Here is a 115,343-nt window from a genome sequence, read left to right as displayed (position 1 = left end):
ACTGCTGCAGTGCCGAAATTTGCCCAGCGCCCATATAGAGTAGCACCGCTGCCATAATGGCCATGGCGACTCCCCAAAAGGCGCGCATGTACGGGCTGGGGTTATCGTGGCCAGCCCCAACGACTGCAATGGCGTAGCTCATGGAGTCGCCGGTAGTGGCGACGAAAATTGTGGTCAGTAGCAAAATGGCTAGCGCCATCACTGTGCCGCCTGGCAATGCCTGTGCAACCGTCAACGTGGCGACATCAAACTGGAAATTATTCAGCGCCTCGGTGAGATCAATCACCCCGTTCAACTGATAGTAAATGCCCGAGCCGCCGAGCAGGGTAAACCACACGGTGGTCGCGATAGGCGCCAAAATCGCCACCGCAATGATCATTTCACGGATGCTGCGGCCGCGCGAAATCCGTGCCACAAAAATCGCCATCAGCGGCGCATAGCCGATAAACCAAGCAAAGAAAAACACCGTCCACCACTGCATCCACCAGGCCGGCGCAGTCTCGGCAGTCATGGTCGCCATGGTAAAGAACTCGCTGACATAAGCGCCCATACCGGAAAGGTAGCTATTGACTAAAAACAGCGTCGGGCCAAAAACAATAATGACCGCCCCGATGACCATCGCCAGCAGTACGTTAAAGCGGCTGAGTAGCTGAATGCCTTTATGCACACCGCTCATAGCGGACAGCACGTAGATGCTGCCTAGCACTGCAAGAATGATCAGTTGACCGTTATAACCCTCAGGCAGGCCCACCAGCTCGTGTAGGCCGAAGCTGACCTGGGTGGCTAAAAACCCAATCGGACCAACGGTGCCAGCCACTAGGGCAATCACACAGCAAGCATCAACCACGCTGCCTAATGGGCCGCGCATTAGGCGTTCGCCGAAAATCGGATAAAGCAGCGTGCGAGGCTGTAGCGGCTGACCTTTTACGTAGTGGGCGTGCGCCAGCACCACGGCAGTCAAAGACCCCAGCACTGCCCAAGCCATAAAGCCCCAGTGCATAAAGGATTGCCCCAAGGCGCCGGAGACGGCGTCAGCGGTACCTGCCTCGCTATCAAAGGCGGGGGGTGTTACCACAAAGTGGTAAACAGGCTCCCCTGCGGCAAAAAAGACGCCGCCACCTGCGAGCAACGTGCACAGAATGATCGAGAGCCACTTAAACGTGCTCATTTCTGGTGCATCTAAGTTGCCGATTTTGGCTTTTGCCGCCGAAGTCATGGCTAAACCGATGGCAATAAAGAAGGTGAGCAGAAGCAATAGCTGAAAATAGCTGCCTAAGGCTAGGGCGGTCCAAGCGAAGCCTGCGCTAATGTTATCCGCTACCAAGGCGACGTCGTAAAGCGATAGCGCCAAAAAGGCGACAATAAAGCCGATGCTCAAGATCAGCACGATAGGATCGCCAAGCGAGAACCGCTTGACACCCTCGGCGCTAGGGCCGGGTTGGGTCATAGTCAATACCTTGTGGGGGTGGGGCGATAAACGAAAGTAACAGCCTATCAAAGCATGTCGTTAAGCGATTTAACGCCGCTTAGTTTTAAAAACGGTTTTTAAAAACGGTTGATAAAAACAGCAAATAAAAAAAGCGCCATTCAAAGAATGGCGCGAAAACAGGAAACTACGGGCAGTATACTGCCTTTTTAGACTAACGTCTAACGTGCTTTATCTTGGAGCGTTGTAAAAGTACAAATGCACTATTGTGGCGCACTGACCAGCCCTCGCTTGTAGAAGGTAGTAGCTAACAAGCTGATAATTAATAATAAAAATTAATTTGGCAATATTGCTGCAATTGCTAAAACATATTTTGTATACAAGGTATGTTTACGATGATGACAACCGCTTCTTTACGCATGTCTACTGCGCACCGCCTCGCTGGCTGCGCAGCGGCTTTGCTGTTACTACCCGCCATGGGGAATGCCGACGACACCCAAATACGTTTTCAGCTGGATTGGCGCTTTGAAGGCCCCTCCGCGCCGTTTTTGATGGCTGCCGAGAAAGGCTACTTCGCCGACGAGGGGCTGGATGTTCAAATCGACTCTGGCAGTGGCTCAGCAGGCGCGATTAACCGAGTTGCCTCAGGCGCTTACGAAATGGGCTTTGGCGATCTTAATGCGCTGGTCGAGTTTCTCGCTGAAAACCCCGATGGTCCCGGTATTCAAGGTGTATACATCGTCTATGACGGCACGCCCGCTGCGGTATTTGCCCGCAAAGACCGCGGTATTGAAAGCCCGGCCGATTTAGCTGGTAAAACCATCGCCGCACCGGCCTTTGATACCGGTTATCGCGCCTGGGGCGTTTTCGCGGCTGCCAATGACCTTAAAGCGGATGCGGTGGAGTGGCAAAACGTCGATCCGACGCTGCGCGAAACGCTGCTAACCCGCGGCGATGTAGATGCAATCACCGGCTTCTACTTCACCAGCCTGCTCAACCTTGAAGAGCGCGGGATGAGTGAAGAGGAACTGACCATCATGCCATTCCCCGAATACGGCGTGCCGCTTTATGGTAATGCCATCATCGCCAGTGAATCATTCGCAGAAGACAATCCGCAAGCCGTGGAAGGCTTTCTACGCGCCTTCAATCGTGCGCTGGGTGAGACCATTGCCGATCCAGAAGCGGCCATTGAGTACGTTAAAAACCGCGACGGCCTGATAGATGTCGTGATGGAAACCCGGCGGCTAAAGCTCGCCTTGGATAGCGTCGTCGATACCCTCGATGCCCGCGAAAATGGTGTCGGCGGTGTGGACGAAGAACGCTTGCAGGAGGCGATTCAGCTGGTCGCCGACGCCTACGACCTGCCCGCCGTGCCTGCGCCCGATCAGGTGTTTAACTCGCGCTACTTACCTAGCCAGGAAGAGCGCATGTTGTTACCTGCCGAGGGCGAATAAGCATGTCCGCAGCGTTCGTCACCTTCGATGACGTGAGCTTGGCCTACGACGAGTCGGGCAATGCCATCGAAGATATTAACCTGAGTATCCACGAAGGCGAGTTTGTTGCTTTCGTGGGCCCATCCGGCTGTGGCAAGTCGACCTTTATGAAGTTGTGTACCGGGTTGCATGCGCCTACCACCGGGGCGATTCAAGTGGATGGCGAGCCGGTCGCCGGGCCGCTAAAGATATCGGGCATGGCGTTTCAAAACGCTAACCTACTACCCTGGCGCACCACCCTGGATAACGTCTTGCTACCGCTGGAAATCGTCAAACCCTACCGCCATCAGTTTCGTAAACGGCGCGAAGAGTTTGTCGGCTGGGCGCGCAAGCTGCTTAAGACCGTGGGGCTTGAAGGCTACGAAGACCAATACCCTTGGCAGCTTTCCGGCGGCATGCAGCAGCGGGCGTCGATCTGCAGGGCGCTGATACATCAGCCTCGCCTGCTGATGCTCGATGAGCCTTTTGGTGCGCTGGATGCGTTTACCCGCGAAGAGCTGTGGTGCGTGTTGCGGGATTTGTGGGAAGCACAGCGCTTTACCGTTGTGCTGGTGACCCATGATCTCCGCGAGGCGGCGTTTCTAGCCGATACCGTCTACATTATGAGCCGCCGCCCTGGCCGGGTGATCGAACGTCGTCAAATCGAGCTGCCGCGCCCCCGTGCACTGGAAACCACTTATCAAAAACCCTTTATTGATTTGGTGCAGGAGCTGCGGGCGCAAATTGGCGAAGTACGTAGTACTTGATACCCGCACTTGATAAAAGGCGCACTTATGACGAAAAATAGTCAGTTAATTGAACGATTGGCGCCGTGGATCGCGGTGGTTGCGCTGGTTGTTATTTGGGAAGTCGCGGTGCGAGTGTTTGATGTGCCCAGCTTTATCTTCCCTAGCGCCTTAGAGACGGCTCAGGCGCTGGTGACGTATGCCGGGCCTATCGCCATGCACTCCTGGCAAACCTTCTGGACCACATTGATCGGCTTTGGCATAGGCGTTGCCGTGGGGCTGGTGTTGGGCTTTATCGTCGGTTCGTCGCGCTTTCTGTATAACGCCTGCTATCCGCTTTTAGTGGGCTTTAACGCTATTCCTAAAGTGGCTTTCGTGCCGATCCTGGTCGTCTGGTTTGGCATTGGCTCGGTGCCGGCCATTCTCACTGCGTTCTTGATTTGCTTCTTCCCCATTGTGGTCAACGTGGCGACCGGTTTAGCCACCCTGGAACCCGAAATGGAAGACGTACTGCGCGTATTGGGCGCACGCAGAATGGATGTGTTGCTGAAAGTGGGTCTACCGCGCTCGCTGCCCTACTTTTTTGCCTCGCTAAAAGTCGCCATTACGCTGGCGTTTGTGGGAACGGTGGTGTCAGAAACCGTCGCCTCCAATCAGGGCATTGGCTACTTGATGATGAGTGCCGGTTCGCAAATGCGCATGGGGCTGGTCTTTGCCGGGCTGCTGGTGATCAGCGCCATGGCGATGGTGATGTATGAACTGTTCGCGGTATTAGAAAAGCGCATGACCGGCTGGGCGCACCGCGGCCAGAATCGCTAATCACTGCGGCGACATCGTATCGCTGCGGCACTTAAACGCTGGCGTTGAGCCAGCTATTTTCCTCGGGGGAACGTATGAACTATTTATCCACAGCCGGTGTGGCGGCTGCCATGTTGATATCGCCATTGGCGTCGGCTGAAAAACTGTTTTCAGACTCGAGTATTTCGCTGCTTTATAGTGATCAATATGAAGCGTTTGGGCCTGATGAGCGTACTGACACCTACGTAACGTTTGAGAACGTTACCGCGCATGACTGGGGCGGCACCTTCTTATTTGTTGATAGTAACCATGGGCGGGGGTCGGCCGACGGCGACGATGACCTCTACGGTGAGTTTTCACCGGCACTTAGTCTTGGCTGGCTTAGCGGTGTCAATTTGCAGCGTGGGCCGATGAAAGATGTCGCCCTGGCGGGTACGTACGAATTTGGTGGCGGTAATGATGCTACCAATATCCTTACGGGCATTAGTTTTGCCTGGGACGTTCCGGGTACCCAATATTTCAACAGCACGTTTTATTATGTCAATAATAGCGAAATAGCCGATGATTTACAGCTTACCCTCACCTGGGGCGCGCCATTTGAATTAGGCGCATCGCGCTTTTTATTCGATGGCTATATCGACTATTCATCGGCCGCCTCGGATCATGACGCGGAGTTCCATTTCAATCCGCAGTTTAAGCTTGATCTTGGCCATTACCGGGGCCATCCAGGTGTGCTTTATGCGGGAATCGAGTACTCCTACTGGGAGAATAAATATGGTTTGGCTGACAACGTGATGGATACCGAAAGCGCCGTTAGCGCGTTGGTGAAATTCCACTTTTAAGGCATTAACTGGTAGTGCTGCTCAGGCGCTACCAGCACTCACCAACGATAGAGCAAGGACGCACTGGTGGTCGTGTCAGTGCGCTTGCGGGTGTCGTCAGGTGGTTGAGAGTTGTGTTTTATCTCGTGGGATAAGCGTAACGACAGCTTCGAATTAAGCCGCGCGGTGAGCGCCGTTAGTGATCGAGAAGTCGTGTTCTGGTCGGTATACTCCACCGACATCTCCTGCTGAATATCGGCGTAATCAGAAAAAACCCAGTGGTAATCCAGCGCCGTATAGGCCACCGCCAAGCGGTAATCATCGTGATCGCGCAGGCGATCGTCACGGTAGCCAGGGCCTGCTTCTAGCGACAACGTGTGAATATCGCCGTCTAAAATTTGCCGCCCATAGCCACCAATGGCTGAAAGCTGCTGGTCGTAGCCCGCAAAACGATCTTTCTCCCAGCGGGCAAATCCAAACAAGTAGTGCGGGCCATCTAGCTCATAGCGCTCGCGCACGGAGAGCAAGTACTGCTCGGCGCTGGTTTCGCCGTCTTTGCTCACGTTGCGCACTTCACCGCGCAGTGAATAGGTGAAGTTGCCGGTCAGCCACGTTAATAGCACCTTGCCAATCAACGTTTGGCTATCGGTGTTGCCGGTTAAGTGGGTAAAGCCAAGCTCGGCACTGCCGCTGAACACGGGGGCATCTTCAGGCGGTGGGGGAGGGCCGTAAAACGGGTAAGCATAAGCGGTCGCCATCCATAGCGGCCAGCAAGCTAGCACGAGCGTCCATCGAACGATTGCCACAACGATTGCCACAACATCCCTCCTTGAGTAAGGCATCCGGCCATTATATCAGCGAACGATGACACAAAGTGACGGCGATTAACGTCGTTTGCTGGCGCGTGTCATAATGCTGCTGTCACGCATTAGAGTGTATTTATGACCGTTTCACGCCCCCGAACGTTAACCTTGGCCGACCTGCAGCGTAAGCGCCGCAACCGGGCAAGGCGCAGCTGGTATAAACGCAGCTTTCGCCTTCAGGTGATGCTGTTAGTCGGGCTGTTGCTGACAGGCATGCTACTGGCCCAGGGCACCTATCTCAATCATCGCAAGGCGGAAATTATTAGCCACCAGATGGGCGAGCGCGCGTTAGCGGTGGCTAAAACGGTAGCGTCGATGCCGCAAGTGATCAATGCCTTTGGGATGGACGATCCTTCCGCGATTATTCAACCGCTGGCAGAGCGAATCCGCCATGAAACGGGGGCTCGCTATGTGGTCGTGGGCAACGCCCAAAGTATCCGCTACTCACACCCCGTGCCGGAGCGGATAGGACAGCGAATGGTGGGGGGCGATAACGCTCAAGCACTGATTTACGGCCAATTCTATGTGTCTGAGGCGACCGGCTCATTGGGCACCGCTATGCGCGGAAAAGCGCCGATATGGGATGAAGAGGGCAATATCATCGGCATTGTATCCGTCGGCTTCATGATGGATCGCGTAGCGATGGACGTGGCGCGCCATACCAGCTTCGGTTGGCTGCTAGTGACGCTGATGATCTGCCTGGGCTTTGCCGGTGCGTACTGGCTGTCGCAGCATCTTAAAAAGGTTATTTTAGGTCTGGAACCCTACGAAATCGCCCGCCTAGCCATGGAAAAAGAGGCTATTTTGCAGTCCATCCATGAGGGTATTCTGGCGGTGAACCGCGAGGGACATATCACCCTGGTCAACCAGCAGGCGCGGCGTTTTCTCAATTTAGCCGACGAGCATGTGCTGCTTGGCCAACCCATTCGTGAGGTCGTACCCAACTCGCGGCTACTGGAGGTGCTCAGGCGCGGCGAGCAGGAATTTGACCAGGAAATGTGGCTGGGTGATCACCCCGTAGTCGTCAATCGTGTGCCCATTTTGCATGAAGGCGAAATTGAGGGCGCGGTGGCCACCTTCCGCAGCCGCCGTGAAATTGTCGATCTCTCCCAAGCGCTGACCCAGGCTAGCCGCGATGTCGATATGCTGCGTGCCCAGGCCCATGAGTTTTCCAATAAGCTATATACCATCTCCGGGTTACTGCAGTTACAACGTATTGATGAAGCCTTGGCGCTGATCCATCAGGAAACCAAGCGTGCTCAAGCACAGATGAGTTTTCTAATGCGCAACGTGGCGGATGCCGTGCTTAGCGGCACGCTACTGGGTAAACTAACCCGTGCCCGGGAGTTGGGGGTGACGTTGGACATTGACCCGCAAAGCTCGCTCGCCTATCCGCTCACGCCCACCGGGCAAGAGGTGATGATGAGCGTGGTCGGTAACTTGCTCGATAATGCCTGCCATGCGGCGTTGAATGGGCCCCGCACGGAACCTAAAGTACGGTTGTTTTTTACTGACTTAGGCGAGCAGCTGCTGATTGAAGTCGAGGACAATGGGCCGGGCGTGCCAGCCGAACACGCCGAGTCGATATTCCAGGAAGGCTTTTCAACCAAAGCGGGTAAGCATCAGGGCATTGGCTTAGCGTTGGTTGCCAGGCTGTGCCGCCAGCATGGCGGTGCCGTAACGTTGGAAGAAAGCGAGTTAGGCGGCGCGTGTTTTATCGCCGCGCTTGATCGCTCGCTGTGTCAGCAACACTCACAGCATACTTAGAACAATGCACACAATGGCTAGGGGGAGCGCAATGTCTGCGATGCAATACGGCATTTTGGTCGTGGAAGACGATTTTCGCATCGCTGATATCCACAGGGCCTTTATCGAGCAGAGCGAAGGTTTTTATGTGGTGGGCATGGCGCGCAATGCAAGCGAGGCGAAGTCGATAATGGCGGACCACGCCGCCAGCATCCAGCTGATTTTGCTTGATGCCTACCTGCCCGACGTGGAAGGCTTGGAGCTGTTGTGGGCGATTCGCCGTGACTATGTGCATGTGGATATCGTTATGGTGACTGCCGCGCGTGAAGTAGAAACCATCAGCGAAGCGCTGCGCGGCGGTGTGTTTGACTACCTCATTAAACCGATTGAAGCTGCGCGGATGACCCAAATGCTGACGCGTTTTCGTCGCGAGCGTGAAGCGCTAGCGTGCCAGGGGGAAATGAGCCAGGATGAGTTGGATCACGTACTGGCGCGCCTACAGCCTGTCGAAACGTCGCGGACAAAATCTCAAGCCCTGCCCAAGGGCATTGACCGACTGACGCTGCGCCGGGTGATTGATGCCCTGGCTGCCGCCCCCGACTCGCTCACCGCTATGCAGATGGCACGAACCATGGGCGCCAGCCGCTCAACCGCACGCCGCTATCTGGAGTTTTTAGTCGCCGAGCAGGCGGTGAGTGCTGAGCTAGGCTATGGTGATGTAGGACGGCCCGAGCGTCGCTATCGGCTGTTGGAGGCGGCACACGAGTGGCTTAATGGGCTATAAATGCCTGTTGTAAGTCAATCGGCGTGAACAAAATGAACAAAATGCCCATAAAGAACTTTTTGCCTTTTATGCGCACAAGCTTGTCGGTTAAGGGCATGGTCTTCTAACGTTTGCGGCGTGCAGTCTCATAATAAGACAGCCTCACACAACAACTTCAATACAACCGCACCTATACAACAACACTGATACGTGGAGAACGCCATGATCCTCAAGTCTTCCTTTAAGTACCTAACCCTGTTGGCTTTACCGCTAGCGGCTGTTACCACTTTTGCTAGCTCTGCCGCCGCTTTCGAGCCTAAAGGCAAGGTCGAGTGTATTGCGCCGTCCGACCCTGGCGGCGGCTGGGACTTTACGTGCCGTAGCGTAGGTAACGTCATGCAGGAGCTCGATTTGGTTCCGGCGAATGTGCAGACTATTAATATGGCCGGTGCCGGTGGCGGTGTCGCTTTTGCCCATACCGTCAGCAAGCGCGCTGGCGACGACCACCTGTTGGTTGCGGCGTCCACGGCCACCACTACACGCCTGGCTCAAGGACAGTTCCCAGGGCTGAATGCCGATCAGGTCAACTGGGTCGGTGCGCTGGGCGCGGATTACGGCATTATCGCCGTGGCCGCTGATTCCGAGATCGATGACCTCAATGAACTGATGGACGCGCTCAAGGAAGACCCGCGCAGCGTTAAGTTCGCTGGCGGCAGCGCCAAAGGCGGCTGGGACCACCTTAAGGTGCTGATTGCCGCTCAGGCAGCTGACGTCGAGAACCTTCCGCGCATTGCGTATCTTTCCTACAACAATGGCGGTGAGGCGTTGACCCAGGTGATCGGTGGGCATGTTGATGCCTTCACCGGTGATATCACCGAGGCGCAAGGCTTTATGGAATCCGGTGACCTGCGTGTGCTTGCGGTACTCTCCGAAGAGCGCCTGCCAGGTGATCTGGCTGATATTCCCACCGCCCGTGAGCAGGGTATTGACGCACTGGGCCCCAACTGGCGTGGCTTTTACATGCCGGCGGACATCTCTGAGGAGGCTGAAGCCTATTGGACTGACGCCATGGACACCATTTACCAGAGCGAAGAATGGCAGAATGTCATGAAACAGAACGGTTTGATGCCCTTCCACATGACCGCAGGTGAGTTTGAAGACTTCGTTCACAACCAGATCGATGACATCGAGCAGCTGTCTAAAGATATTGGATTGATTCAGTAATGACCTTCAATGACCGCATCTTTGGGGTCTTGATGATCGTCCTGGCCATCGCATATGGCTGGGGCGCCACTCAGTTCCCAGAGCCGTTTGGCGGGGCCGAAGCCGTTGGTCCTGACACTTTTCCGAAGTTGCTGGCCATAGTGTTGGCAATTTCTAGCCTGTATCTGATTGTACGCCCTGATCCCGATAACGCCTGGCCTTGGAGCCGTACCGGTATCGAGCTGATCATCGCTGTGGTGGTGCTGATCTTTTACGCCATGCTGCTTCAGCCGCTGGGCTTTATTATTAGCACTACGCTTGCCGTGGGAACGCTTTGCTGGCGTATGGGCGCCCGCCCGGTCAACGCCTACATCACTGGGGCAGTCTCCGGGGTGGTGGTGTACTTTCTATTTAGCTTTGCACTGGATCTCGCCTTGCCATTGGGGCTGCTGTCGTTCCTGGAGGTGAACTGATGGAAACGCTAGGTTATCTGATGGATGGTTTTGGCGTTGCTCTGCAGCCTCATAACCTAATGTTCGCCTTACTGGGTGCTTTTCTAGGTACCTTGATCGGCGCCTTGCCGGGATTAGGCCCAGCCAATGGTGTGGCTATCCTGATTCCACTGGCATTCAGCTTGGGGCTTGCGCCCGAAACCGCTCTGATCATGTTGACCTCAGTGTATGCAGGTGCCATGTACGGTGGGCGTATCTCATCGATTCTGTTGAATATTCCCGGCGATGAACCGGCCATGATGACCTGCCTGGACGGCTATCCTATGGCCCAAAAGGGCAAGGCGTCCGAAGCGCTGGCAATCTCTGCCGTGGCCTCCTTTATCGGTAGTCTTATCGCTACTGTTGGTTTGATCCTGCTGGCGCCACTGCTGGCTAATTTCGCGCTAACATTTGGCCCGGCAGAATATTTCGCGCTCTTCCTTCTGGCGTTTGCCACCTTGGGCGGTATCACCGGCAAGAACCCTGTCAAAACGGTGGTCGCCGCCTGTATCGGCCTGATGATCGCTACCGTCGGGATTGATAATACTGGGGTACAGCGCTACACCTTCGGCGTGCTAGAACTCTTTGAAGGTGTGGACTTTATCATTGCTATCGTCGGTTTATTTGCTATCTCCGAGCTGTTGTTCTTCATTGAAGAGCGCGCCGGTGGCGGTAAGGAAAAGATGAAAGTCAATAAACTTTCACTCTCTTGGAAGGATATCCGCGACATTCTTCCGACCAGTTTCCGCAGTGGGGTGCTGGGGTTTGTCGCCGGTGTGCTACCGGGTGCCGGTGCTTCGTTGGGTAGTTTCATCAGCTATACCCTTGAAAAACGGGTGCTAGGCAAGAAAGGCGCTTTCGGCACTGGTGATCCACGCGGTGTGGCGGCTCCTGAAGCTGGCAATAACGCCGCTTCGAGCGGTGCTTTAGTCCCTATGTTGACACTAGGTGTGCCGGGTAGTGGCACTACCGCAGTACTCTTAGCGTTGTTGATTTCACTCAATATCACACCTGGGCCGCTGATGTTCACCCAGAATGCCGACATCGTCTGGGGCGTGATAGCAGCGCTATTGATCGGTAACTTTTTGCTGCTGGTTCTTAACATTCCGTTGGTGGGCATCTTCGTCAAGTTGCTGTCCGTACCGCCGATGTACCTGTTGCCGATCGTCACGATGATTGCCTTCGTGGGTATCTACTCGATCAGTAACACCATCTTTGACCTCTACTTCATGGTGGCCTTTGGGGTGGGCGGTTACGTCCTGCGCAAGCTGGAAATTCCGCTGGTGCCGGTGATTCTTGGTTTGTTGTTAGGGCCTGAGATGGAGAAGAACCTGCGCCATGCCATGGAACTCTCCGATGGTGACTGGATGATTCTATGGGATAGCGGTCTGGCTATCGGCCTTTGGGTCTTTGCTGGACTGGGTTTGATCTTGCCTTATATTGTGGGTCCTCTCCTGCGTCGTGGTATGAAGGCAACCCCCAATTCAGGTTCGCCTGAAAGCGATTAAATACTTAAAGAAGCAATGTTGAGCAACGGAGCGCCGACGAAAGTCGGCGCTTCTTTTTGTTTCCGTTTTGACTGGCAACAAAGGGTATATTTGTAACTGATAAGTAATCAATGGGTTGCTGTTATGTATTTTAAAAGCCTGGGTATCTAATTGGTGCACCGAATCTTATTGGTGCATTGGGAGGGTGCTTTAGCTGATTTTCTGCGCCTTATTTTGGTGCATATGGAGGAGGTCGAGATTTGCGGACGATTATTAAGTGGCTGATTAAATAGCTATAAAGCAACTTTGTGCCAATCTGGCGCACCCCTTGCAGGTGTTAATGGCTAGTGGACGTGTTGGGGAGCTAATACAACCACCCCAAGTGCGAAGCCAATCATCAAGCCCCGGTCATAACAAACCCCAGCCATAAGGGGTGCAAGGAGATTAATAATGAACACTCTCAAACGCTCGACACACCCTCGCCCCTTCCTTTCAAGTGGCCGTTTCGCGACCGCTTTGCTCACCGCTGCCATCATGGGCGCCAGCACCCAGGCCATCGCCCAAGACGATGACCCCATCAAAGTCGGTATCCTGCACTCCCTCTCCGGCACCATGGCGATCAGTGAAACCGTGCTCAAAGACACCGTCGAGATGCTGATCGAACAGCAGAACGAAGCCGGTGGCTTGTTGGGCCGTCAGCTGGAAGCCGTCGTGGTAGACCCTGCGTCTAACTGGCCGCTGTTTGCTGAACGCGCCCGTGAACTTCTAGCGCAAGAAGAAGTGGACGTGATTTTTGGCAACTGGACCTCGGTGTCGCGTAAATCCGTGTTGCCAGTCGTTGAAGAACTCAATGGCTTACTGTTCTACCCGGTACAGTATGAGGGCGAAGAGTCTTCGGAAAATGTCTTCTACACCGGCGCCGCGCCTAACCAGCAGGCCATCCCAGCGGTGGAGTACTTGATCAATGAAGTGGGTATCGAGCGTTTTGCGCTGGTGGGTACCGACTATGTCTACCCGCGTACCACCAACCGTATCCTCGAAGCCTTCCTCAAAGATGAGCACGGCATCGCCGACGAGGACATCATGGTTAACTACACTCCGTTCGGTCATTCCGATTGGCAGAACATCGTGGCGGAAATACGTCGTTTTGGCGAAGAGGGTAAGCCAACTGCGGTTATCTCTACGGTGAATGGCGACGCTAACGTACCGTTCTATACCGAGCTCTCCAACCAGGGTATCGATGCGGCTGATATCCCGGTTATCGCCTTCTCAGTAGGTGAGCAGGAGCTTACCGGTATTGATACAGGCCCACTAGTCGGTCACCTGGCCGCCTGGAACTACTTTATGAGCGTCGATACCGATGAAAACTACGACTTTATCGACGCTTGGATTGAGTACACCGGCGACGATATGGCGGTCACCAACGACCCCATGGAAGCGCATTACATTGGCTTCAATATGTGGGCCGAAGCGGTTCGCAAAGCGGGTACTACCGATGTTGATAGCGTTAAAGACGCCATTATCGGCGTAACCGTGCCCAACCTTTCTGGCGGCTATGCGGCGATGATGCCCAACCATCACATCACTAAGCCGGTACTGATTGGTGAAATTCAGGACAACGGCCAGTTCGATATCGTTTGGCAGACGCCGTCTACCGTGGCGGGTGACGCTTGGTCTGACTACCTGCCGGGTTCGCGCGACCTAATTGCCGATTGGCGCAAGCCCATGGAATGCGGCAACTTTAACGTTGTTAACGGCTCGTGCGGTGGCAGCACCGCAGCAGAAGAAGCCGAAGCAGCACTCGCTGAGTAAAACATAACCCCCTTGCCGCGCCGTGCTTTTAATAGTTGGCGCGGCAAGGAGCACGCTATCTTTCCCTCTTAGATAACCAAAGGAAGAACCCCATGAGGCGTTTCCTTTCCTTAGGGCTATTGGGCTTACTGTTGTTGGGCATAACGCTTAACGCGCAGGCACAAGACGCCGAGACGAACAATTCGCCCGATGATGCCGCCGCGCTTGAACTGTTAGAAGCGCTGGACGTTGAGTCTTACGCTGCCAAAGGCGAGGCGATCACCGCTATTTTGCAAAGCGATGACGAGCGCGCCCGTGATTGGCTGCAGGCCTTGCTGGACGGCCGCCTACAGCGTACCGACGACGGCCGCTTTGTACTGGTATTGGAGAATCGTGGCCGCGACTGGCCAGTGGCCGATGTGCTAACTGGCGAAGAACTTGGCGAGATGTCGCGTCGCGAGCTGGACCGTATCGGGATCAATAACGCCCTGCGTAATCAGCTACGCAGCGCCATCGCCGTGGTTGACCTCTACTCGCCTAGCGTTGAGCGTCGCCGCACCTCGGCCGAGCGCCTGTTAGGGGAAGTCGACGGTGAGTTAGTCCCGGTCCTTAACGACTTGATTGAGCAAGAAGAAGACGACCAGGTGCGCTATCGTCTCACTCAAGCGGTAGCGATTTATCGCGCTGAAGAGGGCGAAATGGCTGGCGTTGAAGCGTTGGATGGCAGCTTGCACCCACGCTCTCGCGTGGCGTTAAGCCGGGCGGCCAACAGCGATGACCCGGTGGTCGCCAATGCGGCTGCGGCCTCTCTGGCGGGCATTGAGCAGCAGCTTAAAATTAACCGCGGCCTGGAAACCCTGTATTTCGGTTTAAGTCTGGGCTCGGTGCTGGTGCTCGCCGCCATTGGCCTGGCGATCACCTTTGGCGTCATGGGCGTGATCAATATGGCCCACGGCGAGCTGATGATGCTAGGGGCTTACACCACCTGGGCGATGCAGCAATTGTTGCCAGGCCAGCCGGGGTTGGCGCTGGTTTTGTCGATTCCCGCGGGCTTCCTGGTCGCCGCCCTGGCGGGGGTTGCCATTGAGCGTGGCGTTATCCAGTTCCTCAAAGGCCGCCCGCTGGAAACCTTGCTGGCGACGTTTGGCGTTAGCCTGATTCTGCAGCAGTTAGTGCGCACGGTGATTTCACCGCAAAACCGCACCGTGATTACGCCGGAGTGGATGAGTGGCTCATTGGTGGTGAACGATGCGCTGTCGCTAACGCTCAACCGTATGTACGTTCTTGGCTTCGCGCTGGTGGTATTTGCAGGCCTGATGCTGATCATGCGCCGCACTCGGCTGGGGCTTGAGGTGCGTGCTGTCACTCAGAATCGTGCCATGGCACGCTCCATGGGCATTCGCGCGACGCGTGTGGATATCATGACCTTCGCGCTGGGCTCCGGCGTGGCGGGGCTTGCCGGGGTGGCGCTTTCTCAGCTTACCAACGTCGGCCCTAACCTGGGCCAGAATTACATCATCGACTCCTTCATGGTGGTGGTGTTCGGCGGCGTGGGCAATCTGTGGGGTACGCTGGTCGCTGGCTTATCGCTTGGGGTCATCAACCAGGTGCTGGAACCCTGGGCAGGTGCGGTGCTGGCCAAAATTATCGTGCTGGTCTTTATTATCCTATTCATTCAAAAACGCCCGCGTGGACTCTTCCCGCAGAAGGGCCGGGCTGCGGAGGGCTAAGCGATGTCATTGACGACGGAATCATCGACTAATTTTTGGCTAACACGCCCGTTCAGCGAACGCTCCACCCAGATATTTCTCGGTGTGCTGGTGGCCGCACTGGCGCTGGTAACGATCCTTCACGTGGCGGTGCCAGCGGATAACCCGCTGCATGTCGGCGCATACACGGTCAATCTGTTCGGCAAGTACCTAAGCTACGCGCTGCTGGCGGTCGCGGTGGATCTGGTGTGGGGCTACCTGGGCATTTTAAGCCTTGGGCATGGGGCTTTTTTCGCCATTGGCGGCTATGCCATGGGTATGTATTTAATGCGCCAAATTGGTGACCGGGGCACCTATGGCGACCCGGTATTACCGGATTTTATGGTGTTTTTGAACTGGGACAGCCTGCCGTGGTTCTGGCACGGCTTCGATATGGCCTGGTTTGCCTTTGCCATGGTGCTGATAGCGCCGGGGCTGCTGGCGCTGGTGTTTGGTTTTCTGGCGTTTCGGTCGCGGGTTACCGGGGTGTATCTGTCGATCATTACCCAAGCGCTGACGTTTGCCTTGATGTTGGCTTTCTTCCGCAATGAGATGGGCTTTGGCGGTAATAACGGTCTCACCGACTTCCGCGAGATACTGGGCTTTGATTTACGCACCGACGCCACGCGCTTGGGGCTTTTCCTGGTTACCGGCGTGGCGCTAGCGCTGGGGTTTATCCTCTGCCGGGCGATTGTCTCCAGCAAGCTGGGCCGGGTCAGCGTTGCTACCCGCGATGCCGAAGCGCGCACGCGCTTTCTCGGCTACCGGGTCGAACGTTTCCAGCTGTTTGTGTTCGTGGTCTCGGCGATGCTGTCAGGCCTGGCGGGAGCGCTCTACGTCCCGCAAGTGGGGATTATCAACCCCAGCGAGTTCTCGCCCATTTTCTCCATTGAGATTGTGCTGTGGGTCGCTCTAGGCGGTCGCGCCACCCTGTATGGTGCGGTCATTGGGGCGATTTTAGTTAACTACGCCAAAACCATCTTTACCGGCGTAATGCCCGATGCCTGGCTGTTTGCGTTGGGGGGGCTGTTCGTTTTCGTGACAGTGTTCTTGCCCAAAGGGGTCGCTGGCCTGTTGCTGCACCTTAAGCGCAAAAAACGCGATGACGACACCCCAGCACCCACCGATAAGATTCAAGAGGCCTCTTTATGAGTTTTTTGCAATCGCTCACCGAGCGCGACCGGGTGTTTGACTTTATGACGCCCCAGGCTTCAACGGTCGACGTTCGCCACGGGCCGATCCTGTACATGGAAGATGTCACCGTCAGCTTTGACGGTTTTAAGGCGATCAATAACCTCAACCTGACCATCGACGACGGTGAGCTGCGCTGTATTATCGGCCCCAACGGGGCAGGGAAAACGACCTTAATGGATATCATCACCGGTAAAACGCGGCCCAATGAAGGCAGCGTCTGGTTTGGCAGTCGCCACAATTTGCTGCATATGAATGAGCCGGATATCGCTAGCCTGGGCATTGGGCGCAAGTTTCAAAAACCCACGGTATTTGAAGCGCTTTCAGTGTTTGAAAACCTGGAGCTGGCCATGGCCGCGGACAAGCGGATTTTTCCCACCCTGACCGCGCGAATGACCGGCGAGATCAAAGACCGCATCGACGAAGTGTTGGAAACCATCGGCCTGAAAGAACTGCGCCATCAGCCTGCGGGGATTCTTTCTCACGGTCAGAAACAGTGGCTGGAGATCGGCATGCTGCTAATGCAGCGCCCGCGGCTACTGTTGGTGGATGAGCCGGTGGCGGGCATGACCGAGCAGGAGATGGAGCGCACCGCCGAATTGCTCACTGGGCTTGCCGGTAAGCAGTCTGTGGTGGTGGTGGAGCATGATATGGGCTTTGTGCGCTCGATTGCCCGCCAAGTAACGGTGCTGCACCAGGGCAGCGTGCTGGCGGAAGGCAGCATGGATCAAGTTTCCAGCGACCCGAAAGTGATCGAGGTCTATTTGGGTGCCGACGACGAGGAGGCCGCCTGATGCTGGCGATTGAAAAGCTCAACCAGTTTTACGGCGAAAGCCACACCCTCTGGGACCTGGATCTTGAGGTGCCCGCAGGCCAGTGCACCTGCGTAATGGGGCGCAACGGCGTGGGTAAAACCACGCTATTAAAAGCAGTAATGGGCGCAGTAGCGGTGAGGAGCGGTGCTCTACGCTATACAAGCGCTGATTCAAACGGCGAAGTCGAGCTGACCCAAAAAGCCGTTGAAGAACGCTCACGATTAGGGATTGGCTATGTTCCCCAAGGGCGGCAGATATTTCCGTTGCTGACGGTAGAAGACAACCTGCGCACCGGCCTTGCTGCCCGTAGTGACGGGTTGAAGAAAATCCCCGAGCGAGTCTATGAACTGTTCCCAGTGCTCAAAGAGATGAAGCACCGCCGGGGCGGCGACCTCTCCGGCGGGCAGCAACAGCAGCTGGCGATTGGCCGCGCCCTGGTGATCGAACCCAAACTGCTGATTCTTGATGAGCCAGGAGAAGGCATACAGCCCAATATCGTGGCGCAAATTGGCCAGGTAATTCGTCAATTGATCAAAGAGGACGGCCTAACGGTACTACTGGTGGAGCAGAAATTACCTTTCGCCCGTAAATACGCCGACCGCTTCGTGATTATGGACCGCGGCCGCCCGGTGGCCAAAGGCGAGATCAACGAACTCTCCAACGAGCTGATTAAACAGCATCTGACGGTTTAAGTTATCCACATCCGGACCGCCTGCCCTTCAAATGCTGGGCGGCGGCTCCATCGGTGCTTTGCGTGCCCAGCGGCGTTTGAGCAACTGGGTAATCACGCCGTAGCGTGGCCCTGCTAGAAAGGCGAGGATTAGGAACACGCCGGTCATGACGGCCATCATGCCGCCAATCGAGACGTTGAAATACACGGCCAGGTAGTAGCCGGAAATACTTGAGACGATGGAAATTAGCGCACCGATGATAAACATCATCCACAGCCGGTCGGTCAGCAAATAAGCGGCGGAGGCGGGAACAATGGCAAAAGCGATAAACAGCACTGCCCCCACCGCATCAAAGGCCGCTACGGCGGTGGAGCTTGTTAGCATTAGCAGCACATAGAAAAGGATCGAGGGCATAAAACCAAACGTTTTGGCCAGCGCCGGATCGAAGGTGGCTAACTTCAACTCCTTATAAAAGAGTCCGATAAACGCGTAGTTGAGCAGCGTCATCACGCTCATCGATACCAGCGCCTGGGGGATGGGTAGGCCAAACAGGTCGATAGTATCCAGCCAGACAAAACCGATCTCACCGAGCAGCACAGTATGCGTGTCGATATGCACATCATTGGCGTAAATATTCAACAGCAGCACGCCGATAGAGAACAGCGCCGGGAAGACCAGGCCGATAGCGGTATCCTGCTTGACCCGTTTGGTGCTGGCTAACGCTTCGGTGAGCAGGACGGTTAACAACCCGGTGAGGGCGGCCCCGATCAGTTGTACCGGCCCGCTCTGCTGCTTGGTCAGCAGCCAGACGATGACGATGCCAAACACAATCGAGTGGCTAATCGCGTCGGATAACATGCTGTTGCCGCGCAGCACTAAAAAGGTGCCCACCGCCGAGGAGGCGATGCCCACCATCGCGCCCACTAGCATAATGGGCAGTGCCGTGGTGGTCAGTAGCTCGGCCATCATGCTGCCAACTCCTCAAAGGCCGCGACCACTTTTCTAGCCTCCGCCTGGCCCTTTGCTGTTAGCCCCCAGCCGTTGTCGCTTTGGGTGGCGTTGTGGGGAGAGCGGGTTAGGTAGCCTTGCTGCTTAAGCTTGTTGAGCAACCTACGTGAACCGAGTCTTGAAGGGGCGCGTGAGGGATCAGCCGAGTGTTTATACAGCGCATAAAGTAGCTGCTGTTTCTGCAGCGCTGACTTCTGGCGATAGTGCTTTATCACGCCCCACAGCAGGCCACGGCCGGGCGCCAATGCCAACGATATAAGCACGATGGCGGTAGCGGTAAGGACAATCAGCGGGCCGGTTGCCAGGCCTCGCGATAGGGTGCTGATGGTCGCCCCTGATACACCACTGACAATGCCGACGCCTGCGGCGATGGCGAGCATGCCGCCCAAGTGGCGGCTCCATTGCCGGGCGGCGGCCGCGGGTGCCACGATCATGGCCGCCATCAAGATCACGCCGACCATCTGCAGGCCAACCACGACCGCTAGCGCGACCATAGCGGTGAGCGATGCCTCAATGGCGGTGGTGCGCATGCCGAGCGTGCGGGCATACTCCGGGTCAAACGTGACCAGTTTGGCCTGTTTCCAGAAGACGGCGAGCAGCAGCAGCGTGACCAGCGTAATGCTGCCCATCACCCATAAATCAGAGCGCAGCGTCGCAGCGGCTTGGCCGAACAAAAAAGCCTCGAGGCCGCCCTGGGAGGCGTTATTGGTGCCCTGAATATAGGTGAGCAGCACAATGCCCACGGCAAAAAAGATGCTCAGGCAGGCACCCAGGCCCGCATCGGTTTTAAGGCGACTTAAGCGCGTCAACATTAGCATCATCAGCGCAGCGGCTGAGCCCGTGATCAGCGAGCCAATAATAATCCCGCCAATATCACGGCTGCCGGTGATGATAAAGCTCAAGCAGATGCCGGGAAGGGCGGCGTGGGAAATAGCATCTCCCAATAGGCTTTGGCGACGCAGCACCGCAAAACAGCCCAGCGGGCCGCTGATCAACCCCAGCAGCGAGGCGCCAATCACCACATTCTGAAAGGTGTAGTCAGTTAAAAGCTCAAGCCATCCCATGGGTTACTTTACCTTTGAGGCGGCAAACATTAACGATTCATTATCATTAAGTAGCGCGATCTGGCCGCCGTAAGCCTGGCGTAGGTTATCAATCTTAAATACTTCCTCGGTCTTGCCGCTCGCGATGACACGCACGTTCAACAGCAGCAGCCAATCAAAGTAGGTGCGAACCGTTTGCAGGTCGTGATGTACCACAATCAGCGTTTTGCCCGCATCGCGCAGGCGGCGCAGGATATCGATAATGGCCCGCTCGGTGGTGGCATCGACGCCCGCCATAGGTTCGTCGAGAAAATACACATCGGCCTGCTGCACCAGCGCGCGGGCCAGAAATACGCGCTGCTGCTGGCCACCTGAGAGCTGGCTAATCTGGCGGTCGGCGAAGGCGCTCATACCGACCATCTCGAGCGCTTCCTGCGCTTCGTTCCGCTCTTTTCGACCCGGTCTTTTGAGCCAGCCTAGACGCCCATAAAGCCCCATGGTGACCACATCCAGCGCGGTGGTGGGAAAATCCCAGTCAACGCTTGAGCGCTGGGGCACGTAGCCCACCCGTTTACGTTGCGTAGCGTAGGGCCGCCCATGCACCATCACCTCACCCGACAGCGATGGCACCAGCCCTAGCAGGCTTTTGATCAATGTGCTCTTGCCCGCGCCGTTAGGGCCGACAATGCCCGCCATGACACCGGCAGGAATATCCAGGTCGATATCCCAAAGCACGGGCTGGTTATGGTAGCTCACCGTCAGGTTTTTAATGCTCAGCGCGGTGTCTGTAGAGCCGGATATCGTCATGAATACACTGCCTTATCGAATGCTTATTGAGTGAGCTGCCACTCGCTGGCCCAATCGTCTAGTCTGTTTGGCAGCGGTGCCAGTGAACCGCCTAGCGCCTCGACAATATGCTGGGTATTACGGTAGATCATGCCCATATAGGTACCATCTACCGTGCCTTCATTGCCCATGGCGTCGGAATAAAGCTGGCCGCCGATGGCCACATCATGGCCGCGCTGCCTTGCAGCATCAATCACTGCCTGAATGGTGCGCGGGTTGATGGTGCTCTCGACAAATACCGCGGGGACGTTACGTGTGACGACGCTATCTGCCATGCTGCGAATATCGGCGATCCCGGTTTCGGTTTCGGTACTGATCCCCTGAATCCCTTCCACCTCAATGTCATAGGCGCGGCCAAAATAGCTGAATGCGTCGTGGGCGGTGACTAGAACGCGCTGCTCTTCGGGGATGCTGGCGATACTCTCTTTAACCCACTCATGCAGGGCTTGCAACTGAGCCTGATAGCGCTCGGTATTGGCTTCAATTGTTGTGGCGCACTCAGGGCGTGCTTCGCTGAAGGTATCGCTCAAGGTGGGCAACGTTTGGGCCCATAAAGAGACGTCCATCCACAGGTGGGGGTCTATCCCGTAGACATCCTGAGCGGTGATCAACGATTCGGGGCCAATGGAGGCGGGCGCCACGGCAAGCGTGGGCGTTCGCGTCGAGAAATTCTCCAGCACGCTCCCCAGCTGTCCTTCCAGTGAGTAGCCTGAATAGAGAATGTGTTCGGCGTTCCGTAGCAAGGCTACGTCGCTAGCGCTTGCCTGATAAAGATGCGGGTCTACGCCTGGGCCCATCATGGCTTCCACATTAACGCATTCGCCGCCTACTTCTTGCGCCACATCGGCAATCATCCCAATCGTTGCCACCACGTTTAAGGGTTTTTCATCAGCAGCTGCTAATGTGCTTAAAAAAAGCATTCCCAATAGAATCACGGCATATTTCGTCGTCATTATATAGCTCCAGACTCGTCATGAGGTAGATGGGTTGAAATTGCTTTGTGTAAACTGATTGTCTTAAGGAAAGAAGTATAGCCTTGGCTAAGTTTGTGGCGCAACTGACTCAGTGTCAAGCGGAGAAAAGGCGCAGAAGTGGGCTGAAATGGGTGTCTGAGAATTGCGGGAATAAACGTAAGGCGCGCTATTAACGCGCCTTTGAAACCGGGTAAGTCATCCGTAAACAACAATGCGTTGGATGATCACTCGCTGATTCCTTCTCTTTTCACTAAAACCCTGTTCTGTGTTCGGTTAACTGGCTTGCTTTGCCGGTAAAATTAAAGGTTCGTTAATAAGAACTGGGTGAGGTATGCGCTATAAAGATAAACATCAGCTTGCTGCTGAGTGGCAAACGCTTTTGGAGCGAACGCCCAAGCTGCTGCGGCAAGCAGTGGAGGCGCTGGTGGAGAGTCACAGTCAGCGCTTTGCTAGTCACTTTTACGCTGTGATGCTAGACGACCCCCATGCCTCACTGTTTCTCTCCAACGATCAAGTGGAGCAGCGTTTAACCCCCTCCATGCAGCGCTGGTTGAAGGCCATGTTTGCTGTTGAGCATGCAGATTTCGACGCCCTGGTTGAACAGCAAGAAAAAGTGGGGCAGGTGCATGCCCGCATTGATATTCCCGTCAATCTGGTACTTAACGGTGCACGGCAGCTTAAGCAGGCGTTTTATCAGCAGATCAACGCCACGTTCAACAGCCCGCTGTCGCCGGGGGATGCCTCGGTGTATGTTTCCGAGCATATCGATATGGCCATGGAAATCATGAGCCATGCCTACTCGGTGGCCAGTGACCGTAATGCGCGCACTGAAGAGGCTTATAAACTCTTCTCCCTTACCCAAAGCATTGGCGACCAGCGTGAGCGCCAGCGCTCAGCGCTGCTGAACTGGGAAAACGCGCTGATGTTTGCCATAGCCGCCCAGCAGAACGTCGCCACACTGCCGCGTTTATCCAACTCCGAGTTTGGTCTGTGGTACTTCCATAAAGCGTGTCATGCGTTTCAAGGTGCGCCGGAAATCGCCACTATCTCTCGTCATATTCAGCAAGTGGATCGTGAATGGTTGGAAGTCCTAGTGCACGAGGATGCAAGCCAACGGCTTAAGGCGCTGAGTGACATTCGTGATGCCGCCCGTACGGTACTCATGTTGCTCGATGATGTATTGCAGCGCGCCTCTGGTTTAGATGCCGGTCGCGATAGCTTAACCCAGTTGCTCAACCGCAAGTTTTTGTCGGTGGTGCTTAGCCGTGAAATTGAGATTGCTCGCCACTCTGAAAACTGCTTTGCGCTGTTGATGGTCGATATCGACCACTTTAAGTCGATTAACGATACCCATGGGCACGATGCGGGTGACAACGTGCTACAACAGATGGCCAGTATTCTTGACCGTTCTACCCGTGGCGGTGATTACGTGTTTCGTATGGGCGGCGAAGAGTTTTTAATCGTACTGGTCGACACTGACGAGGAAGGCAGTCGGTTATTCGCTGAGCGTTTACGCCTAGCGGTGGCCAAAGAGCCGATGCTCGCCGCTGCGGATACCTTGCTTAACGTTACCGTCAGCATTGGCTTAACGCTGCACGATGGTCACCCTGATTACCAACGTTCCATGCAGCGGGCCGATCAAGCGCTTTATCAAGCCAAGCGCAGTGGGCGTAATCGAGTGGTCGTGACGTAATAGCGTAATGGGCGGGTGCAAAAGGCGGTGATTACGTTGCCAGGCGTGTATCCATGGTGTTGTTGATCTTTTTTGGTGCACTTGATGCTGTTTGTGACCTTTTGTAGTGCGCAAAAACGCTTGGCACGGCAGGCTGCTGCGCTTGTATCTTGTCAGCAGCCGTCAAATAGAGCTTTTCACCATTTTGGCGCATTAATTGCACTGCTTAGCTAAAAGCTTACTGAAAAGGAAGCATCGGCTACCCATGATCCTGTGCGAACTCGCCAAACCGCAAGTTGCCTCCGGCCACCGCTTTGATGCAGGCCGCCGCTGGGCGGCCTCGTTGGACCTCACGTTTGCCCAGCGCGAAGGCGCTACCCGCATGATGAAGGCGCGCCACCATGGGCCACTCAGGGTGCAACGGCCTTTCTACCCAGAAGGTAAACGCGAAGCGTGCCATGTTTATATGCTGCATCCGCCTGGCGGGCTGGTCAGCGGTGATGCACTCACTATTAGCGCTCATGTCGAGCGCGGCGCCCATGCACTCCTCACAACGCCTGCCGCCAATAAACTCTACAAAGCCGACAGTCAAGGCGTGGCCTGGACGCAGCACGCCCAGCTTAGCGTTGACGGTGGCGGCATCCTTGAGTGGCTGCCCCAGGAGACCATCGCCTTCGATGGCTCCAAAGGTGAGCAGCGTACCCACATTGCGCTTCACGGCAGCGCCCGCTGCTTAGGCTGGGAGGTAATGGCGCTTGGCCGCCCGGCCAGCGACTTGCCCTATGTGTCCGGTCGTATTGAGCAGCACTTCCGCTTAACGCTGGATGGCAAGCCGCTGTGGCTGGAGCGCCAATCGCTCGACCCTTTGCACCCGCGCTTTGCCGGGCGCTGGGGCCAGGGCGGCGCCACGGTACAGGCAACGCTCTGGGCGGTGGGGATTAGCGACGCGCCTGCAGCCATTGAGGTTCTGCGTGAAGCACTGCCGGATAACCCGCGCTGGGCGGTCACCGTGCGCCACGGCGTAGTGCTACTGCGTTACTTAGGCAACTCGCGCAATGAAGCCTGGGCGCTATGTGAACAGGCTTGGCAGCTGCTGCGCCCCCGTTGGATTGAACGCGATGCCCATACCCCACGAATTTGGCTAACCTAATTGGCATCACTGCGATGCCCTGCTGGAGACACGTTCCATGGAATTAACCCCGAGAGACAAAGACAAACTGCTGCTGTTCTCCGCTGCCCAACTGGCGGAGCGCCGCAAGGCGCGTGGTTTAAAGCTCAATTACCCCGAAGCGGTGGCGCTGATCAGCTTTGAGATTATGGAAGGCGCCCGGGATGGCCGCAGCGTGGCGGACTTAATGAGCTATGGCCGCGAAATCCTTAGCCGTGAGGATGTGATGGACGGCGTCGCCGAGATGGTCGACGAAGTGCAGGTGGAAGCCACCTTCCCCGACGGCACCAAGCTGGTCACTGTCCATACGCCTATTGTTTGAGGGGCGACTGAAAGGAGCAAGCAGATGATTCCCGGTGAGTACAAGTTAAAAGAAGGTGAAATCGAGCTGTGCGTGGGGCGTGAGCGGATTAGCGTCGAGGTGGCCAATACCGGCGATCGGCCGATCCAGATTGGCTCCCACTACCACTTTGCCGAAGCCAATCCTGCGCTGGTGTTTGATCGCGCCAAAACCCGAGGCTTTTGCCTGGATGTGGCCGCAGGCACGGCGATTCGCTTTGAGCCCGGCCAGACCCGCGAAGTCACGTTGATTCCCTTTGTGGGCAAGCGCGAAATTTACGGCTTTCGCGGCGATGTCATGGGTGCGCTCGATGGAGATAAACAATGAAACCGGTTAACAAGATCAGTCGGCAAGCCTACGCCGATATGTACGGCCCCACGGTGGGCGACCGTGTGCGCCTGGGCGATACCGAGCTGTGGATCGAAGTCGAACAAGACGCCACCCACTACGGTGATGAAGTGAAATTCGGCGGCGGCAAAGTTATCCGCGATGGTATGGGTCAAAGCCAGCGCGCTGACGACACCGTCATGGATACCGTGATTACCAACGCGCTGATTTTAGACTGGTGGGGCATCGTCAAAGCCGATGTGGGTATACAGAACGGCCGCATCGCTGCGATTGGCAAGGCGGGCAACCCGGATGTGCAGCCCGATGTAGAGATCGTGATCGGCCCCGGCACTGAAATTATCTCCGGCGAAGGTAAGATACTGACAGCGGGCGGTATCGACTCCCATATTCACTTTATCTGCCCCCAGCAGGTCGAAGAAGCGCTAATGAGCGGTGTGACCACCATGCTCGGCGGCGGCACCGGCCCGGCGACCGGCACCAATGCCACTACCTGCACTCCCGGTCCCTGGCATATCGGCAAAATGCTCCAGGCAGTGGACGATATGCCGATGAATATCGGCTTTTTGGGCAAAGGTAACGCCAGCCTGCCGGAGTCCCTGGAGCTTCAGTTACAAGCAGGCGCCATGGGCCTCAAACTGCACGAAGACTGGGGGACCACGCCAGCATCAATCAACAACTGCTTGAACGTGGCGGATGCCTACGACGTGCAGGTGGCGATCCACACCGACACCCTAAACGAATCGGGCTTTGTGGAAGATACCCTGGCGGCGTTTAAAGAGCGCTGCATTCACACCTACCACACCGAAGGCGCGGGCGGCGGCCACGCGCCGGACATCCTCACTGCCTGCTCGAAAGCCTACGTGCTGCCGTCTTCCACTAACCCAACCCGGCCTTACACCATCAACACCATCGACGAGCACCTGGATATGCTGATGGTGTGCCACCACCTCGACCCCAATATTCCCGAAGACGTGGCCTTTGCCGACTCGCGGATTCGCCGCGAAACCATCGCCGCCGAGGATATCCTCCACGACCTGGGCGTGATCTCGATGATCGCCTCTGACTCCCAAGCCATGGGGCGGGTCGGCGAGGTGGTCTGCCGCACCTGGCAAACGGCGCATAAAATGAAAGTGCAGCGCGGCCTACTGCCGGAAGACGAAGCCCTGGGCGCTGATAACCTGCGCGCCAAGCGCTATATCGCCAAGTACACCATTAACCCCGCAATCACCCACGGTATTGCTCACGAAGTCGGCTCGATAGAGGTGGGCAAACTGGCGGATCTGGTGCTCTGGAAACCGGCATTTTTCGGCACCAAGCCGGCGATGATGATCAAGGGTGGCATGATTGCCGCGGCCCCCATGGGCGACCCCAATGCGTCTATCCCCACCCCGCAGCCGGTTCATTATCGTTATATGTTTGGCGCTTTCGGCCGTGCGGCCAGCCAAACCCGGCTCAGCTTTGTCAGCCAGGCCGCGCTGGATGCGGGCATCAAAGAGAGACTTGGGCTAAATAGCGAACTCGCGGCGTGCAAAAACGTGCGCCAGGTGCGCAAGCAGGATATGAAGCTCAACGATGCCTGCCCAGAACTAACCGTCGACCCGCAAACCTACGAAGTGCGCTGCGATGGCGAAATTTTAACCTGCGAGCCCGCCACCGAACTGCCGCTGGCCCAGCGGTATCACTTGTTTTGATTGAGCGATTATCCGGGGCGCCGGGGGTAGGCCTACGAGAGGGCGCTGTGAATACGTCCGTGTACGCTACTTTTGCCATCCATGGCAAAAGACCCTCTCTACGGCCTACCCCCGGCACAGCCGCACCGAGCGAGAAAGGACGCTAGTCATGCTGAAACTGATAGAACGTTTAGGGCCGGTGGAGGAGAGCGCGGCGAGCGACACGCTCACGCTGCCCTTTGAGCTACGTATTCGCGGGCGCTTAAAAGCTCAAAGTGATAGCGGTCGTGAGCTGGGGCTGTTTCTTGATCGCGGCCCGGTGCTGCGCAGTGGCGAAGGCCTTAAAGCCGAAAGTGGTGAGATAGTACGCGTATGCGCTGCCGTAGAACCGGTGGTTACCGCGCGAGTAAGTGCTGGCTTACCGCTGGCGCGGCTCGCCTACCACCTCGGCAACCGCCACGTGCAGCTGGCGCTGGGTGAAGATGAAAAGGGCGGCTGGGTGCGCTTCCCGCCGGATCACGTGTTGGAAGAGCTCGCCGTGCTGTTGGGCGCCAAACTAGAGCACCACGATGCCACCTTCGACCCAGAGCCGGGCGCCTATAACCAAGTTGGCGGGGGACACACTCACAGCCATTCTCACGACCACGATCATTCGCACGAGCATCACCATGCCCATTGATTTAGCCGCATCAGAAAGCCAAAGCGATGAGCTGGCGCTGCTAGGGCTGATGCAGTTGGTGAGCCCAGCGTTACCCATCGGCGCCTTTGCCTTCTCCCAAGGCTTGGAAAGTGCCTTTGAGCTGGACTGGGTGCGCGATGAAGCTAGCCTAACCGAATGGCTAAGCGGTGTGCTGGAAGATGGCCTAACCCGCTGCGAGCTGCCAGTGCTGGCACGGCTATACCAGGCCATTGGCCTAGGCAACAACGATACGATTGCCCAGTGGGATGAGTGGCTGGCCGCCACCCGGGAAACGGCCGAGCTGGCCGCTGAAGACAGCCGCCTGGGCGCCTCGCTTAAGCGCTTGTTGAAAAGCCTAGACCTGATGCCAAGTGAGGACTTGCAACCGCCCTTGTTACCGACCCAGGCAGGTTATGTCACGCTGTTTGCTTATGCCGCGCATACTCGCTGTGTCTCTGTTCGCCAAACCCTGCTGGGCTTTGCCTGGGCGTGGCTGGAAAACCAGCTGGCCGTCGCCTGTAAAGCGCTACCCCTTGGCCATACCGCCGCCCAACGCGTGATCGAGCAGCTGCGCGTCGAGCTGGTCTCGGCCATTGATCAGGCGCTGGCGCTGGGGGATGACGAATTAGGGCCCGTGCTACCCGGCTTAGCGCTGGCCAGTGCATTACACGAAACCCAGTATTCACGCTTGTTTAGAAGTTAATCAGTTTATCGATTGAGGAGAGAACAATGACTCACTGTTTACGCATTGGCGTGGGTGGTCCGGTTGGTTCCGGTAAAACCGCGCTACTTAAGCAGCTCTGTTCAGCACTGCGCGATTATTACGATATCGCCGTGGTTACCAACGATATCTATACCCGTGAAGATGCCGACTTTTTGCTCAAACATGACGCCCTTCCGGCAGACCGTATTCTGGGCGTCGAGACCGGCGGTTGCCCGCATACCGCGATTCGCGAAGACGCCTCGATGAATCTGGCTGCCATTGATGAGCTGCAGGCGCGGCACCCGAAGCTTGAGCTGGTGATGGTAGAGTCAGGCGGCGACAACCTTTCGGCCACCTTCAGCCCTGAGCTTTCTGATCTGACGCTCTACGTCATCGATGTCTCGGCAGGCGACAAAATCCCCCGCAAAGGCGGGCCGGGCATCACCAAATCGGACCTACTGATTATCAATAAAATGGATATCGCCGAGCAGGTACACGCATCATTAGAGGTGATGGCGCGCGACTCGAAGAAAATGCGCGGCGAGCGGCCCTTTGTATTTACCAATCTTTATGACGGCGTAGGGCTTGAAGAGATCATTCGCTTTATTCTCGATAAAGGGATGCTGGACGAGCGGCGCCCTCAGGCCGAAGCGACCGCTAGCTAATGTCAATCGACCCGGGTAATCGGCTGTTGGCTGGGGTCGGCATGCCATGGCAGACCAAGGCGCGTGTTGCGTTCGAGTTCGGCAATCACCTGGGCGCCCAGCAATAAAATGATAGCGCCCACTTCCAAGCTAATCAGCAAGACGATCAACGCCGCTAATGAGCCATAGACGGCGTTGACGAACGAGAGATTGGCAAAATAGTAGACCAGCAATAGCCGGACGCCCTCCCATAGTAGCGCTGCTACAAAGCCTCCCACCACCGCCCGGCGTAAAGCGATGCGCACGACGGGAAGTACTTTGTAGATAGCGCTGAATAACAGGAAAACCCCAACGAAGCTTGTCATATTAAGCACCGGCTCTGAAAGACCCGCCAACGGAAGCTCCCGCTCGAAAATCGCTAACACCAGCGCATTGAGCGAGCTGGCTAAGGTGACCACCAGCGTCAGTGCCATTAGACCCGCCCCCAGCACCAGCATGAAGGCGTAAGGTAGCAGCACGGAAACCCAAGCGCTGCGCTTAATGTGGGGACTCTCTGGCGCATGGAAAATGATCGCCATGGCGTCTTCCAGCATGCGAAAGGCAAATGAGCTAAACAGGAGCAGAACAGGAAAGCTCAAAATGCCGATCACATCGCGCGAATTCAGCAGGCTGCGGACGGCATCCAGCAATATTTCTGCGTGGGCAGGCGCCATGTGGCGCGCCTGAATGCTCAGGACATTGAGAAGATGCTGCTCATCCACCACCTGAGTCAACAGCACGACCAGAACAGCAAAAAGCGGCACAATGGAAAGCAGAATATTGTAGCCAACCCCGCCGGCCAGCAGGATACCGCGATTTTTCAGAAAATTGCGTAATACACGCCAGGCAAAGTAAGCCAGCTGAGGGAGCAGAAGCAAGACAGCGCTGCGTAACGATTGGTTTCGAACCATGGCTTGTCATTCTCCTTGTTCACTTAGGCCATGATACGCCGATGGCGACAGCAAATAACAAGGGCAAATAACAAGATCGGCAATCAATGTCTGGAGGAGGGAAAATCGTGCAGGGCCGGAAAATAAAAAGGTTGCCCTGACAAGGCGGTAGATAGCCAGGGCAACCGAAGATTGTGGTTTAGCCTCGTGCTAAAACGGGCCATCCCTGGCCACCACACTTGTACATTGAACGTCTAGCCGACAGGCTTCCTTAACCTAAGTTATAAAATGTAATTTTGTCGGTTAAATAACGGGTTATAGACCATAAAACCACCCAAAGTGACTAGCGTTAGTCACGCTAAGGAATTGAATTAATAATCAAAAAAGATGAAAGCACTGCTACGGAGCTTCTAGCGTGGGTCAGTAGAGGTGGGCCGACCATTGTCGATTGTCGCCAGCTAGGCAGGAAAAAGCCGCTCAGTGAGTAAAGTTATTATCGTTTGCGCCGATAATGCGTATGAATACCAGCTTTGTACCTGAAGCTTTCTTTCCCTCTTATAATTTATAACACTGGAGTTCGCACTCAATGGCTACTGCCGAACCGCCCCGTCGCGGAGGTTTTGGTTTGCAAACCAAAATCCTACTGCTGATACTGCTGCCCCTACTTCTGGTGACCGTTGCGTTAGTAGGGTTCGATGCTTATAGCAGCATTCGAGATACCCGTGAATCGCTAGCCGAACAGCGTGAGGCATTGATTGACGAACGCCGTAACGCGGTGCGCAACATTGTGCAGATGGCGAAAACCGCTATAGCCCCGATCTATGAAGAGGCAGGCGCCAACGACGAGGCCGCTAAGCAGCAGGTGGCTGAGCTAGTGCGCTCCATGCGCTTTGAAGATAGCAACTATATTTTTATTTACGATTATGACGGTAATAACATCGTCACGGCACCCGCGCCGGAGCGTGAAGGCACCAACATGATTGATGCCCAAACGCCCGATGGGACTTATCTTATCCGCGAACTCATTAAGGTTGCGCAGAGCGGCGGGGGTAGCTACAGCTATTTGTGGGAGTATCCGGGCACTAACGCTATTGAACCCAAACACTCTTATGTGGATCGCCTGGAAAAATGGGACTGGTTGATTGGTGCCGGTGTCTACGTGACCGATGTCGATGATGCCTTTGCCGAACTTGAGGCGACTGCTGCTGAAGATTTGCGCCAGAGCCTACTATTTTCATCATTCCTGGGGCTGGTGCTGTTTCTTGTGATTGCCCTGGTGGCGTATGGCTTCGTGCGTCGCACGGTCGGGCCGATCAAGCGCACTACTGCTGCTATGCACGATATTGCCCAGGGGCGCGGTGATCTAACCCGTCGTCTGGCCGTCGAAAGTGGCGACGAAGTGGGTAACCTTGCCGTTCAGTTCAACGCCTTTGTAGAGCGGATGCAGGTAACCCTGCGCGACGTGCGCCGCAGCACGCTCAGCGTGCATCAGGCCGCAGGGGAAATATCACAAAGTTCTGAAGAACTCGCTACCCGCACCGAACAAGCAGCCGCTAACCTGCAACAAACCTCTGCGTCTATGGAAGAGATTACCTCGACCGTCAATCACAGTGCCGATAATGCCCAGCAAGCGAATACGCTGGTTCTTTCTACGGCTGACGTTGCCCGCGAAGGTGAAACCGCGATGGGGCAGGTCGAGACCACGATGCAAGATATCAACGACTCTGCATCGCGTATCAGCGACATTATCACCATGATTGATGCGATTGCCTTCCAAACCAATATTTTGGCGCTTAATGCCTCGGTGGAAGCCGCAAGGGCGGGCGAACATGGCCGCGGCTTTGCCGTGGTGGCACAAGAAGTTAGGGTCCTGGCTAGCCGCTCTAGCGACGCCTCTAAAGAGATTCGTGCGCTTATTGATGCCTCGGTTCAGCACACTAATTCCGGCGCGAAGCTGGTGCGCAGTGCGGGCGATACCATGCGTGAGATCGTCTCCAGCGTGGCGAAAGTCACCGATGTCATCGGTGAAATCACCGCCGGGGCCAAAGAGCAAAGCAGCGGTATCGGCCAGATCAATACCGCCGTGGCCGAAATGGACACCATGACCCAGCAGAACGCCGCCATGGTCGAAGAATCAACCACCGCAGCCGCCAATATGCGCCGCCATGCGGAGCAATTAAACGAGCTAATCAGCTCCTTCGTGCTCGGTGAAGATGAGCCTTCGCCGCGGCATCAGGCGCTAGCGTCTCCGTCCTCTCAGCAACGCGGTGGGGATAGCGGCCTGAAGCGTCCGGCGTCATCACCCAAATCGACGGCAACCTCAGGTGGCAACGATTGGGAAGAATTCTAAGAGCCTGACGCTGCTTTTGATACAGTTAATGGGGCTTGCCAGTTGGCAAGCCCCTTTCATTAGCAGGCTTCAAGCCTGCGCGCCTGTGTCCGCATTGCGCGTTCGTAAATGATTGATGACCCCTCCTTGCGCAATTAACGTTTGCTGGCGGTCCGTCAGCCCGTGGTGCAAGGTCATTGTTCCCTTGCCGGGGATCTCGGCGATCAAGTCACCGCCTTTGGCGAGTTGGTTGTAAAGGTCCTTGATCACAATGGTGTCTCCCTGACTCAAACGCTCGCCATCTTCGGGCTGGCAAAAAGTGAGCGGTAAGGCACCAAAACAAATCAGGTTCTGCCAATGAATGCGGGCAAAACTCTTGGCAACGACCACCTGCAAGCCCAGGTAGCGGGGTACCAGGGCGGCATTCTCGCGACTTGACCCTTGGCCGTAGTTAATACCGCCGACAATGGCATGACCCCCTTGCGTTCGGGTTTTATCAGCGCGGGTGGCATAGGTGTCATCAACGGCTTCAAACGTGAAAGGAGCCGATGCATAGATGCTGCTCCAGTAAGGCAGCACCCGCTGACCGGCGGGCATGATGTCATCGGTTGAAATGTTGTCGCCGACGACCAGTAATACGGGTACTTCCAGCGTATCGGGGAGTGGGCTCAACGCCGGTAATGCCGGTGTGTTGTCCGTTTTTTGCAGAGGTTTGAGGCGAGCTTCTTCAACAGGCAGCGGCGCGTTAAACAGTGCACGGTTAATGACTATCTTGTCTGGCTCGGTAATGCGCGGATACGCCATGGAAAGCGTTCGTGGGTCGGTAATAACTCCGGCAAGCGCTGAGGCAGCCGCCGTTTCCGGGCTGCATAGAAAAACGCTGTCTTCACGGGTGCCCGAGCGACCCGGAAAATTACGCGGTACCGTACGCAGGCTGTTGAGCCCCACAGCAGGGGCTTGGCCCATGCCGATACAGCCGTTACAACCTGCCTGATGGAGTCGCGCGCCACTGGCAACAAGATCACCCAGATAACCCTGCTGAATCAGCGTGGTGAGCACCTGGCGAGAAGACGGGTTGATGTCCAGCGAGACACCGTCGGCCACCTGTCGGTCGCGGACGATTTCCGCCACGACTGCAAAATCACGATATCCCGGATTACCTGAAGAACCGATATAGGCCTGATGGAGTGGCTGGCCTGCCGCTTCGCGAACGGTGACGACATTATCCGGACTGGAAGGCAACGCGATCATGGGTTCCAGGGTTGCGAGGTCCAGATGATCGTTGAGTTCATAGCGACAGCCGGGTTCAGCGGCCAGTGGATGCCAGTCACTCTCACGTCCCCGAGCAGCCAGAAACCGACGGGTTTCTTCGTCACTGGGGAAAACTGTGGCCGTCGCGCCCATTTCAGTGCCCATGTTCGCCAATACATGGCGGTCCATTGCTGAAAGGTGGGCAAGCCCGGGACCGTAATATTCGATCATTGTGTTTTTGCCACCGGCAACGCCGTGTCGGCGTAACAGTTCGAGAACGATGTCTTTGGCTGACACCCAGTCGGGGAGTCGGCCTTCCAGCTTAATGCCCCAGATCTTGGGCATGGTGATATACAGTGGCTCGCCCGCCATGGCCATGGCGACTTCAATACCGCCTGCGCCAATGGCCAGCATACCCAGCGCCCCTGCTGCCGTGGTGTGGCTGTCGCAGCCGACGATCGACTGACCGGGCACGCCGAAGTTTTCCATATGCACCGGGTGGCTGATGCCATTGCCGGGGCCTGAATACCACACGCCGAAACGCTCGCAGGCACTTTTTAAAAACAGATAGGTTTCTGCGTTCAGGTTGTCCGCTTGTACCAGGCCGTGGTCGATATACTGCACGCTGGGCTGGGTGTGGACGCGGTCCAGGCCCATGGCTTCGAGTTCCAGCATGACCAGTGTGCCCAGCACGTCCTGAAGCAACGCCTGGTTGATAGCTAAAGCGATTTCACTGCCTGGGATCATCTCGCCGCTGACGAGATGGCGCTGGATTAACTGCTGGGAAAGGTTCAAGGGTTGGGCGGATGGTGCGGGATGAGTCATTGTTATTCACCGTCGGTGGGGGTTGCATTACGCCTGGGCCGGCAGAGGATGGCGACGATCGGCGCTGCCCGCTTTGCATACCTGCCCTGGGGTGTCGTGGCCGATCAAGTCGGGGAGAGTGACAGAGGCCTCAAGCAGCGCGGGCAGATTGACACCCGTGTTCACCCCCATCTGTTCAAACATGTGTACTAGGTCTTCAGTGCACACATTGCCCGTTGCGCCGGGGGCAAAGGGGCAGCCGCCCAGCCCTCCCAGCGAGGCATCGAAGCGGGTAATGCCGACCTGCCAGGCGGCCAGCGCGTTGGCAAGGCCCATGCCCCGGGTATTATGAAAATGCAGCGTAAACGGTACGCCAGGGAAGCGTTTCAGTACCTGATCACACAGCGCGCTCACCTGAACCGGATTGGCAACACCGGTGGTATCGCAGAGCGTGACACCCTCTACGCCCAGTGCCAGCTGTTGTTCGATGAGGTCGAGTACTCGGGCTTCAGGCACATTGCCCTCAAACGGGCAGCCAAAGGCCGTCGACAGCGAGGCGTTGATAAACACGCCGCTGCCCCTGACCCTGACGGTATTAATGATGTTGGCAAACTGCCGGAGTGATTCATCGGGCGTCATGCGCAAATTGGCCCGGCCGTGGGCATCGCTTGCTGACATCACCAAGTTGATCTCGTCGACACCGCAGGCAAGCGCACGCTCAGCACCTTTCAGGTTAGGTACCAGCACGGTTACATCGACGCCTTGACGACGTTGAATGGCGCTGACGACCTCGGCGGCATCACGCAGGTTAGGAATCGCCTTGGGCGACACGAAGGAGGTGGCCTCGATGCGCGCAATGCCGGTGGCGGTCAAGGCATCAATCAACGCCACCTTCTGAGCGGTGGGAATAAAACGGGATTCGCTCTGAAAGCCATCCCGAGGAGCGACTTCGTTGATTTGTAACGTCTCCATCGTGCCCTCTCAAGGTTAGATAATGCCTGCATGGCGAAGTTTTTCACGGGTTTCGGTGTCGATGCCCAACTCATCAAGCACTTCATCGGTATGGGCACCAAGCGGCGGGCCACCTTGCCCCAGCCTGCCGGGCGTAGCGCTCAGTTTGGGCAGCACACCCGGCACCTTGAGCGAACGACCGTCGGCACGCGTCACGGTCTGAATCATTTCGCGAGCCAGGTAGTGTGGGTCGGTGGCAATATCCGCAGCGGTGTAGGGGTAGCCTGCAGGGACTCGTGCATCCTCTAGAATACGCAGTATCTCGTCACGGTCTTGAGTCTGGGTCCAGGCCTCAATAGCGGCATCGATTTCCTGGGCATGCTGGGAACGGCCATCGTTATGTGCCATGGCTGGGTGCTGCGCGAGGTCGTCGCGGCCAATGACCTGCATCAGACGCTTGAAAATGCTGTCGCCGTTGCCTGCGATGAGCACATAGTCACCCTGCTGCGTACGGTATGCATTCGAGGGCGTGATGCCAGGCAGTGCGCTACCGCTGGGTTCGCGCACATGACCGGTCGCATCGTATTCGGGCAGCAGGCTTTCCATCATGGCAAACACGGACTCGTAGAGTGCGACGTCAATTTCCTGCCCCAGCCCGCTGCGCTGTCGCTCCTGAAGGGCAAGTAACGTACCTATCACGGCGTATAGCGCGGATAGCGAATCGCCGATGCTGACGCCAACCCGTACTGAAGGTTCATCCGGCTGGCCGGTCAGGTAACGCAACCCGCCCATCGCTTCGCCAATGACCCCGAATCCTGGCTTGTTACGGTAAGGACCGGTTTGGCCGAAGCCGGAAACGCGCACCATGATCAACCTGGGGTTATGCGCAGCCAGCGCTTCATAGCCAAGCCCCCAGCCCTCTAGTGTGCCGGGGCGAAAGTTTTCAACGATGACATCCGCCTCTGCCGTTAGGCGTCGCACCATTTCCTGGCCTTCTGCAGTACGCAGGTCGAGCGTTACCGAGCGCTTGGTACGGCTTTGCACATGCCACCAAAGCGAGGTGCCTTCTTCGAGAATCCGCCATTTACGAAGGGGGTCGCCAGTGCCGGGGGGCTCGATCTTGATCACGTCAGCGCCAAATTCGCCAAGAAGTTTGGTGGCAAACGGGCCTGCAATCAGTTGGCCAAGCTCTACGACTTTAAGCCCATCGAGGGGAAGCTGGCGCGTGGTCATAATATAAGCTCCTGATAACCCGGTTCATGCAGCTTTTTGTCAGTTTGTTTCTACACCAGCATCGGCGAGCTGGCGTGTCATAACAATTAGGCAATCAGGAACTACGTGTTCGTCATGGACGAAGCCTAGGATGTCGAGGTAGTTTCTTTTACCCCAATAGCAAGGCGGTCTGTGCGATGCTCCGATTTGATTTTGTTACCTTGAAACTGTTTGTTGCCATTGCCGATGAGGGGCGGCTTACCGCCGCCGCTGAGCGTGAGCACCTTGCCGTGGCAGCGGTCAGCAAACGCGTCAGCGACCTGGAAGCGTTGGTGGGCACCGAACTCTTATATCGCCGCCCCCGGGGGGTTGAGCTCACCCCAGCCGGCCGGGCGTTTTTACACCATGCCCGACGCATTCTCGAAGACGTGGCGCGAATGCAGGCCGAACTGAGCGAATATGGCGAAGGGGTGCGTGGTCATGTGCGCATACATTCCAACACCTCGGCGATCATCGCCTTTCTTCCCCAGGATTTAAGTGCCTTTGCCCTGACCTACCCTCAGATCAAGATCGACCTGCAGGAACGTACCAGCAGTGAAGCGATTACCGCCGTGCGCGATGGTGTGGCCGATATCGGCATTTTTGCTAGCCATGTGGCGGCGGATGAGCTGGAGGTAAAGCCCTACCGGCGCGATCAGTTGGTTCTGGTTACCCCGCAGGATCATCCGCTGGCTGTTCATCAGCAGCTGCATTTGCATCAGGCCGCCGAATATGACTTTGTGGGCTTGCAACAGGACACGTCGCTACAGTCGCTACTGCATGAGCAGGCCAGCCAGGCGGGAAGAACCCTGCGCATGCGAATTCAGGTACGTAGCTTCGATGCGATTTGCCGCATGATTCATTACGGTATGGGCGTTGGTGTACTGCCCCAGCAGACGCTGTATCGCGATTTGAAAGATTTAAAGTTATGCATGATCCCCTTGGCAGACGAGTGGGCAAAACGTGAACTGGTGGTGGGAATGCGCCATTACGCCACTCTGCCGCTGGTGGCCCGCCACTTGGTCGATCACCTGCTGACGCCCCATACGCCCAAGCAACCTCTATGAGTGTTAAACGCATTTGCAAAGCGATAACGTGCATGAACATCACAACGCAGGAGAAGGGTATGCGCACCGCCTTTATAAAGCGCGACTTGCCGCTACAGCTGCTATGAAACTCGACCCGACCTCACTCAAACTGTTTGTGCGTGTGGCTGAAATGGGCACCATCAGCGGCGCTGCTGATGCTTCGTTCATGGCGACCTCGGCCGTCAGCAAGCGGCTTAGCGAGCTGGAAGCCTACTTCAACACGCCACTGCTCAAGCGCAACAACCGAGGCATCGTACTGACGCCCGCCGGGAGTGCACTGCTGAATCTATCCCGGGGCGTACTGCATAACCTTGAAGACCTCGATCTGCAGATGCGTGACTATGCCAGTGGTCAGCGCGGCATGGTTCGGGTGTTCGCCAATATGTCAGCGATTACCCAGTACCTGCCCAACGAAATGCGCGCTTTTTTCGAGCAGCACCCGGATATTGGCGTACAGTTGGAAGAAAAAGTGAGTCCCATCATTACCCGCGAGGTCATGAACAACAATGCGGATATCGGGGTGTGCGCCCAATTGCTGCATGGCTACGACCTGATTGAGTTTCCCTACCACGTTGATGACCTCGTGCTGGTGGTCCCTAAGCAGCATCCGCTTGCCGAGCGGGAGCAGATCGATTTTCGTGAGTGCCTGGACTATCCCCATGTGGGATTGCATACCGCGAGTGCCATCAATCTGGAGATTATGCGCGCCGCCAGCATGGTCAATAAGACACTGCGTATCCGCATACAGGTGACCAGCTACGACGCGCTATGCCTGATGGTCCAGGAAGGCCTGGGGATCGGCGTATTGCCCCGCGGCGCCATTCGTCAGTATGTCGATGGCCTCAACGTCAAGGTGTTGGCGATTCGGGACAGCTGGGCACGGCGTCGGCTGAGTATCTACGTGAAAGATTTAGACAAGCTCTCCATGGCCGCCCGGGTGTTGGTCGACCATTTAGTAAATGCCGCTGCGGCGCGTTGATTGACGGGCTCTCCAAGTCAGATGATGTACGCTTTCCTTGTCCAGCTTTCGCGTTTGGAGAAGGCAGGTTCATCAATCACCAATATACAGCCACCCATCTTTAGCGCTATCACTCTAGCAACCATCAAGCGACGTTCTACTGCTTGGTGAGTTCTCGGGAGGGGCGCGACCTTGGCCTCCCACAGAAAATAACAGCACAACATGCTTCCCGACGCTGAGAGGAAATAACAATGACAGCAATAAAACTACGCCACCTACTGCCCGCTTCTCTGTTGGTCGCTGGTGCGCTTACGACCGGCGCTGTTCAAGCACAGACCGCGCTTAATCTGGGCGCCGTGCCCACCGGTACTGGCTGGTTTTTCGGTATCTCGGAAGGCGCGCGCGTGATAAGCGCCAATTCAGATTACGAAATAACCGTACGTGAAACGGGCGGCACCCGTGAAAACGCCATTCGACTGAACAACGGTGAGCTTGACCTAGCGTTCACCGAAGCCCTGGTGGGGTATGAACTCTATAACGGCGTCGGCCGTTTTGAGGATACCCCTAATCCGGATGTGCGGCTCGTTTACTGGATTGCGCCGTCCACCATGCACTGGGCGGTTCGCCAGGATAGCGATATCGAAACCTTTGAAGATCTGAACGGCGAGCGCTTTAACCCCAGCAGCATTGGTGGGGGCGGTGAGTACATTACCGAGCAGGTGTTTGGCATCCTGAATATCGAGCCGGACTTCCAGCGCATGCGGGTGAACGATGCGGCGGAAGGCGTTACCGATGGTCGCCTAGTGGGCTTTAGCTACAACGGTGTGCCGCCGATCCCACTGTTTACTGAAGTGCATTCCTCACGCCCGCTACAGCTGCTGTCGCTGACGGATGAACAGGTGGAGACGGTGATTGAAGAGCTTCCGTTTCTGTCGCCTGCCATTGTACCGGCGGATACCTATACCGGGATGAGCGAAGCCCAGTCGCTAGGTATCTACATGGGCGTGGCAGCAAGCACTGAGCTTGACGCCGATACGGTGTATGAACTGACCAAAGCGTACTGGGAAAACCACGATCAGGTAGCGGCCTCCTTTAAGCCCGCCGCAAATGTTGATCCGCAAACCGTGATGGATACTGCAACCTTCCCGCTACATGCAGGCGCGCTACGCTATTACCAGGAGTTGGGTCTGGACATTCCGGAAGACATCATTCCGCCTGAAGCTCAGTAAGCACACTCTTGAGCCTCCGCCGGTATTCCGGTGGGGGCATTAGCTATCAGCCTGACGCGTTGCTTGACGTCCCCTTGTCAGGCGGCGTGGGAGTTGCTCCATGGATACCGCTAAAAATTCTAACGTCGTGGAAAAGTACCAGGAGGATTCGGGCAAGCGACAGCTCTCGGGCTTCTGGTTTGTCGTGGTGCGCACAGCCGCCGTTGCGATGGCGATTTTCCACCTCTACACGGCAGTTACCGGGCCGGTGAATACGCAAAACGCCGTTCACCTGCTGTTTGCGATGCCGCTGATCTTTCTGGCTTACCATTGCAGGGTACGGGATGCCCAGAAGATTCCCTGGTTTGATATTGTCCCGATTGTCATGAGCGTCGTGATAAGCGGTTACTACGTTTATCACTTCGACCGAATCATCTATCAGCTGGGCTATCTAACGCCTACCGCGCTGGATCTGGTACTGGGCGTGAGTGCGATCTTGCTGCTTCTGGAAGCCTGTCGCCGCGCCATCGGCCTGGCCTTCCCGATACTGGTGCTGATCGCCCTGGCGTATGCGGCCTTTGGGCAACACCTGCCCGGCGTGTGGGGCCACGGCGGTTTTCGCTGGGACGACCTGGTGGCGACTTTCTACCTCGGCCCCACTGGTATCTTTGGCAGCCTGATGCGCACCTCTTCCACGGTGATTGTCATCTTCATCATGTTTGGTGCGCTATTGGTGACCACTGGAGGCGGCGATACCTTCATGCGTCTCTCCACTGCCGCGACCGGTGGCATGGCCGGCGGGCCCGCCAAGGCCGCTACGCTGTGCAGTGCCATGTTCGGCAGCATCAGCGGCAGCACCGCTGCCAACGTGGCCACCACCGGGGTGTTCACCATTCCGCTGATGAAGAAGAATGGCTACAGCCCGCGCTTTGCGGCGGCGACCGAGGCATCAGCGTCGACCGGGGGGCAGATTTTGCCACCTATCATGGGCGCTGCCGCCTTTGTCATGGCCGATGTGATTTCGACCAGCTATCTCGACATTATCAGCGCTGCGCTGATACCGGCCCTGCTGTTTTACTTGGCCATCTGGATGAGCGTGCATTTTGAAGCGAAGCGCTTAGGACTAAACCCGCTTCCAAAATCCCAGCGGCCAAGCCTACGGGAAGGGTTCTTCAATGTTGAAACCCTGCTGCTGCCGCTGATCGTGCTGATCACCATGCTGGTGCTCCGCTATACGCCCACCACCGCGGCGGTGGCTGCCTACTTTACCGCATTGCTGCTCTATCTGGTGTCGCCACGCAGCCCGGGCACGCTATGGGAGCGGATCAAGTCTCTCCCTGCTGCCCTGGAAGCCGGTGCCATGACGGCGGCGATGATTGCTGTGATAATCGGCAGTGTCGCGCTTATTGCCGCGGTGATCAGTTTGACGGGGCTGGGGCTCAAGGTGTCCTCGCTGATCGTCATGGTGAGCGGCGGTGATGTGCTGATCACGCTCCTGCTGGCGATGGTGGTGGCCATTATTCTGGGGATGGGCCTGCCCACGGTAGCCGCTTATATGCTGGCGGCATCGGTAGTCGCGGCGGCCTTTATCGAAGCGGGGTTGCCAAGCCTCTCGGCACACCTGTTTATCCTTTATTTCGCGATTCTTTCAGGCGTGACGCCGCCTGTCGCGCTGGCGGCTTATATCGGTGGCGCGATTGCCGGTTCGCACTGGTTCCGTACGGCACTGACGGCCACCAAGATTTCGCTGGGCGGCTTCCTGATTCCCTTCATGTTCATTTATCATCCACCGCTTCTTGGTCAAGGCACGAAGCTGGAAATTGGCATGGCAGTGGCATCCGGGGTGCTGGGCATTATTGCACTGGCGGCATCTACCATCGGCTATTTTGCGCGCCCATGTTCCTGGTTAGAACGAGGATTACTGCTGTTCGCCGCACTGATGCTTATCAATGGGCAAGCCATCACCGATGTTGTCGGGATTGCCGTTATAGTCGGTATCTTCGCGTGGCAGCGCTTTGCGACCCATACGCCTAAAAGCGCTATCCCGCTTGCTCCTGAAACTTCCAAGGAAACACGCTCATGAAGGTAGTGATCCCCGATGATTATCAGGATTGCGTCCGCACGCTGGATGCCTTTGCCAAGCTGACAGGTCACCAAGTCACGGTCTATCACGACACGGTGATAGATGAAGACCAGTTGGTGGCGCGCTTTCAAGATGCCGAGGCCCTGGTGCTGATTCGTGAACGCACGCCGATAACGGCGTCATTGCTGGCGCGGCTACCCAAGCTCAAATTGATCAGCCAGACCGGCGGTGGGGCGGCTCATGTAGATATGGCGGCCTGCCGCCAGCACGGTGTGACCGTGCTGGCGGGCACCGGTTCGCCATATGCGGCCGCCGAGCTTACCTGGGGGCTGGTGCTGGCGGCGATGCGGCATATCCCCGATGAGGTGAATAATCTCAGGGCCGGGCGCTGGCAGCGGACGCTGGGTACCGGCTTGAAAGGCCGTACGCTGAGTATTTTTGGCTACGGCAAGATTGGCCAGCTGGTGGCGCGTTACGGTCAGGCGTTTGAAATGGACGTGCTGGTGTGGGGGCGGGAGACGACCCGTGAACGAGCCGCTGCCGCGGGGCTTGAGGTTGCGGGTTCCCAGGCGGACTTCTTCGCGCGCAGCGATGTGCTCAGCCTGCATCTTCGGCTAAACCCCGAAACTCGGGGTACCGTCACCGCCGAAAACCTCGCCAGCATGAAGCCCACGGCGCTGCTGGTGAACACCAGTCGCGCCCCGCTAGTGGAAGAAGGCGCGCTTGAAGCTGCCCTCAACGCCGGGCGGCCGGGTATGGCCGCCGTGGATGTGTTTGATGACGAGCCGGTGCGGGCGCACCCGTTGCTGGAACTGGCTAACGTCGTGGCGACGCCGCACCTGGGCTATGTCGAAAAAGACAGCTATGAGCTCTATTTTGGCGATGCGTTCGACAACGTCGTGGCTTTTGACAAAGGCCAGCCGGTGCGCAACTTGGCGGCAGGAGAAGCATGATGACCCAAACTTCCCGACAAGAGAAAGCAGCGCTGAACACCGAGGGGCTCGCCACTCGGCGTGAGGTCTTAGGCGATGATTATGTGAACGCGGCACTGGCGGAGGTAGACGACTTCAGTTGGCCAATGCAGGAACTGGTCACCAAGCAGTGCTGGAACGACGTATGGAACCGCCCTGGCCTTGAGCGCCAGACTCGTAGCTTGCTCAACGTAGCCCTGCTGGTGGCGTTAAACAGACCTCATGAGCTGAAGGCGCACGTTCGTGGGGCGCTCAATAACGGATGCAGTGAGGAACAAATTAGAGAAGTGCTGCTTCATTGCGTTCCCTATTGCGGCTTCCCTGCCGCAATAGATGGCTTACGCATTGCCCGAGAGGTGATCACTGCAGGTCGTCATCCCGACCAACCCAGCATAATCGGCACGTAAACCACTAACAGCAGCACGCCAATCAGCCCCAGCAGGTAGGGGATGATCGCGCGCGTAATCCGCTCCAGTGGCAGCTGGGTAATGGAGGACGCCACATAGAGATTAATCGCCACCGGTGGGGTAATCATGCCGATGGAGAGCCCCACCACGATAATCAAACCAAAGTGGATCGGATCAATCCCCAACTGCAATACCAGCGGTAGCAGCACCGGTGTGAGGATAATCAGCGCACTGGCGGTTTCGATAAACACCCCGGTGAGCAGAATAATCCCCACAATCAGCAGCATAATCACGTACGGGTTGGTAGAGAGTGACAGCACGGCCTGGGCAATCGCCCCTGGCACTTGCCAGCTGGAGAGCGTCCAACTCAGCACCGCCGACATGGCAATCACCAGCATAATCACCGCCGTAGTCATCGCCGAACGAATCAGCAGCTTGTAAATCTGGGGCATGTTGAGGTCACGGTACACAAACAGCGATACCAGCATGGCGTAGTTCACTGCCACTACTGCCGCTTCTGATGGCGTGAATATGCCTGAGAAGATACCGCCGAGGATAATCACCGGGGTCATCAACCCCCAGCTGGCGTCTTTAAAGGTATGCCAGATGGTGGCTAGCGACAGCGGTGTGCCCTTGGGGTATTGGCGCTTATACGCTTGAGCAATGGCAATCGCCATTAACCCCAGTCCCATCGCTAATCCCGGCAAGAAACCGTTTAAAAACAGCTTGGAAACCGACTGCTGGGCGATCACCGCGTAGATGATCATCGGCACCGAGGGCGGGATCACTACCCCGATGGTGCCGCTGGCGGCGATTAAGCTGGCCGCCGAGGCCGGGTCGTAGCCTTTACGCTTGAGTTCCGGCACCAGGCTTGAGCCCACCGCTGCGGTAGTGGCCGCACCGGAGCCGGAAATGGCCGCAAAGAACATGCCCGCCATCACCGAGACCACCGAGAGCCCGCCGCGCATAAAGCCGACCAGCGAATCGGCAAAGCTGACCAGCTTCTCGCTTACCTTACCCTGAGCCATTAAATCCCCGGCGAGGATAAACATGGGGATCGCGACCAGGGCAAAGGAGTTGATGCCCTGGAACATCTGCTGGGTGACCACCATCAGCGGTACGCCGGATTGGTAAAGTGCATAGAGCGTGCTGGCGCCAATGGCAAAGGCAATTGGCACGCCCAGCAGCATAAACAGAAAGAACAGCCCAAACAGCAGCAGCGTCATAGCGACTCCTCCTGAGGCTGAGAGGTTTCGCCGTTAATCAGCAGCTCGATGATATCGACCAGCGCGTACCACGCCATAATCGCCGCGCAGATCGGCATCACCGCATAGACGTAAGTCATCGACAGCCGCAGCGAGGCGGATTTCTGAAAGCTCTGCACCTGCATATAGCGGTAGCCGATGACGATCAGCGTGAGCATAAACGCCAGCACGACTAGCAGGGCGGTAATGCGCGCGATTTGGCTCAGGCGGCCGGGCAGGGCATCGACCACAAAGGTCACAGCAATGTGCCGCCCGCGCTGAAACGCCAAGGTGCCGGCTAAGAAGGTGATCCACACCAGCAGAAAGCGCGCGACCTCTTCCGTCCAGCCCACCGCGGTGAACAGCACGCGGGAGACGATCTGCAGGGTAATCACCCCAATCAGTGCCGCCATGCCCGCAAAGACCACGGGCTGGATGATGGCATCCAGCCCGCGCTCAATTCGCCGTAGCAGCGTTAACAGCGGTTGAGTTTTGGTGGTCACTTACTTGAGCGCCTCCTGGATGCGCGGCAGGTAATCACCGAACTGCTCGCCGTACTTCTCATACACTGGTGCGACGGCGGCTTGGAAGGCTTCCATATCTGGATCGTCGTTGATCTCCATGCCTGCATCGCGCAGCGCTTGCAGCTGCTCGCTCTCCATCTCTGCATTCACCCGGCGCTCATGCTCTGCCGCTTCCTGTGCGGCTGTTAACAGTACCTCTTGGGCCTGTTCCGGTAACTGGTTCCAGACGGGCATGCCCATCACAAAAATCGCCGGCGCATAAGTGTGGCGGGAAAGAGTCATGTAGTTCTGGGTTTCATCCAGGTTGAACGAGTGAATCACGTTCACCGGGTTTTCCTGACCATCAATAGTGCCCTGTTGCATGGCGGTAAGCGCTTCGGTCCACGCCATGGGGATGGCATTGGCGCCCAGCTCGCGGAAGGTGTCGGTGTAAACCGGATTTTCCATCACGCGGATGCGCAGGCCATCCAGGTCTTCAGGGGTATTAACCGCCCGCTCGCTGTTGGTCAGGTTGCGGAAACCGCGCTCGGCGTAGGCCATGCCTTTCAGGTTCACCTCAGCAAGCTTATCGAGCAGTTCCTGGCCAATCGGACCATCGAGCACTTCGTAAGCGGCTTCCGGGGAAGGGAACAGGAACGGCAGTTCAAACACCGCCATCTCTTCGACAAAGTTGGCTACCGGCCCGTTGGTAATTACGCCCATATCCACGGTGCCGATCTGCATGCCTTCCAGCAACGTGCGTTCGTCACCCAAGGTGGCGTTGGGGTAGATCTCGATATCCACCTTGCCTTCAGTGCGCTCTTCCACCAGCTCTTCAAATTTGGTGGCGGCGATATGAAAGCCATCCTGCTCATTGACCACGTGGGCCAGGCGCAGGGTGACAGGATCCATATCCGCAAAATCAGCGGCGTTCGCGGCGCTCACCAGCGCCAGTGAGATGCCCAGTGCCAGCGTGCTACGTGCAAATGTTTTCATATTATTGTGTTCCCAATGGACTAAGGTGCAGAAGTGCTTAGGAAGCATGCACCAGAGATGGGAAAACGGTCAATTGACTAAAGGTACCCAAGCGCCATACGGCTGGACACAGCGCCCTCGCACAGTTACGATACGCACCCACAAGCGCCCGTAGCTCAGTTGGATAGAGTATCGGCCTCCGAAGCCGAGGGTCGCAGGTTCAAATCCTGCCGGGCGCGCCAAAATTTCAAGGGCTTACGTTAACGCGTAGGCCCTTTTTTTGTCTGTGACCATCCTGTGATGACTGCCGCTATATTGCATAGTAAAAGTTTGGTTTAGTGTCTAGTACTTAATTATTAAATGGTTAACGACAGATGCCAACGGAAAAGACCTTAACATATTTAAGGTTTAGCTTATCTATGCATTGCAATAAAATTATCGTTTAGAAGTTGATTAATGTTAATGTAAAGTAGCTCAAAGATTGAGACATTAACACTATGGAACGGTAAAGTGGACACCGGAAAAGCTAAGGACGGCTGCCATGGAAGGCAGACGAGAACGGCACGGCATGGTGGACAAGACAGTCCCAGGGTGGCAGAGCATGGAAATGCGACAAAGTAGTGGCCCAGCCTTTGTTAAGGTTGAGTATTCTTTAATTTGTTATTCTTTGATTTGTTATTCTTTGATTTGTTATTCTTTGATTTGTTATTCTTTGATTTGTTATTCTTTGATTTGTAAGGAGTATTTTGCTGTCTGTTGCTCTAGTTTATACTAGGAAAAATTTTATAAAGTGAGAGATTTATCAAAAATATAAAGTATCTCGTTAATAAACTTCAAAATTTTCAGGAGCATTCTCCTCAAGAAATTAAAATTCTTGAAAATGCAATTGTTAGTGAAAAGTTTTTTGCTAGAGACGAAGACATTATCAGGCAGGGTGAATCCCCCCAGTACGTTTATCTTGTGATAGAAGGCTGGGTGAGTCGTTTCAGAGATAACCACGAAGGAAAAAAACAGGTATTAAATTACCAGCTTCCAGGGGATTTTTGTAACCTGCATACAACCTTGGCCAAGAAGATCGATCATACTATCTCCGCTCTCACTCCTTCAAAGATCGGTTTTATACCCTACCAAGAAATTTACAACATTTACGAAAAACACCCTCATCTAGCTCGGTCCCTGAGCTGGTCATCGTTAATCGATATATCGATTCTTCAGGAATGGCTTGTCAACCTGGGGCTACGCTCCTCCGAGCAACGCCTGGCGCATCTGCTCTGTGAGCTTCTTATTCGCGCGCGCGCCGCCGGATTGACGGAAGACCATCTTTTTGAATTGCCTTTGACACAGGCTCAACTTGGCGAAGCGATAGGTATCACTCAGGTACATACCAATAGGGTGATGCAGAAACTACGTAAACAAGAACTAATTACTTTTCAAAATAAAAAGTTTCACATATCGGACTGGGAAGGCATGAAGGAGTACGCGGACTTCGATGCGCTTTATCTTCATCTGGAACGTGCTGACCCCAGCCTGAAAAAGGATATGTGAAAAAGAGCAATGGCCGCCAGTTTGAAGCGACCATTGTTTCATTAATCTCTTCAAAACAAGTTTATTCCTCTGACCGTGGTGGGTTGCGTCCTTTCTAGAGCATTTATCAATTGGCTGTGTTCTTTGGCAGGGTTAGGGTCAAAATATTCGTCAATCAATCGCTGAACTTCTTTCTGGATAAGATGATGAATATAGTCTTCGTAAGTCATTATTAATGTTTCACAATGCTGGCAAAAAAGTTTGTCTTCGGGGCCAGGGGAACCCTTCCAAGAACTATCTTCACCACAGTGGGGGCAGCTGACTTTTCTGGAATTATTGAGCATATGAACTCCTGTCTTACAAGTAAGTATTCAAGGTAGCAAGGCCGGAGAGCGCTAAAAATTAACCCATATTTATTTTAAAAGAATTTTTTTAATATTCTCACCAGCCTGACGTTCCCGGGCTGCCGGCATCGTCTCTGACCGGGAAGGAACGAAGGGTTGGACGGACTGGCGGGTCTGGCAATCCTGTTCTAGTGTCGATGGAGTCATATGCTTTTCAGGGAGAGAAACGATGCCGAATCGTCGAGAATTTCTGGGCGGTGCCGTCATGGCTGCCGCCGCCACCGCTGCATCGCCACTGCTGGCGTCCGATAATAGAACCGGCGGGAGCAACGCTGCCAACGCCACCGGCGAGTCGCTGCTGCCTGAGAATCCGCCACTCGCCTTGGATCTGTTTCCCCCGGAGGCGCGATTCGGTGTGGGCGGCACCCAGCTCGGCAACATGTTCAGGGTGACGCCCGATGATGAGGCCCAGCTAATGCTCGAAGCATGCTGGGACAGCGGGGTGCGCCATTTTGATACTTCGCCCTGGTACGGGCTGGGTTTGTCTGAACGCCGCATGGGGCATTTTCTGGACGACAAGGCACCCGAAGACTATGTGCTATCCACCAAGGTAGGACGGCTGCTGGTGCCGGATGCCTCGGCGAGCGATATCAGCATCTGGGCGGGAAGGCTGAATTTCAATTACCGCTACGATTACAGTGCCGCGGGGGTACGTCGCTCGGTGGAGGACAGCCTTCAGCGCCTGGGGCTGCCCAAGATCGATATCGTCTACATTCATGACCTGGCGCCTAGCAACGAGGATATGGGCGAGGAGTGGAGGCAGTACCTTCAGACCGCGATTGATGGCGCCATGCCCGAGCTGACCCGCATGCGCGAGGAAGGCATCATCGGTGCCTGGGGAATGGGGGTTAATGACATCGAACCTAGCCTTGCCGCCATCGATAACGCCGACCCGGACGTGATTTTACAGGCCACCAAGTACACCCTGATCAACCATGAAGACGCTCTGAACCGTCTGTTCCCCAAGTGCCGCGACAACGATGTGTCGTTGGTGATCGGCGCACCGCTGGGTTCGGGCTTTCTTGCCGGCACCGACTACTGGATGTACAGCAAGGATATTCCCGAGGGCTATTGGAAGCAGCGTGATCGGTTGAGCGCCATCGCGCAGGAGCATGGCATCGATCTGCGCACCGCAGCTCTGCAATTCACCGCCGCGCCCGATATGGTCGCCGCCACCATTCCCGGTGCGCGCAATGCGGTTCAGGCACGGGAAAATCGTGCCTCGATGGATGCCGATATTCCGGCTGAATACTGGCAGGCGCTGAAGGAAGAAGGGCTGATCGCCGAAAATGCCCCCACGCCAAGCTGATCATGCAGCCACTAGTGATGGTGGCGTTGGCCAATTCGCCCTTCGCCGATGGCCAGGACAGTCGGCTGACCTCTTATCGCAACTACGCCTGGCTGCACACCGATTAGGCGCGTTGCGGTATCCTCCCGCTGGCATTTTCGCCGGAGCTGATTTTTGCCACTGATGAATTACGGTCAACTAACAGAGCCAGGCTAAGCACGGTCTTTTTCTGGGGTTTCCTGCATCTGTAAGTCCACGTGGAAGGCGGTACCCATGTGGATTTGTGAGTCAACATGCACTTGGCCCTGCATGCCTTCTACATAGGCTTTCACTAGAGCGAGCCCGAGCCCGGTGCCGTGCCTTTTCTTGTCGCTATTCTGTGCTTGGCTGAACTTCTCAAAAAGGTAGGGCTTAAATTCTTCGGGAATACCGGGCCCGCGGTCGATGATACTGATTCGCAACCGGTTTTCACCGTCATCGCTTGCCTCAAGACGATGGGCCTCGACCCTGACATTCTCACCGGCGGGGGAGAACTTTATCGCGTTGGATAAAAGGTTGGTCAGCACCTGCTGCAAGCGGTCGGGGTCTGCCAAGACCGACCCCGGGGGTACTTCACCCAGTTTAAGGCCGACACCGTGCTTGTGAGCGAAGCCCTGGTTGGTGGAGACGGACTCGTTGAGAAACTCAGCGAGGTTAAGCGGCTTTAATTTGAAGTCGACTTTGCCTAGCTCCGCTTTTTCAAGATCGAGAAACTCCGTAACCAGCCTCACTAGCCGCTGGCTATTGCGCTGAGCAAGGTTTGCCATCTCGGCTACCGGCTCTGGAACCGACCCAGCCATGCCCGAGGTGATCACCGACAGGGCGCCGTCGATAGAGCCCAGGGGCGTGCGCAGCTCATGGCTTACCGTGGAAATAAGCTCCCGCTGGGCGCGTTCGATTGCCTTGCGCTCGCTAATGTCGCGCACAACGCTTGCGAACACCGGCACGGCGGTCTTGATTATTTGAAGGCGGATCTCCACCGGATACAACATGCCTCCCTTGCGCCGGCGCATTTGCTCGCTGATGACGATCTCTTTTTCACCTCGCCGTAGTGGCTGAAGCAGGGCCTCAAGGCCTTCCCGATCAAGCGCCGGCATCATGTCCAAAGGCGTCGTTTTCTTGAGGGCATCAAGGTCGATATCGAGCTCCTCAAGGGCGCTGGCGTTGGCATAGACATAGTGCAGGCTCTCCATGTCGAATAGCGCCACTTCTTCCGACATAGCGTCGAGCACTGAGCCCAACCAGGCGAATTTGGCTTCTTGCCGACGGGTCTGGAGCAGCGTTTCGACTAGCTGGGCCAGGGCCTCGATGGACTCTTTCTGTTCTGGTTCCAGCTCACGGGGTTTGCGGTCCATCACGCAGAGGGTGCCAAGGGCCTCTCCGGTGGCACTGCGGATGGGCTTGCCAGCATAAAAACGGGCATGAAAGTCGCTTTCAACGTAGGGGTTGTCGTGAAAGCGAGGGTCTTGGGTTGCGTCGGGCACTTGCATGATGCCTTCGCTAAGAATGGTATGGCTGCAAAAGCTCTCCTCGCGAGCGGATTCTTGTAGACTCATGCCGTAGGTGGACTTGAACCACTGGCGGCGGGAATCGAGCAGCGCGATGAAGGCATAAGGTGTGTCGCAGATCTTCGCCGCCAGGGTCGTGATGGCATCGAACACTGGCTCGCTGGGCGTATCAAGAATGTAGTGATCAGCGAGACTGGAAAGTCGTGCAGCTTCATTGGCAGGCAAAGGAGGCTTTTGCATCTCAGGGTTCCCTTATTGATAGCGCGTCTGCTCAGACCGAGTGTCGGCGGCCTTGGCACGATTAAAATTCTAACGCAGGCGGGAGAATTTACCCAACAAACAAGAACACTGGCGTGGATGCACTGGGTGCAAGAGTGCTGGCGACGATGCTAAGCTCAAAAGATCCACAGCCTATTTTCCACGCTGTTAAGCCCTTTTGATGACAATGGAGAGTGGTACGCTCCGCAACCCGGTTTATGTTTATGCTTCTGGTTCCGTTGAACCGCTGGCGTTTTGCCGGCCCTTGGATTGCCTTGATTACCCTTGCGGCCATCTGGCTGGCAAGCGCACTGGGTGTTTTTCAGTTGCCCAATGCCTGGATGCACTGGCAGTTCCACCGCCTCAACCTGGGGGATAGACCCGTCCCTCAGGTTCTTTTGGTAGAGGCTGACTTTGAGCAGCGCCAGCAAGCAGAGTGGCTAGCGCTTGTCGAGCGCCTTGAGCAGTTCAATCCCGCCGGCATAGGCCTTCTTCACCAGCCTGCCGAACTCACTGACGCGCAGCTTGAGCAACTGGATGAGGCGGGTGTGGTGGTTGGCCAGACGGCGACCCAGGCCAATGGCGACAAACGGATTTTAACCCTTCCCCCGTCACAATCGCTCGATAGCTTGGGCATTCACCAGCCGCAGGTTATCGACGAGGGTGAGCGCTACCTCAGCACCGAGGCGGTAGTGGCAAGCCGCGCAGATAACAGCGCGGTTCCCGAAGATACTTTTTTGATCGATTTTCGCCCAGGGATGAACTATCTGCCGGTGGTTCAGGCTGAGCGGGTGCTGCGTGGCGACCTCACGCAGGACTTGGTCAGCGGCCGCGTGGTCCTGGTGGGGCGTAGCATCGACCCGACCAATCCGCCGCTGCTCACGCCTTTGCCGCAGGAAGCTAATGTGTCGCGACTGGTATACGCCGGCTATGTGGTGGATACCCTATTGCGGGACCAGCCGCTTAGCGGCACGACCTGGTGGCAGAACCTGCTGTTCTCCCTTGGTTTGCTGGGTGTCTCGGTGGTGCTCTATTTTCGTCTGGGCGTAAAGCGCTCGCTCGGGGTTTCGTTAGGGGGCGGCTTGCTCATGCTAATCGCGGGCTGGCTTTCGCTGCATCTTCTGGGGATTGTTCTTCCGGTTGTCGAGTTGATCGCTTTTCATCTGCTGCTCTGGTATTCGCTCTCCCGACGCGAGCAGCGGCGCGAGTCGGCGACGGTGCATAAGCTGCTACGGGCCAGCGGCAGTCGTCTGCATGATCGTTTGCTGCCCGCAGACTTCAATGCCAGCCAGGACCCCTGGGGGCAGATCATCCTGCTCACCACCCAAATCCTGAACCTCGACCGCGCCATCCTACTTGAGCGCCAGGGCAGCGCCAAACACCTTCGCGAGGTGAAGGCCTACGGCTGCTCCATCGAGGACATCGACGAGCGTCGGCGCGACTTCGAGCGCACGCCATACTCTACCGCGCTGGAAGAGGGCGGTCCCATCGTGCTTTCCAAGATCTTTTTGAAGCACCCGGCACCGGGCAGTCGGCAGTTTCTGGCGCCCTTGGAGTTCAATGGCCAGCTATTGGGCTTTTTGAGCGGCGAGATGGCCGAAGAAACCCTTGAAAATAATCCCCTCTTTCTCTCGCTGCTGCGGGATTTCAGCAGCCAGATCGGCGAGCTTCTCTATCAGCGCCAGCTATGGCAGGCTCGCCAACGCAGCGAGGCCAGCCCATGGAAGCGGTTGTTGCACCTCGACTCGGTGGAGTCCGAGTACGAATCCTTAAGCGAGGTATCGCAGCTTTTCGAGCGTCGGCTTGCGCTTCTGGAAAACGTCTTCAACTCGCTCCATACCAGTACTATCCTCTACGACCTCTTTGGTCAGGTGATGCAGGTCAATCGCAAAATGGAGGAGCTGGTGAGGCGCTCGGGGCTCTCCGTGTTTAGCATGACTGCCGCAGACGCCATCGCGACCCTTGGGAGTATGCCGCTTTCCACCGCACGAGAGCATCTCCAGCACATGGTGTTGACTGACGAGAGCTTGACGTTTGCGGCCAACTTGCCCGGCGTGAAGGGGGCCTTCTCGCTGAATGTGCGGCCCTTGAAGGGCGCAGAAGGGGAGGCAGCGAGCAGCGCCGCCACCCCTTTCCGGATACACGGCTTTCTGCTTGAGCTGGTGGATGTCACCCATCTGGTGCGCCTTGAGCGCTTAAAAGACGAGCTCGGCAACAAAATCAGCGCTGAGCTGCGCAATCAGCTGGAGGCGGCGCTTTTGGCCACCGAACTCGGCCGTCAGGAGGATGTGGCGGCGGCAGACAAGGCGGCTTTTGGCGAACTTGTCGAGCGCAAACTGCAGCAGATGTCGCGTACCTTGACCCGCTCCCAGGATATTCTCAACGCCGTCCAGGACATCAGCCGGCTGTCGGACTTTCCGGTCAACGTCACCGCGTTGGCGGAAGATCTGACCCGGCGCTGGGAGCCACGTCTTGCCACTCGCGAGCTCGCCTTCGAACTCGAAAGGCCCCCTTTCAACGCCTTTGTGCGGGTGGATGTGACCCAAATCGAGAACACCCTGGACGCCGTTGTTACCGTGCTCGCCGATGACGCAAGCCCCGGCGGCGTGATTCGCCTAAAGCTCGAGGAGCGGCACGAAGATAACGCCTTCTGGACCACCTTCATCTTCGATAACACCGGCTACGGCATGCCCGAAGAACGGCTGCAGTCCGCCATAAAGGGGGCGGCACGGGACACCACCCCTGCCATGCACCGGCTGAAACAGGCCGTTGACCAAGTAACCCTCTGGGGCGGTGAGTTGAGCGCAACGACCGCCATCGGCGAGGGCATACGATTTGAACTCCGACTACCGGGATTTTCCCTAGATGACCAACTCTCAGACAATCAGTAAACGCATTCTTCTGGTTGACGATGATGCCGACGTGGCCCAGCTGCTCGGCTTTGTGCTGCGCCGGGCCGGCTTTGAAGTCAGCCATGCACCCAACGTCAAGCAGGCCATGGAGGAAGTGACGACCAAGCGGCAGCCCGACCTCTTTATTCTGGATCTGTGGATGCCGGAACTCGACGGTGAGTACCTGCTGCGCTGGCTCAGAGGCGAACAGAAGATTGCAAGGCCCATTATGATGCTGACGGGCACAGTGCGTCCGGGGCTTGAAGAAGAACTCAAGGCCGCCGGCGCCGATGCCGTGGCGCACAAGCCCCTTGATATCCAGGCGCTCGAAGCTTTGGTGCGGGGACTTCTGGGCGAATGAATTGGGATCTGCTGCCTTTCCACATCTTTCCTGAGGGCAGTCTTGCCAGCTCTGTCATTACCACCGTTTGGGTGGGCGTGGCGGTGGTGGCTTTCTTCAATCTGCGTTTTGGTTGGAGCCTGGCCGGTCTGGTGGTGCCCGGCTATCTGGTGCCGTTATTACTGATCAAACCCTGGAGCGTGGCGGTTATCATCGGCGAGGGCATGGTCACCTATCTAGTGGTTCATGTTTTTTCGCTGCTTGGCGCACGCTATCTGGGCCTGGCCGATTTCTTCGGCCGCGACCGCTTTTTTGCTCTGGTGCTCACCAGCGTCATCGTCCGGGTGGTTTTTGATGCCTACTGGCTGCCGGGGCTCGGGGCCTTTCTTGATGCCAACGCCGGCCTGGAGTTTGACTACGCCAACAACCTGCACAGCTTCGGCCTGATTATCGTCGCGCTGATCGCCAACAACTTTTGGAAGCCAGGCATTGTGCGCGGCACCTTCTGGCTGCTGGTGACCTTGGCGGCGACTTTCGCGCTTGTGCGTTTTGGCCTGATGGAGCTGACTAACTTCTCGGTTTCCAACCTGAACTACCTCTACGAAGACGTGGCAAGCTCGATTCTGGCCAGCCCCAAGGCCTATATTATTCTGCTGACAACGGCCTTTATCGCCTCGCGCATGAATTTGCACTATGCCTGGGAATTTAACGGCATCCTGATTCCCTCGCTGTTGGCGCTGCAGTGGTACCAGCCGACCAAGCTTTTGCTCACCTTCGCCGAGGTGGCGGTTATCTTGACCGCGGCGCACCTGCTGCTCAAGCTGCCCTTTTTTGGCAACATCAACCTCTCTGGCGCTCGAAAGCTGTTCTTTTTCTTCAGCGTCGGCTTTGCCTACAAGCTTCTGCTCGGTTACGGCTTTCAGTTTTTCGCGCCCTGGATCAAGGTGACCGACTTCTTCGCCTTTGGTTATCTTATCTCGACGCTGCTTGCGCTCAAAATGCACGACAAAGACATCGGCATCCGCGTCACCCGCGCCACCCTGCAGACCTCGCTCACGGCCGTGGTGGTGGCCAGTTTTGTAGGCTTTTCCCTGAGCTTTATTCCCGCTCAGTTGATCGAGGAGGGCGCCGACACCCAGGCGCTGGTGACGCCACCGGAAACTCAGGCAACACTGGGTGATGTCCTGCTGCGCCAGCGGGTGGTGGATTACGGCGTAGTGGGGCGGGAGAATCTGCCGCAACCCAGCGGCGTCGAACTCGCCCGCTTTCAAGCGGCTCTTCTAGCGCTCAAGCGCTATCAAAGGGAAGGCGACGCTGCCGAGCTTGATCAGGCCCGGCGAGGGCTAAGTGAGCTCAATTACGCCCTTTCCCGAGTCGAGGAGCGCTACCTGGTTCTGAGCGAGGTCGGGGCGCCCCGGGGCTGGGGCACCTTTGTTATCGATACCCGCCCGGAAAGCCGGTTGGTGGTCGAGATACCCGCGGCCATCGACGAGCGAGGAATCACCGAGGCGGGCCTGGCGCTCTTTCGTGACCAGCAGGCCGCGGCCCTTGCCGTGAGCAGCGTGCGCCTGCGTGAAAGTACCGCGGGCACTATCGACGTGACGCGCAACCCCGGCAGCTTCTTTCATCAGTTTCATCAGGCCTTCGGCCCGGGCAACGCGCTTCAGGTGCGTCTGATCACCCGAATCGCGGCCCGTGCGCTGCTGGGTGGGCGTGCGCCTGAGACATCGAATCTACTCTCCCTGCCAAGCCAGCTACGGGTGAAACAGGCGCTGCCCGATGATCTAAAGTTACAGTCGCTGGAGCGGCTTTTGGGCGAGCTGACGCTGCGTTGGGAGGCGCCAGACATTCCCAACGTGCAGCGCGAGCGCACCCGCTCGGGATTTGCCGAGCTCTATCTCAATCCCGACTCCTTACGCCCGCTGCTTGCCCGCAGCCACCGCCAGGGAGCGTCGGCAACACCTATGGCGCGCCATGAGGGAGCGTTGAGCGACTACTTGCTGGAAAGGACCGCGATGATCCGCGAGGTGGGAAGGGAAGACTTTCGCCCGCCCAGTCTCGAGGAACTGCTGTTTCTTGACCTCGAAGTGCTGAGCCCGCTTCTTGAACTCGCTGTGAATGGTCCGCAAGGCCGATGGTCCGAAGACACGCTCAATGAGCTTCGCTACCTCAATGACCTCGCCCGGGGGCTTGGTTATCGCATTACTCGCTTTCATGACCGCACGCACGATCAGCACTATCTGATTCTGGAAAATACCCAAGACGCCACGCCTACCCAGCCCTGGGGTACCTTGGTGGTCGCCAGCGGTGGGGCTTCGTCCCAGCTTGTCCAGGTGCCGCGCCCGCGTTTTGAACGCAATACTCTGGAGGCCGGCACGCAGCTTTTTCAAACCCTCAAAGCGGGCGCGCTACTGATCGCGGGGAGTCATCCCTTTCTCGATCCGGCGGGGAACTCGGATGTATTGAGCCCACGCAATCAGCGTAGTGTGTTCAATCTGGTGCACCAGGTTTACGTGCGTGAAGCCGAAGGCGCGCCGCTGCTTGTCACCCAGGTGAGAGGCATGGGTGAACGGGAGAATGTCCAGGCGCCGAGCCTTCTGGCTTTCGCGGATGGCTTGCGCCCGGAAGCCGCGCCACTGCCGCTGCGCGAGCGGCTGCGCCGGTCATTGGAGAGCATGGGCCTTGCCCCCAAGGAGTTGCTTGGTGACGAATTGACCGCCGGTTATGAAGTGGGCAGCAATGCCCAGACGCGCTATCTGGCTGCCGCCCGCAACACGGATTTTGCCACCGTATGGATCGCGCCTTCGGTTCGGAGCGCCTTCGCGTTGCCCTCCGATGATCGTCAGCAGCAGGTGCAGTTCCAGGCGCTGGAAGTCGAGACGCTTGATGCCCCGCTTAAAGAGCAGGTCGCGCGCTATGGCTTGCCAAAGGCGCCTCTGCCGGAAGGCGCGGTATCGCTTCTCGAGCATTACGTAAAAACCGACGATATCGTGGCGCTGCGCATACTCCAGCACCGGGGGTATCGCCTTGCCCGTGCGCTGGATCCCGATTCCCGCCAGGCCTTTTTGCTAGTAGCGGAAGCCAATAAAGCCCGCTCGATCCTGGCCATCGCCAATCTGAACCCTCTGAGCCAGGCGGTCACTGAACTGGCGCCAAATAGCCCCTGGACAGGCGAGGTCGAGGACTTCATTGACCGCCGGAGCTTTCTACTGCGCGCGGGAGTCGAGCAATGAGACTACTAGGCCGCCTGCTGCTGCTTTTGCTGTTCGGTGTTGTGGCAGCATTTCTCTACCAGCCTCTGCGTTCGCTGTTTCAGGTGCCGCCGCCGGCGCCCGCCGTGGTCCAGCAGCTTGATCTGGACGCGCGCGCCTCGACGGTTTACTTCCTGCCCGAGCAAGAATGGCTAACCTTTCCCGTCATCAGTCAGGCCCCTCGGCTACGCGTGCTCACTCACGCGGGGGCCGGTTCGGAGGCTGAGCAAGACGTTCCGCTTCGCTATGTCCTTGAATACGAGCTCTTGGACGGTAATCGCGCCCCCCTGCATGAAGGGCGCTATACCCAGGAAACCCGCCTACCCCAGCCGCTTATCAAGGACGGCTTGCCGGTGCCGCGCAACCTCTATACTGACAGAGCGCTTACCGTGGCTGCCGGTCAATCCTTCAACGTGCAGCTGGAGGCGCTGCCCCAGACGGCTTATGTCCGCCTGCGCCTGAAGCCACTTGTACCGCCGCTCAAGAACGTCGCCGTGCGTGTCTACTACGAGGAGCGCATGAGCGAGCGGCAGGCCTCGGTTGCCTGGGAGCGGCTGAGCCAAGCCCAGAAAGAGCGGCTTTCCCAGGGAACTATCTACCCGCCGGAGCTGTTGACGCGCCAGGAGCGCCTGAATTTGTTGGAGCGCCAGTGGCAGCCGGTGGGGCCACTGGGTACCGATCCGGCTCAGGGGACGCTTTTCAGCATTCAGGGCGCCGATGCCTACATCGACCCGGACCTGATGCCCCGCTCGCCAGGGCTCTATGCCGGGCCAGATCGCCTCGGCGTGCTGCCCATTGAGGAAAGGGGGCGCTACCGCCTCCAATTCACGCCCCTTTTCGATGAAGGCCTGGAACCCGAACTCTCGCTGCGCCATGTCACCGAGCAGTTCGAGGCACCGCGTGAAGAGCGGGTAACCCTTTCCGGCGAACCGCTATCAAGCGAGCAAGTTCTTTCGCCGGGGCTCCTGGTGGTCACGCCGAATCAGCCCGGCATGCTCGATATCTGGCCGGTCGAGGAGCCCGAGCAGAGCGCGCTGCCTGAGCCACGCTTTCTGCGCGCTTGGGCTGTGCAGCCGGGGCTTGCCGCGGTATTTCAATTGCTGCCCGGCGAGGAGGTGGGCACCTCCTTGCGTCTGGACCTTCGCGCCCACGGCGGCGGCGAACCCCTGGCAGCAGCGAAGACGGTTGAGGCCGAGTACCGACTGCTGGACGCGCAAGGCGGAGTTGTCGATCGAGGAAAGCTCGAGGCCGATGTCGTGCCCTCAATGATCGACCGGGTGGCAGACACCCAGCCCGTGGCGAATCTTTCCGACCCGGCAAGTTTCTATGTGCGTTTGCCGACCGACGCGGTTCGCCTCGAGGTTACAAGCCGCCAGCACCTGCTCGCTAACGCCTATACCCGGCCCGACGATCTGCCGCACCGCACACGCGTACCGGTGGACTACTACGCTTGGCGGGGCGACGAGGCGGGCCAGCCGAGTTGGTTTATTCTGCAGCCACCCACGGCCCCGACAGCCAGCGTAACGTCATCGACAGAGCCGGCACCGGAGCCAAGCCGGGTGCTACACGTTCAGTCGCGCCCACCCGAGCGTAATCCTGAGCTTCTCGCCGGGCGCTACCAGTGGGAGGCCCTCGACCCTCAGCTCTCAGCGCGCGGCGCCCGTATCCTGGTGCCCGTGCGCGGTGAGGAGCGCCTGCGCCCGAGAGGGCTCCCGGCTTACTTCCAGCCGCTGGAGCAGGGCAGTCAGCGCGTGGAAATCGCCGCGCCTGGGGTGACGCGAAGCCTCGCGCCACAGCTCATTTATCTGCGCGAAGCGTCCACTCCTTTTAGTTTAACGCTGCGTATTGATGGCAGGACAGTGCGCCAAGAGCTAATCGGCAGGCGTGGTGAGATAGGCTTGCCGCCCATCTCCCCGGGTCAGCACGAGTTAGTACTCGATGCCAGTACCTCGGGTACCTGGCTGATGAACTACCGCTACCCGGATGAGTCGGGTTACCTTCGCCGCATGGCCTTCCGGCTCCAAGAGAAGGCGCTGCGCTATCCTGTCAATAAGCGCGAGGATGACCAGCTGGTCGGTGCGCGCTTTTACTCGCTGGGTGACGCTGGTGAGGCGAGCACGGTGCGGGTGCGCGTCACCCCCGAGGTGCTGAATCCAGGGCCGACGCAGGAGTGGACGCATCTTGAGCGACACTATCAGGTGACGCCTACCGCCGAGGAGGCCGGGGTTGGCTATGTGCTCGACCAGCAGCGTGAACGGCTTGCCCACGGCCAGCCAATTCTGATCGATTTGGGCAGCGACCTTCCCGACGGCCCCGTAGAAGTGGAGTTTTCGCTGCAGAGCGGGGCGCCGGGCTATATCGTTTTCCATGAAGTGCTGCCGGGCGAGTACGAGCGAACGCGCAGTTTTCGCGAGGAGGGTGAATGAAAAGAGTCAATGTAATGAAAAAAACCTTACTCATGGCGGCAGCAACGCTGATGGTTCCCGGCACGCTAACGCTGGCCTCAACCAAGGCGAGCCTTGAGACACTGCTTGAGGAGGCGCGCAGCGCAGAGTACGTTGTGCCCCCCGCGAACAGCATTCTCCAAGCGCAGGAGGGCTTCCGGCAGTGGCTTGCTGCAGATAACCGCCGCGAAGGGGCCCGTGACTTTAAGGCGTTGGGCTACGAGGCGGTGTCCCTTTCGGAGTCGGACATCGTTGCTTTGACCGAAGAGGAAGAAGCGCGTCTTGGGCGGGGTCTTTTCGTCGCGCGTTTGGAAGGGGGCGCGCCACTGCTGATTCAGGCCCCGCATCAGTACTTTGATCTGCGTACCGGCACGCTCGCGCGCCAGCTTTTCACCGAAAGCGATGCCATGGCCGCGGCCTGGAACACCACGCATCGCTATCAAAGCGATGACACAGACCTGGTGCACATTGCCGACAGCTACCTGCACGCCTTGAGCCGCGCCTTTGCCGATGTGCATCCAGAAGGGCGAATACTCCAGCTGCACGGCTACAGCCGCGCTAAGCGCGAAAGCCGCGCCGGGCGTGAGGCCCAAGCCATCTTAAGCGACGGCAGCAGTTACCCACCTAAGGCGTTGGCGCAATTAACGGCGTGCTTATCCGAGCGTCTCGACATCCGCGCGCTACTCTACCCAAGCGATGTTCGCGAGCTTGGCGCCACCACCAATACGTTGGCGACCGACTTGCGCCGCCGCGACTTTGATGGCTTTGTACATCTGGAGCTTGACGCCGATCTGCGTAAGCGTCTGGTCAACGACGCGGATGCCCGAAACACCCTCATCCAGTGCGTGACGGAGACTGCCCCATGAGATGGTTTGTCGTGATCCTGGCTGCAGCGCTGCCTCTGAGTGCGGCCGGTGAAAACCAGCCCAATGGTTACCCTTACGCATCAGACCCCCTGGCCGAGCGCGAACGTGCCCATCAGGCGCCCCGGTTGATTTGGGAGCAAGCCGAGCGGCTGGATCGCACAAACGACAGTCGAGTAAGACTCAATGCCGGTGACACAGCCACCTTCGCGCTGGCCGCGCAGGGGCATCTGCGCCTGCAGCTGGACGACGACCAAGCGCCGCCCCTGTTATGGCTCTCCCGCGACGGTGAGCTCTGGTGGCAGGCGCCTTGGACGCCCAGCAGCGAGGGGGATGAGTGGCTGCATGTGAAGGACAAGCCATTGCCTCTATTGGCACGCCTGGAGGCTGAGTCGGCGCTTCGTGGCCGGCTTTTTGTCGCCGAACTCGACCCCGTGGATGCGCCGGGTACCTATCAGGAAGCCCACGCGGCGCAAGCGTTTGAGCATGTCCAGCTGATTGATGATGATGGCGAGCGGCGTGACGTTCAGCGCCTGGAACAGGATGACGTGATCGCGCTGGAGTTGGAAGGCCCCCGGGTACTCGCCGTGGCCAGCCGGCCGGCCGACGTTGCAGAACAGCAGCAGTACTCGCTGAGCTGGCGCCTGAATGGAGGGTCCTGGCGGCGGCTCAGCGTTGAGCGTACTCAATTTAGCACCCTCTACCAAGAGGCAGGCGCCTCCCGGTTTCACGGCGGCATGGACCGCCGCTATATGGCGATTCCCGAGGGGAAGCACCGGCTAGAACTTAGGGCCTCGTTGCCACTTTTTGTCCGCGTCGAGCAGGCTGAGGCGGACTACTTTCTCGATTTCAACGAGCCCGAGCCGACGACGGCCGAGCTGACCCAAGGGCTTATCGACCAGCCTCTGCACACCGATGGCAGAACACTGGAAGAACTGGAAGCGCTTAGCCAGTCAAATCACCTCGATGGCGCCGCCGACATTGCCCTGGGCTTTCTTGAACAAAGCCCTCTTGCACAAGAGGCACCCCTATTCCCTGGCGCCCGGCCCCATACTGTGAGCCAAGCCCTTGCCGGGGGGATCGAGCGCGGCCAACGCTTCTTTCGTAACCTCTTCCCCGATGCTGGCGTTCATGCGGCGAGTGCGCCCCTTGCCATGAATATGGCCTGGTTTGCCACCACCAGCCCGCTGAACCTTGAGATTGATGAGCATTACTACCTGGGGGAGGGCGTGCTTGAACGGCTGGGTCGTGGCCTTTTTGTCGAGTTGAACCAGGAACCGTTGCGTTACCCCTTGCCTGAGCGGGCCGGGCCTTCCCGGCTGCGCCTTTCCGTGGCACGGTTGGCGCCCCAAGATGCCGAGCTTTGGGTGCAGTACGACGATGCACCGGCTCAGCGTCTTAGGGTCTCGGCGCCTGCCCAGGGCGCTTCAATCCCCAAGCCTGAGGATTCTGTTCTTTCACAGCGAAAAGCGCCGGGGCAGGCATTGGTGCACCCCACTCTGGGCGGTGACTTTACTGCAAACCGGGAGCCTGGCCACTACTGGCCGGTGGCCAGCGTCGAGCTCCCCCTGCCAGCTGATATTGATGCGGTGCGTGTCTGGAGTGACGCGCCGCTTTCCGTCGCGCTTCAGTACCGAGCAAGTCAGCCGTTTGATGCTGGCGAGAGTGCTTACCGTGCGCTGCTGGAGCAGGCGCCCAGCGGCGGGGTTGCCCGCCTGCACCGAGCGCTTGAAACGGCACCGAAACCGGCATCAAGGCCACTTCCCCTAGACCCGACGTCTGAGCAGGCCCTGGAGAATCAGTGGTACCCGATGCTGCGCTACCTTCATGCCGCTCAGGCGGCTTATTTGGATGACCTGAAGTCGGAAGGCCCGACCCCGACCGTTAGCCATCTCAATGAGCGCCTGAAAAAAGCCCGAGCGGAGGCAGAGCGCAAGGACTGGATCGGCGTGCTGGAAGCGCTTGGCCGAGCCGGCTACGGGCAGCACCCGGAGGCTTATCGGCTATCGCAGCAGGCCCTTGAAAAACTTGGCGAGCACTATCTGGCCCATCGCCAGCGTTTGGCCTCGGCGGTATTTGCGCGTGATGCCGTCACAAGGCGCCTGGCGACCGAAGATATGTTGACGGAGTACGCCAAGACCCAGAGCTGGGGCAGTCAGGTGCGTCTGCTGGCCGCGCGTTTTCTGCGCGAAGGCGATAAAGCGCTTCTCGATCCCTTGGGTGAGGCGCTGCATCGCGCTGGGGACCCCCTTTGGGCAACTCAGCTAGGTTGGTTGCTCGCCCTTGAAGGGGCCACCCCTAACTGGCTGCCGGAGGCGGCCGAGGCGGCGGGCTGGCAAGCGAGCGCGGACAGCGTCGAGCAAGCTGCTTTAAAGCAGGCGCTGCGTCGGGGCGATCTCGCCGCCCGCGAGGGCGATACCGCTCGGGCCATGGCGCATTGGCAAAAAGCGGGGGAGACAGGCCGCGCCCGGAGAGAGCGAATGCGCGCGGGTGAATCCATCGCTCGTGCCCTTGAAAGCCCGAATCTAGCGCAGCGCCTGGCCGGTGTTGAGCGCTGGCTTGACTGGTCGATGTCGCCAGCGCAGGCCTTCGATTGGGTTTCGCTGGGCAGTCGCCTAGAGCGCGCTCGCGGCTTCTCGACGCTGTTCAGCGAGGTCACGCAAAAGCCCCTTGCGCTGCCACACGCAAGCCACGATGCACCGGTAGAAGTCGAGGTGGTAGGGCCAGCCGTGTTGCGCGTGCAGCTACGTCGGGTCGCGCCGGATACCCGCGAGGCGGGGGAACTCGACTGGCTTTCCGCCGAGCTTATTGATATCGCGGGCAAGACCACCACGCTCAGGGCGCCGATTCTCAGCCGCGCGGAAAACCCTTACCTACAGGCAATCCATCAAGGCACCTCGATTGCCACTGGCGACGACACCTTGGTGGCGGTGCCCCCCGGCCTTCACAGCGTTCGTATCAGACCCCAACAACACGACTACCTGACCCAGCTGTGGCAGTGGCAGCCGGTTCACCCCTGGGCGGTATTGCCGCCGGTGACGCCCCTGGCCTTGAGGGACCTGCTGCACGCGTCTCACGGCAGAGGCGACTTTCTTTCCAGGCCGGTACCTGACTACTTTCAGGTGCGCAACGGCGAGCTTGAGCCGCTGGCGGTCATGCCCTCGGCGCAGCTTTATAGTCGCGAGCTTGCCGACTTGGATGCTGTCAGCCTCAAAAGTACGCTTGATGCCCTCGACTTTCCTGATCAGGCTGACATCCAAGAAGGGACGGGCGGGCCGGAAAACTGGCCGCAAGGTAGCCATGCCGTTCAGGTCGATAACATCGCGACGAGTGCCGGCGTGCCCGCGTCACCTGCACACGCCCACGCCCTCGCCGTAGCACTGCTCTGGCAGCTTGAGCAGAACCCTGGCTCAAGAGATTCGGTGAGTACTCGCCTGGCGCAGCTGGCCGAGGTGCATTCCGAGGTGCCGACCATTCGCGCGCTTGCCGATAGGCTGCTTCAAGGGTATCGCTGGGAGCGCATCAGCAGCAGCTTCGAGAGTGCTGGGGTGCGCCAGCTGCCTTTGCAAGAATCGATGCATTCGCCTTTCAGGCGCGTGCGCCAGGCCTTGATGACTGAGCTGTCTGCCGAGGTGATGCTCTTGAGTGGCAGAGGCACCGAAGGCGTGGAGCTCTTCACGTCCGACCCCTTAACGATCGAATTGCGCCTAGCTCAGCGCGCTCTGCCCCACGAGACGCGTATTCCCGCCGAGGTGATGATTCAGCTTGATGAGCAGGCTCCGCAGCGGTTACGTCTCTCGGAAAGAGAGACCATCGAGCGCATTCGCCTGGCGCCGGGCGAGCACGCCTTGCGGCTGTGGCTTGAAGACCCCCGGCAGCAGCAGTTCGTTACCGTCCGGCTTACCCGTGCTGGGAGCGGGGCGCCGCTGCTGGAAGACGAAACGCGCACCTACCACATCGCCGCACCCGGCCAACCGGCAAGTTTTTACGTCAAAGGACCTGCCTGGGTGCGTGTGGATGAGTGGCCGCCGCGCAATGGTTCGGCTTCCTATCGCTTCGTGGCACCGGGCTGGCAGACCCTGACCTTCGAGGCGGGAGGTGACGAGGATCGCTATTTTCGGCTGCATGCGTTGCGTCCATCGCCCGATGCTGAGTCGCCGCTTGAGCCGGGCGTGATCAAGGCAAGTCTAGCCATTCCCGCTCGGGGGCCCTCGCCGCCGCCGGAACCGGCGGAGCCGGTCGCCTGGAAGCTGGAGGATCACCACTTGCCCGGTGCCGGGCTGGAGAGCTGGGGCGGCTACCTGAGCTTTGTTGAGCGTATCGACGGTACCGAAGATGATGTAACGCCGATCCAAGGAACAAGCGCTATCGAGACAGGCGTCAGTTACCGCTTTCGTCAATCCGATAGGCGGCTTTTCAGCCGCAGCGACCTGCTCCTGCGCCAGCTTGAGAGCAGCCACGAGATAGTAGGCGCCAAGCAGTGGGTAGATTTCTACCCCGACGAGAGCGAATGGCAGCTCGGTTTTTTCGGCGAGGCCTACCTTCAGCCCGGCCGGGTGGATGGCATTGATGGCGACAATCACTGGTCGGCGCGGCTGCAGGGAAGCGTCGAGCGGACCTACCGCCTGACGCCGCGGCTGCGGCACGAGCCGAGTATGACCTTGAACCAGCGCTGGTTGAGTTTGGATTCGGTACCCCTAGCCGATTTGCGGGACATAGACCCCGATGTGTACTCGCCCTACAAGGACGATCACCAGCGAAGTCTGGTGCTTTCCGACCACCTTACCTGGTCGCCCCATCTGGATCAGCGAGTCTATCTCGAGGGGGCGCTGGTGAGTAATGAATCGCTCAACCCCTTTGATCCCGATTATGGGGAAGTCTCCACGGCGGCCAGACAGCTGTTCGGTTCCGTTGCCGGAGAAGTGGGCTTGCGTTGGCGGCGTTATTTCAATGACGATGACCGGGGTAGTAGCATCGATCATAAGCGGGTCTTTGTGGGCGCCAACCTGCTGCGCTTTGACAGCGGTGCTAATGCCCTGACCCTGCGTGCGGAGGGCGACTACGATATTGACCGTAGCGACGCCGGCTTCCGGCTGAGAATCGGCTTTGAAGCCAACGCGGGCCGCCTGAGCCCGGCCAGGCGCCCAGATGAACTTGATTTTCTGCCCCTGCGCCGCGCCCAGCAGCGAGCGCGTGTTGACACCAACCGTCTGGATCCGGTTTACCCATGAAGCTTAACGCCAATGTGCAACTTGACGATGTGTTGACCGAAGGCCTCTCCGCGCCTTGGCAACGGGTGAGCCGGCGCCAGATTGCCGCCATCTTGGCCTTTTTGCACAAAAGTGGGCGTCGCCTGCCCAAGGATGACCTCGACGCCCGCTATCGGGTGCTGCTGGATACGCTGCTGGACTGGATCGAGGTGCAGCGCCGTGACATCGCGCGCCTGCATGCCAACCACCACGAGTTCACGGCGCGCCTCGCCAGCGCCCGGTCGGAAGATGAGATTCGTGGGCATGTGCTCGACTATGCACGCACTCTGGGGGCAGGGCGGCGGCAACTGCTGGGGGATCGCCAGGCCTTCGGGCGCTGGTTCGGGCCCGATGCGGTCAGCGAGCGCTATCAAAAGCAGTTCGCCGATTGCGAACGCCACCTCAGCTTCAGCCTGGAGCGGCTGGGGGTGCTGGGCGCGCGCTATATGGGCGCGGAGAGCGTCACGCCGGAGGAGGGCATTCAGCGCTGGCGCCAGCTTAATCTTGAAGGGAGCATTGGCGAGCTGCTGGCCTACGAGGGGGATCTGCGCGTTCGCTTGGCTGCTTTTCATGGTCTGGCCCGCGTTGCTCGCGCCCTGCCACCGGAAGGTCGGGGGCGTTATCTGGGCGACAGTACCCTGACCTACAGCTACAGGCTTTCCATGGACCCCCGCCAGCCTGTGTGGCTCCAGACCGAGGCGCTGTCGCTTCTGAGCGTGCTGGGTTATCCCGCGGTGGTGGACATCATCGAGCGCCGCCTGACTCGCCTTGTCGAGGGCGACGATTTCTTCGTGCGCCAGCATGCGGTGCAGGTGCTGGGTGATCATGGCGATGACGCGAGATTGGAGAGTCTGCTCAATAACGCTTTGCATGACCCAAGCCCCACGGTACGCCAGGCGCTGATCGACCTTCTTATCAAGCGGCGCCCGACGTCGCTTGAGCAGCACCTGTCGACGCTTGCCCTGGAGGATGGCGCTAGAGAAGTGCGTGGCTATGCCGTTCATGGCCTGATTCGGCTGGTAGAAAACGACGCCTGTTTTGTTGATTTCAGTCGCGAGCTTGCCGAGCGCGGCGCTCAGCATGAAAGCCAGCCCATCATTCTACGGCTTTATTGCCACATCATGCCGGCCATCGCCGCCGTCTTGCTAGAGAAGGGCGAGGAAGCAGCGCTTGAAAGGTGGGCAGAAACCGGTTTTGCGCTTCTCACCAGGCTACATACCCAGGCAGACGATCTGCGCGTGAGACGTTGGGCGGCCCAGGCGCGCGAAACCCTCTGGTGCATGGCCGATCCCGAGGCGCGCGATTTGCACGAGAAACTTCGAACCCGGCTTCAGAAAGCGCCGATGCATAAGCGTCACAGTCTAAAAGTGCCCGCGGAAGCGGACGATGACCGGCTCGGCCGCGTTTTAAGTGCGCTCACCCAAGACGACTTCGGTCTCGATGCCAGTCGCGCATCAGGCAAACTCGTGTTTCGGCGCTGGGAGCGCTTTCGCTTTCGGCTCTGGCGGGCCTGGTATGAGCTGATGCACTCCTCGCCGGACAAGCGCCAGGCGGGCCATCACACTATCGGGCGGGTCTATTACGGTCTCTTTCAAGTGCCCTCGGCGCGGATGGCGGAGCTCAGCCCCACCAAGGTACCCGGCGAGCCCTTGCATATGAGCGACGAGGATGGCTGGCGGCCCTATCTGCCGCTGGTGGATCAGGTGATCTCCAGCCTCGATCAATCCTGGCCGACCCGGCCGATGAAGCTCTATACCAGCGAAGGCGTCACCGAAATCACCCCGCCCGCAGGGCTTATCGCCCGACTGCGCACGCGGTTGAAGCTTACTTTCCGCTTTGCCCACTACGCCCGGTTGCGCAACTGGTCGGCTGACAGCGGCGGGTCGGCGAACGGCTATATGACGGCGCTTCAGTCGCTGGGCTTTACGGTCAGTTTTCGCACGCACACTGATCCAGATGCCAAGCCTTTGCCCGAAGATCCAGCGGTGCGGCGCTTCTTTCCCGTGCTCGCCTTTCCGCCATTGCTGGTGGGTTGGTGGCAGGATTACACCGGCTACTTTGTATCGGTTTATCAGAACACCCTGCGCCAACTGAGCTTCTTTCTGGCTGGCATGCTGGCACTGTTTGTCGGGCGGCATGTCTATGTCAACCTGACCACCCGTCGCGCTCGCAATAAGCTGCCGCTGGTGATCGGCGGCTGGGGTACGCGGGGCAAGTCGGGCACCGAACGCCTCAAGGCCGCGCTTTTTAATGGGATGGGCTTTCACGTGATCTCCAAGACCACGGGCTGCGAGGCGATGTTTCTACATGGCTATAGCCATCGCGACCTTCAGGAGATGTTCCTGTTCCGACCCTACGACAAGGCCACCATCTGGGAGCAGGCGGACCTGGTGAAGTTGTCTAAAAAGCTTGATGCGGATGTGTTTCTTTGGGAGTGCATGGGGCTTACGCCGTCTTATGTGCGTATTCTTCAGAAGCAGTGGATGCGCGACGACATCTCCACCATCACCAATACCTACCCCGACCACGAGGATATTCAGGGCCCGGCGGGCATCAATATCCCCATTGTCATGACCGAGTTCATCCCCAAAAACTCGACGCTGATCACCAGCGAAGCGGAAATGCTGCCGATTCTGCAGCAGGCCTCCCAGAAGCTTGGTACCGAGTGCCATAGCGTCAGTTGGATCGAGTCCGAACTTTTGCCCGGCGATACCTTGTCGCGCTTCCCTTACGAAGAGCATCCCACCAATATCGCGCTGACACTTCGCATGGCCGACGAGTTCGATATTCCCCACCTCTTCGCGCTCAAGGCCATGGCCGATCACGTGATTCTTGATCTCGGCGTGCTCAAGGTCTATCCCTTGGCTCATGCCCGGGGGCGCTGGTTGCAGTTCACCAACGGCATGTCCGCCAACGAGCGCCTGGGGGCCCTTGGCAACTGGAATCGTCTGGGCTTCGATAAGCAGGATCCGGAAGCCGAGCCCGGTATCTGGATCTCGACGGTGATCAACAACCGCGCCGATCGGGTCGCGCGTTCAAGGGTGTTCGCCGACATCCTGGTCAACGACATCAGCGCCGATCGTCACTTTCTCATCGGCAACAATCTTGAAGGCCTGATGGGCTATATCGAGGAGTCCTGGCAGGTGCGCCGCGAGGAAACCACGCTCTGGCCGCGCTCTCAGGAAAATCCCGACCCCTCGGTGGAGTGGCACCGACTGGCCCGTCAGATGCGGGTTTGTGTCACCGAAGAGGCTGTGCTCGGCAGACTCTCGGCCATGCTTGAGGGGCTGGGGGTGGAACACGACCATCTGGCTCTGTTGAAACACCTCGCCGACCCTGGTGACTATCTGAAAACGCTCGCCCAGGAAGGCAATCAAGAGAAAACAGTCCTTTCCCGCCATCTCGAGACGATACGTGCCCAGCATCAGGCTTACTATCGGGAGTGGCAGGCATTTCGTGAGCTTGATGAGCGGATCGCCAAGCACCCGGCACCGTCTGATTCACTCGACGAGCACGCGCGCGAATTGCTCTGGACCTGGTTTCGGTCGCGCATTGAGGTTGTACGCTCGCCCTTCGTGACCGGTGAGCAGCTGGTCAACCTGATCTGCGATCAGACTCCGCCTGGCTACACCAACCGGATACTCGGCATGCAGAATATCAAGGGGCCGGGTCTTGACTGGGTCTACCGCTGGCAGGCCTGGGACAAGATCCATGCCGCTGGGGAGATGATCCTGAACGGCAATCGCGGTGAAGCCACCCGGGGCCTGCAGTTTCTGACGAGTTTCCAGGAGTACGGCCTGCTTTCAGCCGAGTACATGCAGGAGCTACTGGGCCGTGCATGGGAGCTGCCAGTGGCCCAGAGCGAGAGCTTTCAGGCGGAGTTGCGCTTGATTGCCGCCAATCTCGAGGCCAAAAACAAGCCCGAGGAAGCGGAGGAAGACCATTCGCCCAGCGATCCGACGGGTGGGCTCTGGATGATGCTCGTGAGTTGGGTAGAGAAGTTTCTCGACGTGGGGGACGCCGTGCGACGCCGGCGCAAGGCCGACCAGATCTATCGCGACATGGTGAGTCAGCGCATCAGCACGGCTCGCGCCGCCGACGAGCTTCAGTACCTGACCAAACGCCAGAAGGGCGGCTGGTTGGTTAGGCGCTGACGTTCAGGAGAAGGTATTCTTCGTCGTTATTGGGTTCAGAAGTGGTCGTTTTAATTCTTAAAAATCTATTTATATTTTGATTTTATAACGAACGGCCTCCGAAGCCGAGGGCCGCAGGTTCAAATCCTGCCGGGCGTACCAAACGGTTAAAAGGGGCCTTCGAGAAAACTCAGGCCCCTTTTTTGTGTCTGTGACCTCAGCCGATATCAATTCACTTAGGCGCCATCATTTTTGCGTATATTTATTTTTCTACATATAAAAATAATTTTTACTCGTAATTGACAATATCATGAACTAAATAAGCAATGTCAGCCGCGTGATTCCACATTGGTTCTACGCAGGCTCTTCTTCCGCTAACGACCACATTTTTTGACCTGATACATATGGCTGTCAGCACGGCTCAACAAGGTGTCGGCGTCCTCTCCGTCGACGGGGTAGCAGGCTACCCCGATGCTGCAGGATGGCATTCTGAGCTCGCCGAATTCAGCGCCTAGTGGCTCGTTCATGACCATAAGTATCTGCTCCACCTTTTCCGCAACGCCAGTCGCCGACTTGATGTCTGTTAGCAGAACCGTAAATTCATCACCGCCCATGCGAGCCACCGTATCCGTCTCGCGTACACAGCCTTCCAACCGTCTGGCTACCGTGCAAAGTACCCGGTCACCCACCGCATGACCATGAACATCATTGATGGCTTTGAAGTCATTAATATCCAGAAACAGCAACGCCAGGCTGTTCTGGTGGCGATGGGCCGCACCCAGGCCCGAAACCAGCCGATCATAGAATAGCGCTCGATTGGTCAGTTTGGTCAGAGGGTCATGGTGGGCGAGGTAGCGTAACTTCTCTTCGGTCTGTGTAAGAGCTGTAACGTTTCGCGCAACACCGATCCGTACGCCTTCTTCCTCGTACCAGCGGGCAGACCACAATATGTGCACGATACCGCCGTCTTTACGGATATAGCGGTTGCGGAAATCGATATGAGGCTTACCGGCCATAATACTGACAATGGAGTCCCGCGAGGCCGCTAAATCGTCAGGATGCATATAGTCAGTGATCAGAGTGCCGATCAATTCGTTGGGAAGGTAACCGAGCAGCGACTCGCAGGCATTACTCACAAAGACAATATGGTTGTCTTTATCGACCACGAAAACGGCGTCCAACATCAGATGAATCAGTTTGGGGTAAAGCGCTTGCAGGTCAACGGCCATAGGCTGGAGTAATCCGGTTAGCATCACTCGACTACTGTAGTGCAATCGTTCAGAGGGCGATAAATAATTCTGCAAACGTTGGGAGAAAGCTGCCTACAACCTGCTGGCCAGAGGCCTAGCAGATGGCTAGTCGATCACTTTGCTACTTTATCGAGCCTAACACAAACGGCTGAGATGGTTGAGACGGTCTAGCAATGAGAACGTTTTGCTCAGTGCAACCGTCAGGATTAGCGTATTCCTACGGGGTTATTGCCTAATCCTACAAAAAGCCCGCTCCTGGGACATGGCTTGTCTGATCCTGTATATACTGTGTACACGTTTTTGGAGGTCAGTCATGAATAACGTCACCCACCCTAATTTCAAGCTCGATTCTGCTCAATTACCTGCCGCACCCATGTGCCGACAACTTGCTGACCTGGTGTCGGCTAGAATGAGCAAAGAAGGCCTGTACGAAACAGAAATTCCAGGGTTGAACCTGTGTCGAGTGGATGCTCCTACCAGTTGTATGTCGACAGTCTACGAACCCTCAATTTGCGTCATCGCCCAAGGGAGCGAGACTGTCCAGTTAGGGGACCGGGAAATCGTCTATGGCGCTCTCAGCTATATGGTTTCCAGCGTCGACCTGCCGGTTAACAAGCTTGTGTTAGACCCCACGCCGGAGAATCCTTTCCTCGCAGTCAAACTCAATATTGACCCCACCGATGTCGCCGAAATGGTGCTGCAGTTAGGCGATGCTACTCACGCTAGCGAAACCATTGACTCGCCTTATTCAGCTTGCGGTCTATGTGTTGCCCAGGTCGATCTGGGGATTCTGGATGCGATGACCCGCTTAGTTCGGTTACTCGACTCACCCGACGATGCCCGCTTTCTGGCGCCGCTGATTCAGCGCGAAATCATTTACCGTGTACTGGTTGGTGAGATGGGTTCGCGGATGCGCGAGTTTGTCTCCGTTGACAGCCATTCAAACCGCATTTTCCAGGTGATTTCGGTCCTTAAGGACCGCTTTGCTGAACCACTGCGGGTGCGGGAGCTGGCGGAAGACGTGAACATGAGCGAATCGGCGCTGTATCACAGCTTCAAGCAGGTCACGTGTATGTCGCCGTTGCAATTCCAGAAGAAGCTGCGGCTGCACGAAGCGCGCTTATTGATGTTGCGAGAGGGACTTGAGGCCGCCACGGCCAGCTATCGGGTTGGTTATGAAAGCCCCTCACAGTTCAGCCGTGAATACAGCCGCATGTTTGGCGCATCGCCGCGGGCGGATGTGAGTAAGTTGCGTGCCGAAACACGCATGAGCGTTCCAGTTTCAGCCTAGGCGGTATGCTCAGGCAAATAGTTAGTGTCAGCGGTATCTCTGTAGGTTGTTCCTGTACGCGAACGGGCCACCCGATTGGGTGGCCCGTAATGGTTGCGCCGCTTTAGTGGCTATGCCGGCGCTATATACAGCTCAGGTTTTAACCGCGTGTACCTGTTGTCGGGTTGCCAGCACCGAGACCAACATGTGCGGACTGGTCAGTCTGTTGAGAAGTGATTTGGCGACCTTCTTTTACCTCAACGCGATCACGATGAATTCCTTCCCGTGTGCCGCCTAGTGCCGGGCTGCCAGCCTCGAAAGTAGTGCGGTAGGAATGGTCTTCTTGATAGCGTGCGGCTTGGCCATCTAGCGACTCAGTTTGGTAAGTATAATTGCCTTCGGTTGTGCCGCCAACGTCGACCAGGGCTTGGTCTGTGTCTGCAGCGGTGGCTTGGGCGGTCATGGCCAGTACTAGGGCGCTGGCGGTAATGGTTTGCGTAATAATAGTGGCGTACTTCATGGAATTAATTCCTCTCGTTAAATGACATAGCCGCGCAATCTGGGAAGTTCGGTCTATGTGCCCGTTCGCGTTGTTCCAATGGAATATGTCGCGATGGGCGCCCAGTTGGCGGCATGTTGTGGCCGTTAAGACCGTGAGAGAAATGATAGAGGGGTATGCGTACGACCAATAGACGTATTTCTCGCTGAAGATTGCCTATTCCTGTAAATTTAGTGCTCTCATGTGTTTATTCGAGATATCTTCCTATTTTAAATAGTTTGCATAGATCATTGTGATAGCGAAGGGTTATAAATGTCGAGCTTTCATCTCCGCTGTACGCCATAGCGAAGCCGGATTTTCCACAGCACTCAGTTAGCACTGCACAAAGAGCGCAATGCTGGGAAAGACCGGTCACTACGGACGACTTGTTAACCATGTTCCAGGCTTCGGCGGGTATTGCGGGTGATCGTTACCTCCGCCTGGATCCCTCGTGTAGGCGTTAAATGCTGAACGCTTACTTAAAATTCCTCCCATTCCAACGCGGCTGCTTTGGCGCTAGTCAGCTTTCGGTTGGTTGGCTGAGCCTGCTTGGAAGCGACCATTGGCGTAATGCTAGATGCAAGTTGACCGGTGGGCAGGCTGCTACGAAGTTCTCCATCCGCCAGTTTGAAGGTAGCTACCGCTGATTCAAGGTGGGCTGCTTGCTCTTCAAGGGAAGCGGCTGCTGTAGCCGCTTCCTGAACAAGCGCGGCGTTCTGCTGAGTGACTTCATCCATCTGGGCGACAGCTTGATTAACCTGCTCAATCCCATCACTTTGTTCTGCAGAAGCCGCAGAAATTTCATCCATGATATCGGCAACACGCTTCACTGAGGCCATGATCTCATTCATGGTCTGACCGGCTCCTTCTACTAAATTTGAGCCCTGTCGAACCTGGTCTGCTGATGTCACTATCAATGTCCGAATCTCCTTGGCGGCCTCCGCGCTGCGGCTTGCCAGATTGCGTACTTCAGACGCTACAACCGCGAAACCGCGCCCTTGCTCACCCGCCCGAGCAGCCTCAACAGAGGCATTAAGCGCCAGTATGTTGGTCTGAAAGGCAATCGAGTCGATCACGCCAATGATGTCGCTAATTTTCTTAGAGCTTTCCGCTATGCCATGCATTGTCACAACAACTTGGTCCACGGCGTCACCACCGCGTGCTGCCGTGGCAGAGGCATCCCCTGCGAGCGTGCTTCCTTGCCGCGCATTGTCTGAGTTTTGTTTCACCGTTGCAGTGAGCTGTTCCATGCTGGCAGCCGTTTCTTGCAGAGACGCTGCCTGCTGTTCAGTGCGCGAGGAAAGGTCTGCGTTACCACCGGAAATTTCTCGCGCACCGATATGAATTGAGCCGCTGCTATCGCGCACTGTTGAGACGGTTTGATAAAGCCCCGACTGCATATGCTGCATGGCAGCAAATAGTTGGCCAATTTCATTCCGCCCGCGCTCAGCGATTTTATGTGATAAGTCACCTTTGGCAATGCGCTCAAAATGTTGCACGGCTTCATAAAGGGGGTGAATGACAACCCGCATCATGCCTGTGCGAACCACGATGATACTGAGAACAACGAAGAGCAGCGCAGTTAGCCCCACATAACTAGACATTGCCATGGTTGCTCGGTAGTGGCTCATCAATGCCTGACCACGTGTGCTGGCATAGTCGATAAAGGCTTCATTTGCCTGCATATAGGCCAAGTTCAGTTGGTCACCCTCGCGTTTGGCTGCCCGAAAAGCGCTTTCATTATTGCGCGTCAGTGCGGCGTATTGGGGTTCCAATCCTATCGCCACTAATTGTGTGAAAGCGGCTTCAACCGCATCTGCATAAGGCTCTCCTTGCGCCGACTTCGGTATTGCCGCGAAGGCGTCAAAACGCTGTTGAGCTATCTGCAGCGTTTGGTTTGCTTTTGCTAGATGGGCTTTTGCCAGTGCTGCATCACCTTCGCTCAAGGCATCGAGATGATTGAGAAAAAACAGTTGAGTGTCCGCAACATTAACTTGCGCACGGTTAAGCATGCCCAACTGCTGAACATTAATGCGATTAAGCTCATCTATAGAACGAGCACCCAGTGAACTGGAGTGGTAACCCAGCGCAGCGACAAGGATGATCAGGACCGCGAATAAACCCAGAACAACCGTTAAGCCTGTCTTAACAGTTATATTTTTCAATACGTTAGTCATTGTTATATTCTCGAATAGAGGGCGGTCAATCTTAAGTTTAGTCAGCAATAAAGAAGGGTTGCGCTATTACAAGCATGCTTGATGCAAGTTTTAGGTAAGCGAGAAAAGTATCGGCATTGGCAGAGTAATGTTTAGGAGTTTAAGGTAATAATTTTAATCTTTTGATTATAATAAGTATTTTTCTTAACCATTCTAGATAGTGGCAGGGCGAGTTATTTTAAATAAACCGGTCGCTTAGTTTTATCGGCCCAATGATGAGTTAGGAAATTTTTTTAATGATAGGCGTTAAAGCTCAAAAAGTGGCTATTAAAGACTTTGTTATCAAAGCGTTAATGGTAAATAGCTAAGAGATTGAGTTCTAAGAAATTGAGTTTTCGTTGTGGCGGCTTGCATCATTGTTTTGTGTTGGAAATGCTAGATTGGCAGGCTACCACCCGTTTCCAAAGGATGGCCCATTCGCTAATAAACGATCATAAGAGCGTCGAGCATCTACCCGAGCGACTTTTGCTCCATCAGCAATTGGCGCCAGCGGGGTTCGGGTACCGGGCGGCTATAGTAATACCCCTGACCTTTGCTGCACCCCAACTGCTGGACTATCGCTATCTGGCTCGTTAACTCCAACCCTTCGGCGACGACATCCGCCCCAATCGCTTCAGCGATGACGATCACTGCCTTGACGATGGCCTGGGGGTCGGGGCTGTCATCTAACTGGCTGATAAAGCTTTTGTCGATTTTGATTTCGTCGAAAAAGTAGTCCTTTAAATGCCCCAGTGACGAATAGCCGGTGCCGAAGTCATCCAGCGACAGGCGAACGCCCATCGCTCTTAAGGCTTCCAGGTCATGCTGCAAAGCTTGGCTGTGTTGCTCGAAGACGCTCTCAGTAATTTCAAGCGTCAGCAATTCTGGGGCAATGCTGTAATCTGACAGCGCTTTGTGGACGCTGTTTGGCATGGAACCGAGCTGGAATTGGATCAAAGATAAATTAATGGATACCGGGGTGACGGGGATGCCCGCGTTATGCCAGGCTCTTAAATCGCGACAAGCTTGGCGTATCACCCAGTCACCTATTGGGCCAATCAGCTGACTTTGTTCCGCCAGTGGGATGAACTGATCCGGTGGAATAAAGCCAGCCTGGGGATGCTGCCAGCGAAGCAGGGCTTCTGTTGAGACAATGCGGCCGCTCGCCAGATCAACCTGGGGTTGGTAGAAAAGCGCCATCTGGTTGGCGGCAAGGGCGTGGCGGAGCTTCATGGTGATGTCCACGTTCTTGCGGATTTGGTGCTCAAGGGTTTTGGTGTATTGGGTCCAGGTCAATGTCGGATTATGCTGGCTTATATGCATGGCCAAGGTGGCGTCGTTCATCAGCTTTCGGGCATCGCTTGCCTTGGACCGAATACGTGTATAGCCGAAGGAGGCCTCGACATGGAAGGCAAATCCTCTGATTTTAAACGGCACATCAAAAACAGCTGCCATACACGCGTGCAACTGGCGCCGCGTGCGCTGGCTCTCGTGCGTCGCCAGCACGGTGAACTCGCCGCCCCCGGTACGCGCAATTAAACCGTTCTCACCGAACTCCGCCGTCAAACGCTGAGCGACCTCTTGCAAGACCTCATCCCCGATGTCGTGGCTCTGGGTATTATTGATTTCCCTCAACGCCTTGATGTCAACCACCACCACTGGGCTGGCTGGGTGTAGCGTTTTTTCTCTGAGCTGCTTGTCCAGGCGCCAAGCGAAGCCTTCCAAGGTTAGAAGGCCGGTCAGCCGGTCCTTGTAAGCGGCATGTTCAACGTCATTCTCAGCGCGTTTCAGCGCGGTGACCTCCTGAGAAGCGCCAATCCACTCGACGAGTTGGTGATCGTCATCGAGCACCGGCGTAATGCGATCGATAAACCATCGAGGAGAGGAGTTTTTTGAGGCCGGCAACTGATAGATCACTTCAAACGACGTTATGTTGCTGAGGGCTTCGGCCCAGCCGTCGCGAAATGCTTTCGCCGCCTGCGGCGTCAGCGCACTGTGAATCGTCGCCATATCTGGCGGGCCGTTCTCAGGTGACAGACCGGCTATCTCCAGCCATTGCTCGGGCACTTCTATGAGCTTACCTTGAGCATCCATCAGCCAGATATAGCTGGCCTGCGCTTGAACCAGGCTTCGGAAGCGCCGTTTTTCCTGGGCCAAAGCGTTGCACATTATTTGCAAACCGCCTCTAGCGCCTCTAAGAGCTCAATGAAGAGGTCATTGTAGTCTGGCGTGTGTAACATTTTTAAAATACCTTAGGGGAGTGGCATCGCTGGGGGCTGCAGCTCGATTATTGGTTATTGGGCAACGCTACGGTAACGCCCGTTTGAGCTAGGGGGAAGACGCCGACAGGCCTCGCTTTTTTGAAGAAGTCTACGTATCAAGAACCCTCTAGCATACAGCGAAGAAAAGGCATTTCAGTTGTTTTTAGCTTTTTTATCTATGTGGGTGGGCGGCTAAGGCAGGTGGCGCACCCAATGTTTGAGTTCAGGACGACACTGACTTTGTCTTTACTAACGTCTTTACCTGGGAGCCTATGTATGTCTCGCGCTATCACAATTCCCGCCGCTGATGGGGCACCATCGACGCGCATGTTTTCACGCCAGAAAATACCAACGGCCCCCTTCCTGCCGTGGTGCTGTTCACCGATATCGGCGGTCTGCGACCCTGCTATTACGAGAAAGCCCAGGCAATTGCGGACAACGGCTATGCCGTGTTGATGCCCAACGTCTATTACCGCAATGCAAGCGGCCCCGTGGTGCCGGAGGGCAAGTCATTCCGTGACCCAGACGTGCGACCAACGCTCGTTGAGTATGCTGACCAGCTCACGCCCGAGGCACAATCCCGTGACTTCGTTGCCCTACTGGCATGTATCAATAACGAGGCTGAGTTCGCGGAAGGCCGCCTGGGTGTGGTCGGCTATTGCATGACTGGAGCCTTCGCACTCCGCATGGCCGCCGAATACCCCAACCGCGTTGCGGCGGCGGCCGGCTTTCACTCGGCCCGGCTGGCGGTGGCAGGTGACCCAAACAGTCTTGTGCATGTGGTCGATACCATCGATGGGCGCGTTTATTTTGGCCATGCTGATAAAGACGAATTGCTGCCTCCCGAGCAAATCGCCCGCATGGACGAAGCGCTCGCCGCCGCCGGGGTGCACTTTACCACCGAACTCTATAAGGGCGCTGCCCATGGTTTCACGGCCAAGGACGCGCCGTCCTACGATGCGGCTGCCGATGAACTTCACCACAAGCGGCTGTCCCAGCTTTTGGAAGAAACGCTGTAAAACTGGGACTTCCCGCGCTCCATCAGCGTTTTTTGACAATAAAAAAGGGCGCGCCTACCAACATCAGGAAGTGATTATGCCTGATGCCGATAGACGCGCCCATCGTGAAGCGTATAACGTTGGTTTATCTAGGCGCTAGACGTAGAAATCCAGGTCTTCCTGGGTTTTGAGTAGATCGCGCATTTTAATGGGGTCGTCGCCAAAGAAGAAGACCAAGCCCCAATGCGTCCCGAAGGCAGACCGGTCAGGTACTGTTTCTTCGGTCGGCGCGACGAGTTCGTGTGATTCGAAGTAGGGGTGATCAACGCATTCCGAAGGCATTTCCAGTTTGCTGACCACGCGACGGCGCGGATATACGCCGAAGCAGCCTGCATAACCCTTCGCGTCGACCACTTCTTTGGGGAAGAATGCCGCCACTTCCTCTTTCGTGCTCTTGGGATCGAACACCAGCATTGAGGCCTGATAGGCACTGAAGCCGTAGGCTCTCTCGATCAATTCAAAGGCCTTGAAACCGGGCGGGCGGTAGGCCACTTCGCCAAAGTACATTTCGCCGTCAGCGGTCACGAAGTACTCGGGATGAATCAGGCCAAACTGGATATCAAACGTCTTGATCAACAGCTCGATCTGCTTGGTGATCGCGTTACGCCAGCTCTCAAGCTCTTGGGTAGCGGGCACGAAGACCGAATAGCCTAGCGTCACGTATTCCGAAATATTTAGGAACTGGATTTTGCCATCGTGGATCCAGGCTTCAACGGCAAATTCCCAGCCATCCAGATGGCTTTCCATCAGCAGCGGATATTCTTCGTCCGGAATGTGCTCAATTTCTTCCAACGTACGAATCATGCGGTGGCCGAGGCAACCGGCTTTATCGAATGCTTTGACGTGAATCGGGTCATCGGGGTCACCGTCTAGCTTGAGCAGCGTCTGGTTAACGCGTTTCATAAAGCGGACGATGTCCTCTTTTTCGTGGGCTTCTTCAAAGATCCCCACGCGAATACCGCCAAGTTGCGCACGGCGCTTCATCAGGGCCTTGTCGCGGAACAGAATCGACTGACCGTACATGCGGGGGCTGTCGAGGAGTACGGAGTTGATCGCGCCGGACCACTCAACGGTTTCCTCAAACAGCGGAATAGCGACATCGACACCTTCCGCTTTCAGCCTTTCGGCGATTTCCATGGACCGATCATTCAAGCGGATAAAGTCCCACGAAATAAAGGGTATGTTATTCGCGGTGCAGAAATCCTCAGCCCATTCTGGCGCAACCACGACGTAGCGGCGGTCAAACTTCTGCGCTGCCTTAATCGCGTTGACGCTCCAGCCAAGTAGGGCGATATAACCCTTGTTGGGGTCTTTAGGGGTCTCGGTGCCTTTCACCGAGTCCATTTCCGGGTCGCGCCAAGCTGCTACTTCTTGGGGTAATTGCTTTTCTGATGTTGTCGACATTCGATAGTCTCCTTGTCTGGTTAACCCAGATTGAGTGCGCCGATATTGAGACGCTCCATATATGAACTGAGAAGAAAGCAGCAATCGGTATTGTTAAGAGGCGATTGAGCAGACCAGCAAGTGGGGTATTTCGATAGTTGCCGCCACATTACCAAGCTAGACGAGATCATTACAGTTGGCAAATAATCTGTAAGCAACTGTAATTTTAAAAGAAGTCTCTCACTGCGGAGAGAGTTTGGCGCCGGTAGCTCATTAGCTGGTCAGTGTCTCTGCACTGCCTGTGCAAAGTCGTTTGCGCTTTCTTAGCGGTAGAGAAATGAAGGATGGAGCAATGTTGATCGTTGGCACTCACTATTTGGTATTAACCATGGTTTACCAACCTGTTTCTTGGATGATGGCTTGGATTGCTCAGCCGCTATACAACTATCAGGCTAGCACAAGAGGTTGAATTTGGCTCCGCCTTGAAAACATGGGATTTCAACGTTCGGGTTAACAAAACAGTCTCCCACATGCTTCGTCCGGCACCATCATCACTACGCTGATCGCACATTCGTGGACGCTATCCACTTGAGCAGCAGGGGCAGTAGTAATACCAGAAGCGTTATACGCAGAAGGTGGTGCGTGGTAACGAAGGCGGGATCGATGCCTAAGCTTAGCGCTACCAAGCTGAGCTCTGGGGCACCGCCCGGCATGTAGGCAAGCAGCGCCGCTGCGGCAGAGTAACCGGTAAGCAAATGCCCTATCCAGGCGGCGAAAATCGCCAGCAGCAATAGTGCCAGAGCCTGGATGACCGCCATCAGCATTGCCATTCCCACCTCGGCAATGGGGGCACCCGCAAAGCGCACACCAACGGAAATGCCGATAACGACTTGTGCGAGCGCAATGATCACAGGTGGCACGGCCGCATGTGTGAGGCCTGAGAAGTGCAGCGCCGCTGAAACAAGCGCCGGGCCAAACAGCAGCGGGCTAGGTAGGCGAAGGCACTTACCCAGCCACATGCCGACAATGCCCGCCGCCAACAGCCACGCGATATCAGTGGACGAGGGCATCCATAACCACTGCGATAGGGCTGGCGCGGTGCTGCTAATATCGACATGGCCGATAAACTGCAAAACAGGCGGGATGGCCACCAGCAGAACCAATATGCGCACAGCGTGGGTAATGCCAATGATCCGCAAATCAGCCCCCGAGGAGAGCGCCATGCCGGTGACTGTCGAAACCCCGCCAGGCACGCCGGCGTAGAGCGCCGTTTCCCAGGAGTGCCCCGCCACGCGGCGGGAAAACCACACCGAGAAAGTCATCATCACCGCCGTCGCTATCAGCATAATCGCCAAGCTGATTCCCCACCGGGTTGCTTCTCCTGTCATGTCGGCGGTAAACGCTGAACCGAGCATGACCCCAATGATGACCAACACGCCCTGGCGGCCTTTGCCCGGCGACCTTAACGGTATGCCAGCTAAGGATGCCACCGTGGTTGCGATCATAGCCCCTAATAGCCAGGGAAGCGGCAGCTGTAGCCAATAAGCCAACCCGCCCCCGACAAGCCCGAGTGCTAATGTGGGTAGGAAACGGCCCAAAGGGGCCAAGTGTATTGCTCGCATCGTTTTCAACATCACGGGTTTGCAAATAAAAGCCCTGGTGACCGTTATCACGGGCCAGGGCGAGCTGCCTATTCGCTGCCGGGCAAGAAACGCCGTTAACCAGCGCTTGGCTTGCGGGCAGCCAATAGCTTCGGTACAAGCCAGGGCAGCACCAATAGTAATACTGCCGCAACCCACAGCCCCAGTGAGATACCCGATTGCCATAGGATCCCGACGTCACCGCCGCTGATAGAGAGTGCTCGGCGAAGGTTCTGCTCCATTAACCCGCCCAGTACGTAGCCGAGAATCACTGGCGCCAGGGAGAAGCCCAGCTTACGCAGTAAATACCCAAACACGCCGATGACAAGCATCAAGTAAATAGCAAATAGATCGGAGTGCAACTGATAAACGCCGACGAACGCTAGGATAGCAATAGCGGGCACCAGCACCCAGCGTGGAATAGTCAGCACCTTGGCGAATACACCCGCTAGCGGCAGGTTAAGCATCAGCAATACGATGTTGCCAATATAAAGTGACGCAATAAGCCCACCGGCCACTTCAGGCCGCTCGGTAAACATCATTGGCCCAGGGGTGATGTTATAAAGCATCAACGCACCCAGCAGTACCGCTGTCGTACCAGAACCGGGAATGCCTAAGGTTAGCATGGGCACAAAAGAACCTACCGCGGCCGCGTTATTGGCCGACTCCGGCGCAGCCAGCCCGCGCATGTCACCGGTGCCAAAGGTGTTGTCCTTGTCGGAAAGGCGCTTTTCAGTGGTGTAGGAGACGGCGCCAGCAACTGAGGCGCCGGTACCCGGGAGGACGCCGATGATAAAGCCGATCAGTCCCGAGCGGATGATGGCGCCCTTACATGCCAACACTTCCTTGAGGCTAACAAAAACGCGCCCGAGCGGCGGCAGCTCGCCATCGTTGTCGGTGCTGTGAGAATTTTCGAGCATTAGCAAAATTTCGCTGATAGCAAAGAGACCGATAATCATCACTACAAAGTCGATGCCGTCGTAGAGCTCGGGCATGCCGAAGGTATAGCGCAGTACGCCGCTTCCTGAATCAATACCCACGGTGCCAATAAGGACGCCCAGCACGGCACCAATCGCGGTCTTGATTGGATCCTTGCCCATCATTACCGACATGGAAGAGAACGCGAATATCATGAGCGCAAAGAATTCCGCCGGGCCGAACATCACCGCCACTTTTGCCAGAAGCGGTGCAAACAATGTCAGGCCAATAATGGCAATGGTCGCACCGACGAATGAACTCACTGCTGAAAGCCCTAAGGCGGGCCCCGCGAGTCCTTTCTGCGCCAGCGGGTAGCCATCCAGAGTGGTCATGACCGCCCCTGCATCGCCAGGCACATTGAGCAGAATGCTCGACATGCGGCCACCATATTCGGCGCCGGTGTAAACCGCGGCCAGCAAAATCAATGATGACTCGGCAGGCAAACCAAGGGTATAGGCAAGCGGCATTAGAATGGCGATGCCATTGATTGGGCCGATACCTGGCAAGGCCCCAAATAGGGTGCCGAGCAAGGCGCCAAGGAAAGCCAGACCCAAGTTGAGAGGGGTCAGCGCAACACCGAACCCATCGATAAGGAAATCGAACATCTTAGCGATCCTTTAAATGAAGGTATCAAACCAGTAGCCAGAAGGCAGGCTGATCCCAAGGGCTGTGGTGAACAGAAAGTAGCCGATAACCGACATGATGATGCCGGTGATCAGCGCTTTACCCCAGGTCGCATCAAAGAGTCGCGCTAAGGCCGTCACCACTAGCAACGATGAGACAATGAATCCCAGTTGTGTGAACAAAACGGCATAGGCCAAAAGCAAAACCAGCACCAGTAACAACTTAAGTGCCAGTGCTTTGTGGGGCCATTGACCGTTGGGGCCCGGTCGGAAAATCATTACCAGTGAGAGTATTGTCAGTAGAATTGACAGCCCCACTGGGAAGGCCTTGGGACCTACGGGTTCGTAGCTGAAGGGAATTTCCAGTTGTACGGCCTGGACGGCGATAAACGCCGCCAGACCGATTAGCGCAATGCCCAGCACTCGGTCGGCGGCGATCTTCATTTGGTCAGACCTACTTCTTCTGCCAGCCCTTTAAACTCAGTAACCTGCTCTTGAACGTAGCGGTCAAAATCTTCGCCGAAACGAGACATTGGGAACAGGCCCCGCGCCTCACGTAGCTCGGCGAATACCGGATCCTCCGCCAGCTGCCGCATGCGTTCGACCCAGGCTTGATAGGCCTCATCGCTAACTTCTGGACCCATGTAATAACCCCGCCAGATCGGCCACTCCACGTCGTAGCCCTGCTCGGCCGCGGTCGGAATATCGGCGTAGGGGCCACCCATCCGCTCTTCGGAAAGGGCCGCCAGGACGCGAATTTTGCCACCATCAAGCTGAGACTTAAGTTCTGACAGGTCGCCGGTGAACACCTGAATGTGATCGCCTAACAGTGCTGCTAGTGCCTCACCGCCACCTTCGAAGGCAACATAACGAAGGTCCCTGGGCGACATATCCCCAGATTGGGCGATCAGCGCCGCCTTCATCCAATCCTGACTGCCTACTGTACCGCCGGCACCGAAGGCGATCTCGTTGGGGTTTTCTTTCAGTTCGGTCATCAGCTCGTCTAGGCTCTGCCAAGGTGCATCGGCACTGACGACAATCGCGCCATAGTCGACGCCCAGGGCGCCTAGCCAACGAACCTCATCAGCGTCGTACTCGCCAAACTTGCCTAGCGCCAGGTTCACGGCAGCACCGGTACTGGCCGCTACAATAAGGCTGGGATCATCAGCGCGCACACCGTTAACATGGTTATAAGCCACAGCACCAATGCCGCCGGGCATGTAGCTAACCATCATCGGCTTGCTTATCAGGCCCGTATCCTGAAGGCCATTGGCTGCCAGTCGACACGTCAAATCGTAGCCACCACCGGGTTTGGCGGGCGCAATGCACTCGGTAGACTCGGGAATGGTTTGAGCATGAACCTGGCCTGCAAGCAAGGCGCTCCCCATTAAAGCAAGGCCTGAAGCGTAGCGTAGGGTTGAGTTGATCTTCATGACGAACTCCTGTTCTCTTGTTGTATTCGGGAGCGGGAAGACCCGAACCCGGTCATACTAAGATGACCAGCGCCATGTTAGGCAGGCAACCTTTCATCAACCTGTCATTTCCCTTATTACCCCCTGAGACTTTAGTCATATGCGCCTAATCATCGTTGAAGACGATCCGATGATCGCTCGCTCGCTTTACAATGCATTATCACCGCTGGGCAATAGCGTCGACATTTTTGCCCATGTGAGGGACGCGCGAGCGGCGCTACGCAATGACCACTTCGATCTAATGCTGCTTGACCTGGGGCTGCCTGACGGAAATGGTCTTGAGCTACTGAGTGAATTGCGTGAACGAGGTGACCGGACGCCCGTGTTGATCCTGACCGCTAGAGACGGCATTGAAGACCGAGTCCGCGGCCTCGATCTAGGCGCGGATGACTACCTCGCCAAACCGTTTTCACTGGTGGAGCTTGAAGCCCGCGTACGCGCCTTGCTACGGCGCAGCCAGCAGCGTAGCGATAACCGCCTGACGTTGGGTCCTTTGTGCCTTGATCCCACTGCTGGCGCTGCCACACTTGATGGGGTTGCGCTCGGATTACCTCGCCGTGAGCTACGCTTGCTTGAAGGGCTCCTGCTACACGCTGGCAATATCGCCCCCCGCGAGATGCTGGAAGGGCGAGTGTTTAGCTTCGGGGAGGTAGGTTCTAATGCGCTCGAAGTTTACGTCAGCCGGTTACGCAAGCGCCTTCAGGGTAGCGGTTTGTGCATCCGCACGTTTCGTGGCCTTGGCTATCGACTTGAGGAAGCGCCGACTTGACCCAAGTAATCGGCACGTTAAAGGCGCGCTTGGCTGTCTGGCTGCTGGTCATGGTGTCTGGGCTGGGTACGTTGCTGCTGATGGAAGCTTATTATTCCACTCAGCGTGCGGCCGAGCGTGCTTTTGATAGCCAGCTAGAAGCGGCTGCGCTGACGACTGCCGATTCGGTGCAATGGGAAGGCAGCACCCCCGTCGTCAGGATTCCTCCCGCCGCCCTACAGATTCTGGCCACCGCCCACCAGGAGCGGGTCTTCTATGCCGTGCTCGACCATGACGGACGGCGCATTTCGGCCAATCTTGCTATCTCCATTCCCTCTGCCGGTCAGGCAGCAGCGGCTATCGAGCCAACCTGGCTTGACCTGACGCAGGCGGGCACCCGCTGGAGGTTGCATGGGCGTGAATACGACTCGGCGGGATGGGACATTCAAGACCCGGTGCAAATTTGGGTGGGCCATACGATGAGTGGACGGCAGGTATTGGCCAGCGAGCTATTTGAACGCGCGATCATTCGTTTTGTCGCCATGGTGCTGCTGGCGGGCATCCTGATGCTGCTGGCGATGCGGGTGGCACTGAAACCGATGCGCCAGCTGCGCCATCGATTAAGGAGACGCCAAGCCGATGATATGCGGCCACTCAATGCTAGGGTGCCGGAAGAATTGCGCGAAATGGTCGAAGCGCTGGATACCCTGTTTACCCGACAGCGCGAGAGCCGCGATAACCTTCTGCGCTTTACGGCCGATGCCAGCCATCAGCTCAAAACCCCGCTTGCCGGCCTGCAAAGCACCAGCGAGTTAGCGCTGCAAAGCCGCGACCCCGATGAGTGGTATCGTGCCCTTTCAGACGTGCATGATGGCGCTAAGCGCACCAGCCGACTGGCTGGTCAGCTACTCAGCCTTGCGCGCCTCCGCCATGTGGAAGAGGCCGACGAATGCCTGCCGCTTGACCTAAGAAAGACGCTGCACGACAGCGTACTGGAATGGGCCCAGCGCGAGGTGGCCATGGAGCATGACCTGGGGCTGGCCGAACTGCCCGTCGAGCCTATGATCATACAAGGGCAAGCGTGGGCGCTGCGCGAGCTATTGGGCAACCTGATCGACAACGCACTGCGCTATACCCCTCCGGGTAGCGAAATCACGCTGGGACTAAACACCATCGGCAATCACATCATGCTTTATATCGAGGATAACGGGCCTGGGGTCGACCCAGAGATACGCCCCCGGTTGTTTCAACCCTTCGAACGCGGAGGGCGTCAGGATACCCAAGGCTCAGGCCTGGGTCTGGCCATTGTGGATACCATTGCGCAACGCCACGCGGCTAAGCTTCAGGTCAAAGAGCGCCGACCTCGTGGGCTTCGCATCGAGGTGCATTTCCCGGCGGCGGGGGAGGAAAGCTGATGCAACGCTTATGGCTGACGACTGCGCTGGTGTTGTGCTGTTTTGCATCTTTTCAGGGTCTAGCGGCGACGCCCTTGGTGGTCGAAGCCGCCTTGGACCGGCAGGTGGTCGCGCCCCTGTTGGCAGCTTTCGAGCAGGCCCATCCGGGTATTGAACTGAGCTACCGGGACCGTAGCACACTGGAAGTGAATGCCTTGACCGCGGAGGCTGACCCACCCCCCGACGTGGTGATTAGCTCCGCCATGCCCTGGCAGATGAACCGCGTCAATCAGGGGTATGCCCAACGGCTGGATTCTGAACTGGCCAATGAATGGCCCGAATGGGCAAAATGGCGTAACGAGGTGTTTGGGTTTACCTTCGAGCCGATTGTCATGGCTTACCGGCTTGATTTAGCCCGCCATATGTTACCGCCGCAAACCCATGCGGATCTGCACAAGTTGCTGAGCGCCCAACGTGACACTTTACAGGGCAAGGTAACCACCTACTCGCCCTCAAAAAGCGGCATCGGCTACACGCTATTTCAACAAGATGCGCGCTATACAGACAGGTTCTGGGACCTGGTCACAGCGTTAGGTGATGCCGACGCCCACCTCGAATCCAATACGCGCTCGATGCTGGAAGGGCTCTCAGAGGGACGCTATTGGCTGGGTTATAATCTGCTGGGCTCCTATGCCATGGTGTGGGCCCAGGAGCATCCCGAGGTGATCGTGCAGGTGCCTCAGGACTATGCCTTAGTCGTGATGCGGACCGGCTTTATCCACCGTGATGCGCCACACCCCCGTGCTGCGCAAGCCTTTATGAACTTCCTGCTCAGCCGCGGTGGTCAGCGTGTGTTAGCCGCTCAAACCCCGCTTTTCAGCGTGCGGCCGGATATTGTTGGCCCCTACACTGCTCAACGCCTCCGCGATCAAGTCGGCGACCGCCTCTATCCCATCCCGCTTAACGCGTCGGTGCTTGCCTTCGTCGATCCTCAGCGCCGCGATGCTTTCATGGCTCGTTGGCAACGTGAATTTAATCGCTATCAACGTACGCCTGAAACTCAACAGCAAGGGGACAAAACCCATGTCATCACGGCTCCGTAACCAAGACGTCTGGTTTGGGCTCCTATTCGGCCCGCTCAAACAAGCATCGACGGCTTGAATAGCGACGTACGGTCAATGGATTGGCCCGACAGCATGAATTCACCCATGCCCCGGTAGTGCAGCGACTCTTCATCGTCGGCGGAGGGAGCTACGTGGGCTTTAACAACCTCAAAAATAAACAGGTTGTAGCGTTCAATCATGGCGTCATCGTGTAGCTGGCACTCGAAAGACGCATAGCATTCCTCTATCCGAGGCGCACTGACCTTTTCTGATTTGGCTGGGGTCAGCTCAAACGACTTGAATTTGTCGACCTCGCTCCCGGAGCAGTTGCCAATACCCACCACCGTATCGACTAGCGACGCCGCGGGGATATTGATCACGCATTCGCCACTGTGGCGGACCAGCTCGTGGGAATGATTGCCTGCTGCAATCACACAGCCGATAAGCGAGGGAGAGAACGCCATCACCGTTTGCCAACCCAGGGTCATGATGTTGGTTTTTTGTTGCCATTGCGATGACACCAGCACCACCGGGCCAGGTTCAAGAAAGTGCCTGACATTCGAGACAGGAAAATCATGCTTTGCCGGTGCTTGTGGCATAACAACCTCCGATTAGCTGGGTGAAATGGGCTTGCCTACTTAACGGTGATGTTGTTTTCCACCGATTTCACCTGTTCATGGTCTTGGGCTATCGCCTCGGCCCGATTGCGCTGCTGCGCTGTTTCGACGAAGCCGTTGAGAATAGCGGTATCGCCTTCCAGGTCCACATCGATGGCTGAGCCAGCCAGGTCGGATGCTTCGAGAAGCCGGGCTTTGATTTGAACTGCTTCGCTAGAGTCCTGCTGCTCAAGCCTAGCGGATTGGTTGACCGGGGTGTCGGCGCAGCCCACCAGCAGCGTGGTGAGGAGCAATCCCCCCGTTATCAGCAAGCCATACCCGTGGTGTTTGCGCATTATTCAATCTCCCCCCTCTTGTACGGCGTCGCGAGAACGGCTGATCAACCCTTGGCAATAGTCCACATCGGCGCCGATGCCCACATCGACCAGCGGCAAAAGAGCCGTAAGCGGGCCAGCGAGAGCGGCAAGGCCTGCGCTTGCACCAGCGCGTATTATCAGTTCTTCGCGGTGCACGCTCGTTTCGATGTTATCAAAGGTGCCTCCTAAGTGAAGCGGGGAACGCCCGATAAAGACGCTGGGGTCTTTGGGGTGGGCGATGATGCTGATATCCAGACGCTCTGTGTTCAGGTCTACTTGACCGCCCAGTGTGAACGTTGTGTCGTTGGTATCCATCACGAAAGTATCCAGCTGGGTGACGCCGTCGCGCACTTGCAGGTCGGCGTAGCTGCAATCAATCGGGATGGGGTCACGGTCACGTAGCCAGCTGAGGAAGGTCTGTCCCGCATCAAGCCCGGCGATCTCCACTAGCAAGGCGTCGAGTTGTCCGCCGGTCATCAGCATTACCACGCCACCATCGGCGGAAGCCAGAAGCTGGGCAACCGATGCGCCTTCAATCCAGAGTTTGCCGCGCCCGCCGAAAGTACCAACGCTCTCGTCCGCTAACTCCCAATGGCGTAAGGCATCGTTAAGATCCACTCTCTGAACTTCCACCTGCATCGTGCCGTTGGGGGGTTGGGTGCTTGAATCCAGGTCGAGTGTAAGGTCGACCTTGCCTTCCCCCACACCGAAACCCACAGGCTCGAACCGGCCACGGCCCTCTTCAAGATCAAAGTCGATGGCGACGTCGGTCAATGGAATCAGGCCTGCGCTCACCGACTCGCCCCGGTAGCTTACCTCCGCCGATACTTGTTGCCACGCCTCGGTGATGATCTGTGTATCGGGCAGCACGAAGCGGTCGTCGGCTTCGATTTCCTCTGGCGTCGCCCCGGCGAGGAAGCCCAAGTCTTGGATATCCAAATGTGTAGAGCGAAGCGCTCCCGTTAATCGCGGCGGGCTGACGTTCGTGTCGAGCGCTAGATTGCCGTTGAGATCGCTGTCGCCAATGACCCCTGTGATATTGCTAAAGGTCCAACGCTGAGCTTCCAGATCTAAATCGCCAGATACCGAATAGGCGGGGAGTTCCGGCAGCGCGATACCGAGTAATCGGCTTAGGCGCTGTGGGTTGGGCCCCTCAAGCGCGAGTTGAAGATCCAGACCTTGCATAGCGAGTGGACGCAGGAGCGACCCTTGTAGCCTTAATTGGGTTTCGACGACATCGGCTTCAAAATCCACCGCATACGGGCGATCTGGGTCGCGGGCATTGAGTAGCGGGTCGCCCCGCAGGCTGAGTGAGGCAGGCATACTGTCGTAGCGGCCTTCGCCGCGTGCTTGAAACGTCTGCGACCCTGTGGCAGCCCCTTGAGTTTCAAGGTTCAGGGTCAATTCAGTGCCCGCTTGGGGGTCGTTAAAGCGCAGCTCTGAAGGTTCAAACACCAGCTGGCCGATAAACGGCAGTAGAAGGTCATCACGTCTATTTCTGGGCAGCGTTTCGCTCATTTCCAGATGCAGTTCCCCGGATACCCTACCCAGTCGGTCTTCGATAGGCGTGAACGTGTCCGCCAGGGTGGTCAGCGAAATGTCCTCGAAATCGGCATCCAAGTGCCCGGAAGCGGCAGGTTGAGTGACGTCTAGCGCTAGGCTGGCGTTAAGCGAGCCTCCACCAAGCAGAAACTGGATAGAGGACGTCTCTAACTGGCCTTCCTCCAGGTCGGCATCGAGTACAAAATCTCGCAGTTCAAGGCCGTTGGGCAGTACCAGCGACGTTGCATCTAGCGCCAGCCGGCCGTCGAACGTGCGTAACGGCGCCAATAGAGAGTCATTCTGGGCGTCATCGTCAGACTCTTGAGCTGTGGCGGAAATTAGCTGGGCAAGGTCAATACGTCCGGCATCAAGATTGATGTTTACGACAGGGCGTTCGGCTCTGATAACGTCGAGACTGCCGCTGACATCTGTTGAGCCTATCTCACCGTCCACACCGGTTGCGTTCCACTGGTCGTGATCACGGGTCAAGCGGCCAGCGAGGCGAAAATTGGGCATAGGGGGCAACACGGGACCAATCCAATTTTCTACGTATTGGCTACTATCCGCGTCGACTAGCAAGTCTACTTCAAGCGTCTGAGGTTCCAGGATAGACGCTAGCGTGGTGTCCCCCTGAGCAGACACACCGGTTGAAGAGGCGTCTATTGTTAGGGGGTAATCTTGCTGTACGGAAAAATTCTGCAGATCAACCAGACTGGGAAGCGGCCCGCCTGTTACGTTCATGTCCAGAGGCTTATTTTGAAAGTTGCCCTGCGCACTGAGGTGTAACGCTGGTGGCTCTGCTTCGTCGTCGGTCTCGATGGTCCCCTGCAGGTCACTGTCACCCTCAGCATTGCGGTAAGCAAAACGGCCCTCGTTGATACGTAGATGACCAAGTAGCGTAGCGAGCTCAAACGTTGGGCGTTGATCGAGTGGTTGAAGTTCAAGCGCGAGGTCGGCACGGATGGTGGCGCCAGCGGGTAATTCACTGTTGAATTCCGTCATGTCCACATCTAGCAGGCGAATCTGCGCTTCTGCGCTAACCTGTTCTGGACTGCTGGTCAGGCTTGCCTCCGCTTCGATACGACCATCTGCGAGATCAAAGGTGAAGGGCGCAAGCTCAACCGTGTGTTTCGCAAGCTGTAGCTGGGTTTGTACGTTCTCAAGCTGGGCTTCTTCTAGCAAAAGCCTATCGACTGAGAGAGCAATGGCCCCGCGTAAATTGGGCAGCACGGGTATCGAAAGGCCCGTTTGCTCTTCAGGCTCAGGCATCGCCGCGCGTAAAGCCGCGACGTTAATCTGTGATGCATGTAATTGGCCGTCAAGGCTCGGCGTTTCACCGGCGGTATCCATTGTCAGCTCGCCGCTAATCTGAGTCTCGGGCGTGGCAACGTCAATATCGTGTAATCGCCACTCGTTACCTTGGCGTTCCAGCTGTGCTGCTAGCTCAAGGTTATCCAGCTCAACCTGAGGTAGGTCCAGCCACTGTGCCCACTCGGCAAGGTTGATCAGACTGAGCTCGCCATCGACCCGGAGTCGTTCCCATGCTGGCGCCTTTGGTATCTCAAAAGTGCCCGTAAGCCGGCTCTCACCGGAGCTGATAGCAACATCGCCCCCAAATGCCTGCAAATCGTTCAAAAAGGCGGCGATGGGGTCGGTATCTGCTTCCAGCTCAAAGCGTTGCTGCTGAAAGGTTAGCGTTGCCTGGGTGTGCAGGGTCCCGCCTGCCTCTTGCATTTGCAGGGATGAAATTGAAACGCCGAGTGGGGTATCCGTTTCGGCGGACCAGTAACGCACTTCTGAGTCGGTAAAGGAGAGATTGGGGATAGTGAGTGGCGAGGAGGACCCTTCATCGGTTTGTGTTGGCGAGCTGGTGTTTTGGTCAGCCAATGCCCAGTTACTCGCGGCATTTGAACGCTGCTCCAGGTTTAGCGTTGAGTCGATCGCCTCGATGCTCTCCAGCACGACGGAACCTTGCAGCAAGTTGCTGAATGATGGCGTAATACTAACCTGCTCAGCTTCTAGCATATGCGGCGTAGCGGCCCAGTCGGGATTATCGACTTCAAGCTCGTTCAGCGTCAGCTGCGGGTGGGGAAACAGGCTTATCTCCACATCGTCATGAATAGCCACCGAACGGCCTGTAGCCTGCTCAATACGCTCGGTGATGAGTGGCTTCAGGAAATTCCAAGACATCAGTTCCACGGCAGCGATGATAAGCGCCACGATGATGATCGGAACAAGCAGCCACCCCCTTAGAAACCCAGAAGCTCTATGTTGCATAATGTCGCCTATCTTGCCCCGTGATGTGCACGTGTTTTGCTACCTTGGTACGCGCTAGATGCACTGTCGTATATTTCGAATATAACCCTTTAATAAAATAATATAGCCAGTGAACCCAAGATGTGTATGTAGTTCGAAGAGCTAAAATCAACAAAAGTTATAGGTTGATTTAACAGCTTATCTATATTTCTCTCATGACTAATATAAGTAAATAAATTACATCACCAATTTTTAGTGGTAGGTGGCGGAAAGTGGATAACGATGATGGGAGTAGAGAGTGCTGCCGCATGGTTAAAAGCCAGTCACTTCATATATTTACGTTATAAGCACGCCAGCAGTGATGAGTCAAATAGGTTTGCTGTAACTAAAAAACCTCCCTTTACAGGAGAAGCTATCTTTTCTAACTTGAAATTACACCGACAGACAGGAGATACGCTATGCCAATCAAACGGAATGTTTGTGTTACTACATTAGCTGTCACTGCTACTACCATTGCTGTTCAAGCCTCGGCCCAACAAACCCCGGCCGTGGGAGAGGTGATAAGTCCTTTAAGTGATTGGAACTATGAAGAAATATATGAGCAGGGTGGTATCCGAGCCGACAACTTAATGGGTGCAGAGGTCTTTGGCGAGAACGAGGAAGAAATTGGCAATGTTGCCAACGCATTAATTACTCAGAACAATACTATATCCGCCATTATCGCCGAAGTGGGTGGCTTCTGGGATATTGGCGATACTCATGTCTTGGTTCCTTGGGATGAGGTTGAGCTACATGAAGATGGCGTAAGCGTTCCGGTAACAGAAGAAAATGTTGAGGATTATGGGCTTTTCGCTTCTGACGAATATATTACCCAAGAAGACCTTAGCCAGCCCCAGCGAGTTGAGGAAGGCATTGAAGCTGGTGAAGGTGGGTGGAAACTCACGGAGTTGCTTAACGACTATGCCACAGTCGGAGGAGGCGTTGGCTATGGCTACATCAACAATATCCTTTTCTCGCGTGAGGGTGAAGTTCAAGCCGTAATTGTAGCAACCGGGGCTGGTTTTGGCTCTGGTACATACGCTTACCCCTTTTATGGATATGGATATGGCTGGAGCCCCGGTCAAACTTCTTATCCCTTACAATACAATGAAAATGAAGTAGGAGAAATGGAAGCTTTTGACTACGACAGATACGATGGGCTGTTAGATGATTAATAGCTAATTGCTTAAGCTATTAATGCTATTTGTTTGGGCTGGTTTCTTAACGTGTGTTCTGCAAATGCGCAGAATGCTATAAAGAAACCGGCCTTAAGTATGGAAGGTTAAAGATAGGTAAATAGAATAAGGCTGAGACATAATATATGCCTCTTAAAAATTTGCTCATTATCACTTCTTTTATGCTGCATTCAAATAAAGTGCTTTTTGTCGGCTACCTTGGTTAGTTGCTACTAACTTAATAAAGGAGGAAGTGTGTCAAGGACGAACCATAAGCTAGCGTCCCATTTTCGAGATAAGGTGCCTTCACCCCCGCAAGGACGGGGTCGATTCAAATGGTATGGCCCCGGCCTTCTGTGGATGCTCTCTGCTGTAGGCACGGGGTCCATACTCTTTACTCCCCGCGTCGCTTCCGCCTACGAATACCAGCTGCTCTGGATCCTGCTTGTTGTGGTGCTGTTCATGTGGGTCATGATTCGTGAGATGGCACGGTATTCGATCGTCAGCGGGCGCACCATGCTGGAAGGCATGCATAGCCTGGGCGGCCCCCGGGACTGGGCGGTTTGGGTTATTTTTGTGCCTCAACTGTTTGCTGCGGCGATTGGTATTGCCGGGCTGGCAGCGGTGGTGGGTAGTGCCTTAGGGGCATTCCTGCCCGGCACCAACACGATCTACGCCACTGGTATGGTGGCGCTTTCAACGCTGTTTACCGCCACCGGCCGCTATGCACTGATCGAAACCTTCAGCCGAGTGATGGCACTAGCCTTAATGGTAATGGCTATTGTCACGGCGGCCATTGTGTTTCCGGCCCCAGAGAAGGTGGCCAAAGGCCTAACCCTTGGGGTGCCGGAAAACCTGGATCTATATATTGTCCTGCCATGGGTAGGGACCATTCTTGCTGGTTCCATGGGCATTGTTTGGTTCGGTTACTGGACGGCTACCCGCGGATTCGGCGGTGGTCTACAGGAGCACAAGACTGGCGATCAATTACCCAAGTCGTCGCGCAAAGAGCTGCAGGGTACCGAAAGTGAGTCCATGGATACCCGCCTTGCAAACGCAAGAGGATGGATTCGGGTCATGTCTAAAACCGCCGCGTTGGGTGTTGTGGGTGGTCTAATAGTGATTTTTTCGTTTTTGGTGCTGGGTTCCGAGTTACTCGCCCCCGAAGGGATCATGCCCGAGGGGCCTGAGGTCGCGGTAGATTTGACCCGCATTTTTTCTGATGTATGGGGCGAGTTTGGCAGGTACCTGCTGCTAACAGCCATCGTGATTGCTTTGGGCGGCAGCATTCTGGCGAATCAGGATGGTTGGGGCCGTAGCTTCGCTGACATGACTTTGATACTTACTCGGAGTCAGCGAAACTACGGAAAGGGCGCTGGCGCGCTGCTTAAAAGCCTGGATGCGCTAGATCGAAAGTTACCCTGGCCACTGTTTGAGCGCCGCTGGCTTAAGCGTCTATACATCATTACGTTGACCGGGGTGGTGCCGGTGATCATTCTGATGCTGTTCAGTGATCCCGTACAGGTAATGTCGGTCTCGGGTATCATCGCCGCCGCCCATACACCTTTTATTGCGCTGACTGCACTCTATGTGAATAGGTCACGGTTGCCCACTAGCCTGCGTCCAGGCATTGCTGCGACGGTCGCTATGGGGCTTGCTGGGCTCTTCTATTTCGGCTTTGCTATTCTTTACTTGTTGAGCATGTTCGGCATGCTTGGTGGCTAGCCATTCGTTGGTTAGTCACGCCAACTTCTTTCGCAGTACCTGTAGCTTTTCAGACCGCGGGGTTGGAGCAGCTGGATGCGGCCACTGCATTACCTTAGGCGGTGAGTGCCTCATTAGGCACGTGGCGTCCGTGGTCTTATCTCAACAAAAGTGCTTTATCGATCGCAATAAACTCGCTGGCCTCGTTCATGAGTGAAGCGGCGGTTAACTGAGGAACGCCGTACACTTCCACTTTTTTGCCGTAGCCAACGCGAATCTTATGGGCGAGAAGGTCGAAGTCTCCATCTCCCGACACCAGCACGATCACATCGGCCTGTTCAGCGTATTCCATGACGTCGAGTGCAATGCCCACGTCCCAATCGCCTTTTGCAGAACCATCCGAACGTTGAATAAACGGCTTCAGCTTTACGTCAAAACCAATGCCTCTGAGTATGCCTTGAAACCCCCGTTGCTTTTGATCACCTCTATCGATGGCATAACAAAAGGCCTTCACGACCTCTCTGTTGGCGGTGGCTTGCGCCCAAAACTTGTTGTAGTCAAAGTTTTTGCCATAGGCCTGTCGCACGGTGTAATAGACATTCTGGACATCGACAAAGATTGCCACCTTGAGCATAAAGCGTTCCCTTTTGTTCCAAATTACCCCGGACTGCGTCGATAACGCCTGTCATGGCGGTAATTTTCCATTGTCACCCGCTTCAGCGATGGGTGCAAAAGAGGTGGTTAGTTGGTCAGCCCCGCCAGCCGGTCGAGCGCCCGTGGCCGCCTTGATCCCGCTTCACCTTTGAAATGTATCTGTGTAACCTGACAGAGCTTTGAAAGCGACATTGAGTGTCTGATTTACGACCCATGGCTGGATTTGCGAGATAAGGTCTGCCGTTACCTAAACGTTTCGTGCCAATATACGACTAAAGAGTAGTGTCCCATGGTTGAGTAAGTGTTCAACTCAGCAAAGGGCAGTTAAACAACGCCAGTGACACCTATACCAACAAAAAAATTTATGACCCAAAGGTGACCGAGGTAGGAAAGATGAATTCTCATCAAGCAAAAGACCTGGCAGCAAATCCCCAGCGCGCAAGCGAACCGCAGACCCTTGGTTTTCTACTGTTAGATAATTTCACGTTGATCTCCCTGGCATCGGCGATAGAGCCCTTACGGATGGCCAATCAACTGGCCGGCCGCGAACTGTATCGCTGGTATACCCTGACCCAAGACGGTTTGCCGGTGCGAGCCAGCGATGGATTGCAGGTAACACCTGACGCTTCCATGCACGCACCCCTGTCGTTGGAGTGGGTTGTCGTTTGCGGTGGGGTCGGCCCGCAGCACAGCGTTACCCGTGAACACGTACGTTGGCTGCAGTCGCAGTCGCGTCAACTGAGACGGTTGGGGTCCGTGTGCACGGGAAGTTGGGCGCTTGGCAAGGCAGGGCTGCTTGATTTCTACGAAACCAGCATTCATTGGGAATGCTTGGCGTCCATGCAGGAAGCTTTTCCGAACGTTATTCTGAACCCCAATTTATTCTCTATTGACCGTGATCGATTCACCTCTTCTGGTGGAACCGCACCGCTGGATATGATGCTCAACCTGATTGCGCACGACCATGGGCGCGAGCTTTCGGCAGGCATCTCTGAAATGTTTATCTGTGAGCGCGTGCGTAACGAGCAGGATCAGCAGCGTGTTCCCCTTAAGCATGTGTTGGGCACTACCCAACCTAAGCTGTTGGAGATCGTTGCCTTGATGGAATCCAACCTTGAAGAGCCCATTGAGCTCGATGAATTGGCACGTTACGTTGATGTTTCGCGTCGTCAGTTAGAAAGGCTATTCCAGCGCTACCTGCTATGTTCACCGTCGCGCTATTATCTCAAACTGCGCTTAGTGCGCGCGCGACAATTGCTCAAGCAAACGCCACTGTCGATCATCGAGATTGCCTCCGTTTGTGGCTTCGTCTCCACGCCCCATTTTTCGAAGTGCTATCGCGAATACTTTGGCGTGCCGCCGAGAAACGAGCGCCTGGGTAGCCACGACAGGCAGGGAAATAGCAGCAATTCGCCTCCCTTGATCAGACAGTGGGGGGGCGAGCCGGCTGTCCAAGCGCCTTCTTCGGGGGCGCAGCAAGCGCTTGCCAACGCCCAGGGGGAACCCACCTTTGCCAGCGTATTACTGTTGAACTGACAGTGGTGGCGTAATTCGTATTATTAAGCGTGCTGCCTGGCGACGGGCAGCACGCTTTTTTTGTGGCGCTATTGCCCACCAGCTTCCTGGCTCTGTGTTACCCATAGGTAAATGCTGGTAAGAAGTGCGAGTTGCGTCTTGTTGACAACACAATGACGCTTTTGGAATTTCCGCCGTCGTTTCCAATAGCAGCTAAACGCAACGTCAGCGCTATGCTCGCAGCATTAATCAATGTTGCTGGAGCTTAGCCATGAACCCCACCGAACTGCACGATGACGCTATCGTCATTGATGGTCTGATCATCGCCAAATGGAACCGTGAGCTGCTTGAGGACATGCGGCGCGGCGGCCTGACTGCCGCCAACTGCACGGTCTCGGTGTGGGAAGGGTTTCAGGCCACGGTCGATAACATTGTCGCCTCCAACCAGCTGATGGCGGAGTGTAGCGATTTGGTGCGCCCGGTCCGTACGACCGCCGATATCACCCGCGCCAAGGAAGAAGGCAAGACCGGCATCATCTACGGCTTCCAGAACGCCCATGCTTTTGAGGACCAGATCGGCTATGTCGAGATCTTCAAGCAGCTGGGCGTGGGCATCGTGCAGATGTGCTACAACACCCAGAACCTGGTGGGTACCGGCTGCTACGAGCGCGACGGCGGGCTGTCCGGCTTTGGTCGCGAAATCGTCGCCGAGATGAACCGTGTAGGAATGATGTGCGACCTTTCGCACGTGGGCGCCAAAACCTCCGAGGAAGTCATCCTCGAGTCCCGGAAACCGGTCTGCTACTCCCACTGCCTGCCCTCCGGCCTCAAGGAGCATCCGCGCAACAAGTCCGATGAGGAGCTCAAGTTCATTGCCGACCACGGCGGCTTTGTCGGCGTCACCATGTTTACACCGTTCCTCAAGAAGGGCGTCGATTCCACCATCGACGATTACTGCGAGGCGATCGAGTACATCATGAATATCGTCGGTGAAGACGCCATCGGCATCGGCACGGATTTCACTCAGGGGCACGACCAGGCCTTCTTCGAGTGGCTGACCCATGACAAGGGCTACGCCCGCTGCCTGACGGACTTTGGCAAGATCATCAACCCCGAAGGCATTCGCACCGTTGGGGAGTTTCCCAATCTCACCGAGGCGCTCCTGAAGCGCGGAATGAGCGAATCCCAGGTGCGCAAGATCATGGGCGAGAACTGGGTGCGCGTGCTCAAGGACGTGTGGGGGAGCTGATGAGCTCTACTCTCGCGGCTTTACCGGCGATAGGCCTACGAGGGGGCGCTGTGAATCCCTCCCTGGACGCTACTTTTGCCATGGATGGCAAAAGACCCCCTCTCCGACCTATCCCCGGCGCCGCTTCCCTGGCAGAACGGCTGTTTAGCTACTTCATAACAATCAGCAAGATTTGAGGAATACCACCGTGACCAAACTGGCCCCCGCACTGCCTATCGAAGTGGATAGCGAAACCGGCGTCTGGACGACCGACGCCCTGCCGATGCTGTATGTGCCGCGACACTTCTTTATCAACAACCACATGGCCGTCGAGGAGGCGCTGGGCGCCGAGAAGTACGCCGAGATCCTCTACCACGCCGGCTACAAGAGCGCCTGGTACTGGTGTGAAAAAGAAGCCGAGCTTCACGGCATCAGCGGGGAGGCGGTCTTTGAGCACTATATGCTGCGCCTCTCCCAGCGCGGCTGGGGACTGTTCGTCACTGAGCAGATCGACCTCGAATCGGGCACCGCTCAGGTACGCCTCGAACACAGCGCCTTTGTGTACCAGATGGGCAAGGTGGGACGTAAGGTGGAGTACATGTTCACCGGCTGGTTCGCCGGCGCCATGGATCAGATCCTCGCCGCGCGGGGCAGTTCACTGCGTACCGTCGCCGAGCAGACCCAGAGTGCGGCCGAGGCTGGCTGCGAGGTGGGTATTTTCGACGTCAAGCCGCTGACCGACGCCGACCGCTAACCCGGCTACGAGGAGAGAACATCATGGCATTCGACGCAATCTTCGAGCCGATCGACATCGGCAAGCTGACCATCCGCAATCGCGTGGTCAGCACCGCTCACGCCGAGGTATATGCCACCGAGGGCGGCATGACCACCGAGCGCTACGTCAGATACTACGAGGAAAAGGCCAAGGGCGGCTGCGGCCTGTGTATCTGCGGTGGCTCATCGGTGGTGTCCATCGACAGCCCCCAGGGCTGGTGGAGTTCGGTGAACCTGTCCACTGACCGCATCATTCCGCACTTCCAGAATCTGGCCGATGCCGTGCACAAGCATGGTGGCAAGATCATGATCCAGATCACCCACATGGGCCGCCGTTCGCGCTGGGACGGCTTTGACTGGTCGACGCTACTATCGCCCTCCGGTATCCGTGAGCCGGTTCACCGCTCTACCTGCAAGACCATCGAAGAAGAGGATATCTGGCGGATCGTCGGTGACTTTGCCCAGGCTGCGCGCCGGGCGAAGGAAGGTGGCCTCGACGGCGTCGAGCTGTCCGCCGTGCACCAGCACCTGATCGACCAGTTCTGGAGCCCGCGCGTCAACAAGCGCGAGGACGAGTGGGGCGGCACCTTCGAGGGTCGCATGAAGTTCGGCATGGAAGTGCTTAAAGCCGTACGTGCTGAAGTGGGAGACGACTTCTGCGTCGGCATGCGTATCTGTGGCGACGAGTTCCACCCGGACGGCCTCTCTCAAGATGACATGAAGCAGATCGCCGCCTACTACGATGCCACCGGCATGGTGGATTTCTTCGGCGTGGTCGGCTCCGGCTGTGACACCCACAACACGCTCGCCAACGTTATCCCTAATATGTCCTACCCGCCGGAGCCTTTCCTACACCTGGCGGCGGGGATCAAGGAAGCAGTCAGCGTGCCGGTGATCCACGCCCAGAATATCAAGGATCCCAATCAGGCCCAGCGCATCCTCGAAGGCGGCTATGTGGATCTGGTGGGCATGACCCGGGCGCATATCGCCGACCCCCACCTGATCGCCAAGATCAAGATGGGTCAGGTCGACCAGATCAAGCAGTGCGTCGGCGCCAACTACTGCATCGACCGCCAGTACCAGGGCCTGGACGTGCTGTGTATCCAGAACGCCGCGACGTCGCGGGAATACATGGGCCTGCCGCATATCATCGAGAAATCCGAGGGCGTCAAGCGCAAGGTCGTCGTGGTGGGCGGTGGCCCCGGCGGTATGGAAGCGGCGCGCGTCGCCGCCGAGCGCGGTCACGATGTCACTCTGTTTGAAGCGGCTGAGGCGCTGGGTGGGCAGATTACCATTGCCGCCCAGGCCCCTCAGCGCGACCAGATCGCCGGTATCACCCGCTGGTTCCAGCTGGAGCTGGCGCGTCTGAAAGTCGATCTGCGTCTGGGCACCCGTGCCGACGAGGCAACGCTACTCGACCTGCGCCCGGATATCGTGGTGCTCGCCACCGGTGGCCAGCCGTTCCTCAGTCAGTTCCCGGAGTGGGGCTACGACGAGAATCCCGAGGAAAGCCTAGTGGTCAGCACCTGGGATATTCTCTCAGGCAAAGTGGCGCCAGGTAAAAACGTGCTGATTTATGACGCCATCTGCGAGTTCTCCGGCGTCTCGGCGGCTGATTTCCTCGCCGACAAGGGCGCCAAGGTGGAGATCGTCACCGACGATATCAAGCCCGGTGCAGCGGTGGGCGGTACCACCTTCCCCACCTACTATCGCAGCCTCTACGAGAAAGAGGTGATCATGTCCTCCGACCTGATGCTGCACAAGGTCTACCGCGAGGGCGATGGCCTGGTGGCGGTGCTCGAAAACGAGTACACCGGCGCCCTTGAAGAGCGCGTGGTGGATCAGGTGGTGGTCGAGAACGGCGTACGCCCCGATGAGGCGCTCTACTACACCCTGAAGGCGCAGTCTCGCAACAAAGGGCAGGTGGATCTGGAGGCGCTCTACGCTATCCAGCCTCAGCCGAGCCTGAGCGAAGAAGGTGATGGCTTCCTACTGTTCCGCCTGGGCGACTGTTCGGCGCCGCGTAATACGCATGCGGCCATCTATGACGCCCTACGGATCTGCAAAGACTTTTGACGGCTAAGGAGGTGAGTACCATGCTCGATACGCTCTTGCCGATACTGATTTTTACTGCCCTTGCCCTGGCAGTAATCGGCGCTGTACGCCGTATGCGCCTGTGGCGACAGGGGCAGCCTTCACAGGTCAATATCCTCAAGGGGCTGGCGGCAGTGCCGCGCCGTTACCTGGTGGATCTGCACCACGTGGTGGGGCGCGACAAGATGATTTCCAACACCCACGTGGCCACCGCCGGTGGCTTCGTGGCGGCCGCCGTGCTGATGATTTTGGTCCATGGCCTGGGCATCGCCAACCCAGTGCTGAGTGGGCTGCTGCTGCTGGCCAGTACCTCCATGTTTATTGGCAGCCTGTTTGTGGCGCGACGGCGCATCAATCCCCCCGCCCGGCTTTCCAAGGGCCCCTGGATGCGTCTGCCCAAGAGTTTGATGGCGTTCTCGCTGGGCGTCTTCCTGATCACGCTGCCCACGGTGGGGCTGCTGCCCGAAGGTTTGCTTGAAGGGAGCGGCAGCTGGATTTTGGCGCTGGTGCTCGCGGGTGTCGTGGCCTGGGGTCTGGGGGAAATGTTTTTCGGCATGACCTGGGGCGGGCCCATGAAGCACGCCTTCGCCGGCGCCCTGCACCTGGCCTTCCATCGTCGCGCCGAGCGTTTCTCTACGAAAAGAGGGGGCGGCGGCCGGTCAACCGGCCTCAAGGCGCTCAACCTGGACGATGAAGCCGCACCCCTGGGCGTGGAAAAGCCCGCCGACTTTACCTGGAACCAGCTGCTGGGGTTCGACGCCTGCGTGCAGTGCGGGCGCTGTGAGGCGGTGTGCCCGGCGTTTGCCGCCGGTCAGCCGCTCAACCCCAAGAAGCTGATCCAGGACATGGTCGTGGGTATGGCCGGGGGCAGCGATGCCGCTTATGCCGGCTCCCCCTACCCCGGCAAGCCGGTGGGTGAACACGCAGGCTCTCCCCATGGGCCCATCGTGGCGCTGGAAGGCAAGGCGTTGGTCGACGCCGATACGCTATGGTCGTGCACGACCTGCCGCGCCTGCGTGGAAGAGTGCCCGATGATGATCGAGCACGTGGATGCGATCGTCGATATGCGCCGCCACCTGACCCTGGAGCGTGGCAAAACGCCCAACAAAGGTGCCGAGGTGCTCGACAATTTGATCGCCACCGACAATCCCGGCGGTTTCGATCCTGGCTCGCGGCTCAACTGGGCGGCGGATCTTAATTTACCGCTCATGGCCGATCTTAAACAGGTCGACGTGCTGCTATGGCTGGGTGATGGCGCCTTTGATATGCGCAACCAGCGAACCCTGCGCGCCCTGATCAAGGTATTGAAGGCCGCCGAGGTAGACTTCGCCGTGTTGGGCAATGAAGAGCGCGATAGCGGCGATGTAGCACGGCGCCTGGGCGATGAGGCGACGTTCCAATCCCTGGCGAAGCGCAATATTGCCACCCTGGCTCAGTATCACTTCTTGCAGATCGTGACCTGCGACCCCCACAGCTTTCATGTGCTGGGCAATGAGTATGGCGAACTGGGTGGTGTTTATGATGTACGTCACCACAGTACCTTTATCGCCGAACTGTACGATGCCGGTCGGTTGACCTTTGCCCCCTGGAAGGGTGGCAGCGTCACCTATCACGACCCGTGTTACCTGGGCCGTTATAACGGCGAGTTTGATGCGCCCCGTAACGTGCTTAAAGCGCTGGGCATCGAGGTCAAGGAGATGGAACGCTCCGGCTCCCGCTCGCGCTGCTGCGGCGGCGGTGGCGGGGCGCCGATCACCGATATTCCCGGCGAGCGGCGGATTCCCGACATGCGCATGAACGACGTCAAAGAGAGCGGTGCCGAGGTAGTCGCAGTGGGCTGCCCGCAGTGCACCGCCATGCTGGAAGGCGTGGTGGATGCCAGCGCCGAGGTGCGCGATATCGCCGAGCTGGTGGCCGATGGCCTGGTGGAACGTCCCGCTGGAGATGCGCCTGGCGCGTCCCGGCAGCCCGCTGCAACGACGACGGCTGAAGAGGTGATCGTATGAGTGAGATTATTCGCCGCGATCCACGTCGCGAGTGGATCGCCCGTAACCGTCTGCATCCCGACAACGCTAGTGTGCTTGCCGCCCTTGGTGTAAACGGCGGCGTTGGAGCAGTCAGCGAATGGATGGGCCCCAACGGGGTGGTGCGCAAGGATCCGCGTGCCATCGGCTTCATCGGCCCCAATGGCGTCAGGCGGATTGACCGTAGCGGCCTCCAGCAGGGCGGGCAGTCCGCCGCCGCTGCCACGGCGGCGCGCGATAGCCGGCGCATGGTGACCATTGATGCCCCTGCTTTCCTGGTGGCCGTGGTGCCCGACATGACCGGTGGGCGCCTCTCCGGTCAGGACAAGGATCTGCTGGGGCTGGCCCGGCGCGTGGCGGATGCCGACGCCGACCAGCCCGGCGCCGTGGTGGCGATCCTGTTCGGCGAGCATAAGGAAGACGCCCTGGGCGAAGCCGGCATAGATCGCGTCGTGCACCTTGAGGATGAGCGCTACGCGGGCTTTGCCCCCGAGGCACGTCTGGCGGTGTTAAGCGCCGTCGAGCGGGAGATGGCGCCGCGTTTCTGGCTGTTGCCGGACTCCCCGCTTGGCGGAGGCGAGCAGGGTCGGCGTTTGGCAGTGCGATTGGGCGAGCGTCCAGCGACACAGGTCTGGCAGGTTGAGGCGGATGAGCATAGCGAAACCGGATGGCGTTGCACGGCACGTGGTGCTGCGGGCACGGTCGATATGACACGCAACCTGCCGCGCGTGGTGCTGGCGCTGGCCGAGTGCGCCGAGCCGATTAGCGAGACGCGCCATGCCGCCCAGCCGATTGAGCTTGCCCAACCGCTGCCCGACGTGCTTGGGCGCATTGAGGACATGGGCGAAGTCGCCGTCGATCCGGCCAGTGTGTCGCTGGCGGAGGCGGAATTCATTCTATCGGCGGGTAATGGCGTCAAGGATTGGGAGGGCTATCACCACGCCGCCCAGGTGCTGGGAGCCGCCAAGGGGGCATCGCGTGTCGCAGTGGACGATGGATTTATGGCCCGCGATCGTCAGGTAGGGGCGTCTGGCACCTGGGTGTCCGCGCGTGTCTATGTGGCGGTGGGCATCTCCGGGGCTATACAGCACCTCCAGGGAATTCAAAGCTGCGATAAGGTCGTCACCATTAACCTCGATGAGCGATGCGATATGGTTAAGCGCGCCGATCTCGCCGTCATTGGCGATGCCGGTGAGATTCTCGCCGCGCTGGTCGCACGCGTCGAGCGTTATCGAGAACAGCAGCAGGAGAATCGCGATGCCGCATAACGTCAAGTCATTGAATAGCGGTGGGCTCAGCGTTGCCGTTCTGGTATCGGTGGGGCGTCATCCACTGACCACGCGTGCGCGGCGTGCCGATCATGATGCCCGTGCGGTGGAAATGGCGTTTTCCTTGGATAATGCCACCGTTCAACTCATTCATGCGGGCGACAATGATACCTCCAGCGAGGAAGCCATGCGTGGATATCTAGGGATGGGAGTTAGTGGGATCAAGCTCATTCGGCAGGCCTCAAACGCGGATGTTGTTCCAGCCTTATCTAACATACTGCGATTCGCGGCGCCGCAGCTGGTGCTGACGGGAACGCGCGCCGAGACGGGGGAGGGGTCGGGCCTGGTGCCGTACCTGCTGGCCGAGTCACTGGGATGGACGGTGGTCAGTGGCCTGGCCGAAATCGAAAGCATTGACCAGGGCGTCGCGACGGTGCTGCAGGCCCTGCCGCGAGGTAAGCGCCGTCGTTTGCGAGTACGCCTACCAGCCATCGCAACGGTGGATAGCAGTGCGCCGGCTGCTCGCCAGAGCGCGTTCGGCCCGGCGCGGCGCGGAGAGTTGGCGAGTTGCGCCTGCGCCAGCGTGATTGACGAACTACAAACACAGTGGCTCGTACAACCAGCGCGCAAGCGGCCCAAGCGGCTCAAGGTCGTCAAGTCAGCCTCAGCGCGTGACCGTTTCAAGGCAGCGGCCGCCAAGGCCGAAGGTGGCGGTGGGCAACTGCTTAGTGATGTGACCCCTGAACAGGGCGCCGAGGCGATTTTTACGCTACTCAAGGAAGAAGGCGTGCTGCGCTGACGGTGCCTGCGAATTACACGGCTAAACGCCGCTCAAGCCCGCCCTCTTCGGCGGGCTTTGTCTTGCTGGTGGCTCACCGCTTGTCTGGCTATTGGCCGGCAAGCCCCGGATATAGCCGCAGGCGCTGTCTTTCCAGGCGTAAGCCGATCCAGGCGTGCACTACCAGTACTAGGATAACCACACCACCCCCGAGTAGCGTCAAGGCCGTGGGTGTCTCACCCAATAACCACCACACCCACAGTGTGCCCAGCGCGGTTTCAACCAGATAAAACAGCGCCACTTCCGTCGACGGCAGGTAGCGGGTGGCGCTGTTGATCAGCACTGTGGCAAGCGGCATCTGCACCAGCCCCATGAGGGCCAGGACGCCATAGCGCTGGGCATCCAACGTCAGCGGCGAGGCCATGGGCAGGGCAATCGCCGCCGAGAGCAGCCCGCCACCGGCAATTACCGTCATGGGATCAATCGCTGGATAGCGGCGCAGCAGCGTCAGGTTACCGCCGATGGCCGCTGCGGCCGCCAAGGCATACAGGTTGCCTGCCAGCATCCCCATAGCCCCCTCGCCCATGAACACCAGGCTCATGCCCAGCATGCAGACGGCAATGGCCACCAGCGTTCGCAGCGCGATGTTTTCGCCCAGGAAAATTCGCGAAAACAGCGCGGCAAACAGCGGCGCAGTACTCAGGATCACCACTACATTGGCCACGTTGGCGTTCATGACCGCCAGCACGAACAGGCTGGATATCAGACCCAACAGCAGCGCCGAGGCCAGTGAGGAGAACAGGTTGCTACTCAGCGTCGCCAGCCGCTTGCCTGTCCAGCACAAAAGCCCCAGCACGCAGAAAATCAATAAACCGCGCCAGAACACGATGGTCCAGCCGTCGGCGCGCGCAAGACGTATCAGCAAACCGTCGAAGCTGAGAAACACCACGCCCAGCACCACCATGATTAGCCCGCGCTGATAAGTGTTTGCTTGCATTGTTGTAACTCCAGGTCGGCAAAAGAAGACAAACGTCCGCAGCTGCCTGGGTGGCGCTTTCCGGCGTGCTCGCCGTTGCGTTCAAGGGCGTACCGTACCAGTCGGTGTCGTCGCAAGGCTAGCGCCGAAAGCGGGAGGACGGGGTTATGGGAATCCAGCTCCAAGCCATGGTAGCGACCTCTATCTATTCATCTTGGTTGGGTGTCTTGAATAGATATGTGAATGCCTTTTTGGAGTAAGTCTCAAGGCGTGGAGGAGATAGTGTGGATACGAGCAAACAACCATTTTGATCAGAACAATAACCACAGGAGCCAGCCATGAGCGCAGCCAACCGCGGAGTTGTCTACAAGGGGGCCGGTGAAGTCGCCGTTGAATCCATTGATTATCCTGAGCTTGCCCTCGGCAATCGCAAATGTGAGCACGGCGTGATTCTCAAGGTCGTCACCACCAATATCTGTGGCAGCGACCAGCACATGGTGCGTGGCCGTACTACCGCGCCCGCTGGTTTGGTGCTCGGCCACGAAATCACCGGCCTAGTCGTCGAGTGCGGACGCGATGTCGAGTTTATCCATCCAGGCGACTTGGTCTCGGTGCCGTTCAATATCGCCTGTGGCCGCTGCCGCAACTGCAAGGAAGGCCGCACCGGTATCTGCCTCAACGTCAATCCATCCCGTCCTGGCGCCGCTTACGGCTACGTGGATATGGGCGGCTGGGTCGGCGGCCAGACCGAATATGTCATGGTTCCCTATGCTGATTTTAACCTGCTGAAGTTCCCGGATGCCGATCAGGCCATGGAGAAGATCAAGGATCTCACTCTGCTCTCCGATATCTTCCCCACCGGCTTCCACGGCTGCGTTACCGCTGGCGTTGGCCCAGGAAGCACCGTTTATATCGCCGGTGCCGGGCCCGTAGGTCTGGCGGCGGCGGTTTCCGCTCAACTGCTGGGCGCGGCCTGCGTGATTGTCGGCGATATGGTCGAAGAGCGTCTGGCCCAGGCGCGCAGCTTTGGTTGTGAAACCATCGACCTGACCCAGGACGGCGACATGGCCGACAAGATCGAGGTGATCCTGGGTGAGCGTGAGGTCGATGCGTTTGTCGACTGCGTCGGCTTCGAGGCCCACGCCTGTGGCTGCAACCACGGTAAAGAAGCGCCCGCCACGGTGCTAAACTCGGCAATGTCGTTGACCCGTGCAGGCGGCCAGATCGGTATTCCGGGCCTCTACGTGACCGAAGACCCGGGCGCTGCTGACGACGCCGCCAAGCAGGGCGCGCTAAGCATGCGTTTCGGTCTCGGCTGGGCCAAATCCCACAGTTTCCATACCGGCCAGTGTCCGGTGATGAAGTACCATCGCCCACTGATGCAGGCTATTCTGTTTGGCAAGGTCAATATCGCCGATGCGGTGAATGTCCAGATGATCACGCTGGATCAGGCCCCCCAGGGCTATGCCGACTTCGATGGTGGTGCGGCCAAGAAATTCGTGATTGACCCTCATGGCAGCGTGGCGTGATGACGGGCTTCAGTCACTGAGTGGCAAGCCCTAAGCCTTGCGTGAGGGCAGGTTAGTGCGACCCTAGACGGCGCCCCGCGGGGTGCCGTTTTTGTTCATTCGGCCTACCGCCGATCAAGATAATAATGAGTAACCCATGACCGTCCAGACCGTGACTCCCAAGCGCCGCTTTCGCGGCAAGCCCCGCGGGCGTGAACTCGATCCCCATCTTCTTGAGGCATTGCGTGACCTGCTGGGCGATGAGCGCCAGGACGCCTCGTTGCGTCGCCGCGATCTATTGATAGAACACCTGCACGCCATTCAGGATGCCAGGGGCTATCTGCCACTGGCGGACTTACGTGCCCTGGCTGCTTACATGAACTTGCCTATGGCCGCGGTTTACGAGACAGCCACCTTCTATGCGCATTTCGACGTCATTCATGACGACCAACTGCCGCCGCCTGCGGTGACCATTCGCGTGTGTGATTCACTGACCTGCCAACTGGCGGGTGCCGAGGCGCTGGAGGCACAGCTGGAGGCGAGCGTGGATATCGAGCAAGTGCGGGTGCTGCGCGCTCCCTGCATGGGGCGATGCGACACCGCGCCAGTGGCGGAGGTAGGGCACAATCATGTGCTGTTCGCTACTCAGGCGCGTATCGCGTCGGTGATCGAGGCGGCGCACTTTCATCCCGACCCCGTCGCCTGGCAGCGACTGGAGGACTATCGCAGCGAGGGTGGTTTAACACTGCTCAACGCCTGCTATCGCGGCGATGTCACAGTAGAGTCGTTGATGGAGGCAATGCAGCAGGCCAATTTACGTGGCTTGGGCGGCGCGGGTTTCCCTACTTTCAAAAAATGGTATTTCGTGCGGCAGGAGACCGGCCCGCGTTACTGCGCTATCAATGCCGACGAAGGCGAGCCAGGCACCTTTAAAGACCGCTATTATCTGGAGCGCTCGCCGCACCAGTTTCTTGAAGGTGCCCTGGTCAGCGCCTGGGCGATAGACGCCGAGGCGCTGTATATCTATCTGCGCGATGAGTACCCGGCGTTGCATGTCGTGATGCGTGAAGCCATTGGCGAGCTTGAGGCCGCTGGCTTGGTAGCGCCTGGCTATATTGTGCTGCGCCGCGGCGCTGGCGCTTATATCTGCGGCGAAGAGTCGGCGATGATCGAGTCGCTGGAAGGTAAGCCGGGCAAGCCTCGGCATCGTCCGCCGTTTGTGGCCCAGAAAGGGCTATTTAACCAGCCGACGTTGGTCAATAACGTCGAGACTGTGTACTGGATTCCGATGATCTGGCAGCGCGGTGCTGAGGCCTTCTCAAGCCAGGGGCGCAATGGCCGCGTGGGACTGCGCAGCTTCTCGTTGTCGGGCCGAGTCAAGCAGCCCGGGGTGTATTTGGCACCGGCGGGCATCACCCTCAACGAGCTGGTTGAGGAATATGGCGGCGGCATGGCCGATGGCCATCGTTTGGCGGCCTATCTTCCTGGTGGCGCCTCGGGCGGTATTCTGCCCGCGGCCAAGGCCGATATCCCCCTCGACTTCGATACGCTGCAGGCGCACGGCAGTTTTATTGGTTCGGCCGCGGTCATCGTGCTCTCCGACCAGGACGATCTACGTGCGGTAGCGATTAATCTGTTGGCCTTCTTTGCCGACGAATCCTGTGGTCAATGCACCCCCTGCCGGGTGGGCACGGAAAAGATGCTGACGCTGCTTGAGCGCGAGGAATGGGACGCCGGGCTGATGACGCAGCTCTCCCAAGTGATGATAGATGCCTCTATTTGTGGGCTTGGCCAGGCGGCACCTAATCCGGTGCTAGGGCTGCTCAAGGACTTCCGCGGTGAACTTGCCGCTCAGAACGTCATCGTCAGGGGGTAGGGAAAATGAACATGAGTATGAGCGAACAGAGCTTAAGCAAATGCTTTACGCTGACGCTGGACGGCGTTGAGGTCAGCGCGTACCCCGGTGAAAGCCTCTGGCAGGTGGCCAAGCGTGCTGGCGAGACCATTCCCCATCTGTGTTTCAAGGACACCAGCGGCTACCGTGCCGACGGTAACTGCCGCGCCTGCATGGTGGAAATCGAGGGCGAGCGCGTCCTGGCCGCCAGCTGTCTACGCCAAGCCACGCCCGGCATGGTGGTCAATAGTGCGAGCTCTGAACGCGCTCATGCGGCCCGCAAGATGGTCATGGAGATGCTGCTGGTCGATCAGCCGGAGCGGCAAGATAGCCCCGACCGCGCCAGCCATTTCTGGGCCATGGCCGACCAGCTAGCCATTGATGCCACTGAGGTACGCCGTACGCTACCCCGGCGTGACGAGCGCGTAACCCCCACCGTGCACCATGCGTCTCCCCGGGCCGATAGCCTGGTACAAGACAGCAGCCATTCTGCCATGCGCGTCAATCTTGACGCCTGCATCGAGTGCAACCTGTGTGTGCGCGCCTGTCGCGAAGTGCAGGTCAACGACGTGATTGGCATGGCCCACCGCGGGGCGGCGTCCAAGATCGTGTTTGATTTCGACGATCCTATGGGGGATAGCACCTGCGTGGCCTGTGGCGAGTGCGTGCAGGCTTGCCCCACCGGCGCCCTGATGCCCGCGACCCTGGTCGATCAAGAGGGCCGCGGCGACTCTACCGTGGCCGACCAAAAGGTAGAGTCGGTATGCCCGTACTGCGGGGTGGGCTGCCAGCTCACCTACCATGTCAAGGACGACGAGATCCTTTATGTGGAAGGCCGCGACGGTCCCTCTAACGAGAGTCGGCTGTGTGTTAAAGGGCGCTTCGGCTATGACTATCCGCGCCATCCATCCCGGCTTCTTACCCCGCTGATTCGCCGCGAAGGGGTCGTTAAAGGGCTCGATCCGGACTTCGATCCCGCCAAGCCGCTGACGCATTTCCGCGAGGCGAGCTGGGATGAAGCCCTAGAGGCTGCCACCAGTGGGCTTGTGAACCTTAAAGGGGCCCATGGCCCTGATGCCCTGGCAGGATTCGGCAGCGCCAAGTGCTCCAATGAAGAAGCGTGGCTGTTCCAGAAGCTGGTACGTACCGGCTTTGGCTCCAACCATGTGGACCACTGTACCCGGTTATGCCACGCAAGCTCGGTCGCGGCGCTGATGGAGTGTATTGGCTCAGGCTCGGTCACCGCCTCCTTTATGCAGGCAAGCCAAGCTGATGTGGTCATTCTTACCGGCTGTAATCCTGCGGTAAACCATCCGGTGGCGGCCACCTTCTTTAAACAGGCCGCCAAGCGTGGCACCAAGATCGTGATTATCGATCCCCGTGGTCAGTCGCTGGATGCCTACGCCCACCTGAGCGTGCGCTTTTCACCGGGCGCCGATGTGGCTCTGTTTAATGCCATCCTGAATGTGATTATCAGCGAAGAACTCTATGATACGGCCTATATCGCCGAGCATACCGAGGGCTTCGAGGCCCTGAAAATACATACTGTCGACATGACCCCCGAAGCAATGAGCGGTCTTTGTGGTGTTGATCCTGAGACCATTCGTGAAGTGGCCAGGCTTTATGCCAACGCTGAACGGGCGATGATTTTCTGGGGCATGGGCATTTCCCAGCACACCCACGGCACCGACAACGCCCGCTGTCTGATTTCACTCGCCCTAGCCTGTGGCCAGACCGGACGCCCTGGCACCGGTCTGCACCCTTTGCGTGGGCAGAACAACGTGCAGGGGGCGTCTGATGCGGGGCTGATCCCCATGGTAATGCCCGACTACCAGCCGGTCAGCGATGATCAGGTACGCGCGGCGTTTGAAGAGCTATGGAATACGAAACTGAATCCCACGCCGGGCCTCACTGTGGTTGAAATCATGGACGCCATTACCGCAGGCACCATTCGCGGCATGTATATTCAGGGCGAAAACCCGGCAATGTCCGACCCTGACCTGGCCCATGCGCGGGCCGCTCTGGCCAAGCTGGAACATCTGGTGGTACAGGATCTGTTTGTCACTGAGACTGCCCAGTTTGCCGATGTCATTCTGCCTGCCTCCGCCTGGCCCGAAAAGAACGGCACCGTCACCAACACCAATCGCCAGGTGCAAATGGGACGTGCAGCAATTCCGCTACCCGGCCAGGCCAAGCCGGACTGGTGGATTATCCAGGAAATCGCCAAGCGCTTCGGCCTGGGCTGGAACTATCAGCATCCGCGGGACGTCTTCGCCGAGATGAAGCAAGGCATGGCCTCCCTCGACCATATTTCCTGGGAGCGTTTGGAGCGCGAGCAGTCGGTGACCTACCCCTGCCCAGCAGAGGACGCGCCGGGCCAGGATGTGGTCTTCAGCGATGCCTTTCCCACCGTCAGTGGTCGGGCAAAATTCGCGCCCACACGCCCGCTGCCACCGGATGAGCCAGTAGATAACGACTATCCAACGGTGCTGACCACCGGGCGTCAGTTAGAGCACTGGCATACCGGCTCCATGACTCGCCGTGCCAAAGTGCTTGATGACTTGGAGCCGGAAGCCGTGGCGAGCCTGGCGCCTGCTGAGCTTATCCGGCTAGGGATGAAACCGGGCGATGACCTGACGATCGCCACCCGGCGAGGGTCCATCACTCTCAAAGTGAGGACGGATCCGGGCATGCCAGAGGGGATGGTTTTCGTGCCTTTCTGCTACGGGGAAGCAGCGGCGAATCTACTCACTAACCCGGCGCTGGACCCGTTTGGCAAGATACCGGAGTTCAAGTATGCCGCCTGCCACTTGAGCTCAACGGGCGCGGCCTGATCGATAGCGACACGACCTTCCACTCATGACCTCCCGCCCATGGAGACTTCCTCCATGGGCATTGCCATGTCTCGACGTTAGAAGAGCCCAGCCTTAGTTGACTTTACGGTGACTGTGACAGGTTGATATTCAACGCTAATTGTCCCCACGAAAATTGTAATGCTAAGTAAGCTCGCCTTATGGTCGTTACCAAGCATTAGCAAAAAAATATAAATCAACAGGGTTCCAGAGGGTGCGTGAGGCTAGGTGCGTGGAAGCCGTGCACTGACCTTGGCGTAACGGGACTTATAACGGGGAATGTGCATGAACGAGACCCTTGCAGACGCTGGGGTGGAAACGGCAGCAACGATGGAAACGCCGTCGAATTTTGCCCGCTTCGTCAATGTCCAGAAAAGTTATGACGGTGTCGAACTGGTCGTCAAGGATTTCAATCTTGACATCCGCAAGGGCGAATTCGTCACCCTCTTGGGCCCTTCGGGCTCCGGAAAGACCACCTGTCTGATGATGATGGCAGGCTTTGAAACCCCCACCCACGGTGAGATTCTGCTGAAAGACGAGCCGATCAGTGGCTTGCCGCCGCACAAGCGCGGCATCGGCATGGTGTTCCAGAACTACGCGCTGTTCCCCCACATGACGGTGGCCGAGAATCTTGCTTTCCCGCTTGAGGTGCGCCATCTCAGCAAGGCGGAGATCAAGGAAAAAGTGGACAAGGCACTGGCTATGGTGCGCCTGGAAGAGTTCGGTGATCGTCGCCCGGCGCAGCTCTCAGGTGGCCAGCAGCAGCGCGTGGCGCTGGCTCGCGCGCTGGTGTTCGAGCCTGAACTGGTGCTGATGGACGAGCCGCTGGGCGCGCTGGACAAGAATCTTCGCGAAGAGATGCAGTACGAGATCAAACGTATTCACGCCCGCCTTGGGGTGACCATGATTTACGTCACCCACGACCAGACTGAAGCACTGACCATGTCCGACCGCATTGCGGTCTTCAACGACGGCATTGTGCAGCAGCTGGCCTCACCGGATGAGCTCTACGAGCGACCGGAAAACGCCTTTGTGGCGTATTTCATCGGTGAAAACAACCGGCTGGTTGGCGAGGTCATCGAGCACCTTGGCGATAATTGCAAGGTGCGCCTGGATAGCGGCGACGTCGTGACGGCCAAACCGGTGGCGGTGGGCGGCGTGGGCTCACGTACGACCCTGTCACTGAGGCCCGAGCGGGTCAGCATCCTGCACGGCAATGCTGAAGAACAGTTCGAAAACCAGTTCGCCGCCACGGTGCAGGAGGTCATCTACCTGGGCGACCATCTGCGCACGCGGTTGTCGGTGTGCGGTAACGATGACTTCATACTGAAGACAGCCAATGCGCAGGGGGTTGGTGTCATGCGGCCCGGTCAGCAAATTCAGGTCGGCTGGTCGAGCGCTGATTGCCGCGCGCTGGATGTTGAGTAGGACGGTCGTCAAGTACGCCGTTTTTCGGCATCCCACGATGCCTGCGGCAAGTGCAATAACTAACGGAGAAACTCTACTATGAAGGCTATTATCCGCAAGCGTGTTCTCAAGACAGGTATCACTGTCGTGGGACTTTCAGCACTCGCCGTGGCGGTCAGTGCGCATGCCCAGCAGACACTGAACATTGTGTCTTGGGGCGGTGCCTACAGCATGAGCCAGCACGAGGCTTACGATAAGCCGTGGATGGAGAAGACCGGCGACGAGATCGTCAATATCGACCGCAGCGGTAATGCGCTGGCCGGGCTGCGCGCGCAATCCCAGGCCGGTAACGTCACCTGGGATCTGGTCGACATGCTCCCCGCCGATGCCATGATCGCCTGTGCCGAAGGGCTTATCGAGCCGCTCGATCACGATGAACTGCTGGCCGACGCCCCGGATGGTACGCCGCCCAGCGAGGACTTCGTCGACGGTGCCTTG

The 115,343-nt window shown here is 57.3% G+C and carries 88 protein-coding genes and 1 tRNA gene (2 of these 89 only partly in view); 59 read left to right on the top strand and 30 right to left on the bottom strand.

Annotated features, from left to right (window positions below; genetic code table 11):
• Positions 1 to 1,447: the 5' portion of a BCCT family transporter gene (locus tag RZA33_RS05405; RefSeq protein WP_317506830.1), read on the bottom strand. The gene continues 107 nt to the left of window position 1, outside the view; 1,447 of the gene's 1,554 nt are visible here — the first part of the coding sequence; it begins with the start codon at positions 1,445 to 1,447; the stop codon falls past the left edge of the window.
• Between the two features lie 374 nt (positions 1,448 to 1,821).
• Here RZA33_RS05405 and RZA33_RS05400 point away from each other — a divergent pair, with 374 nt between their 5' ends.
• The 4 genes from RZA33_RS05400 to RZA33_RS05385 all read left to right on the top strand — a co-directional run bounded on the left by RZA33_RS05400 (position 1,822) and on the right by RZA33_RS05385 (position 5,284).
• Positions 1,822 to 2,880 carry an ABC transporter substrate-binding protein gene (locus RZA33_RS05400; protein WP_317506829.1) on the top strand — a complete coding sequence of 353 codons (1,059 nt, stop codon included), beginning with the start codon at positions 1,822 to 1,824 and terminating at the stop codon, positions 2,878 to 2,880.
• A gap of 2 nt (positions 2,881 to 2,882) precedes the next feature.
• On the top strand, positions 2,883 to 3,665 hold the full coding sequence (locus tag RZA33_RS05395) for an ABC transporter ATP-binding protein (RefSeq protein WP_317506828.1): 783 nt from the start codon (positions 2,883 to 2,885) through the stop codon (positions 3,663 to 3,665).
• 27 nt (positions 3,666 to 3,692) lie between these two features.
• Positions 3,693 to 4,463: an ABC transporter permease gene (locus RZA33_RS05390; RefSeq protein ID WP_317506827.1), complete on the top strand. Its 771-nt coding sequence runs from the start codon at positions 3,693 to 3,695 to the stop codon at positions 4,461 to 4,463.
• Positions 4,464 to 4,537: 74 nt separating this feature from the next.
• On the top strand, positions 4,538 to 5,284 hold the full coding sequence (locus tag RZA33_RS05385; protein WP_317506826.1) for an outer membrane protein OmpK: 747 nt from the start codon (positions 4,538 to 4,540) through the stop codon (positions 5,282 to 5,284).
• Between the two features lie 38 nt (positions 5,285 to 5,322).
• On the opposite strand, the gene RZA33_RS05380 is transcribed toward RZA33_RS05385, so the two are convergent.
• Positions 5,323 to 6,021: a DUF481 domain-containing protein gene (locus tag RZA33_RS05380; protein ID WP_416337848.1), complete on the bottom strand. Its 699-nt coding sequence runs from the start codon at positions 6,019 to 6,021 to the stop codon at positions 5,323 to 5,325.
• A gap of 183 nt (positions 6,022 to 6,204) precedes the next feature.
• On the opposite strand from RZA33_RS05380, the gene RZA33_RS05375 reads away from it, so the two are divergent.
• The 10 genes from RZA33_RS05375 (at position 6,205) to urtE (ending at position 18,053) form a co-directional block, all read left to right on the top strand.
• Complete coding sequence (locus RZA33_RS05375; RefSeq protein WP_317506824.1) at positions 6,205 to 7,893, top strand: sensor histidine kinase; 1,689 nt, start codon at positions 6,205 to 6,207, stop codon at positions 7,891 to 7,893.
• Between the two features lie 31 nt (positions 7,894 to 7,924).
• Positions 7,925 to 8,656 carry a response regulator gene (locus RZA33_RS05370; protein WP_317506823.1) on the top strand — a complete coding sequence of 244 codons (732 nt, stop codon included), beginning with the start codon at positions 7,925 to 7,927 and terminating at the stop codon, positions 8,654 to 8,656.
• A gap of 201 nt (positions 8,657 to 8,857) precedes the next feature.
• The gene (locus RZA33_RS05365) at positions 8,858 to 9,859 is read left to right on the top strand and encodes a Bug family tripartite tricarboxylate transporter substrate binding protein (protein ID WP_317506822.1); all 1,002 of its coding nucleotides are present in this window, start codon (positions 8,858 to 8,860) and stop codon (positions 9,857 to 9,859) included.
• Positions 9,859 to 10,311 (top strand): tripartite tricarboxylate transporter TctB family protein, encoded by a 453-nt coding sequence (locus tag RZA33_RS05360; RefSeq protein WP_317506821.1) that lies wholly within the window; start codon positions 9,859 to 9,861, stop codon positions 10,309 to 10,311. Before RZA33_RS05365 ends, RZA33_RS05360 begins: the two co-directional genes overlap by 1 nt.
• A complete protein-coding gene (locus RZA33_RS05355; protein ID WP_317506820.1) occupies positions 10,311 to 11,837 on the top strand; it encodes a tripartite tricarboxylate transporter permease in 1,527 nt (508 codons plus the stop codon). The genes RZA33_RS05360 and RZA33_RS05355 overlap by 1 nt, the downstream gene beginning before the upstream one ends.
• A gap of 429 nt (positions 11,838 to 12,266) precedes the next feature.
• Positions 12,267 to 13,628: an urea ABC transporter substrate-binding protein gene (gene urtA, locus RZA33_RS05350; RefSeq protein ID WP_317506819.1), complete on the top strand. Its 1,362-nt coding sequence runs from the start codon at positions 12,267 to 12,269 to the stop codon at positions 13,626 to 13,628.
• A gap of 92 nt (positions 13,629 to 13,720) precedes the next feature.
• On the top strand, positions 13,721 to 15,337 hold the full coding sequence (gene urtB / locus RZA33_RS05345; protein WP_317506818.1) for an urea ABC transporter permease subunit UrtB: 1,617 nt from the start codon (positions 13,721 to 13,723) through the stop codon (positions 15,335 to 15,337).
• A 3-nt stretch (positions 15,338 to 15,340) separates the two neighbouring features.
• Positions 15,341 to 16,507 carry an urea ABC transporter permease subunit UrtC gene (gene urtC, locus RZA33_RS05340; protein WP_317506817.1) on the top strand — a complete coding sequence of 389 codons (1,167 nt, stop codon included), beginning with the start codon at positions 15,341 to 15,343 and terminating at the stop codon, positions 16,505 to 16,507.
• Positions 16,504 to 17,340, top strand: a complete 837-nt coding sequence (gene urtD / locus RZA33_RS05335) for an urea ABC transporter ATP-binding protein UrtD (protein ID WP_317506816.1) — start codon at positions 16,504 to 16,506, stop codon at positions 17,338 to 17,340. Before urtC ends, urtD begins: the two co-directional genes overlap by 4 nt.
• Positions 17,340 to 18,053 carry an urea ABC transporter ATP-binding subunit UrtE gene (urtE, locus tag RZA33_RS05330; RefSeq protein ID WP_317506815.1) on the top strand — a complete coding sequence of 238 codons (714 nt, stop codon included), beginning with the start codon at positions 17,340 to 17,342 and terminating at the stop codon, positions 18,051 to 18,053. The genes urtD and urtE overlap by 1 nt, the downstream gene beginning before the upstream one ends.
• Positions 18,054 to 18,080: 27 nt before the next feature.
• Here the strand turns inward: urtE and RZA33_RS05325 are convergent, their stop codons facing one another.
• From RZA33_RS05325 to RZA33_RS05310, 4 genes are read right to left on the bottom strand one after another with little or no spacing between them, the layout of a single operon-like run.
• Positions 18,081 to 19,001 carry a metal ABC transporter permease gene (locus RZA33_RS05325; RefSeq protein WP_317506814.1) on the bottom strand — a complete coding sequence of 307 codons (921 nt, stop codon included), beginning with the start codon at positions 18,999 to 19,001 and terminating at the stop codon, positions 18,081 to 18,083.
• Positions 18,998 to 20,104 (bottom strand): metal ABC transporter permease, encoded by a 1,107-nt coding sequence (locus RZA33_RS05320; protein ID WP_317506813.1) that lies wholly within the window; start codon positions 20,102 to 20,104, stop codon positions 18,998 to 19,000. The genes RZA33_RS05325 and RZA33_RS05320 overlap by 4 nt, the downstream gene beginning before the upstream one ends.
• 3 nt (positions 20,105 to 20,107) lie before the next feature.
• Positions 20,108 to 20,890, bottom strand: a complete 783-nt coding sequence (locus RZA33_RS05315) for a metal ABC transporter ATP-binding protein (RefSeq protein ID WP_317506812.1) — start codon at positions 20,888 to 20,890, stop codon at positions 20,108 to 20,110.
• A 23-nt stretch (positions 20,891 to 20,913) separates the two neighbouring features.
• Positions 20,914 to 21,882 carry a metal ABC transporter solute-binding protein, Zn/Mn family gene (locus tag RZA33_RS05310; protein ID WP_317506811.1) on the bottom strand — a complete coding sequence of 323 codons (969 nt, stop codon included), beginning with the start codon at positions 21,880 to 21,882 and terminating at the stop codon, positions 20,914 to 20,916.
• A 352-nt stretch (positions 21,883 to 22,234) separates the two neighbouring features.
• On the opposite strand from RZA33_RS05310, the gene RZA33_RS05305 reads away from it, so the two are divergent.
• On the top strand, positions 22,235 to 23,596 hold the full coding sequence (locus tag RZA33_RS05305; protein WP_317506810.1) for a diguanylate cyclase: 1,362 nt from the start codon (positions 22,235 to 22,237) through the stop codon (positions 23,594 to 23,596).
• Positions 23,597 to 23,627: 31 nt separating this feature from the next.
• On the opposite strand, the gene RZA33_RS05300 is transcribed toward RZA33_RS05305, so the two are convergent.
• Complete coding sequence (locus tag RZA33_RS05300; protein WP_317506809.1) at positions 23,628 to 23,789, bottom strand: hypothetical protein; 162 nt, start codon at positions 23,787 to 23,789, stop codon at positions 23,628 to 23,630.
• Between the two features lie 51 nt (positions 23,790 to 23,840).
• On the opposite strand from RZA33_RS05300, the gene RZA33_RS05295 reads away from it, so the two are divergent.
• The 7 genes from RZA33_RS05295 (at position 23,841) to ureG (ending at position 29,148) form a co-directional block, all read left to right on the top strand.
• Positions 23,841 to 24,725 carry an urease accessory protein UreD gene (locus RZA33_RS05295; protein ID WP_317506808.1) on the top strand — a complete coding sequence of 295 codons (885 nt, stop codon included), beginning with the start codon at positions 23,841 to 23,843 and terminating at the stop codon, positions 24,723 to 24,725.
• A 37-nt stretch (positions 24,726 to 24,762) separates the two neighbouring features.
• Positions 24,763 to 25,065: an urease subunit gamma gene (locus tag RZA33_RS05290; protein ID WP_022521353.1), complete on the top strand. Its 303-nt coding sequence runs from the start codon at positions 24,763 to 24,765 to the stop codon at positions 25,063 to 25,065.
• A gap of 24 nt (positions 25,066 to 25,089) precedes the next feature.
• Positions 25,090 to 25,410 carry an urease subunit beta gene (locus RZA33_RS05285; protein ID WP_317506807.1) on the top strand — a complete coding sequence of 107 codons (321 nt, stop codon included), beginning with the start codon at positions 25,090 to 25,092 and terminating at the stop codon, positions 25,408 to 25,410.
• Positions 25,407 to 27,122 (top strand): urease subunit alpha, encoded by a 1,716-nt coding sequence (ureC, locus tag RZA33_RS05280; protein WP_317506806.1) that lies wholly within the window; start codon positions 25,407 to 25,409, stop codon positions 27,120 to 27,122. The genes RZA33_RS05285 and ureC overlap by 4 nt, the downstream gene beginning before the upstream one ends.
• A gap of 148 nt (positions 27,123 to 27,270) precedes the next feature.
• Positions 27,271 to 27,780, top strand: coding sequence for an urease accessory protein UreE (ureE, locus tag RZA33_RS05275; protein WP_317506805.1), 510 nt, complete (start codon positions 27,271 to 27,273; stop codon positions 27,778 to 27,780).
• Positions 27,770 to 28,483, top strand: a complete 714-nt coding sequence (locus RZA33_RS05270; protein WP_317506804.1) for an urease accessory protein UreF — start codon at positions 27,770 to 27,772, stop codon at positions 28,481 to 28,483. The genes ureE and RZA33_RS05270 overlap by 11 nt, the downstream gene beginning before the upstream one ends.
• Before the next feature lie 26 nt (positions 28,484 to 28,509).
• Complete coding sequence (gene ureG, locus RZA33_RS05265; protein WP_317506803.1) at positions 28,510 to 29,148, top strand: urease accessory protein UreG; 639 nt, start codon at positions 28,510 to 28,512, stop codon at positions 29,146 to 29,148.
• A gap of 2 nt (positions 29,149 to 29,150) precedes the next feature.
• On the opposite strand, the gene RZA33_RS05260 is transcribed toward ureG, so the two are convergent.
• Positions 29,151 to 30,077, bottom strand: coding sequence for a YihY/virulence factor BrkB family protein (locus RZA33_RS05260; protein ID WP_317506802.1), 927 nt, complete (start codon positions 30,075 to 30,077; stop codon positions 29,151 to 29,153).
• A gap of 565 nt (positions 30,078 to 30,642) precedes the next feature.
• Here RZA33_RS05260 and RZA33_RS05255 point away from each other — a divergent pair.
• Positions 30,643 to 32,406, top strand: a complete 1,764-nt coding sequence (locus tag RZA33_RS05255) for a methyl-accepting chemotaxis protein (protein WP_317506801.1) — start codon at positions 30,643 to 30,645, stop codon at positions 32,404 to 32,406.
• A gap of 69 nt (positions 32,407 to 32,475) precedes the next feature.
• Here RZA33_RS05255 and RZA33_RS05250 read toward each other — a convergent pair whose 3' ends face one another.
• From RZA33_RS05250 to RZA33_RS05240, 3 genes are read right to left on the bottom strand one after another with little or no spacing between them, the layout of a single operon-like run.
• Positions 32,476 to 34,461 carry an aconitate hydratase gene (locus RZA33_RS05250; protein WP_317506800.1) on the bottom strand — a complete coding sequence of 662 codons (1,986 nt, stop codon included), beginning with the start codon at positions 34,459 to 34,461 and terminating at the stop codon, positions 32,476 to 32,478.
• Positions 34,462 to 34,488: 27 nt separating this feature from the next.
• Positions 34,489 to 35,412: a hydroxymethylglutaryl-CoA lyase gene (locus RZA33_RS05245; protein WP_317506799.1), complete on the bottom strand. Its 924-nt coding sequence runs from the start codon at positions 35,410 to 35,412 to the stop codon at positions 34,489 to 34,491.
• Between the two features lie 15 nt (positions 35,413 to 35,427).
• Positions 35,428 to 36,624, bottom strand: coding sequence for a CoA transferase (locus RZA33_RS05240; protein WP_317506798.1), 1,197 nt, complete (start codon positions 36,622 to 36,624; stop codon positions 35,428 to 35,430).
• 176 nt (positions 36,625 to 36,800) lie between these two features.
• Here RZA33_RS05240 and RZA33_RS05235 point away from each other — a divergent pair, with 176 nt between their 5' ends.
• The 6 genes from RZA33_RS05235 (at position 36,801) to RZA33_RS05210 (ending at position 43,357) form a co-directional block, all read left to right on the top strand.
• Positions 36,801 to 37,709: a LysR substrate-binding domain-containing protein gene (locus RZA33_RS05235; RefSeq protein WP_317506797.1), complete on the top strand. Its 909-nt coding sequence runs from the start codon at positions 36,801 to 36,803 to the stop codon at positions 37,707 to 37,709.
• Positions 37,710 to 37,737: 28 nt separating this feature from the next.
• On the top strand, positions 37,738 to 38,709 hold the full coding sequence (locus tag RZA33_RS05230) for a LysR family transcriptional regulator (protein WP_317506796.1): 972 nt from the start codon (positions 37,738 to 37,740) through the stop codon (positions 38,707 to 38,709).
• A 230-nt stretch (positions 38,710 to 38,939) separates the two neighbouring features.
• Positions 38,940 to 39,917: a TAXI family TRAP transporter solute-binding subunit gene (locus RZA33_RS05225; RefSeq protein WP_317506795.1), complete on the top strand. Its 978-nt coding sequence runs from the start codon at positions 38,940 to 38,942 to the stop codon at positions 39,915 to 39,917.
• Positions 39,918 to 40,017: 100 nt separating this feature from the next.
• Positions 40,018 to 41,979: a TRAP transporter fused permease subunit gene (locus RZA33_RS05220; protein ID WP_317506794.1), complete on the top strand. Its 1,962-nt coding sequence runs from the start codon at positions 40,018 to 40,020 to the stop codon at positions 41,977 to 41,979.
• Positions 41,976 to 42,932 carry a D-2-hydroxyacid dehydrogenase family protein gene (locus RZA33_RS05215; RefSeq protein ID WP_317506793.1) on the top strand — a complete coding sequence of 319 codons (957 nt, stop codon included), beginning with the start codon at positions 41,976 to 41,978 and terminating at the stop codon, positions 42,930 to 42,932. Before RZA33_RS05220 ends, RZA33_RS05215 begins: the two co-directional genes overlap by 4 nt.
• Complete coding sequence (locus RZA33_RS05210) at positions 42,929 to 43,357, top strand: carboxymuconolactone decarboxylase family protein (RefSeq protein ID WP_317506792.1); 429 nt, start codon at positions 42,929 to 42,931, stop codon at positions 43,355 to 43,357. The genes RZA33_RS05215 and RZA33_RS05210 overlap by 4 nt, the downstream gene beginning before the upstream one ends.
• On the opposite strand, the gene RZA33_RS05205 is transcribed toward RZA33_RS05210, so the two are convergent.
• The 3 genes from RZA33_RS05205 to RZA33_RS05195 are packed head-to-tail and all read right to left on the bottom strand — an operon-like array spanning position 43,324 to position 46,100.
• Positions 43,324 to 44,583 carry a TRAP transporter large permease gene (locus RZA33_RS05205; RefSeq protein WP_317506791.1) on the bottom strand — a complete coding sequence of 420 codons (1,260 nt, stop codon included), beginning with the start codon at positions 44,581 to 44,583 and terminating at the stop codon, positions 43,324 to 43,326. The two genes, RZA33_RS05210 and RZA33_RS05205, sit on opposite strands and share 34 nt — an antisense overlap.
• Complete coding sequence (locus tag RZA33_RS05200; protein ID WP_317506790.1) at positions 44,580 to 45,104, bottom strand: TRAP transporter small permease; 525 nt, start codon at positions 45,102 to 45,104, stop codon at positions 44,580 to 44,582. The genes RZA33_RS05205 and RZA33_RS05200 overlap by 4 nt, the downstream gene beginning before the upstream one ends.
• On the bottom strand, positions 45,105 to 46,100 hold the full coding sequence (locus RZA33_RS05195) for a TRAP transporter substrate-binding protein (protein ID WP_317506789.1): 996 nt from the start codon (positions 46,098 to 46,100) through the stop codon (positions 45,105 to 45,107).
• Between the two features lie 144 nt (positions 46,101 to 46,244).
• Here RZA33_RS05195 and RZA33_RS05190 point away from each other — a divergent pair.
• Positions 46,245 to 46,321: transfer RNA gene (locus tag RZA33_RS05190), tRNA-Arg, on the top strand.
• A 559-nt stretch (positions 46,322 to 46,880) separates the two neighbouring features.
• Positions 46,881 to 47,624, top strand: a complete 744-nt coding sequence (locus tag RZA33_RS05185; RefSeq protein WP_317506881.1) for a Crp/Fnr family transcriptional regulator — start codon at positions 46,881 to 46,883, stop codon at positions 47,622 to 47,624.
• A 50-nt stretch (positions 47,625 to 47,674) separates the two neighbouring features.
• Here the strand turns inward: RZA33_RS05185 and RZA33_RS05180 are convergent, their stop codons facing one another.
• Positions 47,675 to 47,947: a hypothetical protein gene (locus RZA33_RS05180; protein ID WP_317506788.1), complete on the bottom strand. Its 273-nt coding sequence runs from the start codon at positions 47,945 to 47,947 to the stop codon at positions 47,675 to 47,677.
• 229 nt (positions 47,948 to 48,176) lie between these two features.
• Between RZA33_RS05180 and RZA33_RS05175 the strand changes: the two genes are divergently transcribed.
• Together RZA33_RS05175 and RZA33_RS05170 are read left to right on the top strand one after the other, a co-directional pair.
• Positions 48,177 to 49,316 carry an aldo/keto reductase gene (locus RZA33_RS05175; protein ID WP_317506787.1) on the top strand — a complete coding sequence of 380 codons (1,140 nt, stop codon included), beginning with the start codon at positions 48,177 to 48,179 and terminating at the stop codon, positions 49,314 to 49,316.
• Between the two features lie 2 nt (positions 49,317 to 49,318).
• On the top strand, positions 49,319 to 49,423 hold the full coding sequence (locus tag RZA33_RS05170) for a glutamate-cysteine ligase family protein (protein WP_317506786.1): 105 nt from the start codon (positions 49,319 to 49,321) through the stop codon (positions 49,421 to 49,423).
• Between the two features lie 84 nt (positions 49,424 to 49,507).
• Here the strand turns inward: RZA33_RS05170 and RZA33_RS05165 are convergent, their stop codons facing one another.
• Entirely contained in the window at positions 49,508 to 51,082 is a 1,575-nt protein-coding gene (locus RZA33_RS05165) for a GAF domain-containing sensor histidine kinase (RefSeq protein ID WP_317506785.1), read from the bottom strand.
• Positions 51,083 to 51,324: 242 nt separating this feature from the next.
• On the opposite strand from RZA33_RS05165, the gene RZA33_RS05160 reads away from it, so the two are divergent.
• The 7 genes from RZA33_RS05160 to RZA33_RS05130 are packed head-to-tail and all read left to right on the top strand — an operon-like array spanning position 51,325 to position 70,292.
• Positions 51,325 to 53,991 carry a CHASE2 domain-containing protein gene (locus tag RZA33_RS05160; RefSeq protein WP_317506784.1) on the top strand — a complete coding sequence of 889 codons (2,667 nt, stop codon included), beginning with the start codon at positions 51,325 to 51,327 and terminating at the stop codon, positions 53,989 to 53,991.
• Complete coding sequence (locus RZA33_RS05155; protein WP_317506783.1) at positions 53,966 to 54,352, top strand: response regulator transcription factor; 387 nt, start codon at positions 53,966 to 53,968, stop codon at positions 54,350 to 54,352. Before RZA33_RS05160 ends, RZA33_RS05155 begins: the two co-directional genes overlap by 26 nt.
• Positions 54,349 to 57,564 carry a poly-gamma-glutamate biosynthesis protein PgsC/CapC gene (locus tag RZA33_RS05150; protein WP_317506782.1) on the top strand — a complete coding sequence of 1,072 codons (3,216 nt, stop codon included), beginning with the start codon at positions 54,349 to 54,351 and terminating at the stop codon, positions 57,562 to 57,564. The genes RZA33_RS05155 and RZA33_RS05150 overlap by 4 nt, the downstream gene beginning before the upstream one ends.
• Positions 57,561 to 60,008 (top strand): hypothetical protein, encoded by a 2,448-nt coding sequence (locus RZA33_RS05145; protein WP_317506781.1) that lies wholly within the window; start codon positions 57,561 to 57,563, stop codon positions 60,006 to 60,008. The genes RZA33_RS05150 and RZA33_RS05145 overlap by 4 nt, the downstream gene beginning before the upstream one ends.
• Before the next feature lie 14 nt (positions 60,009 to 60,022).
• Positions 60,023 to 60,892 (top strand): hypothetical protein, encoded by an 870-nt coding sequence (locus RZA33_RS05140; protein ID WP_322976193.1) that lies wholly within the window; start codon positions 60,023 to 60,025, stop codon positions 60,890 to 60,892.
• Positions 60,889 to 66,120 carry a hypothetical protein gene (locus RZA33_RS05135; protein WP_317506779.1) on the top strand — a complete coding sequence of 1,744 codons (5,232 nt, stop codon included), beginning with the start codon at positions 60,889 to 60,891 and terminating at the stop codon, positions 66,118 to 66,120. The genes RZA33_RS05140 and RZA33_RS05135 overlap by 4 nt, the downstream gene beginning before the upstream one ends.
• Entirely contained in the window at positions 66,117 to 70,292 is a 4,176-nt protein-coding gene (locus RZA33_RS05130; protein ID WP_317506778.1) for a HEAT repeat domain-containing protein, read from the top strand. Before RZA33_RS05135 ends, RZA33_RS05130 begins: the two co-directional genes overlap by 4 nt.
• A 353-nt stretch (positions 70,293 to 70,645) precedes the next feature.
• On the opposite strand, the gene RZA33_RS05125 is transcribed toward RZA33_RS05130, so the two are convergent.
• Positions 70,646 to 71,524 (bottom strand): sensor domain-containing diguanylate cyclase, encoded by an 879-nt coding sequence (locus RZA33_RS05125; RefSeq protein ID WP_322976192.1) that lies wholly within the window; start codon positions 71,522 to 71,524, stop codon positions 70,646 to 70,648.
• Positions 71,525 to 71,834: 310 nt separating this feature from the next.
• Between RZA33_RS05125 and RZA33_RS05120 the strand changes: the two genes are divergently transcribed.
• Complete coding sequence (locus RZA33_RS05120) at positions 71,835 to 72,812, top strand: AraC family transcriptional regulator (RefSeq protein ID WP_317506776.1); 978 nt, start codon at positions 71,835 to 71,837, stop codon at positions 72,810 to 72,812.
• Positions 72,813 to 72,951: 139 nt separating this feature from the next.
• Here the strand turns inward: RZA33_RS05120 and RZA33_RS05115 are convergent, their stop codons facing one another.
• The 3 genes from RZA33_RS05115 to RZA33_RS05105 all read right to left on the bottom strand — a co-directional run bounded on the left by RZA33_RS05115 (position 72,952) and on the right by RZA33_RS05105 (position 77,693).
• Positions 72,952 to 73,311 (bottom strand): hypothetical protein, encoded by a 360-nt coding sequence (locus RZA33_RS05115; RefSeq protein ID WP_317506775.1) that lies wholly within the window; start codon positions 73,309 to 73,311, stop codon positions 72,952 to 72,954.
• A 497-nt stretch (positions 73,312 to 73,808) separates the two neighbouring features.
• On the bottom strand, positions 73,809 to 75,494 hold the full coding sequence (locus RZA33_RS05110) for a methyl-accepting chemotaxis protein (RefSeq protein WP_317506774.1): 1,686 nt from the start codon (positions 75,492 to 75,494) through the stop codon (positions 73,809 to 73,811).
• Between the two features lie 501 nt (positions 75,495 to 75,995).
• On the bottom strand, positions 75,996 to 77,693 hold the full coding sequence (locus tag RZA33_RS05105) for a putative bifunctional diguanylate cyclase/phosphodiesterase (protein WP_317506773.1): 1,698 nt from the start codon (positions 77,691 to 77,693) through the stop codon (positions 75,996 to 75,998).
• Between the two features lie 460 nt (positions 77,694 to 78,153).
• Here RZA33_RS05105 and RZA33_RS05100 point away from each other — a divergent pair, with 460 nt between their 5' ends.
• The gene (locus RZA33_RS05100) at positions 78,154 to 78,804 is read left to right on the top strand and encodes a dienelactone hydrolase family protein (protein WP_317506772.1); all 651 of its coding nucleotides are present in this window, start codon (positions 78,154 to 78,156) and stop codon (positions 78,802 to 78,804) included.
• Between the two features lie 135 nt (positions 78,805 to 78,939).
• Here the strand turns inward: RZA33_RS05100 and RZA33_RS05095 are convergent, their stop codons facing one another.
• The 5 genes from RZA33_RS05095 to RZA33_RS05075 form a co-directional block, all read right to left on the bottom strand.
• Positions 78,940 to 80,187 (bottom strand): ATP-grasp domain-containing protein, encoded by a 1,248-nt coding sequence (locus tag RZA33_RS05095; protein ID WP_416337847.1) that lies wholly within the window; start codon positions 80,185 to 80,187, stop codon positions 78,940 to 78,942.
• Between the two features lie 593 nt (positions 80,188 to 80,780).
• Positions 80,781 to 81,833: an AbrB family transcriptional regulator gene (locus tag RZA33_RS05090; RefSeq protein WP_317506770.1), complete on the bottom strand. Its 1,053-nt coding sequence runs from the start codon at positions 81,831 to 81,833 to the stop codon at positions 80,781 to 80,783.
• A 110-nt stretch (positions 81,834 to 81,943) separates the two neighbouring features.
• Positions 81,944 to 83,449 (bottom strand): tripartite tricarboxylate transporter permease, encoded by a 1,506-nt coding sequence (locus RZA33_RS05085; RefSeq protein ID WP_317506769.1) that lies wholly within the window; start codon positions 83,447 to 83,449, stop codon positions 81,944 to 81,946.
• Between the two features lie 12 nt (positions 83,450 to 83,461).
• A complete protein-coding gene (locus tag RZA33_RS05080; RefSeq protein WP_317506768.1) occupies positions 83,462 to 83,911 on the bottom strand; it encodes a tripartite tricarboxylate transporter TctB family protein in 450 nt (149 codons plus the stop codon).
• Positions 83,908 to 84,900, bottom strand: a complete 993-nt coding sequence (locus tag RZA33_RS05075; protein ID WP_317506767.1) for a tripartite tricarboxylate transporter substrate binding protein — start codon at positions 84,898 to 84,900, stop codon at positions 83,908 to 83,910. Before RZA33_RS05075 ends, RZA33_RS05080 begins: the two co-directional genes overlap by 4 nt.
• Positions 84,901 to 85,039: 139 nt before the next feature.
• On the opposite strand from RZA33_RS05075, the gene RZA33_RS05070 reads away from it, so the two are divergent.
• The 3 genes from RZA33_RS05070 to RZA33_RS05060 are packed head-to-tail and all read left to right on the top strand — an operon-like array spanning position 85,040 to position 88,184.
• Entirely contained in the window at positions 85,040 to 85,708 is a 669-nt protein-coding gene (locus tag RZA33_RS05070; RefSeq protein ID WP_317506766.1) for a response regulator, read from the top strand.
• Complete coding sequence (locus RZA33_RS05065) at positions 85,705 to 87,102, top strand: sensor histidine kinase (RefSeq protein ID WP_317506765.1); 1,398 nt, start codon at positions 85,705 to 85,707, stop codon at positions 87,100 to 87,102. The genes RZA33_RS05070 and RZA33_RS05065 overlap by 4 nt, the downstream gene beginning before the upstream one ends.
• The gene (locus RZA33_RS05060) at positions 87,102 to 88,184 is read left to right on the top strand and encodes an ABC transporter substrate-binding protein (RefSeq protein ID WP_317506764.1); all 1,083 of its coding nucleotides are present in this window, start codon (positions 87,102 to 87,104) and stop codon (positions 88,182 to 88,184) included. Before RZA33_RS05065 ends, RZA33_RS05060 begins: the two co-directional genes overlap by 1 nt.
• A 35-nt stretch (positions 88,185 to 88,219) precedes the next feature.
• On the opposite strand, the gene RZA33_RS05055 is transcribed toward RZA33_RS05060, so the two are convergent.
• Genes RZA33_RS05055 through RZA33_RS05045 form a run of 3 tightly spaced genes read right to left on the bottom strand, consistent with a single transcriptional unit; the run spans position 88,220 to position 92,976 of the window.
• A complete protein-coding gene (locus tag RZA33_RS05055; protein ID WP_317506763.1) occupies positions 88,220 to 88,783 on the bottom strand; it encodes a flavin reductase family protein in 564 nt (187 codons plus the stop codon).
• A gap of 35 nt (positions 88,784 to 88,818) precedes the next feature.
• Positions 88,819 to 89,136 carry a BON domain-containing protein gene (locus tag RZA33_RS05050; protein WP_317506762.1) on the bottom strand — a complete coding sequence of 106 codons (318 nt, stop codon included), beginning with the start codon at positions 89,134 to 89,136 and terminating at the stop codon, positions 88,819 to 88,821.
• Between the two features lie 3 nt (positions 89,137 to 89,139).
• Positions 89,140 to 92,976, bottom strand: coding sequence for an AsmA family protein (locus RZA33_RS05045; protein WP_317506761.1), 3,837 nt, complete (start codon positions 92,974 to 92,976; stop codon positions 89,140 to 89,142).
• A 437-nt stretch (positions 92,977 to 93,413) separates the two neighbouring features.
• On the opposite strand from RZA33_RS05045, the gene RZA33_RS05040 reads away from it, so the two are divergent.
• Positions 93,414 to 94,169 (top strand): PRC-barrel domain-containing protein, encoded by a 756-nt coding sequence (locus RZA33_RS05040; RefSeq protein ID WP_317506760.1) that lies wholly within the window; start codon positions 93,414 to 93,416, stop codon positions 94,167 to 94,169.
• 255 nt (positions 94,170 to 94,424) lie between these two features.
• Positions 94,425 to 95,894, top strand: coding sequence for an Nramp family divalent metal transporter (locus RZA33_RS05035; protein ID WP_317506759.1), 1,470 nt, complete (start codon positions 94,425 to 94,427; stop codon positions 95,892 to 95,894).
• Between the two features lie 136 nt (positions 95,895 to 96,030).
• Here the strand turns inward: RZA33_RS05035 and RZA33_RS05030 are convergent, their stop codons facing one another.
• Positions 96,031 to 96,507, bottom strand: a complete 477-nt coding sequence (locus tag RZA33_RS05030; RefSeq protein ID WP_317506758.1) for an NYN domain-containing protein — start codon at positions 96,505 to 96,507, stop codon at positions 96,031 to 96,033.
• Positions 96,508 to 96,920: 413 nt separating this feature from the next.
• Here RZA33_RS05030 and RZA33_RS05025 point away from each other — a divergent pair, with 413 nt between their 5' ends.
• The 7 genes from RZA33_RS05025 to RZA33_RS04995 all read left to right on the top strand — a co-directional run bounded on the left by RZA33_RS05025 (position 96,921) and on the right by RZA33_RS04995 (position 106,229).
• Positions 96,921 to 98,063: a GlxA family transcriptional regulator gene (locus RZA33_RS05025; RefSeq protein WP_317506757.1), complete on the top strand. Its 1,143-nt coding sequence runs from the start codon at positions 96,921 to 96,923 to the stop codon at positions 98,061 to 98,063.
• 250 nt (positions 98,064 to 98,313) lie between these two features.
• Positions 98,314 to 99,291, top strand: coding sequence for a dipeptidase (locus RZA33_RS05020; protein ID WP_317506756.1), 978 nt, complete (start codon positions 98,314 to 98,316; stop codon positions 99,289 to 99,291).
• Positions 99,292 to 99,478: 187 nt separating this feature from the next.
• The gene (locus RZA33_RS05015) at positions 99,479 to 100,024 is read left to right on the top strand and encodes a DUF5943 domain-containing protein (RefSeq protein ID WP_317506755.1); all 546 of its coding nucleotides are present in this window, start codon (positions 99,479 to 99,481) and stop codon (positions 100,022 to 100,024) included.
• Positions 100,025 to 100,047: 23 nt separating this feature from the next.
• Positions 100,048 to 102,120, top strand: a complete 2,073-nt coding sequence (gene dgcA / locus RZA33_RS05010; protein ID WP_317506754.1) for a dimethylglycine demethylation protein DgcA — start codon at positions 100,048 to 100,050, stop codon at positions 102,118 to 102,120.
• A 20-nt stretch (positions 102,121 to 102,140) separates the two neighbouring features.
• Positions 102,141 to 104,144, top strand: a complete 2,004-nt coding sequence (locus RZA33_RS05005; protein ID WP_317506753.1) for a (Fe-S)-binding protein — start codon at positions 102,141 to 102,143, stop codon at positions 104,142 to 104,144.
• Entirely contained in the window at positions 104,141 to 105,430 is a 1,290-nt protein-coding gene (locus tag RZA33_RS05000) for an electron transfer flavoprotein subunit alpha/FixB family protein (protein ID WP_317506752.1), read from the top strand. Before RZA33_RS05005 ends, RZA33_RS05000 begins: the two co-directional genes overlap by 4 nt.
• Positions 105,420 to 106,229 carry an electron transfer flavoprotein subunit beta gene (locus RZA33_RS04995; RefSeq protein ID WP_317506751.1) on the top strand — a complete coding sequence of 270 codons (810 nt, stop codon included), beginning with the start codon at positions 105,420 to 105,422 and terminating at the stop codon, positions 106,227 to 106,229. The genes RZA33_RS05000 and RZA33_RS04995 overlap by 11 nt, the downstream gene beginning before the upstream one ends.
• A gap of 88 nt (positions 106,230 to 106,317) precedes the next feature.
• Here RZA33_RS04995 and RZA33_RS04990 read toward each other — a convergent pair whose 3' ends face one another.
• Positions 106,318 to 107,205 (bottom strand): DMT family transporter, encoded by an 888-nt coding sequence (locus RZA33_RS04990; protein ID WP_317506750.1) that lies wholly within the window; start codon positions 107,203 to 107,205, stop codon positions 106,318 to 106,320.
• Positions 107,206 to 107,522: 317 nt separating this feature from the next.
• Between RZA33_RS04990 and fdhA the strand changes: the two genes are divergently transcribed.
• The 5 genes from fdhA to RZA33_RS04965 form a co-directional block, all read left to right on the top strand.
• Positions 107,523 to 108,713, top strand: a complete 1,191-nt coding sequence (fdhA, locus tag RZA33_RS04985) for a formaldehyde dehydrogenase, glutathione-independent (RefSeq protein ID WP_317506749.1) — start codon at positions 107,523 to 107,525, stop codon at positions 108,711 to 108,713.
• 136 nt (positions 108,714 to 108,849) lie between these two features.
• Positions 108,850 to 110,568, top strand: coding sequence for an NAD(P)H-dependent oxidoreductase subunit E (locus RZA33_RS04980; protein ID WP_317506748.1), 1,719 nt, complete (start codon positions 108,850 to 108,852; stop codon positions 110,566 to 110,568).
• 11 nt (positions 110,569 to 110,579) lie between these two features.
• Positions 110,580 to 113,420: a formate dehydrogenase subunit alpha gene (fdhF, locus tag RZA33_RS04975; RefSeq protein WP_317506747.1), complete on the top strand. Its 2,841-nt coding sequence runs from the start codon at positions 110,580 to 110,582 to the stop codon at positions 113,418 to 113,420.
• A gap of 303 nt (positions 113,421 to 113,723) precedes the next feature.
• A complete protein-coding gene (locus tag RZA33_RS04970) occupies positions 113,724 to 114,866 on the top strand; it encodes an ABC transporter ATP-binding protein (RefSeq protein ID WP_317506746.1) in 1,143 nt (380 codons plus the stop codon).
• A 78-nt stretch (positions 114,867 to 114,944) separates the two neighbouring features.
• Positions 114,945 to 115,343, top strand: partial view of an extracellular solute-binding protein gene (locus RZA33_RS04965; protein ID WP_322976191.1) — the beginning only. The gene runs 711 nt beyond the window's last position; 399 of the gene's 1,110 nt are visible here — the first part of the coding sequence; its start codon is at positions 114,945 to 114,947; its stop codon lies beyond the right edge, outside the window.

It is taken from the genome of Halovibrio sp. HP20-59, from assembly GCF_033052795.2.
Lineage (GTDB): Bacteria > Pseudomonadota > Gammaproteobacteria > Pseudomonadales > Halomonadaceae > Vreelandella.
This window is presented reverse-complemented; position numbering and strand designations above follow the sequence as displayed.

Bases quoted from the DNA above. Each gene is read 5' to 3' on its own strand.
- ureC (WP_317506806.1), top strand. From the start codon at position 25,407: ATGAAACCGGTTAACAAGATCAGTCGGCAAGCCTACGCCGATATGTAC.
- RZA33_RS04995 (WP_317506751.1), top strand. From the start codon at position 105,420: ATGCCGCATAACGTCAAGTCATTGAATAGCGGTGGGCTCAGCGTTGCC.
- RZA33_RS05365 (WP_317506822.1), top strand. From the start codon at position 8,858: ATGATCCTCAAGTCTTCCTTTAAGTACCTAACCCTGTTGGCTTTACCG.
- RZA33_RS05320 (WP_317506813.1), bottom strand. From the start codon at position 20,104: ATGGGATGGCTTGAGCTTTTAACTGACTACACCTTTCAGAATGTGGTG.
- RZA33_RS05050 (WP_317506762.1), bottom strand. From the start codon at position 89,136: ATGCGCAAACACCACGGGTATGGCTTGCTGATAACGGGGGGATTGCTC.
- RZA33_RS05125 (WP_322976192.1), bottom strand. From the start codon at position 71,524: ATGCTAACCGGATTACTCCAGCCTATGGCCGTTGACCTGCAAGCGCTT.
- RZA33_RS05145 (WP_317506781.1), top strand. From the start codon at position 57,561: ATGAGACTACTAGGCCGCCTGCTGCTGCTTTTGCTGTTCGGTGTTGTG.
- RZA33_RS05285 (WP_317506807.1), top strand. From the start codon at position 25,090: ATGATTCCCGGTGAGTACAAGTTAAAAGAAGGTGAAATCGAGCTGTGC.
- RZA33_RS05395 (WP_317506828.1), top strand. From the start codon at position 2,883: ATGTCCGCAGCGTTCGTCACCTTCGATGACGTGAGCTTGGCCTACGAC.
- RZA33_RS05075 (WP_317506767.1), bottom strand. From the start codon at position 84,900: ATGAAGATCAACTCAACCCTACGCTACGCTTCAGGCCTTGCTTTAATG.
- urtC (WP_317506817.1), top strand. From the start codon at position 15,341: ATGTCATTGACGACGGAATCATCGACTAATTTTTGGCTAACACGCCCG.
- RZA33_RS05120 (WP_317506776.1), top strand. From the start codon at position 71,835: ATGAATAACGTCACCCACCCTAATTTCAAGCTCGATTCTGCTCAATTA.
- RZA33_RS05040 (WP_317506760.1), top strand. From the start codon at position 93,414: ATGCCAATCAAACGGAATGTTTGTGTTACTACATTAGCTGTCACTGCT.
- RZA33_RS05220 (WP_317506794.1), top strand. From the start codon at position 40,018: ATGGATACCGCTAAAAATTCTAACGTCGTGGAAAAGTACCAGGAGGAT.
- RZA33_RS05210 (WP_317506792.1), top strand. From the start codon at position 42,929: ATGATGACCCAAACTTCCCGACAAGAGAAAGCAGCGCTGAACACCGAG.
- RZA33_RS05000 (WP_317506752.1), top strand. From the start codon at position 104,141: ATGAGTGAGATTATTCGCCGCGATCCACGTCGCGAGTGGATCGCCCGT.
- RZA33_RS05295 (WP_317506808.1), top strand. From the start codon at position 23,841: ATGATCCTGTGCGAACTCGCCAAACCGCAAGTTGCCTCCGGCCACCGC.
- RZA33_RS05005 (WP_317506753.1), top strand. From the start codon at position 102,141: ATGCTCGATACGCTCTTGCCGATACTGATTTTTACTGCCCTTGCCCTG.
- RZA33_RS05390 (WP_317506827.1), top strand. From the start codon at position 3,693: ATGACGAAAAATAGTCAGTTAATTGAACGATTGGCGCCGTGGATCGCG.
- fdhF (WP_317506747.1), top strand. From the start codon at position 110,580: ATGAGTATGAGCGAACAGAGCTTAAGCAAATGCTTTACGCTGACGCTG.
- RZA33_RS05325 (WP_317506814.1), bottom strand. From the start codon at position 19,001: ATGATGGCCGAGCTACTGACCACCACGGCACTGCCCATTATGCTAGTG.
- RZA33_RS05205 (WP_317506791.1), bottom strand. From the start codon at position 44,583: ATGACGCTGCTGCTGTTTGGGCTGTTCTTTCTGTTTATGCTGCTGGGC.
- RZA33_RS05250 (WP_317506800.1), bottom strand. From the start codon at position 34,461: ATGACTCATCCCGCACCATCCGCCCAACCCTTGAACCTTTCCCAGCAG.
- urtD (WP_317506816.1), top strand. From the start codon at position 16,504: ATGAGTTTTTTGCAATCGCTCACCGAGCGCGACCGGGTGTTTGACTTT.
- RZA33_RS05030 (WP_317506758.1), bottom strand. From the start codon at position 96,507: ATGCTCAAGGTGGCAATCTTTGTCGATGTCCAGAATGTCTATTACACC.
- RZA33_RS05150 (WP_317506782.1), top strand. From the start codon at position 54,349: ATGAATTGGGATCTGCTGCCTTTCCACATCTTTCCTGAGGGCAGTCTT.
- RZA33_RS04990 (WP_317506750.1), bottom strand. From the start codon at position 107,205: ATGCAAGCAAACACTTATCAGCGCGGGCTAATCATGGTGGTGCTGGGC.
- RZA33_RS05175 (WP_317506787.1), top strand. From the start codon at position 48,177: ATGCCGAATCGTCGAGAATTTCTGGGCGGTGCCGTCATGGCTGCCGCC.
- RZA33_RS05400 (WP_317506829.1), top strand. From the start codon at position 1,822: ATGATGACAACCGCTTCTTTACGCATGTCTACTGCGCACCGCCTCGCT.
- RZA33_RS05160 (WP_317506784.1), top strand. From the start codon at position 51,325: ATGCTTCTGGTTCCGTTGAACCGCTGGCGTTTTGCCGGCCCTTGGATT.
- RZA33_RS05370 (WP_317506823.1), top strand. From the start codon at position 7,925: ATGTCTGCGATGCAATACGGCATTTTGGTCGTGGAAGACGATTTTCGC.
- fdhA (WP_317506749.1), top strand. From the start codon at position 107,523: ATGAGCGCAGCCAACCGCGGAGTTGTCTACAAGGGGGCCGGTGAAGTC.
- RZA33_RS05115 (WP_317506775.1), bottom strand. From the start codon at position 73,311: ATGAAGTACGCCACTATTATTACGCAAACCATTACCGCCAGCGCCCTA.
- urtB (WP_317506818.1), top strand. From the start codon at position 13,721: ATGAGGCGTTTCCTTTCCTTAGGGCTATTGGGCTTACTGTTGTTGGGC.
- RZA33_RS05270 (WP_317506804.1), top strand. From the start codon at position 27,770: ATGCCCATTGATTTAGCCGCATCAGAAAGCCAAAGCGATGAGCTGGCG.
- RZA33_RS05055 (WP_317506763.1), bottom strand. From the start codon at position 88,783: ATGCCACAAGCACCGGCAAAGCATGATTTTCCTGTCTCGAATGTCAGG.
- RZA33_RS05130 (WP_317506778.1), top strand. From the start codon at position 66,117: ATGAAGCTTAACGCCAATGTGCAACTTGACGATGTGTTGACCGAAGGC.
- RZA33_RS05135 (WP_317506779.1), top strand. From the start codon at position 60,889: ATGAGATGGTTTGTCGTGATCCTGGCTGCAGCGCTGCCTCTGAGTGCG.
- RZA33_RS05235 (WP_317506797.1), top strand. From the start codon at position 36,801: ATGCTCCGATTTGATTTTGTTACCTTGAAACTGTTTGTTGCCATTGCC.
- urtA (WP_317506819.1), top strand. From the start codon at position 12,267: ATGAACACTCTCAAACGCTCGACACACCCTCGCCCCTTCCTTTCAAGT.
- RZA33_RS05225 (WP_317506795.1), top strand. From the start codon at position 38,940: ATGACAGCAATAAAACTACGCCACCTACTGCCCGCTTCTCTGTTGGTC.
- RZA33_RS04980 (WP_317506748.1), top strand. From the start codon at position 108,850: ATGACCGTCCAGACCGTGACTCCCAAGCGCCGCTTTCGCGGCAAGCCC.
- RZA33_RS05020 (WP_317506756.1), top strand. From the start codon at position 98,314: ATGAACCCCACCGAACTGCACGATGACGCTATCGTCATTGATGGTCTG.
- RZA33_RS05195 (WP_317506789.1), bottom strand. From the start codon at position 46,100: ATGAAAACATTTGCACGTAGCACGCTGGCACTGGGCATCTCACTGGCG.
- RZA33_RS05045 (WP_317506761.1), bottom strand. From the start codon at position 92,976: ATGCAACATAGAGCTTCTGGGTTTCTAAGGGGGTGGCTGCTTGTTCCG.
- RZA33_RS05245 (WP_317506799.1), bottom strand. From the start codon at position 35,412: ATGGAGACGTTACAAATCAACGAAGTCGCTCCTCGGGATGGCTTTCAG.
- RZA33_RS05240 (WP_317506798.1), bottom strand. From the start codon at position 36,624: ATGACCACGCGCCAGCTTCCCCTCGATGGGCTTAAAGTCGTAGAGCTT.
- RZA33_RS05025 (WP_317506757.1), top strand. From the start codon at position 96,921: ATGAATTCTCATCAAGCAAAAGACCTGGCAGCAAATCCCCAGCGCGCA.
- RZA33_RS05260 (WP_317506802.1), bottom strand. From the start codon at position 30,077: ATGGTTCGAAACCAATCGTTACGCAGCGCTGTCTTGCTTCTGCTCCCT.
- RZA33_RS05355 (WP_317506820.1), top strand. From the start codon at position 10,311: ATGGAAACGCTAGGTTATCTGATGGATGGTTTTGGCGTTGCTCTGCAG.
- urtE (WP_317506815.1), top strand. From the start codon at position 17,340: ATGCTGGCGATTGAAAAGCTCAACCAGTTTTACGGCGAAAGCCACACC.
- RZA33_RS05310 (WP_317506811.1), bottom strand. From the start codon at position 21,882: ATGACGACGAAATATGCCGTGATTCTATTGGGAATGCTTTTTTTAAGC.
- ureE (WP_317506805.1), top strand. From the start codon at position 27,271: ATGCTGAAACTGATAGAACGTTTAGGGCCGGTGGAGGAGAGCGCGGCG.
- RZA33_RS05290 (WP_022521353.1), top strand. From the start codon at position 24,763: ATGGAATTAACCCCGAGAGACAAAGACAAACTGCTGCTGTTCTCCGCT.
- RZA33_RS05085 (WP_317506769.1), bottom strand. From the start codon at position 83,449: ATGTTCGATTTCCTTATCGATGGGTTCGGTGTTGCGCTGACCCCTCTC.
- RZA33_RS05180 (WP_317506788.1), bottom strand. From the start codon at position 47,947: ATGCTCAATAATTCCAGAAAAGTCAGCTGCCCCCACTGTGGTGAAGAT.
- RZA33_RS05375 (WP_317506824.1), top strand. From the start codon at position 6,205: ATGACCGTTTCACGCCCCCGAACGTTAACCTTGGCCGACCTGCAGCGT.
- RZA33_RS05255 (WP_317506801.1), top strand. From the start codon at position 30,643: ATGGCTACTGCCGAACCGCCCCGTCGCGGAGGTTTTGGTTTGCAAACC.
- dgcA (WP_317506754.1), top strand. From the start codon at position 100,048: ATGGCATTCGACGCAATCTTCGAGCCGATCGACATCGGCAAGCTGACC.
- RZA33_RS05080 (WP_317506768.1), bottom strand. From the start codon at position 83,911: ATGAAGATCGCCGCCGACCGAGTGCTGGGCATTGCGCTAATCGGTCTG.
- RZA33_RS05360 (WP_317506821.1), top strand. From the start codon at position 9,859: ATGACCTTCAATGACCGCATCTTTGGGGTCTTGATGATCGTCCTGGCC.
- RZA33_RS05060 (WP_317506764.1), top strand. From the start codon at position 87,102: ATGCAACGCTTATGGCTGACGACTGCGCTGGTGTTGTGCTGTTTTGCA.
- RZA33_RS05300 (WP_317506809.1), bottom strand. From the start codon at position 23,789: ATGCGCCAAAATGGTGAAAAGCTCTATTTGACGGCTGCTGACAAGATA.
- RZA33_RS05170 (WP_317506786.1), top strand. From the start codon at position 49,319: ATGCAGCCACTAGTGATGGTGGCGTTGGCCAATTCGCCCTTCGCCGAT.
- RZA33_RS05070 (WP_317506766.1), top strand. From the start codon at position 85,040: ATGCGCCTAATCATCGTTGAAGACGATCCGATGATCGCTCGCTCGCTT.
- RZA33_RS05165 (WP_317506785.1), bottom strand. From the start codon at position 51,082: ATGCAAAAGCCTCCTTTGCCTGCCAATGAAGCTGCACGACTTTCCAGT.
- RZA33_RS05140 (WP_322976193.1), top strand. From the start codon at position 60,023: ATGAAAAAAACCTTACTCATGGCGGCAGCAACGCTGATGGTTCCCGGC.
- RZA33_RS04970 (WP_317506746.1), top strand. From the start codon at position 113,724: ATGAACGAGACCCTTGCAGACGCTGGGGTGGAAACGGCAGCAACGATG.
- RZA33_RS05155 (WP_317506783.1), top strand. From the start codon at position 53,966: ATGACCAACTCTCAGACAATCAGTAAACGCATTCTTCTGGTTGACGAT.
- ureG (WP_317506803.1), top strand. From the start codon at position 28,510: ATGACTCACTGTTTACGCATTGGCGTGGGTGGTCCGGTTGGTTCCGGT.
- RZA33_RS05105 (WP_317506773.1), bottom strand. From the start codon at position 77,693: ATGTGCAACGCTTTGGCCCAGGAAAAACGGCGCTTCCGAAGCCTGGTT.
- RZA33_RS05385 (WP_317506826.1), top strand. From the start codon at position 4,538: ATGAACTATTTATCCACAGCCGGTGTGGCGGCTGCCATGTTGATATCG.
- RZA33_RS05095 (WP_416337847.1), bottom strand. From the start codon at position 80,187: ATGGACTCGGTGAAAGGCACCGAGACCCCTAAAGACCCCAACAAGGGT.
- RZA33_RS05380 (WP_416337848.1), bottom strand. From the start codon at position 6,021: ATGGCGACCGCTTATGCTTACCCGTTTTACGGCCCTCCCCCACCGCCT.
- RZA33_RS05215 (WP_317506793.1), top strand. From the start codon at position 41,976: ATGAAGGTAGTGATCCCCGATGATTATCAGGATTGCGTCCGCACGCTG.
- RZA33_RS05305 (WP_317506810.1), top strand. From the start codon at position 22,235: ATGCGCTATAAAGATAAACATCAGCTTGCTGCTGAGTGGCAAACGCTT.
- RZA33_RS05315 (WP_317506812.1), bottom strand. From the start codon at position 20,890: ATGACGATATCCGGCTCTACAGACACCGCGCTGAGCATTAAAAACCTG.